Genomic DNA, 91,966 nt, shown 5'->3' with positions numbered 1-91,966 from the left:
TCTTCTAAATACTCTTTTACAATTTTCAATTTAAATTCATCACTATATTTTGCCATACAAAAACACCCCAAAAGTTAGTTTTTTCACTCTAACTTTTGGGGTGTAGCACCAAGCTGTCTCTTTTTTATTAAGCCGTACCAACAATGTTTACGAACTGAGCCAATTAAAAAGAACAATCTCTTTCTAATTGGCTGTTACTATTATCATTAAAGAAGGTGCGAGACTACTGCAGGAGAAGTGGGACTGGTAAGCATCAAGGGATTATGTGCATAGTGCTCAATCGCCTGCCACATGGAAAGCGAACATCTTGGAGAGAGTTAACCTATACTCATACTTGTTCATAGGCAACAAAGTTATAGAAACATCCTTTTCATTACATGATAGAAATCATTATCTTTTTTCGATAGCAATAATGAAAGGAGGTGAGTTTACTTGATTAATGAAGCCATAATGTAAGACATGCGCTTTATCTTGCGGAATGTTCGTAACATATTGCATTAATTGATCTTTCTCGATGGCACCCTCTGGATGGCCATGATAAACAACAAGGATAATGATACCTTCTGTGGCCATTATTTCAAGCAATTGTTCTATGGCTTCAATGGTAGAATCGGCAACTGTACAGATGGATTTATCTCCACCAGGTAAGTAGCCTAAATTAAATATTGCCCCTGTTACTTTACCGTATGCATTCTCTGGTAGCGAATTTTTTATTTCACTATGGCTTTTTAATAGTAAAGTTGCCATGTTTTCACATTGGTTTTCTTTTAATTTTTTAGCTGTCTCAGTCAGTGCTTGCTCTTGAATATCAAATGAGAATACCTGGCCAGTTGCCCCAACAAGTTTTGTTAAGAACAACGTGTCATGACCATTACCTGCTGTGGCATCTACGGCATAATCACCAGGTGAAACAGCTTTTTCTAAAAGGAGACGAGCATAAGGTAAAATACGATCAAGCTTCACTTGTTACCCCTCCAACAGCTTTGTAAAATTTTCCTTGCCAACTATTGCGACGTTTTAGTTCAGCATCAATCGCATTTAATACTTCCCATTTGTTTACGCTCCACATTGGTCCAATCATTAAATCAATCGGCCCGTCACCTGTTATACGGTGAACGATCATTTCAGGAGGAATTATTTCGAGCTGATCAACAACTAAATTAATGTAATCATCAAATGATAAAAATTGAAGCAAGCCTTTTTCATATTGCTTTACCATTGGTGTTCCTTTTAATAGATGGAGCAAATGAATTTTAATTCCTTGTACGTCTAACTTTGCAACTTCTTTAGCTGTTTCAAGCATCATTTCTGGTGTTTCAAGGGGAAGCCCATTAATAATATGTGTGCAAATTCGAATGTTGTGTTTGCGAAGCTTTTCTACCCCTTTGACATACGTTTCGTAATCATGCGCTCGATTAATGATATTAGCCGTTTTTTCATGAACTGTTTGAAGACCGAGTTCAACCCATAGATATGTTCTTTCATTAAGTTCAGCCAAGTATTCTACAACATCATCAGGTAAACAGTCAGGGCGTGTAGCAATTGATAGACCAATGACACCTTCTTGACTTAATGCTGTTTCGAATTTTTCTCTTAATACCTCAACGGGTGCATGTGTATTGGTGAATGCTTGAAAATAAGCCATGTATTTACCGTCAGGCCATTTTAGATGCATTTTTTCTTTTACTTCCTTAAATTGCTTTTCGATGTTATCTGCCCGGTTACCGGCGAAATCTCCTGATCCAGCTGCACTACAAAAGGTACAGCCACCGTGTGCAACTGTGCCATCACGGTTAGGACAGTCAAATCCGCCATCGATGGCTACCTTAAATATTTTACCTCCAAAAGTTTGTCTAAAATGGTAATTCAGTGTGTGATATCGTTTATCATCACTTGCATATGGAAACGGGTTCTTCTGATTCAAATCAGAAACCTCCTTAATTAAAATTGTGCATAAAAAATATTTTACCATGAATGAATGGGGATAATCCATTCTGCTTTATTTTTCAAACGAGCTAATTATTACTAAAATAGAGTACGGATTTATGTTGCATACTAAATATGTAGTTATGACTTGAGGTAGGAGGATTGCATTTATGGCAACTAGAGAATCCATTGACAGCTGTTTGAAAAATTGTAATGAAGTATTACAATTTGCCGAGCAGCAATATTTAGATGCATCTAAGCAGGAGCACTACAATGATGATGAATATATTCAAAGTCAGCAATTGTTACAAATTGCGGCTAATGAATTACAGCAGTTAGCCCATAGTTCGAATGATCAACAACGTGAACAATTGAATCGAATGAAAATGCAAATCGAGCAAAGACAACATGATATGATTACTTTAAGACATTAACTACTTATGAAGAGGGTATCTTCCATTTATTTTTGGGAGATACCCATTTTTTATTTTTAACTGCAACTTTAGGAATGAGGTATTATGACATGACATATAAAAGAAAAGAACGTGACATTTTTTCTAATTTTTCTGTTTTTTAGCTATTTAATTCGAAACTTGTTAGATAATAAATCGTAATAGGGTAATAAGAAGAAAGTAGTAGATTTTAAATCGGGGGTAATTGAAATGAATAATCATGAAATTGATTACAAGTTATATGGAGACGATATGCAGTTTGTTGAAGTGGAACTAGATCCATCTGAAACAGTAATAGCTGAAGCAGGTTCTTTAATGATGATGGAGGATGGCATAGAAATGGAGACCATTTTTGGTGATGGCTCCGGTCAATCTTCAGGTAGTGGCTTAGTAGGAAAATTATTTTCGGCTGGTAAACGAGTTATTACTGGTGAAAGTTTATTCATGACTGCTTTTACGAATACTGGTGTTGGCAAAAAGCATGTATCTTTCGCTTCGCCATATCCAGGAAAGATTATTCCTATGGATTTAAGTGAACATGACGGAAAAATAATTTGTCAGAAAGATGCTTTCTTAGCGGCTGCTAAAGGTGTGAGTGTCGGAATCGAGTTCCAGCGCAAAATGGGTACGGGCTTTTTTGGTGGCGAAGGGTTTATTATGCAAAAGCTTGAGGGTGACGGTTTAACATTTATTCATGCTGGAGGTACAATTGTTCGTAAAGATTTAGCACCTGGTGAGGTTTTAAGAGTAGATACTGGCTGCTTAGTAGCGATGACTGGCAGTGTAGATTATAATATTGAAATGGTTAAAGGCATTAAAACTGCTCTGTTTGGCGGAGAAGGCTTGTTCTTTACAACTCTACGTGGGCCAGGCACTGTTTGGATTCAATCTCTACCATTTAGCCGTTTATCAAGTCGAGTATTTGCTGCTGCTCCTCATAGAGGAGGTTCGAAGGATGAAGGAAGTATAGCTGGTGGATTATTTGATTTGTTAGGTGGAGATCGTTCGTAATAGGTTGAGAATACGAAAAAAGGTGTAGTCGTTATAACGGCTACACCTTTTAAAGTGGCTATTTTGAATAAAGACCGGTGACGGTTTTTAATGTTGTCTAGCTCCAGTGCCATAGCTCCTCGAGGTAATAAGCCAAGCCGGCAAGTAGGTCACAAAGAGCAATTACCTTGCCGGCTTGGCTTATGCTGGTAGGAGGCCTACAGGATAAAGGTCGCATCGGTGTTGCTACAGGGCGTGGAGATTTTAGCCGATGTTCCTTCATTACAAGGCACTTACGCTTTTCTATTCATCTAAATCAACGTTATGATATACGTGTTGAACATCATCTAAATCTTCTAGTGCATCAATTAATTTTTCGAATTGTGCTTGATCCGCTTCAGATAATGTTAGTTCAGTTTGTGGTAGCATTGTTAGTTCTGCAACTGTAAATTCACTAATTCCTGCATTTTTAAGAGCTTCTTGAACAGCATGGAATTGATCTGGTTCAGCATAAATGATGACAGCTTCTTCTTCCTCTATAATATCACGTGCATCTACATCAGCTTCCATAAGAATTTCAAGCACTTCGTCGGCTGTTTTGCCTTCAAGACCGATTACAGCTGTTGCGTCAAACATATAAGAAACAGATCCACTTACACCCATGTTTCCGCCATTTTTACCAAATGCAGCTCGCACATTTGAAGCTGTGCGGTTTACGTTATTTGTTAATGCATCAACAATTAACATAGAACCATTTGGTCCGAAGCCTTCATAACGAAGTTCATCATAATTTTCATCTGATCCACCTTTTGCTTTTTCGATAGCACGATCGATGATGTTTTTAGGTACATTATATGTTTTTGCTCGTTCAAGAACGAACTTTAATGCTTGGTTTGATTCTGGATCTGGTTCTCCTTGTTTAGCTACTACGTAAATTTCAAGTGCAAATTTAGAATATAAACGACTAGTATTAGCATCCTTTGATGCTTTTTTTTCCTTAATATTATTCCACTTACGACCCATCTGTTTCACTCTCTTTCAACTATAAATCTATATAAAATTAGTAAAGATGAAATAAACTATCTATTCAACATGTTCTCCGCATATGGTATCCTACGCTTTACTTTTTTATCTTACGGTCTAATAATAATGATGAACAGATTGCATTCACTAAAATATTATACCTCAATTACATAATGTGTTTCGAGTGTTTTCTATATCAACGGAAAATCACTTATAAGTAATAAAAATGTCAGAAAAAACAATAAAATATTTTTTGATTGCTCTTTCATTGCAAGTTCGGTATATTCCTCTTACAATTATTTTGTAACTCGAAATAAATGATTTGGGGGGAGTCATATTTAAATGCCAAAAAGTTTGTGGTTTATTGTTATTGGAATGGTTATTAATGTAACAGGTTCTTCATTTCTATGGCCTTTAAATACAATATATTTGCATGATCACCTAGGTAAATCATTATCAGTTGCTGGATTAGTTTTGATGGCTAATGCTTTTGCGACAGTAATAGGTAACCTAATGGGTGGTTTTTTATTTGATAAAATTGGTGGTTATCGATCTATATTAGTTGGAACGACTATCACTTTGTTAGCACTTATTGGATTAACAATGAATCATGGTTGGCCATTATACGTGGTTTGGTTAGTACTTGTAGGATTTGGTTCAGGACTTATTTTTCCAGCGATGTATGCAATGGCTGGTACGGTTTGGAAAGAAGGGGGACGAAGAGCCTTTAATGCGGTATATGTTGCTCAAAATTTAGGAGTAGCAGTGGGTTCCGGTCTTGGTGGATTTATTGCTTCATTTTCATTTGATTACATTTTTGCAGCCAACATGTTCATGTATATCATCTTTTTTGTCCTAGTCGTTTTAACGTATAGGAATATCGAGAGTGACCCTGCGGCAAATGTAAATGTGTTAAGTGACCAGAAACCAGTGAAAAACAATCGTAAACTATATGCATTACTCGTTTTATGTATCGGCTACTTATTATGTTGGGTTGGTTATGTACAATGGACAGCGACAATTTCAGCATATACACAGGAAATTGGCGTATCTTTAAGACAATACAGCTTATTATGGACAATTAATGGGGCTTTAATCGTCTTAGGTCAACCATTTGTAAACAAATTGGTCTATGCATTTATGAATAAAGTGAAGGTTCAAATGATTGTAGGTATGGTTATCTTTATGGGATCATTTGCTGTAGCAGCATTTGCAACCGATTTTTCTGGATTTCTTACTGCCATGCTCATTTTGACCGTTGGTGAAATGCTTGTTTGGCCAGCTGTTCCAACAATTGCGAGTGAACTAGCTCCAAAGGGGAGAGAGGGCTTCTATCAAGGAATTGTAAACAGTACAGCCACTGCAGGTAGAATGATTGGACCTTTTTTAGGTGGAATATTAGTAGACTATTATGGAATGCAAATGATGTTTATTGTTCTTATGGTTCTATTTGTCATTGCAATAGGTACTACAGTACTATATGACAAAATATTACTAAGAGGACATTCTTCGAAATATGTAGTAGCAAAAAAATAAGTTTTGAATAAAGTAAGATAAATTGTGAAATACTTAGGCTACTTGCATTTTTCTCTAAAATTTACTAAAATAGCAGTTAGAATTAAATATCAAGGCAATGATGAGGAGTAGTAACATTGTTGTACGTTTAAGAGAGCTGGCGGTTGGTGAAAGTCAGTACGGAAATAATGTGAACTCGCCTTTGAGCTATAAGCATGAATATAGTAGTGCTTATCGTGAGATCACGTTATAGATTTTTGAGCGGAACGTTTCTAAAAAGCGTTAACTAGGGTGGTACCGCGGGAAGATTATATCATTAATAATCCTCTCGTCCCTTTTTAGGGATGAGAGGATTTTTTTATATTATTAAGTAAATTCTGAAATATAGAATAGTGGACTATATGACAAATTCATTAAAGTCTAGCTATAGCGTCTAGTCCTCTAGGTTAATAGCCAATCTGTTTGGAAGGTCAATGTTCTAAATGAATGGTCTATATGATCTAATACTGAACTAGGGCAGGCTAAGGAGCTTACGCTTTTGTACTTTGTTAGTAATGACTGAATGTATTTTATAAAGTGTTTATAGTCTTGCTTCAGTGCTTAAGCTTTTCTAATAGGATCAGTTTTTATACTAGGAGGAAAATTTATGAGCTTTAATCATCAAGAAATTGAAAAAAAGTGGCAGCAATATTGGGATGAGCATAAAACATTTAAAACAAGAGAAGATGAGGGCAAGCGTAAATTTTATGCACTAGATATGTTCCCATATCCATCTGGTGCTGGCTTGCATGTTGGACATCCAGAAGGATATACGGCAACGGATATTTTGTCACGCATGAAACGTATGCAAGGATATAATGTTCTTCATCCAATGGGTTGGGATGCTTTTGGTTTGCCAGCAGAGCAATATGCATTAGATACAGGAAATGACCCTGCTGAATTTACGGAAAAAAATATTAATACTTTCCGTCGACAAATTAAATCATTAGGTTTTTCTTATGATTGGGATCGTGAAATAAATACAACAGATCCTAATTATTATAAATGGACTCAATGGATTTTTACAAAGTTATATGAAAAAGGATTAGCTTATGTAGATGAAGTGGCAGTAAACTGGTGTCCAGCACTTGGAACAGTTTTAGCTAACGAAGAAGTAATTGATGGCGTAAGTGAACGTGGAGGTCACCCTGTTGAACGTCGTCCGATGAGACAATGGGTTTTAAAGATTACGGCTTATGCTGATCGTTTAATTGAAGACTTAGAAGAGCTTGATTGGCCAGAAAGCATCAAAGAAATGCAACGTAATTGGATTGGTCGCTCAGAAGGTGCGGAAGTACGATTTGTAATTGATGGTACAGATGAAACTTTTGAAGTATTTACAACTCGTCCGGATACACTATTTGGTGCAACTTATGCAGTATTAGCACCTGAACATGATTTGGTAGAAAAAATTACAACACCTGAACAAAAAGAAGCGGTTGAAGCGTATATTCAAAAAGTAAAAAGTAAATCTGATTTAGAGCGTACAGATTTAGCAAAAGAAAAAACAGGGGTATTTACTGGAGCTTATGCTGTTAACCCTGTAAGTAATGAAAAAATGCCAATTTGGATTGCGGATTATGTTCTCGTCAGCTACGGTTCTGGTGCAATCATGGCGGTTCCTGCACATGATGAACGTGACTATGAATTTGCGAAAATTTTCGGACTTCCTATTAAAGAAGTGGTTGCTGGTGGAGATGTAGAAAAAGAAGCCTACACTGGTGATGGTGTACATGTAAATTCAGGATTCTTAGATGGTTTAAATAAAGAAGAAGCTATTTCAAAAATGATTGCTTGGTTAGAAGAAAAAGAAATCGGTACGAAAAAAATTACGTATCGTTTACGTGATTGGTTATTCAGCCGTCAACGCTATTGGGGTGAGCCTATTCCGATTATTCATTGGGAAGATGGAACTAGCACAACAGTACCGGTTGAAGAATTACCATTAATGTTACCAAAAACAACAGAAATCAAGCCTTCAGGCACAGGTGAATCACCATTAGCGAACATTGATGAATGGGTTAATGTTGTTGATGAAAATGGGCGTAAAGGTCGTCGTGAAACAAATACAATGCCACAATGGGCAGGTAGCTGCTGGTACTTCTTACGTTATATCGATCCAGATAATACTGAAGCAATAGCTGATCCTAAGAAAATTAGCGAATGGTTACCGGTAGATATGTATATAGGTGGAGCTGAGCATGCTGTTCTACATTTATTATACGCCCGTTTCTGGCACAAATTCTTATATGATATCGGTGTCGTACCAACAAAAGAACCATTCCAAAAATTATTTAACCAAGGGATGATTCTTGGGGAAAATAATGAAAAAATGAGTAAATCTAAAGGGAATGTTGTAAATCCTGATGATATCGTTTCTAGTCATGGTGCTGATACATTACGATTATATGAAATGTTCATGGGACCTCTTGATGCATCAATTGCTTGGTCTACTAATGGTCTTGATGGTTCTCGTCGTTTCTTGGATCGTATTTGGCGTCTATTAGTTGATGAAGAAGGTAATATGACTTCTAAACTAGTTGAAAATGATGATAGCGGAAAGCTTGAAAAAGTGTATCATCAAACAGTGAAGAAAGTAACAGATGATTATGAAGGTCTTCGCTTTAATACTGCTATTTCGCAATTAATGGTTTTCATTAATGATGCATATAAAGTAGACGCTCTACCAAAAGCATACATTGAAGGCTTCGTTAAAATGATTGCTCCAATCGTACCGCATATTGCTGAAGAACTTTGGAGTAAGTTAGGACATGAAGAATCAATTGCTTATGCTGCATGGCCAGCTTATGATGAAGCAAAATTAGTTGATGATGAAGTAGAGATTGTTGTACAAATCAACGGTAAAGTAAAAGCAAAATTAATGGTTCCTGCTGATGCAACTCGTGAAACATTACAAGAAATTGCAATGGGTACGGATTCTATTAAAGAACAAATCGATGGTAAAACTGTACGTAAAGTTATTGCAGTACCAGGTAAGTTAGTTAATATTGTAGCGAACTAATTAGAAAAAAGGGAGAGAGTCTCAGAAAGTATAAAGAATATGCTTTTGAGACTCTCTTTTTTGTTTGTTTCTCATATTTATTGATTGTATCTTTAGGCGCACGACAAGATTTTTCTAGAATGGAATAGTTAATTCTACCTGTTGTAAGTGGGGTTATGTCAAATGAAGCGATATAAATATAAACTTGTAGAACGAAGAGATATTACGTGCAATTTGTAAAGGAAATTACTACAATAATAAGAACCAATTGATGTAAGTATAAGAATTTGATAATGATAGGAGTCAAATAAATGAGTGAAATGAAAGAAATTATGCCAGAACAACTGCAAGCAAAAATAGAAGCGGAAGAAGAGATTTATGTAATTGATGTTAGAGAAGATTATGAAGTGGTTAATGGAATGATTCCGAATGCAATACATATACCAATGAATGAGATACCAAATCATCTAGCGAAATTTGACACAGACAGAGAATATACAATCGTATGTGCAGGTGGAGTACGGAGTGAGCGTGTATGTCACTATTTAATGGAGCATGATATAAAAGTTGTCAATTTAGTAGGTGGAATGAATAGCTGGACTGGTGAAGTGCGATAATTGTTTTACTTTTCTTTCTTTTTGGTGAAACTAGTTGAAAAGAAGACTGGAGAGGTAAAATATGATTAAGGTTAAGATGTTTGATTATGAACATGAGAAAGATTTAGAGAAAGAAATGAATGAGTTTTTGCGTAAAATGTCTGAAGACCAACTTGTAGATATTAAGTATAATGTTGCGGCTATCGGAGAAGATGATAACAATCAGATTTATTGCTTTAGTTCTATGATCATTTATCGCTCCTAAAGAATGATAACGCTAAAAATACAGTACGATTGAAGATATAAGAAGTTTGTTTTCCATACTTTTTACCTATGAATAAGTATGGGATATAAGCCTAGTTAAATACCGTTCTAGGATGCTCGCTTTTTATGTGCTAGAGGGGAAGCCCCTCCTAGCACATTGTACCTTTAGGGTCTCATCCGTCCCGCTGCTCTCGCAGAACTTTATGTTTCAATCGACCGATTTATGCTAATTGGAGAAAGAAGGCATCCATATCAAAGTTTGATTTGGATGCTTTCTTTTTTTGTCTGTTTGGAAAATCAAAACAGGCTGCTAACGTTTTACGTGGTTTGTTTTTCTTGTTTACTATACATAGCGGCATTAACACCAGCTAATCTTCCTGTAACAAGGGCAGAAGTAATATTATACCCACCTGTATAGCCATGTATATCTAATATTTCTCCGCAAAAGAATAAGCCATTCATAAATTTAGAACTCATTTCCTTAGGATGAATTTCCTTGACTGAAATTCCTCCACCTGTGACAAAAGCCTTATCTATGGAAAGTGTTCCGTTGACATGAAATATAAAACTCTTGCATAGCAAGACAAATTGACGAAGTTTATCATGTGATATAGTACCACCTTGTTCATTTTCGTCAATGCCTGCTTTTTTAAATAAGAAAAGCAGATAGCGATCTACAATAAAACCTTTTAATATATTTTTAATGGCTTTTTTGCTATCCTCTTTTGTTTTTTTCACAATAAGCTGAAATAACTCTTCTTGATTGTAATCTGGAAAGATATCAAGCTTCATTGTAACCTCTTCTAAATTCCATTTTTTCATTGCTTTTACGACAAATTGACTACAACGAAGAACAGCAGGACCGCTTATACCAAAGTGTGTAAAGATCATATCCATCTTATGAGTAATAAGTGCTTTTCCTTTTGGATTTAGTACACTTAATTCAACATCTCTCAAAGATAATCCTTGGAGTGTTTTCTCTTTAATAAAAGGCTCATTGGATGTAAGAGGAACCTCTGTCGGGTAAAGCTCGGTAATAGTATGGCCTGCTTTCTCAGCCCAAGCGTATCCATCTCCTGTCGAACCTGTTTTTGGGACGGATTTACCACCTACAGCAACGATAACAGCATGGGCATCATAGCTACGACCATCTTTAAGCAAAATAGAGGCAACATGATCGTCCTTGTAGATAATTTCTTGAACAGTAGTACTTTGTAGTACTTTTACCTGATATTTATTTAATTGCTCAATCATAGCATTCACAACAGTAGATGATTGATTCGATACTGGGAACATCCGTCCGTGATCTTCCTCTTTCAATTGTACACCTAGTTTTTCAAAGAATTGAATAATATCTTGATTATTGAATACAGAAAAAGCGCTATATAAAAAGCGACCATTCCCAGGTATATGCTTAATAATTTCATCTATTGGGAGATTGTTTGTGACGTTACACCGTCCACCACCTGAGATGGCCAGCTTTCTACCAAGCTTGTCTCCTTTTTCAATTAGAAGGACCTTTGCCCTTTGTTCACCAGCAGCAATAGCAGCCATCAATCCCGAAGGTCCACCGCCAATTACAATTACATCAAATTTCATTATTTCACCAACTATTAAATTTTTCTTGTTTTTATTATAAATGAAATTGGAGATTTATAAAAATCCTTGATAGAATAGGTAAGTGAGCCTTTTAATGAAAGGTCATTTTTTGAATGATTATTACAATAAATCTTTTGCTAATTTATGTATAAAGTGTGGTAATATTATTAGCATGCTACATAATGGATCTGAAGTAGGAAGGGATTATATGTCATCAAAATTGTTAAAAGGAACCTTTATCCTTACTTTAGGGATGGTTTTATCTAAGGTTCTTGGATTGTTGTATGTTGTACCATTTACTGCGATTGTTGGAAAGCAAGGTGGACTTGAGTTATATCAATATGCTTATGTCCCTTATACAATTTTTATAAGTATTGCAACTGGTGGAATCCCACTAGCAGTGTCAAAATTCATTGCGAAATACAATGCGATGGGTGAGTATGAATTAGGACAAAAATTGTTTCGATCTAGCCGTAAGTTAATGCTAGCATCTGGATTTCTTGTATTTTTAATCATGTTTGTTACGGCCCCTTGGTTATCCGCAAGTATGATTAATGAAGAATCTACCTTCTCTATTGAGGAAATTACAACAGTAATGAGAGCTGTTAGCTTTGCCTTAATATTAATTCCGTCTATGAGTTTACTCAGAGGTTATTTTCAAGGCAATGAATCAATGGGACCTACGTCAGTTTCCATGGTTGTTGAGCAATTAGTTCGTATACTTGTTTTATTAGGTGGATCGTTTGTTGTTATAGTGATTCTTAAAGGAAGTATTGTAACAGCCATTAGTGTTGCTACATTTGCTGCTACCTTAGGGGCTATAGCTGGTTTTGTCGTTTTAATATGGCATTGGCGAAAAAATAAGTCCAAGTTTGAGCATAGACAACAAAGAAGTAAAGGAATGTTAGATGTTTCTTTAGCGGATATGTATAAAGAAATAATATTATATTCTATTCCATTTGTTTTTGTTGGAATTGCGATGCCGTTATTTCAGTTTATTGATCAGCTTACGTTTAACAGAGCAATGGCTGATATTGGTCTGGCTAAAGAAGCAGGATATGCATTGTCAATATTGAATGTTACGGCTCAAAAACTTGTAATCATTCCTATGACGTTAGCAACTGCCTTTGCTATGGCTATTGTTCCTTCAGTTACAAAAGCTTTTGTTGAAAACAAGCCTAGTTTATATAAAAATCAATTAGACCAAGCTTTTCAAGTTTTACTTTTTCTCACCCTACCTGCTGTAATAGGTATGTCGTTGCTAGCTAAACCAATATATACGGTCTTTTATGGGTTCGATGCACTTGGTGTAGAAGTGCTACAAGTTTATGCTCCAACGGCTATATTGTTTGCCTTTTTTTCTGTAACGGCAGCTGTTTTACAAGGGATAGATCAGCAAAAATATACCGTTCTAAGTTTATTAGTTGGGGTGTTAGTGAAACTTTCTATTAATATTCCATTAATCCATATGTTTGAAACAGCAGGCTCTGTTTATGCCACGACAATTGGATATTTAGCAGCTACTTTAGTGAATTTCTATGTCATCTACTACTTTACAGGTTATAAATATAATCTTGTTATAAAAAGAACATTATTAATGACTATTTTTACTGCTGTTATGGCTGTTATTGTTATTTTAGTCGTATGGGGAATGTCTTCTTTCTTAGATGCTTCGAATCGATTACAAGCAATGCCAATTATTATTGTCGGTGCAGCTGTTGGTGCAATAGTGTATTTTATATTAGCTTTAAAATCAAAATTAGCGAATCGATTATTTGGTGAACGAATTGATAAAATAAAAGGTAAACTTGGTTTATAATAAATTGTGAGTCTTTAATCGGTGATGGCTATCACCGATTATTAAATGTCTAGGGCTTATAATGCGAGATTAACATTAGATAGAATAGTAAACAGTGTTAGAGGGACGATTTTGGTACCCTCTAATTCTTTTATAGACAGTTGTTCCGTATTTGAAATTTCAATAGTAGTAAAGACTATATATTATGAAGGGAGGACATATGATGCGAATCGATAAAATGTTAGCTAACGTTGGCTATGGAACTAGAAAAGAAGTAAAAAAGTTATTAAAGACGGGTGCAGTAAAAGTAGATGGAGCTATCATCAAAGACGCTAAGCAACATGTTGATCCTGAGAAACAAAGCATTACCGTTCTTGGAGTAGAAGTAGAATATAGAGAGTTTATTTATTTAATGATGAATAAACCAGCAGGTATTCTATCTGCAACCGAAGATGATCGCCAAGAAACAGTTGTTGATATATTGGAAGAAGAGGATCAGATATTTCAACCTTTTCCTGTTGGTCGATTAGATAAGGATACGGAGGGATTATTATTATTAACGAATGATGGGCAACTGGCTCATCGCTTGTTATCACCAAAAAAACATGTACCGAAAACATATTTTGCTATTATTGATGGTGAAGTGACGAAGGAAGACCAACAAGCATTCCAAAAAGGAGTCATGTTGGATGATGGATATGTTACGAAGCCAGGTGATCTTGAAATTATTGTTTCAGCACCTATTTCTAAAATTAAGCTTACGATTACAGAAGGAAAATTTCATCAAGTTAAACGGATGTTTGAGGCTGTAGGAAAAAAGGTTACTTACTTAAAGAGATTATCTATGGCGGATCTGATTTTAGATGAAAGCTTAGAGCTTGGTGAATACCGTGAGTTAACGGATGAGGAATTAGAAGGATTAATTCAATATGAAAAGAAAGCCGAACTCGAATGAGTTCGGCTTTAATTATTCGAAGTTTAATTTGCGTTCTTTCATGAGGAAAGTCTAATTTTCTTATTTGTTGCTCGCCAATGACCACGACTAGGACTAACGACTAAATCGTTATAAGCGAGAACGTTTAAATCGCGTTGAATAGTACGAGGAGTGATGCCAAATTCTTCGACAATGTCTTGAGTAGTTACAGTCCCGTTTTGTTTTATAAACATATAAACGGATTTAATACGGGTTAGCATCCTATTCGTTGAAGGTTTCAAAAAACCACTCCTTATGTCTTATTAGTCTACAGGAATGAAGTTTCACTTTAGATCAACAGTAATACTCTGGGTACATTCCCGTGTAGTACGGATTGCAAGTGACAAAACTACAACTACAAACTCTTAAGAATAAAGCTTTGTTTTTTTGAAAGGCATACATCTCCTTTTTCCTATTATGGAATAGAATTAAAGAGATTCATCATAAAGACAAGTTGATGTTTCTCTTATGTACAAATACTATTTTAAAGGTAATTTAATGAAAAATCTATAAAAGAATGAAATCTTTTGAAAAATTAAACCTTTAATATTATATTATGTTTAAATAATTGCAAAGTATACCTTTATTTTCCAATCAAATACTTATATCTATTCAATCTGCTTTTTAATAACTTGGTTTTGTTATTATTTTTCGAGGAGTAAATAAATGGAAAAACCGAAACGGAATTTAGTACATTCTAAAGAAAGGTTGTATTTTGCCATTGCATTAATCTGTAGTACATTTACTTATGCTCTGCTTGCTTTTACAATTGTTGGGCTTGTTATTATAATCGTTATTACCTTAATAGCTAGTTTTTTTCATACGTTAAATATGGCCCATATTCGTAGAAATTCGGTGAGAATTTTCACTCAACAGTTTTCAGAAATATATGAAAAATCAACCTCGCTTGCTAAAGAAATGAAAATGAAAAAAACACCTGGCATATATGTAATGGAAAGTATGGGCATTTTAAATGCTTTTGCTACACGTTTTTTTTGGTAAAAACATGGTTGTAATTTATTCGGAAATTTTCGATATGATTGAAACGGACAGGGAAGAAGAAATGATGTTTGTGTTAGCATATGAATTTGCTCATATTAAGAGAAGACACGTCATGAAACATAAGTTCATTCTTCCGGCAATGTGGATCCCTTTTATAGGGGAAGCTTATTTACGGGCTTGTGAATACACTTGTGATCGCTATGCAACGTATTATTTAAAAATGTTAATGCGGCACAAAATGCCTTAACTACGTTAGCGATTGGAAAGCAGTTGCAATATAGAGTGAATCAAGAAGCATTTATTGCTCAATTAGAAGAAGAACGAGGAGTATTCACTTGGATAAGTGAAAAATTTTCTTCACATCCACATTTACCAAAAAGAATGAATGCAATTGATAACTGGCTAAATCCAGAAGAAAAACGCTATTTAAGGAGAAAAAGATAAATGGAATAATGGGATTTATTGGTAATTTTTCTAATTCCAGGTCTCTTTTTGGGGCATTTTACGCAATGGAAAAAGCAGAGGTTGTTTTGGATTCAATCATAGAAATGGTTCTATTTGATGACCTATCAGAGTTAATACTTGCAGCTAGTGAGAATGAACTTAAAGCTATTGAAACAGCACTTGATAATGGAGCGGAGCTCAATGGTGAAGATTTTATAGGAGCTACAGTCCTTCATTGGGCTATTTGAAATGGTCATCAGGAGGCGGCAGAGCTTTTGTTAAAGAAGGGTAGTGATCCCAATATTTTAGATGATGAAGGTGAGACTCCTTTTATCACAGCTGTCTACATGGAGGAACCTCAAATAGTAAAAATTGCTTTTTGAAAAGGGAGCCGATGCTTCCTTACAAAATCTAGATGGTATGACAGCGTATGATGTTGCCGTAGAAAATGATTATAAAGAAATAATGCAATTGCTATCTCAATAATAGGCTGTTTTCTAATAGATGGTTGTTTTTAAATAAGTTCGGTGTAGAACGAGAATAAAAAGGTTTGGTGTATTAGAGAGTAAGGTATGGGATCCCAGAGGCGCTATATGCCGAGAAGAGACACAGCACTAGTCATGTGAAAGCGAGCATATTTGAAATTCAACTCACTTATACATTGACAATGAAGTTTTCGATAGTATCAACTATAAATGGGAGAAGGCTGTCTGGAAAGTGATTGTACTATGCTTTTGAGACAGCCTTCTCCTTTATTAACGCGATGTGTTTTGGAAACATATAATGAAATGTCTTATTCTTCGAAACATTTATTATAGAAGTTTCGTATTACTTAAAAGGAGGGGATAGGTATGTCATTACTTAATATTCATATTGAACAAGCTGGTTATGAAGCAGAAAAGGCTATGATTCATGATATCGATTTTTCCGTTCGTAGTGGGGAATTAATTGGGGTGATTGGAGCCAATGGTGCTGGAAAAAGTACAACAATGAAAAGTGTATTAGGGTTAATTCCTTTTTTAAAAGGAAAGATTTACAAGGAAAAAGATGTAATTATTTCCTATCTTCCTGAAAGACCTATTTTTTATGATGAGCTAACACTACAAGAACATATAGATTTTATTGCTGCTGTTGAAAATATCTCAGATGATGTACTAGAAAAAAGAGTTCCCCCATTATTGGAACAATTTAATATGTCTAATCACTTACATGAACTTCCAACTACTTATTCAAAAGGAATGCAGCAAAAAGGAATGATCATTTTAGCACTGATGGTCAAACCAGATATTCTTATAATTGATGAGCCTTTTATTGGTCTTGATCCAATTGCAACAAAGCTATTGTTACAATTGATTGACGAGGAAAAACAACGTGGGGTAGGTATTTTAATGAGTACACACGTCTTAGATACAGCGGAGAAGATTTGTGATCGATTTTTATTAATAGATAAGGGGCATTTAGTAGCTACTGGAACACATAAAGATTTTCAGCATGTATGTGGATTAAAAGAAGGTTCTTTGTTCGATTGTTATCATCGAATGACGGCAGGTTCATCGATATGAAGAGCATCACGATCCTTCTTAGTCGTGTAAAAAAAGATGCCTTTTTTCAATTTAATATTTTTAAATCTGTGTTAGATTGGACAGTTTTATTATATATCGTGATACCATTTACCATTATTTCAGCAATCATTTATCGTTCTTGGTGGATAGAGCTTCCTACGTGGAGTGAATATATGAATATGCAAATGATATTATTGCTTGTTTATCTGTTTTGTTGGAACGGCCATTTTCGTTTGTTTGTTAAAGAAGCTGATGGAGTGTTTTTATTTAAGCATAATCATTTGTATATTCAATTAAAAAAATGGGCCTTTTTTTTAGCTTTTGTTAAATTGATTGCAAAGATGACATTGATTACGATTGTATTATGGCCATTTTTACATGTTCAATTTACGTTAGTACATGGTGAAATTGCTTCCTTCTTGTTTTTATATATTGGCTTATCTTTCTTTATAACAACTCTTCGAGAAACATGGCTTTCAAAATTTATCAGTTGGAAGCTCCAATGCCTTACATTTCTTTTATTTCTTGTCTTACTAGTATGTAATCAACTGATTTTTGTACATATTATTGAAAGTGTTTACTATACAGTTTTTATTTCCACACTTATCATTTTTTTATCATTATTACTTTATAAATCAAGAATTTTAACAATTCATCATTTTCAACAAGAAGTATTAAAAGAAAATGAACAAAGATTACGATATATGAATATGATCTTTGCGCTTTCACCTGAAATAGAAAAGCCTAACATCGTTAAACGGAAAAAACCACTTCTCTTTAGATATTCGAAAAGAATATTTTCGAAAAGAAATGCTCAAAATGGTTTTCTAGAACTTTTTTTGAAAATTGTTATCAGAAACTTTTCTTATTTAAGCGGTTATTTTCGCTTAGTTGGAATTACATTGGGGGCTGTAGTGGTTGTTCCTCCATTGCTATTTAAAGGTTTGATTATTGGTGGATTTGTATGGTTTCTTTGGCAGTGGGTTTCAGGACTTTATGATCGAGTGATATTATCGCATCCTCTAGGAAAACAATTTGAGAATCGTTCAAGTTATTATCAATCACGGGTAAAAGCATGTCTTGTCTTATCTATACCTGCTTTTGTTTTGCTGTTTGGAATTTTATTGACGCAAATGTACCTCCTATAAAGCACTTATTATTATGACATGGTAACAGAACAGAAAGGAGAATGTTTATTTTTTTACAGCTACTTATTCGAAAGTTAACTACGGTTAAGAGTTGGTTACTATTTTTAACAAGCGGCATACTTGTGTTAGTAAGCACAACGATTATGAGATGGTTAGAACCAGCTACTTTTCCTACTTTCTTTGATTCTTTCTGGTGGACGATGACTACTGTTACAACTGTAGGTTACGGTGATTATTATCCAGTTACGTTGGCAGGTCGTTTACTCGCTGTATTTTTGTTCTTATTTGGAATCGGACTTATCGGCGTTCTTATCACAAAATTAATTGATAGTTGGGCAGTTTTACGGGGGCTAAGGGAGGAAGGAAAAATGCGTTACCTAGGAAAAAATCATCTGGTACTCTTTGGGTGGTCAAGAAAAGCAAAACATGCGATTGATGAAGTTTTGGAGTATGATAAGAGAAAAGAAATTGTTTTAATTGCAACATTAGAAAAAATACCATATATTCATCAACGAGTACATTATATTCAAGGTGATGCAGTTAATGTAGAAACTCTGGAAAAAGGAAATGTCTCTAAATCAAGTGGTGTTATTATATTTGCAGAAGAAGATATAAAACATCCACATCTAGCTGATGCACGTTCGTTAATGATTGCTACGGCATTGGAAAGGTATACAGGTGATTTACATATAACGGTTGAAGTTCTTGAAGAAAAGCATATTGAATTATTCCGTCATGTTTCTGTAGATGAATTTGTCGTTTCAGATGAAATGATTTCTCAACTTACTGTACACGCTGCTCTATCAGCTGGAACAACTGAATTGTTTAATCAGCTCTTGAGCAAAACCAATGGTGATGATGTGTATAAGATTAAACCTGATTCAAGATGGAATACATATCGTGATGCTTATTTAAGTTTGGCTGAGAAAGGCATCACATTAATAGGAAATCAAGTACTATTAAATATTGCTGGTAAGCTAGATCAACCAATTAATGAGAATGATGTCTTGTTTGTCATCTGTAATAAAGATGCTTACGGGCAATATCAACAAAATATATAAAAGGAGCGAATACAAATGAATTCAATCAATTGGTTAGAGGAAGTTGAAAAAAGAAAAGCTGATTTAATAAAAGACACTCAGAAGTTCCTTCAAATAAAAAGTGTATTAGATGAAGAAAATAGCACACCAGAGGCACCACTAGGAAAAGGTATTCAAGAGGCCTTGCAATTTATGCTAAATAAAGGAAAAGAGGATGGATTTACAACAAAAGATGTTGAACATCTAGCGGGCCATATTGAGATGGGAAGCGGTAATGACATTTTAGGGGTCCTTTGCCATGTCGATGTGGTGCCTGAGGGAGATGGATGGAGCAGCGATCCTTATGGTGCAGAAATTAGAGACGGAAAAATATATGCTCGTGGAGCTTTAGATGATAAAGGTCCAACAATGGGGGCATATTATGCAATGAAAATTGTTCAAGAATTAGGACTTCCTCTTTCTAAAAGAGTTCGAATGATTTTAGGTACGGATGAAGAATCCGATTGGCGTTGTGTAGATACATATTTTAAACATGAAGAAATGCCTCAACTAGGTTTTGCACCAGATGCAGATTTCCCAATTATTTTTGCGGAAAAAGGCATTTGGGATTACTATTTAAAACAATCTGCACCTGATACGAAGCAAATACAGGAGGGAATTGTCGTTAAAGAGTTTTCATCTGGAAGACGATTTAATATGGTTCCTGATGCAGCAACGGCAGTATTATTAGGAGTAGAAAACCTAGAGAAATTAAGTAATGATTTTCAAGCTTTCTTAGAGAAATACGGAGTAGAAGGTAAAGTTAATCAGAACGAAGATAAGGTGATACTAGAGTTAAAAGGTATTTCTGCTCATGGAATGGAACCGAAGAACGGTAAGAATGCAGGCTTATTTTTAGCGCAATTTTTGAACAGTCTACAATTGTCAAAACATGCCAAAAACTATTTTTCTTTTATTCATGACTATTTATGGGAAGACTCTAGAGGTGAACATTTCAATATTTCTTATACAGACCCATCAACTGGTGTAGTGACATTGAATGTTGGTTTATTAAGCTATACTTCTGAAGAAGGCGGAAAGATCGGGATTAATCATCGCTATCCTGTTTCTTATTCTTATGAAGAGGCTAAAAATCAATTGCAAAAAATAATAGAAGAAAATGGTTTTACACTCGAGACATTATCTCATTCAAATCCTCATCATGTGGAAAAAGATAGTTTTCTTGTACAAACACTTTCTGAAATTTATGAAAAGCAAACAGGAGAAAAAGCTGAATTATTGGCAATTGGTGGGGGAACATATGCAAGATCATTAGAGGCTGGAGTAGCATTTGGACCTTTATTTCCTGGAAGAGAAGATATCGCACATCAAAAAGACGAGTATATGTATATCGAAGATTTAGTAAGAGCTACTGCTATGTATGCAGAGGCCATTTACAAGTTAGCGAAATAGGTAAAAAGTTTGAAGCGATAGATAACCTATTAGCCAACATGGAAGTTTAAAAAAGTGGCTTATTCGAATAGAAGAATGAAAAAAAGCAGCCGGATTAGCCATATAAAATAGGCGAATCCGGCTGTTTCATAATAAGAGGTGATAGTATTTTGAAGAAAAAGCCGTTTCACTATTTTATAGCATTATCTTTACCAAATGAAGTAAAGGAATTTTTGTATGAAATAAGCTTGAAACTAAGAATGGACTATTCTTTTCAAAAATGGGTTCATAAAGAAGATTATCATTTAACGTTAGCCTTTTTAGGACCATCTTCACAAGAAAAATATCAGAGTATGATGAATGATTTACGAATTTCCTTACAAAATCAGAGTGGATTTATGTTGGGAATTAACCAAATAGGTATATTTGGATTGGCGGAAAAACCACGAATTTTATGGTGTGCTCCCTACGAATGGGAAAACTTAATTACTCTCCAACAAGTAGTATCGCATTGTTGTCAGGTAAATGGCTATCAATTGGACAAAAAAAAATTCAATCCTCACATTACATTAGCAAGAAAATATGAAGGAAATGCACTTTTCACTAAAAAAGATTTAGATAAATGTGGTAATCTTTTTAAGGAGGATATTATATTTAAGGCAGAAAAGATTACACTTTACGAAACTCATATTGATCAAACTCCAAAATATCAAATTATTGATTCGATTGAACTGACGTAAGGATTGTTCATATCGTTCAAACGGATGCAATTCCCCCACTTTGAAAATAGTTAACAAAAAAATAGAAGTGGAAGATGAGTGCTAGATAATAGAGAGTCTATTTATTTTTCACCCACAGGTTAAAATTTGTTAGTTTTAAATAGGTTCAGCGCTGGTTGAACACGCTTAAAGTGTAAGGCTCATGTGAGAGCGGCGAGATAGGTAAGCCCTATATGAGAGCTATGTGTTGAGTATACTCACATCGTCCGAATTGCGAAAGTGAGCATCTTAAGCAGATTTGAACCTATATTCACTATTTGTACATAGTCTACAAAGTTTACGAAAACGGTCATTTTTACTTACTCCATTTGGTAGAGATAATAGATTCTTTGGAAATAAAAAATGTAAGGTGTATGAATAATTTTTCATATTCTAATGAGGTATTCAACTACTTAAGAACAGGCAGTGATATGATGGGACAGCTTATTAAATTACAAGACTATATATCTAGATATGAGCAAGATGTATACCATTATCCAAATCAATTTGTTCGATTGAAAAAGCAACAATGGAATAAATTGCAGGCGTCATTTCTTTCTGGTGAGATGAGCGAATATTTCACGAAGGAAGATGATCCAGAATGGCCAGAAGTTGAGTCGGGTTTCTTTTATAAAATGAAAAATTTATTAAAAAGAAAACAGAAGCAAGAGGATAATGAAGAAATACACGATCAACCCCAAACTCAACATTTTGACGAAATTCAACTGAAAGTTCCTACTATGCCGCGTAATATTGATGAGTTAAAGCGATCGTTTTTAAATCAGGTTTTCTTATTCCAAATGAAATGGGCTACTTCAACTATTCGTGAAAGATCAATCGTTGATCGAAGTTACTATCTTGATGAGAAGATAAAGTTTTTATTACAACGATTTCCTGACACGTTTCTAGTACTATATCAACCTATATTTAAATTGAAGAACGCTCCTGTAGAGGCAGATATCATTATGATTACGCCAACGGCAACGTGGTGTATTTGTTTTTTAGAGGATGAAGAAAATGCGGTTTATGTTGGCTCCAATGAGAAATTTTGGGTGAAAAAACATTACCAAAAAACAGAGAAAAAAATATTAAATCCTACTATTTCTTTAAATCGAACGGAAATGATTGTTAAAAAGATTTATCAGGCATCTAATGTAGACCATCCTATTAAGAAAGCGATAATATCAAGGGTAGGCTATATTGATTTTCCTACAGCTTCTCATGATTTATATTTACTGGATAAGAGACATTTTCCTGAGTGGTTCCAGTCTATGAGGAAGTTAAGCTCTCCTTTAAAAAGTCAGCAGTTAAAAGGTGCGGATACACTTTTACAGTATTGTCAGACTACATCTACTATGAGACTAGAATGGAATGATTATATTGAGCTCGATGATGATACAAAGCAAGAAAACGAATGATAAGCACTTATATATAATAAAAAATGGAAACCCTAGTAGCAGAAAGAGCAACCATGTTTGGGGGCAAGTAGAACAAGTACTGAAGCTTCACGCTATATCTTATACGTTGTATGAGACAGAGTACCCTGGCCATGCAAAAGAAATTGCCGAGAACGTTCTTAAAAATACTTATACAGATACGATTATTGTGGCATTAGGAGGTGATGGAACACTCCATGAAGTAATAAACGGTGCTGTTTCATTTCCTCATGCTAAGGTAGTTTGCTTTCCTGCGGGATCCGGCAATGATTATGTAAGAGGTATTCAGAAATCCAAAAAAACGGAAGATATTATTTCCTTATTACATTCAGAGCAGAAGGTCTCAGCTATTGATTTAGGGGCTTTTGTTTTTGAAGGGAAGAAAAGACATTTTGTGAATAGCATTGGAGTTGGGTTTGATGCAAGTATATCCAAAGCCGTTAATGAATCAAAATGGAAAAGTAGGTTTCAAGCATTAAAATTAGGTAAATTTATATATTTATATTTTTTTCTGAAAAACTTATTTGCCTTTAACACTTTTTCATTAGAGGTAGAAATAGATGGAGAAAAGAGAAAAATGGATGATGTTTGGTTTCTTGTAGTTTGCAATCAACCCTATTTTGGTGGTGGAATTAAAATTTCCCCAAACGCATCGATAAATGATGGGCAATTACAAGCATTAGTGGTGAGTAAAATATCTTCTTTCATGCTGTTATTATTGTTTTCAACCATTTTATGGGGAGGACATTTGAAGCTGAAATGGGTAGAAGTCTTTAATTGTAAAGAAATATCACTGTCAACAGATGCTCTTGTCCCTATCCAAGCTGATGGTGAGCATATTGGCTTTTCGAATGTATCTGTTAAGGTTGCACCAGATGCTGTAAAAATATTGAGAAATAGATAAAGAATGAATTAGTTAATGTAGAGAGAATATCTCATTATTGTAAAATTGGCTATATGTATGGTATATTAGTTCTTTGTGTGATTCTATATCAGTAATTGGATATTATCTATAATGTACATACTTGACGCAAATGTCTATTTTCACTAAAATTTAGTGAGTAGCTATTGTTAAATGGTTTATAGAATCAATAGCTTTTTTTTATTTTATGAATAGAAACTGTAATCAGTCAGATATGTATACATTTCTGCTGATTGTTAGAAATAATAATATGTTCTTTTTGGAAAGAACACTTACGTTAATTATGTATACAAATCATAAGAAAAATCATCCATGATTTTTTCTCAATGCTATTGAACGAAATTGAAGGTGACCACATTGGATCATATATTGGGTCAAGAATGGGAAATTGTTCCTGCTGGCGGTGCGACTGGAGAAGCCTTCATTGCCATAAAAGAGGAACAAAAGCTTTTCTTAAAAAGAAATTCATCTCCATTTCTAGCGGTATTGTCAGCTGAAGGAATTGTTCCTAAGCTCATTTGGACAAAACGTCTAGAAAGTGGAGATGTAATTACTGCTCAACGCTGGTTAGATGGAAGAGAATTATCACATAAGGATATGAATCAAGAAAAGGTGGCTTTATTATTGAAAAAGATACATCAATCTGCCCCTTTGTTATCCATGCTAACTAGGTTAGGTAAAACTCCATTGAAACCTGAAGAGCTTTTTAAAGATATAAAAGAATCACTTGATGAACAGCTTCTTTCACATGTAGCCATTCAGCAAGCATTACAATTACTACGTAATCGTTTGACTGAAATTGTATGTGAAGAAGCCGTGGTCTGTCATTGTGATATTAATCATAATAATTGGTTATTATCCGACGATAATCAATTATTTCTTATAGATTGGGACGGCGCTATGATAGCCGATCCGGCAATTGATCTAGGTATGCTTCTTTATTCTTATATACCTAAAGAAGAATGGAATACATGGCTTGAACAATATGGATTAGACTTATCCGAATCATTAATTAAAAGAATGAATTGGTATGTGATTGCTCAGACACTCATCTCTATACAGTGGCATAAATCAAAGCAAAGATATGATGAAATGAATAATTGGTTTACTTATTTGGATATGTTATTAAACGATATTCAAGAATACTGATTCATATTTTCTACCCATTGAGATAGCTGATTCTGATATGAATTGATATGTCCATTTAGGTCTGAGCTACTTTGCCCATTTTGGCTATAAGTGTGTATTTCGTTTAGTATTGGAATTAACTGTTCATTTAGTCCTCCATTATTTAATAGAGCGGTTACTAATCGTTCTACCTGGGCACATTCTGAAACAGATCCACAGCAATCACTTTGGTGATTCATTAATATATCTTTTAATACCATAACTTGATGTTGTTGTGAAAGAGGCATATTCTTCTCAACCTTTCTTAAATAAATTGAAGCTTTAATCGATGGGTAATTATTTATCATCGATTGACAAGCTGAATAACATCATTGACCAGATAAATGCTATTGTTTAAAAGAGGAATAATTCAGTACTCATGGAAAAAATGATTTTTCTTGACTACTGTAGTAAGGTACAACATGATGTTTTATAGCTGAATGTTGTTAGGACATTTAGCACCTTCCGAGATAGCTGATACTGCGTCTCACACTAAAAAGCTAAGTGTGCTTAAGGCGTTTTTAGTGGAGTCAACATCAGTTTAAACGAGATTTATTTAAGCTCCTTTATATAGGAGCTTTTCTTTTGTAGGTTGTCTCAAATGAGAAAAATGTATTCAAAAGAATACAAGAAAAGGTAACTTGTGAATGATAAAAACAAATGAATAATTTTCAACGAAAATAAAGTTAGGAGTGTCATAATGCGTCTTAAATTTAAGCCTTGGGCGAAGGAAAAACTACAGGAAAATCCGCAATTTGTTATATATAATCCAGAAGAGAAAAAAGGTAAATGGCATGAAGTGTTTGGAAATGATCGCCCACTTCATATTGAGGTAGGGACTGGAAAAGGTCGTTTCATAACTGAGATGGCAAAAGCGAATCCAGAGATTAATTATATCGGTATCGAGGCATATGAAAGCATCATTGTGGATGCATTAGATAAGGTGATGAATGAAGGATTACCAAATTTAAAGCTATTACCATTTAATGCAGCAGATTTACGAGACTATTTCGACAAAGGAGAAGTAAATCGTGTATATTTAAATTTCTCGGACCCTTGGCCTAAAAAACGCCATGCTAAACGTAGACTAACATATCATACTTTTTTAAAAATATATGAAGACATCTTACCAAACGAAGGAGAAATTCATTTTAAAACCGATAACCGTGGATTATTTGAATACTCTCTTGTAAGTATGTCGCAATATGGAATGACATTAAATTATGTAAATCTTGATCTGCATAATAGTGACGTTGAAGATAATATTATGACAGAGTATGAAGAGAAGTTTTCAAATAAAGGAAGTCTAATTTATAGAGTAGAAGCTCAGTTTCCATCAAAAACTGCTAATCGTTGATTAGCAGTTTTTTTTATACTTTGGAAAGAGGAAAGTGGTTCTTTTCGTAAAACTATAACGATTACACTGTATTCTGACTTGAATTGTAGTTGTAGTGAACGAATGAATAGACAGGAAGAAGACGTTTTGCTTAACCAAGAGGAATATAGATATGATATACTTTCATAATAAAAATGATTTACTAATATTTGGGTGTTATAAAGGTGGTGCAGGAATGTTTGATCAAGAGGTAATATTTAAGGTAGAACGAAAGACAGGTTGGATCATTTTAAATCGTTCAAAGGCGTTGAATGCTCTTTCACTTAATATGGTGAAAAAAATAAGAGAGCAATTACATATATGGGCTAAAGATGAATCGATAGTATTAATTTGTATAAAGAGTAATATTGAAAAGGCATTTTGCTCTGGTGGAGATGTTCGATCTATTCATGATCATAAAAATAATAATTTATTGCCGTTTGCCAAAGACTTTTTTTCAATTGAGTATGATATGGACTTGCTTATTCATGAATACTCAAAACCAATCCTTGCTTATATGAACGGAATTGTTATGGGAGGAGGAGTCGGAATATCTGCTGGCTCCAACTTTAGGATAGTTACGGAAAATACAAAATGGGCTATGCCAGAGATGAATATTGGCTTTTTCCCAGATGTTGGAGCAAGTTATTTTCTTAATCAAATGCCGGGATATATTGGTACATACTTAGCTCTTACAGCAAAAACTATTAAGGCTGACGATTTATTGCATGTAGGAGCAGCTGATTATTATTTGAAAAGTACAAAATGGACTGAATTAGAAGCGTGGATAAATGAGCAAAATTGGGAAAGTAAAACGGTTTTTATCACTCTTCAAGAAAAACTTAAAACGGTGTGTTCTAACCAAGATGTTTTAGAACCGGTATTAAATGAGGGGAAAATTAACAGGCATTTTCAATGGGAGACTTTAGAGGAAATCGTGGATTCATTGCAAGAAAATGAACAACAAGGTGATATTTGGGCGAAAAACATAAAAGAAGAAATGCTTTTAAAATCTCCAACTTCACTAAAAGTAACATTAGAACATTTAAGAAGAACTAAAGGGAAGACGAAGAAAGAATGCTTTCAAATGGATGAAGTTCTTGCTATGAAATTTATGGGAACTTCAGATTTTTTTGAAGGTGTGAGAGCTGTTCTTGTGGATAAGGATCAAAATCCAACATGGAATCCTCCTACCATAGACAAAGTAAGCTCATCTTTCGTTGAACAATTTTTTGTATAGAACGATGACCTTTCATCTTTAATAGTTCTAATGTCTATGTTATTTAAACAAGTCGTCTAGAATCCTTCAAGACGGCTTGTCTGTTATATTAGAAGACAAGATAGATGAATTTGTATTTTTTACAGCATATGTACTTTCGCGTTTTTACTAACGTCCCGTTCTGTTTTGATATATCAAAAGCAAATTTATGAATGGATTTGTAAAGGAGAGTTCTATAAATATGAGATTGGAAAATCATTTGTTATCTATTCTCGAGTCTCTTCATGATGCAGTCATAGTAATTATAAATGATGGCACAATTGTTTATATCAATAAAGCATACTCCTCAAATTTTAATGTGCCAGCAAAAAAAATTATTGGTAGAAAATTATCCGATATCGAAGCGAATTCCAGAATATTGACAGTACTAAAAGATGGTATCCCAAGAATTAATGATTGCAGCTATGTACATTCTCTAAAACAAGATGTTTGTGCAAATATTTCACCATTGATTGAAAATGGTAAGATGATTGGTGTTGTAACCATTATGAAAGACATTTCTGAGGTTACACATTTGCAAGAAGAAATAGCGAAGTATGAGAGGGACTTAAAGGATTTAAAGAAGCAACTAGATAGAAGAAACTTCTTTAAATTAGAAAGCGAATCGATAGAGATGCAAAAAGCTGTTTTATTATCTAAACAAATTGCCAGTACGGATGCTACCATTCTGTTACGCGGAGAGAGTGGGACGGGAAAAGAAGTCTTTGCCAAAGCTATACATGAAGCGAGTAATCGTAATAATTCTCCTTTTATTCCAATTAATATTGCATCTGTTCCAGATTCGCTGTTTGAAAGTGAGATGTTTGGATACGAAGAAGGATCATTTACGGGTTCTAGAAAAGGTGGGAAAAAAGGGCTTTTAGAAATGGCAAATGGTGGAACTTTGTTGCTAGATGAGATTGGTGAAATGTCATTTAGTAATCAATCTAAGCTATTAAGAGTCATTCAAGAAAGGCAATTTCAAAAAATAGGTGGGACAATATTTTACCCTTTAGATGTACGTATTATATGTGCTACGCATCGCAATCTAGAAGAGATGATTCAAAAAGGTGAGTTTCGGGAAGATTTATATTATAGAATAAATGTAGTTCCAATTCATATACCAGCTTTGCGAAATAGAAAAGCAGACCTAGAATATTTAACACAAATAATTCTAGAAGATGTTTGTAATAAATATAATAAGCGAGTCACTATATTAGAAAGTGTTTTTAATAAAATGAGGATGCATGATTGGCCTGGAAATGTAAGAGAATTGGTGAACACGATAGAGAGAATGGTGGCGGTTTGTAACAAAGGGTATATTGAGGTTTCGGATCTCCCAGAAAGATTCTTAGACAATCAAAAATATTTTGAACAGGTGGAACCTATAAATGAATTATATTATCCTTCAATAGATACTTCTAACAACTTAACTGATATACTAGAAGTAATCGAAAAAAATCATATCGAGAAGGTTTTGACAAAATGTAAAACAAAATCTGAAGCGATACAACAGCTTGGTATTAGCAGAAAGTCCTTTTATTCTAAATTAAAAAAATACAATATTCAATAAAAGTAGTGGTTATAAAGTTTTCTAAATATTTAATAAATACTGAAAGTTATTTGGGAAGGTTTACATTATACGGCACGTAACTTGCATTAATATAAATGTAAGTGCGTTTAACAGTCATAAAAAGATCGTAAATTTGAGGAGGCCGACAGATATGCAAGTAAACATAAAAAGAATGGAAAATGAACAAGCCAAAATTGTATTACAAGAAACAGCTGGATTAGCTATTATTACGATTCATCGTCCCCATTTGCGTAATGCCCTAACAGCAAATATGTGGAATCAATTATCAGACATTGCTTTAAAGGTTTTGGATAATCCCAAAAATAAGGTTTTACTTTTAAGGGGAGTAGGAGAACAATTTACTGCAGGATCTGATATTAAGGAATTTCATCAAATGTCGCTTGAAGAGGCAGAAAATGCGTTTGTTCTGATGGAGAAAACAATTTCTACATTTGAACATCTGCCAATTCCTACAATAGGAGTGATTAATGGACCGGCTATGGGTGCAGGACTTGAACTCGCGTTAGCATGTGATATACGAATTGGATCAGAGAAAGCCAAATTAGGTATTCCAGTTGGAAAATTAGGTATTACACTAAATAATAAATTTGCTCAACGACTCGTTAATTTGATTGGTCCAAGCTTAGCGAAAGATTTAGTATATACAGGTAGAGTTCTTAAAGCAGATGAGGCTCACAGAGTAGGTATGCTAAATTATTTAATCAAAGAAAAGGATTTAGATCGATATGCTATCAGAATGGGAAATTTGGTGGCTTCTCAATCACCTGCTTCCCTATTAGCGATTAAACAATCTGTACAACAGTGTCTAGATAGTGTTCCAGATCTTTGGAAAGGATCAACGCCTTTTGTAGATCATAATGATTTTCCAGAAGGTGTAGCTGCGTTTGTTGAAAAACGTCCACCACGATTTATTAGAAGAACGCCTCAAAAGTAATCTAGCTAGTTTATTAGAGGTTGACTGAAAAGTTCAAAAAATTTTGTAATATGAATGAGGCGTCCAAAGTGATAGTAAATCACTTTTGGACGCCTCATTTTGACTTCTTACATTTTTACAGTGGATGTAACACGAATATCAATAGAAATTAAATCAATATTTAAATGTAATAGAAAATTTTGTTGAATTTCATTTTGGAGCTCTTTCATTTTTTCAAATATATTAAATGAAGAAGGAGAGAAAATTTCTACATTAAGGCTTACTTTCGGATAACTATCAATGTGAACCTGAATATTATCACAAGAGTTTACATACTTGTTCTGTATACAAGTAAAATCAATAATATCTTTAAATACTTTTTTATCAATATAAATCGAGTTACGATGAAAGTCTGGATGAACAATCGTTGTCTCACCAATTCTTTCTTTTTTCGAAAAGATTTCCATTCCTTTTTGTATGAGTTTTTTAAAAAAGTTTTGTTCTACTTGTTTATATGGAACGGGAATTATATGCTTGCCTTCTGTTTTTCTAACGTATTGTGCCATTTTTATTTCACTTAATGAGCGAATATCCTCGATATGAAAAAAATAATTAATCGTTCCTAATTGTAGTCGCTCGGCGATTGCTTTAGTCATTTTATCAGATGTACCGATAATGAGTATTTTCGTTGTGAAAAATATTTTTAGTGCATTCATGACTTCCTTAGCATGAGTATCATCAAAAAATATAGCTCTTTTTACTGCTGAAAGTGAGTTTTTTTCATACTTAGCTGATGTACCAGCTATTCTATATCCATTAATAATTAACAACCCGTCATCAATGATGGCAGGTATTTTTTTTTGATGAGCAAATGTGAGTGCACATGTACTTTTTCCAGTTCCACTTGGTCCACTTAAAGAAAAGATCTCCATACGCAAACACCCTATTCTCCCTTTTTGAAAATTATATAATTTCAGAAATAAATTATCAATTAGAAAGTAACTCACAATCCACATGTATTTCCAAAAGAAACAATTGTTTCTTTTTTATACATAATCATTTCTTTTGGAAATACTTTTGACTTATTCATGTATGTAAATCTTACTTAATGTCATGTTAAATTTTGGCACAAAAATTGCAAATTATAAAGTTATCGATAATAGAAAGTGAGATGAGTGTATGTCAAAGGTTGCTTATGAGCAAGTACATAATATTGCGGTAATAACGATTGATTCACCACCTGTTAATGCATTAAATCAAGAAGTATTGAATCAATTACAGCTAATAGTAGAGGAGATTTCGGAAGAGATACATGTGGTCATTATTAAAGGAGCAGGTGTAAAAGCGTTTGTTGCCGGAGCAGATATTAAAGAATTTCCTGGTTTAACTCCTGAAACAGGGGAAGAATTATGCCTTAGAGGACAATCAATCTTTAATGCCATTGAAAACCTTAAACAGCCAGTGATTGCTGCAATCGATGGCTTTACTTTAGGAGGTGGACTAGAGCTAGCGCTTGCATGTGATATTAGAATTGCAACAGCTAAATCTACATTTGGGTTACCTGAGGTGAAGTTAGGCATAATTCCGGGGTATGGTGGTACACAGCGTCTTCCTAGATTAATAGGAACAGGAAAAGCATTGAAGATGATTTTAACTGGAGAAACATTGTCCGCTGAAGAAGCTTATCAAATTGGATTAGTAGAAGAAGTTACAGAAATAGATTCCTATAGCAAAGCATTAGAGTTAGCTAAGATTATTAGTTCAAGGGGCCCAATAGCGATTCAAAAAGCAAAAAAAGCTGTTTATGAAGGAATTGAAGTATCTCTTTCTGATGGGTTAAAGTATGAAGCTCAATGTTTTGGAGATCTTTGTGCAACATTCGATAAGGATGAGGGAGTAAGAGCTTTTTTACAAAAAAGAACACCAGTGTTTAAAGGAAGATAAAGTTTTATGTTAATCGAAAAAAGTCTATGTTTATTGCTAGATTAATAGTCTTTAGCTAAATCGCTCAATCAAGGTCGTCATATACCTTACCTGATAGAAGCCATATATTGGCTGGAGGTATACATTTACAATGACGGTTCAAGTGTGCTTTTTATGTTGGCCCTGCTTGTCAGTTGGTTTAGCACTTTATATCAACGGGAGGAAGAAATTAAATGAAGAAAATCGGTATTATAGGATTTGGAACAATGGGGTCTGGTATTGCACAAGTTTGCTTAGAAGCAGGTTATGAAGTCATTGCAATTGAAAAAGAAGAAACATATTTTACACGTGGTTTAAACCAGATGGATAAAAATTGGGATAAGGCAATAGCAAAAGGAAAGATTACAGAAGCTGAAAAAAATGGCTATCAATCCAGGCTTACTACATCAACACAATGGCAAAGTCTTATAAACGCAGATTGTGTGATTGAAGCTATTATTGAAGATATAGAAAGTAAGAAAGAAGTATTTAGAATTATTGATGAAATTGTTAAAGACCATGCGATTATCGTTAGTAATACGTCTGGTTTAAGTATTACAGAAATAGCAAGTGTCACAACAAAGCCAGAGAGAGTAATGGGGTTTCATTTCTTTAATCCTGTACCTGTAATGAAACTCGTGGAATTGATTCGTGGTTATGATACATCAGAAAAAACGTATCAGCTTTCTAAAGCCTTAGTGGAGTCTTTAGGGAAAACAGCGATTGATGTAAAAGAGTCTCCTTTATTTGCAGTTAATCGTATTTTAGTTCCAATGATTAATGAAGCCATATTTGTTTTACAAGAAGGAGTTGCTAGTGCGGAGGATATCGACCAAGGTATGAGGCTAGGTGCAAACCATCCGATAGGTCCACTTGCATTAGCTGATTTAATTGGATTAGATACACTTTTATTAGTGCAAGATTCACTTTATGAAGATACACAAGATTCGAAATATAGATCAGCTCCTTTATTAAGAAAATTAGTGAGAGCAGGACATTTAGGAAGGAAAACAGGTAAAGGGTTTTATAGCTATTAAGTAAGAAAAATATTTTTTCTGGATTATGAATAGTAAAGGGGCGACATGTTAGTAGTCATAGTCGCCTTTGCATGAGAGATGTTAAAAGGGAGGAAAAAAGATGAGTACTACCATTGGAGAATTATTAGAATGGTCTGCACATAATTATCCAAGCAAAACGGCGTTGATTTATCGAGAAAAAAATCAAAAATATTCATTTGAAGCACTGAATGAGAACGTGAATCGGTTTGCGAATTCCCTCGTTGCATTAGGTGTGAAAAAGGGAGATGTTGTTTCTACATTTCTTTATAATACCAGTGAATTTGTAATAGCATTGTTTGCTTCGGCAAAGATAGGAGCTATTTTCAATCCAATCAACTACCGTCTCACTGCGAGTGAGTTACAATTTATCGTAAATGATGCTAACTCGAAAGTTCTGTTATTTGAAAAAGAGGTAAGATCTATTGTAGATGACGCAAAAGAGCTTGGATTGAATGTTTTAAATTATGTGTACACAGATCCAAATGGTAGCGAACAAGACCTTGATTTTTATCAATTAATGAATGATGGAGATGATGTAAAGCCTGATGTGTCAGTCTCCGAAAATGATCGATATATTATGATGTATACAAGCGGTACAACTGGAAGTCCAAAAGGAGTTCTCCATAAGCATCGAGACATGGTTCATCATAATTTTCTTATGATTGAGTGTATGAAGCTAAGTAAAGATGATATAGGACTTTCCGTGGCACCTTTAAATCATACGGCAGAGCTCCATACTTCCTTTTTACCGAGAGTTATGGTTGGAGCAACCAATATTATCTTACATCATTTTGAGGCTGAACAAGTTATGGAAACAATTGAGGGAGAAAAAGTGACTCATATGTTTGCTGCACCGACAATGGTTAATCTATTATTAAATGTTAAGAATTTTGAATATTACAACATTAATAGTTTGCGGTTACTAGGCTATGGAGGCGCTTCAATGGCTCCAATACTAATCAAGCGTTTTCAAGAAAAGACAAATGCTGATCTTATTCAAATGTTTGGTACAACTGAGATGGGACCTGTAATGAGTGTACTATATGCGGATGAACAATTAGGGAAAGCTGGTTCCGCTGGTAAAACAATTTTAACTCATCAATTAGTTATTGCACGAGTTCCTGAAGAAGGGGTGAGTAATCCTGATAATGAATGCACGGTTGGAGAAACTGGTGAAATTCTAGTGAAAGGACCTTGTATGATGGAATGCTATTATAATCGACCAGAAGCAACAGAAAAAGCAATGGCGTATGGTTGGTATCATACGGGGGATATGGGCTATAAAGATGAAGAAGGTTACGTATGGATTAAAGATCGTATGGATTACATGATTAATTCTGGAGCTGAAAATGTATACCCTCGAGAAGTAGAAGATCGAATACTTGAGCATCCTGATGTATTAGAGGTAGCTGTTATAGGAAAACCAGATATTCAATGGGGACAAAAAGTGGTTGCTTTTATAGTAAATAAAGAGGGAAGTCAACTGACTGAAGAGATAATAGACCAATTTTTATTAGAAGGTAAAGCGTTAGCCAAATATAAACGTCCACGTGAATATTATTTTGTTAATAGTCTTCCGAAAACAACTAGTGGTAAGCTGCAAAAGTTTGTTCTTGTACAACAACTAATCAATATGAGTGAGGAGGGAGCGATATGAGTTTCGAATTGTCTAAGATGCATACTGAAATTAAACAAGAAATTCATCGAATCGCACAACAAAAAATTAAACCAAGAGCGATGGAAATTGATGAAAATGCAGAGTATCCCATGGATGTCTTACATCTTTTAAGTGAATACGGTTATATTGGTGCTAATATGCCTGAAGAATATGGGGGAGCAGGTCTAGATTTATTAAGTTTTTGTTTAATAGTTGAGGAAATTGCAAGAGTCTGTGCCTCATCTTCGCAGGTTGCAGTTGTTCAAGAACTAGGAACTTTACCTATTATGATAGGAGGAGATGAATCACTAAAAAAACGGTATCTACCTCTTCTTGCAACAGGACAAAAAATTGCCGCTTATGCTTTAACTGAACCACAGGCAGGCTCGGATGTAAAAAGCTTAAATACACGAGCAGAGCGTAATGGAAATTCCTATATATTAAATGGTCAAAAGATGTTTATAAGCAATGGTGGAGTAGCGGATGTTTATTCTGTGTTTGCCAAGACAAATCACGGTATTTCAGCATTTGTAGTAGATAAAGATACACCAGGTTTTCAGATTGGAAAGTTAGAGAAAAAGATGGGGATTAAAGGGTCACCCACGGCACAATTATATTTTGAAAACTGCATGATTCCTGTTGAAAATAGAATTGGTGAAGAAGGAGATGGCTGGTTAATAGCCATGAAAACGTTCGATAAATCTCGACCAACCGTAGCTGCTCAAGCCTTGGGGATTGCTCAAGGAGCATTTGATATAGCCTTATCCTATGTTCAAGAAAGAGAGCAGTTTGGAAAGAACATCGCTTCTTTTCAAGGAGTACAATTTATGCTGGCAGATATGGCAACTCAAATTGAGGCGGCAAGAGGTCTTGTTTATAGAGCTGCTTCTAAAGTAAATGAGTTAACTGCTACTGGTAAAAATGCTGAGTTAACCCAAGCATCCTCGATGGCCAAAATGTTTGCTTCAGATGTGGCTATGAAAGTAACGACCGATGCTGTTCAATTGTTAGGTGGGTACGGATTTATTCATGAATACGCAGTTGAGAGAATGATGCGTGATGCAAAAATTACTCAAATTTATGAAGGAACAAATCAAATTCAACGAGTAGTAATTGCTAAAACATTATTAGGGGGACGGTAGAATTGAAATTATTATTTATTCATGGTGCAGGTGGCACAAAAAATAAATGGAGAGCGATTGGTGAGCATTTAAAAGGAGTCTCTTATGATGTCATTGATTTACCAGGTCATGGTGATAACGAGTATAACATTATTACATCCATCCAGGATTATGCAGCATATATTGACCAATCGATAATGGAAGATACAATCGTAATCGGACATTCAATGGGAGGTCTAATTGCTTTAGAATTAGCCAATCGAAATAATCAAATAAAAGGAGTCGTTCTAGCTGCTAGCTTCTATGAACTTCCTGTACATCCAAAATTATTAGAAACTTTAGCAAATGGGGAGTACCCACAATCTTTGTTTCATGCTTCCTATCATCAAGATGCTGGTAAAGAGCTAATAGAAGAGGAGCGGAAAGAGTTAGCATCCGTACCCATAGAGATTGCTTATGCAGATTTTAAAGCATGTCAGGAATATAAAGAAGGTAAAGTATCATTATCAAAGCTTCAAATCCCTATTTGTGCCATTTTGGGTGATAAGGATAAGCTTTTACCTCGTAAATCAGTTGAGATGTTAAAAGAGTTAAAACCTGATATGAAAATAGTAGAAATCAGTGGTTCAGGGCATTATGTTATGTTAGAGAGTCCGGACTCGTTCATTAAGGAATTATTACATTTCATGAAAGATATAAAAGCTCAAACGGTAAAATGATTTTCCAACTAGATTTACTTTATAAAAATAAGGATCCAATCTTTAGGAAATTCAATTGTCGAAGGAGAGATGAGGATGGGAATGTATAAAAAAAGGAAAGATGGTACTGAACAACCATATATGTTAGGTGCGTTAAAGCTCAGATTACCTTTTATTCATTATAAAATGGAATTTCCTGATTGGATTCAGGGAGCTATTCTTTGTGTAGTTCCTATGAGTATTACCGCGATAATGATGGATGTTTTAGGTATTCCTTTTGAATTAGCGATTGCTTTTGTAATAATCAATAATTTTCTTTATTTACTTCATACTCATTTTGGTGATCCTTCTATTGCAGGGTGGATTACTGCAGGTATACCTCTCTATGTTGGATTTTTAACAGGGTTTCCTGAAGGAGAAGAAAGAATTCTTGCGTTAATTGCTTTGCAATTTACTGTGGCCTTGATATTTCTGTTAATGGGAATTTTTAAAGGGGCAGATGTATTAGTGAAAAAATTACCTACATCTCTAAAGGCAGGTATATTATTAGGCGCTGGTTTTGCGGCTGTATTTAAAGAATTTTCGGCAGACGGACGTGTATGGACAATGCCGATTACGATTCTGCTTGGTGCAGCTTTTGGATTCTTTATGATGTTTTCAAATACGGCAGCTCCGCTTAGAGAAAAATATTCTTTTTTTAGATATGTGGCTCAATTTGGAATCGCTATTCCATTTGCGTTGGCTTATATATTTGGGATGATAATTGGAGAAGTTTCTACACCTCAAATAAACTGGGGAATTGTTGCCCTACCTCTTGGAGAAATCTTCACAAATTACAGTGTTTTTAGTATTGGTTTTCCTGATTTTTCATACTTTTTGAAAGCAATTCCTTTAGCTATAGCGGCTTATATTATCGCTTTTGGGGACGTTTTGGTGATAAGCTCTCTTCTGAAAAAAGCAAATGAGGTTCGAGTAGATGAAAAAATAGTGTTTCAAGCTAGTAGAAACAGCATCATAGTGTCTATTCGCAATTTTATTCAAGCATTATTTATGCCTTTTCTCTCTTTATCAGGACCTCAATGGACTGCAGGGCAAGTATTAGTCCTTAACCGTTTTATGAGCAATAATCGATCACAGGTAGAGAGCTATTGGGGAGGAGCAACCGGTATTTTCTGGGGTATGAGCTTTGCTTTATTATTAGGACCAGTCGTCTCTCTTTTTCAACCAGGAATTAATATTGGTATGGCATTAACGATGATGATCCAAGGATATTTATGCGGATATTTAGCAATGGAAATTTTAAATGATAAAGGTAATTTAGAAAAAGGAATTGCTGTTATTATCGGAGCGGTATTAGCGACAAAAGGAGCTGCATGGGGTCTAGGAGTAGGGATTGTATTATGGCTACTTTTAGAAAAAAATTGGGTTAAAAATAATAAAAAATATAGAGAAGAAAAGCAAGTATCGCAATCAAGCTAAATAGATGATGAATTGAAATGTTATTTATAACCAATATAGGTATAATTAGTAAAAGATGATTTGTTGTAGTTTGTAAAGAGAGAATCAGGGGGAGATTGTATTGCTATACATTAATGGTGAATGGAGAAAATCTGTATCAAATCAATTGTTTTCCGTATATAATCCAGCAACTGGTGAAAAAATTGGAGAGGTAGCAGATGGTAATAGGCAAGATGCCGAGGCTGCCATTGTAGCGGCTAAGGAAGCATTTCCAAAATGGGCTGCTCTGTCTGCATACGAAAGATCACAATTTTTATACAAAGCCTACAACATTATGAAGGATCGTAGTGAACAATTAGCTAGGTTAATGACGATTGAGCAAGGAAAACCTTTAAAAGCATCTAGAAATGAAGTCAAATATGGACTTGATTTCCTTCTTTGGTACGCAGAAGAAGCGAAAAGAGTATATGGGCAAACGATTCCAGCTCCGAGATTAGACCAAAGATTTATTGTTCGTCATCAACCTGTTGGTGTGGTAGGGGCAATCACTCCGTGGAACTATCCTATTTCTATGATTACAAGAAAGTTGGCTCCGGCATTAGCTGCTGGATGTTCAATCGTCATAAAATCTGCCGAGCAAACGCCACTATGTGCAATTGAAATAATGAAAATATGTGCCGATGCAGGTATTCCAAAAGGAGTAGTAAATTTATTATCATCTTCTCAGCCAGAAGTGATAGGAGAAGAGTTTTTACAAAATCCTGCGGTGAAAAAAATTACATTTACAGGATCAACAGAAGTCGGCAAAATGATTGCGGGAAAAGCGGCAAGGCAGGTGAAAAGAGTTTCAATGGAGTTGGGTGGGCATGCTCCTTTTATCGTTTTAAAGGACGCAGATCCAATACATGCTGCTAAGGGTGTGTCTCTTGTTAAATTTTTAAATACTGGTCAAGCATGCATTAGTCCTAATCGAATATTTGTACATGAATCCATTGCTGAAAAATTTATTAACACCTTGAAAAAAAGAGTAGAGCAATTAAAAGCGGGAAATGGATTAGAAGAAGGAATTAGCATTGGACCTTTAGTTGATGAGGCAGCAATCGAAAAAATTGATCGACAGGTTTGTGATGCTGTTGAGAAAGGGGCTGCTGTCATTACAGGTGGCCGAAGACTGACAGAAAATGAACTAGATAAAGGAATTTTCTACGCTCCAACTATTTTATCTGGGGTAATCGAGGATATGGAGATATATCGTCAAGAAACGTTTGGACCTGTTGCTCCTATCATTATCTATAAGCATTTTGATGAAGTTATAGAGATGGCAAATGATACGAACTATGGACTTGCTGCATATGTATATACGAATAACCTTACAAAAGCCATGAAAGCTTTTGAACAGTTGAATTTCGGAATAATTGGAATTAATGACATCAACCCTACAGCTGCAGCGGCTCCGTTTGGAGGAATGCAAGAAAGTGGTCTTGGTCGTGAGGGTGGTAAAGAAGGTATAGCCGAATACTTGGAAACGAAATTAGGAGGATTCTCGCTATAACGACAATTCTCAAAAAAAGCTGTGAAAAGAATAGTAAATCTCTTTTCACAGCCTTTTTGAATGGTTGATATATCTTCTAAAAGATACTGAAGAAATATGGGGCTAATCCACAGTTCTTCGATGTATAATTGGAGCTATTGCTCACTTATTTCAATAACGGTCCCAGTTGAAGCGTCTGCTACGAATGATAATTGTTTTTGCTCATCATCAGTGATTTTTGTTAATCCGCCTTTAAATACATCGTATTCTAGCCCGCTTTTTACATATTTTTCAGGCTTCATTAAAATCCAAGAACCGATAATTTTGCCTTCTTGTTTCATTGCATTTTTTACTTTTGATAAAATTTCATCAGGAGATTGCTGCGCGTATTTTTCTACTGTGCATTTTGCTGCGTATCCACATGCAAAACCAATTGCCACTCCAAGAGCTAAATCTTTCCATTTCATTATTCATTTCCTCCCACAATTTTGTAGCAAAACATCTTAATCTACATGTTTTATAAAAGAATATAGAGAGTAACACCATGGATGGTCTTTTTTACTCTGAATTATAAATATATAATTCTAGAGAGTATTATTAGGATTTTTTTAATAGTAATATGACGAAATGTATGTGTTAATCCTGTAGTATTATTTAGCGTGAGTGCCTATTCCATCAATGGCTTATCAAATCGTTCCAAAGGTTAAAAACCAACTTTTGGTTGTTCGTCTTACTTTAGTTGGAGCTGTAGGATATAGGGCATAACTGTTCCTTACTTGTTGGCACTTCATTTTTTTATCTTTTGGTGGTAATTGTAACGATTACATTTTCAGAATAAATTTAAGTTTTAACTTCTTTATATTCTTCTATTAAGTATACAAGAGTATAGTAACAACTTCAATTTAACATTTTTTGATCGAAAACGGATATGAATCTTTTCTTTTTACATATAAAAGGAAATAAGATTTTACAAGATCCTATAGAATTTCCAGGTAATTTGTTGGTGTCAGGGTATATCTTTCGGTAAAATAAAAGAAATAAAGACATTTCAGATAATAAAGGAGTAGAACTATGAACCAAGAATCTTTACATCTATATAAAACATTAACAGAACTTCCAGGAGCTTCTGGTTTTGAGCATGAAGTTCGTAAATTTATGCGTTCAGAGCTTTCAAAATACAGTGATGAAATTGTTCAAGATGGATTAGGAAGTATTTTCGGGGTGAAAGTAGGAGATGGAACAGGACCTACCGTTATGGTCGGTGGCCATATGGATGAAGTAGGATTTATGGTAACTTCCATTACTGACAACGGTCTTATTCGCTTTCAAACGTTAGGAGGTTGGTGGAGCCAGGTTTTACTTGCTCAAAGAGTACAGATTATTACTGATCAGGGTCCAATTATTGGTGTAATAGCATCTATACCACCTCATTTATTAGATGAAACACAACGTTCAAAACCAATGGATGTTAAAAATATGCTTATTGATGTTGGAGCAGATGATGCCGAGGATGCAAAAAGAATTGGAATTAAGCCAGGACAACAAATTGTTCCAATTTGTCCGTTTACACCAATGGCTAATAAGAAAAAAATCTTAGCGAAAGCATGGGATAATCGTATCGGCTGCGGTTTAGCTATAGAGTTGTTAAAAGAAGTTCAAAATGAAAAATTACCGAATATTTTATATTCTGGTGCAACTGTACAAGAAGAAGTTGGATTAAGAGGAGCACAAACTGCTGCTAATCTGATTAAACCAGATATTTTTTATTGTCTCGATGCTAGTCCTGCTAATGACATGTCAGGTGATAAGGATGTTTTTGGTAAGCTTGGAAAAGGTGCTTTACTTAGAATTTTTGATCGTTCAATGGTTACGCATACGGGGATTCGAGAATTTGTTTTAGATACAGCTGAATCCAATAACATTCCATACCAATATTTTGTATCCCAAGGTGGGACAGATGCTGGACGAGTGCATATAAGTAATGATGGTGTGCCAAGTGCTTTCGTAGGGATATGCTCTCGATATGTACATACTCATGCTTCTATCATTTCAGTAGATGATTATGAGGCAGCAAAAGAATTACTGGTTACACTTGTTAGAAAAACAGATCAAGCAACTGTAGATGCTATTAGAGGGATATAAACGATGAAAATTGCGATTGGAAGTAATAATCCAGCTAAAATTGAAGCTGTCCAAAAAACATTTACAGGAAGAAATAATCAGATTATCCCAATGAATGTCTCTTCAGGTGTATCGGAGCAGCCATTTTCTGATGAGGAAACGATTCAAGGAGCTATTAATCGGGCACAAGCATGTTTGAGAGAAACAGAAGCTCAAATAGGTATTGGCTTAGAAGGTGGAGTCGTTCAAACTTCATACGGATTATTTTTATGTAATTGGGGAGCATTAGTAATAGATGGAAAAGAACCTATTATAGCTGGAGGAGCAAGAATTCCATTACCAAAAGAAATTACAGAAAGACTCTTATTAGGGGAAGAACTTGGTCCGATAATGGATGACTTTACAAAACAAAAAAATATACGAAAAAAAGAAGGAGCTATAGGCATTTTTACGAATGAAGCGATAACGAGAAGCCAAATGTTTGAGCATATTATGAAAATGCTTATGGGTCAATATGAATACAAGGGCTATAATAGTATGGATTAGATGAGGTGGAAATATATGAGAGTAAGGAAAAGACTTTCTTTTCTCCTTATTGTGTGCTTGTCATTATTGCTTCTTTCAGCTTGTTCTAAGAATATTGAAGAAGAAAAAGACAAAGCAATGGACGCGGCAGAAAGTACGTTTATGGATGTTCCGAAAAAAACGAATACGAAAAGTGGCGATACGAAGTTTTTCTTACCTTCTGGCTATAAGGTAAAAGAAGAGAAAGAATATAATATTATGTTAGAGAAAAAAGATAATCCAGTACTTATTTTCATTAATCCAAATGAAAAGGAAACTAGTACTGTGATTAAAGAAAGTGTTGAAAAAAATAATGATCAGTATTTAGACTATACGGTCTTTAAACAAGAAGGAAGAATAGGTGTGGTTTCCATTCGAGAAATCTCATCAGATAAATACGAGTTAACGATTGCAGTAGGTGGAGTAAAGGTAACAACTGAAACAACTTCGAAAGATATTACCAAATATGCTGAAGAGATGATGAAAATCGCTTCATCCATTAAACAATAGGGCTGTCTCAAAAGGGTTTAAAATCCCTTTTGAGAAGCCCTACGTTTTTGATTTTAAAAAATGTTATGTTTTTTGTGTGTTTTTACTACTTTCTAAAAAAGCTGATATGCTTAGCTTCTTTTCTCATTTATCTAAGGAATCTTCGTGTGAATGAATATGAAATGAACTAATTGTATTTTGTAAATCATTTGCTATGAAACTAAGTTGTGTGGCTGCTTCACTTACTTGCGATATTGCATGAAGCTGGCTTTCACTTGATGCGCTTACTTCTTCTGATACGGAAGTGGATTGTTCAGAAATAAGATAAATGTCTTTCAGTTTCCCATCAAGGTTACGATTAGATTGATGGATATCATGAATGGAATTTTGAATTTGTTTCATTTTTTCTGTAATTTGCATTATAAAATGAACGATTGTATTAAAAGCTTGCTTAGTAGACATAACTGATTGACTTTGTGTCTCTTTATATTCATTAAACTTTTCAGAATCGGCTAAAAGAATGTTCATTTGATTATTCATCGCATTAATTAATTGTTGAATATGTAAAGCTTCCGTTTTCGTTCTTTCGGATAACTTTCTTACCTCGCTAGCAACGACTGCAAAACTTTTTCCGGCTTCACCAGCTCTCGCTGATTCTATAGCAGCATTTAGAGCAAGTAAATTCGTATTTTCAGCTATTTCTTGTATCGTATAAACAATACTAGAAATATTAGTCGATTTTGCAGCTGCTTGCTGTACTTGTGTAGTTACATGATTTGCCAAATATAAAAACTGTTTAGATATATTTTCAAGTTCGTTAATGATCTCAATCCCAGTCTGCCCTTGTTTTTCTGTCAATGTTGCTGTTTCAAAGATATTTTTACTTAAGGTTTCTGATTCATGAATAGCTAATGATACTTGATTGACAATTTCTGTTCCATCTTCAAGTTTACTAGTTTGTTGAGTGGCTCCAACAGCTACTTGTTTGATAGCAGCATGAACTTCAGTTGATTGAGCTGTTGTCTCCTCAGAAATAGCAGCTAGTTGTTGGGATGCTGAATTTAATTGTTCCGCTGATTGTAAAACATGTCTTACGGTGTTTTCCATTTTACTAGCCATATCATTAAATGTATGAGCGAGTTCTCCAATCTCATCCTTCGTTGATACATCAACCCTATAACTTAGATTGCCAGCACCTATTTTTTCTGCACCCTCTTTTAATTGATGAATAGATTTTTGTATGGAAGTCGTTAAGAGATATCCAATAAGTAAAAGAAGAAATACTATAGCTAAACTTAGTATAAAAAGAAGAGTTGAAAGCTGATTTTTTTTCTTATCTAATGACAGTTGCAGTGACTTTTTTTGAGCAGAAACCTCTTTTTCTAATAAAGAAACTTCGGATTCAATCGTTTTAGTACTATGATCAAATTTATCCATGAATCTATCTGTTTCTTGATATGTTGCGATGGTTATATAAAAATTCCATAAGTACTGATTGAACTGATCTTGAATAGAAGGGATTGATTTTAAATCATTATCCAATTTTTTAGAATTATTAGTAAATTGAATGTATATATCTCCATTTTTTGTTAAGTAATAGAGATTTTCTAGCGTTCTTAATGAATCAAATTGCTTCTCAATAGCTTGCTTTTTTTCTTTTTTAGTAAGAAGAATGAATTGTTTAGCTGCTTGATTTGTTTCTAAACGCTGTCCCTCGTTCGGATTATAACCAATTTCTTTATATTTATCATCTAACGTTTTGAAATTTAATTGGTATTCTAAGATTCCTTGTTCAATAGCATGTATATGTTTTTTTAGGTCTTTATTTTTACTAAATTTTTTATTAAAGTTTTTCGTACTCTTTTCCATTTGTTCAATTTCAGTTATTACTTGTTTCGATATTTTTTCTTGAGGATTTAATATGTATTGTTGCTGATTTCTTAGAAATTGCGTCATTCCAATTTTAATTTCTTTACTAATAATAACAGCTTCAGATAAAGCTTGAATTTCTTTCTCTTTTTGATTTTTTAAGTTGTTTGAAATGGTATGAATAGTAAAAAATAAAATCATTCCAATCGTTGAAAGTAGTAGAATAAAAATAATTTTTGCTCGGATAGATTTCATAATAGTTATATCGTCCCCTTTTCAATATTTAACAATATATGAAATAAATACTATTATAGATTTTTATTTATCATTAGACAATGTATAAAGACATATAATAGTTTTTCTTCTCTCATTAAAAAGAGATTTTAATATAACTAAATAACTATTTTACTTTGAGTTATTTTAGATAATGGTAGTTCATTAGGTTTGGTTTCTGATGAAAAATAGTACTTTATTAGCTAATCAGAGTTGACTAAGACACTTATGCTTTTCTTATATGTTGGAGTTGAAAGAAATCTTTGTTATGATTACTGTATTATAAAGATTATTAAGATTCTGGAGGGTACATTTGATGAAAGTATTAGAAAGTGAAAAGCAGTTTAAAGAGCTAAAAGACAATAGTAAGGTTGTATTTTTATTTTCAGCTGATTGGTGCCCAGATTGCAGATTTATTGAGCCATTTATGCCAGAAATTGAAGCGGAATTTGAAGATTATACTTTTGTTTATGTTGACAGAGATCAATTTATAGATATATGTGCAGAAAATGATGTTTTTGGAATCCCAAGTTTTGTTGTCTATAGCTTTGGATCGGAATTAGGTAGATTTGTTAATAAAGACCGTAAAACAAAAGAAGAAATTCAAAGCTTCTTACAATCGTTATAAATTCTCTTTCAAGGAGAAGAGCCATGAAGATAACTAGTAAAAAAATAAAAAATCTGCTTTGTGAGCAGCTGCAAGATAATAATCGTACATTTTCTTATGATGCTGAGAAAGAAGAATTGAGAATAGAAAATAGTACAACTAAAAAAGGCATTACCATATCTTTACCACCAATCGTTGCTAAAGCTGAGGTTGCTTTGGATGCAACAATTCAAGAAACGGTATATTATGTTACTGAAGCATTGCAAGTGATGGGAAATGTTCAGAGCCTTGAGAATAAAGAAGAACATATTTATCCAGTCATAAGAAGTACATCGTTTCCGATGAAGGATCAAGATGATATTGCATTTGTTACAGATGAGCATACTGCAGAAACAAGAGTGTACTACGCTCTTGATTTAGGTAATACTTATCGATTGATAACAGAGCCTATGCTTGAACAAAATGGCTGGTCAGTTGAGAAACTTAAGTTACGAGCTATGGATAATTTAAATAAGCTATCATTAGTAACGGCACGAGATACTGTTGCTGGTAATATATTTTATTTTGTTAGTTCAAAAGATGGGTATGATGCAAGTAAAATTTTGAATGAAGAATGGTTAAAGTACATGAGAAGTCAAGTAGAAGGCGATATGGCTGTAGCTGTTCCTCATGGAGATGTATGTATTGTTGCTGATATTAGAAACGATACAGGCTATGATGTACTTGCGCAAATGTGTATGAGCTTTTTTGCAAGTGGGCATGTACCAATTACAGCGTTATCATTCCTTTATCATGATGATAGACTTGAACCGATATTTATATTAGGAAAAAACAAGACAAACAAATAAACATAAAGGCTATCCCAAAGTGAATCAATCCAAACTTCACGACTATTTTTATCTGATATCTTGTTGTATTTAAATTAGAGGATAAGAAAATAGTATGAAATTCATGGATTGATTATCTATCCATAAGCGGCGTTTAGGAAAAAAGTGACACTGCTGGAAGGTCCACTAGTTGGGATGCTTTTTTTTTTACTCGAAATTTTCAAAAATACTGCTAAAATAAAGAGATGAATAATAGTTTTTAGAAAGAGTGATTTATTTGAAATGGCTTAAAAAATTGAAAAAGTGGTTTAAAGCCGATGCAGTATACGAAATTGAAGAAATCATTCTTCAAGATGATGAAGAACTTGACTTAAAAGCATTAAAAGATAAAGGTGTAAAAATAACAAATGAACACCAAAGTCAATTCTTTACTCAACCTAAAAAAGCTGCTGCTGTTAAAAAACAAGATGATTTACATGATTTCCAAACGAAATCTAAAGATATAAATGCGAAAATAAATTACCAATATCCAAAGGGAGAATTCCGTTTTCCTTTACCTATTGATCAGTCAAATGAAGGTAGAAAGAAGCCGAAGGTAAACAGGCAAAATGTTAATACTCATCGAGAAAACAATAATGAAAAAAGAACAATAAAAAAAGAGCCTGTACTCTCAGCTCGAAAAGAGGTTATTAAGGAGAAAAAAAGACCTTTTCGCCCAACAGAAACACCTTCACCTGTGTATGGTTTTCAACAAAGGCCTCTTAAGCAAATGGAGGAAGAAAAAGAGCAAAAGATTTCATCTGTTAAGGTGAATGAAGAACGATATTCTCATGCTACTAAAGAGAAGGATCATACCCAAGCCGATTCTAAGCAAATTTATGACAACGTACAAAAAAACGGTGGAGTAGAAGAAAGTAAAGTTGCTCTATCTAATGATCGTTATTTAGAAGTGGAAACTAATAAATCAGTCTCTAATGAAAACATAATTGGAAGAGTAGAAGAGGTAGAGGCAAATGCTCCTATCACTGAAAAACAACTTGATAAACCTGAAATGAAAAAAGAATTCAGTAATCAAGTGCAGGATGAAATGACAATTGAAAGCGATGCAATCTCTCAGATTCAATTGCAAACAGAACAAGCAAAACATTATACTGCAACTGCAATAGAACAGGATACCTTGTTAGAATCCGTAGATGAAGAACTTACTTTATCTTCAGGCCAAGAGGAAGTTTCTCAATTAACTGCAGAGCATACTGAGTCACCAATTGACTTATACGAAGAAGCATATTTAGCTGATAGTTTGGTAGTAGCTCCTCTTATTGAAGAAGCTGATGAAAAGGAACAAAGTGTGGATTCCCAAAATAATAATTTTGTGGAAGATCAAATAGATTCTGAAAAGGACGCTGGAGTAGCAAAAGCTGACGAAGCAAACTATGATGTCTCTGAAAGTGCTTCATTAATAGTTGAAGACTCTATTAATGACCCTATTGAACGTCCGAAAAAGAAACATATCCCTTTTAATGTTGTAATGCTTAGACAAGATAAAGCAAAGTTAAATAAGCAAACAAATTTGTCTGAAAAAAAAACGATTCAATTTGAGGAACCAAAGGTAGAAGCCATTGATAACAAGGTAGAACCAAAGCAAATAGATTCAGATTTACCTTATTATCAGTTTCCATCTTTGCAACTGTTACATCCAGCAATAGAAGGTGAAAATGACGATACTTGGTTAGATCAACAAGGCTTCATGTTAAATGAAACATTACATAACTTTAATGTTCGAGCTAAAGTTGTAAATATTACTCAAGGCCCAGCTGTTACACAGTTTGAAGTCCAACCAGAAGCTGGTGTCAAAGTAAATAAAATAACGAATTTAACAGATGATATAAAGCTTTGCTTAGCTGCTCAAGATATCCGAATGGAAGCACCGATACCGGGTAAGCATACAATTGGTATTGAAATTCCAAATCGTAAGAGCAGACCCGTTTTTTTAAGAGAGATTTTGGACAGTCCAGCTTTTTTAGAAAGTTCATCTCCTCTTACTGTTGCTTTGGGATTAGATATTACAGGATCTCCAGTAGTAACGGACTTGCGTAAGATGCCTCATGGATTGATTGCAGGTGCAACGGGTTCCGGGAAGAGTGTTTGTATTAATACAATGTTAGTGAGTCTCCTGTATAAGGCGACGCCACAAGAGCTTAAAGTATTGTTGATTGATCCTAAAATGGTTGAGTTAGCGCCATATAATGATATTCCACATTTAGTAAGTCCTGTTATTACGGATGTGAAAGCTGCTACTGCGTCTTTAAAATGGGCTGTCGATGAAATGGAAAGTAGATATGAAAAATTTGCTCATGCTGGTGTAAGAGATATTGGACGATTTAATAAAAAAGCCGAGGAAGCAGGACAATTGGCTGATAAGATGCCTTATATTGTTATTGTTATCGATGAATTAGCTGACTTAATGATGATGTCTCCGGCTGAGGTTGAAGAATCAATCTGTCGTATTGCACAAAAGGCGAGAGCATGTGGAATTCATTTAATTGTAGCGACACAAAGGCCTTCCGTTGACGTTATTACTGGTTTAATAAAAGCTAATATTCCAACAAGAATTGCCTTTTCTGTCTCTTCACAAGTAGATTCTAGAACAATTATTGATAGTGTAGGAGCTGAAAAACTACTTGGTCGAGGCGATATGTTGTTTTTGGAAAATGGTTCTTCAAAAACAGTTCGATTGCAAGGAACATTCGTTAGCGATGAAGAAATCGAGGATGTAGTTAATTTTGTTAAAAAAGAACAAGAACCACAATACTTATTCCAACAAGATGACTTATTGGCAAAGGCACAAGTTTCGGATGAAAGAGACGAATTGTTTTTTGATGCATGTGAATTTATTGTCGATCAAAATGCTGCTTCAACATCTAGTCTGCAAAGAAGGTTTCATATTGGATACAATAGAGCTGCAAGATTAATAGACATGATGGAGAGCCATGGTATCGTATCAGAAGCTCGCGGTAGTAAACCACGCGATGTACTCATGACTAAAGCTGACATGGAAGAATGGGTTCAGCTTCAAGAGAAGCAAATGCGATAATAGATTAAAATAGAACGTTTGAGACTTATCCTGATATATAAGTTTTACAATAAAGTGAAGCTTAAAAATCGTTTGTCAAAACATAAAGTGGTATTCTTAATATACGTGTTGATTTGTACGACATACGATGAAAAAAGAGGGATATATTGGTTATGAAGGAAATCGAATTAAAACTTCAAGGGAAGATTAACAGATTGACGAATCGAACGTTTAAATTTGATTCGCGTGTTAAAGATGGTTGGTTTTCTGCTGTATATTTTTTAAAGGCAAAAGAGATTGCAGAAGAATTTTGTCCTGAAAACGAAGTTGTTATGCAATTTTTTCAAAGGAAAAAAGCTGTACTATGTGGGACAGATGAAGTAATTTCATTGATTAAAGAATTTGCTACTAAACCAGAAGAGCTTGAAATATACTCTTTAAGTGATGGTGATATGGTCGAACCCTTTGAATCTGTATTAACAATAAAGGGACAGTATCAAAACTTTGGATTCTTAGAAGGTTTAATTGATGGAATTCTATCTCGTAGAACATCTGTAGCTACGAATGTATATAATGTTGTAAAAGCGGCAAAAAGTTCAGGTGTTCAAAAACCGGTTATCTTTATGGGAGATAGGGATGATCATTATACGCAACAAGCTGGGGACGGATATGCTGCATATATAGGTGGATCAACAGCTCAAGCTACTCATGCAATGAATGAATGGTGGGGTAAACAAGGTATGGGTACGATGCCCCATGCGCTTATTCAACTATTTGATGGTGATATAGTTGCTGCCTGTAAAGCGTATCATAGGAAATTTCCTGAGGATACTCTTACAGCATTAGTTGATTATAATAATGATGTCATAACAGATTCATTAAAAGTAGCAAGAGAATTTGGTGATTTGTTAAAAGCGATTCGTATCGATACATCTAGAACCCTAATTGATAAATATTTTTTGAGAAATCAGCATGTATTAGGTACATTTGACCCAAGAGGGGTAAATGCTGAATTGATTTTTGCACTTCGAAAAGCATTGGATGACGAAGGTTATCATCATGTGAAAATAATGGTTAGTGGTGGATTTACAGTTGAGAGAATTGAAGAGTTTGAGAAGCAAGGCGTTCCTGTAGATATGTATGGAATAGGGAGTAGTTTACTTAAAGTAAATGTAAGTTTTACAGGGGATAATGTTATGCTAAATGGTAAACCTCAAGCTAAAGAAGGGCGGAAATATAGGCCAAATCCGCGCTTGGAAAAAGTGGATTTATTAGATTGATTACTAGTTCGGAATATAACTTTTGAACTAGTAGAAACGAGTCCATGGAGAGTTTGGCATGAAAAACTTATTTGTGCTATAATATTTTTTTAGGAGTATAGAATAAATTACTCTCATTTTTTAGAAATTAAAACTGAGTGTTTGGCTAAAAAATGTATAACGTCATATGCTGTACTGCAGTAAGACGATTGTTGGAGGTTCCCGTATGACTGTTTACCATTTTGTTGGTATTAAAGGATCTGGTATGAGTGCACTTGCACAAATACTTCATGATAAAGGATATAATGTTCAAGGTTCAGATATTGAAAAAGATTTTTTTACTCAAATAGCATTAGAAAATGCTGGCATACCTATTTTACCTTTTGATGCGAATAACATTAAGAGTGATATGACAATTATTGCAGGAAATGCCTTTCCTGATACGCATGAAGAGATTCAGAAAGCGATTGAGCTAGGACTACCTATCATTCGCTATCCAAAATTTTTAGGTGAATTTATTAACAACTATACAAGTGTTGCAATTACTGGTGCTCACGGAAAAACATCAACTACCGGCTTATTAGCGCATGTAATAAGTGGTGCTAAATCTACTTCTTACTTAATTGGAGATGGAACTGGTAAAGGTGAAAAAGATTCGGAGTTCTTCGTTTTTGAAGCATGTGAATACCGTCGTCACTTTTTATCCTATCATCCAGACTATGCTATCATGACAAATATTGATTTTGATCATCCGGATTATTTTGAAAGTCTGGACGATGTTTTCCAAGCATTTCAGGAAATGGCACTTCAAGTTCATAAAGGAATTATCGCTTGTGGTGATGATCGTGAGCTTCAAAAAATTCAAGCGCGAGTTCCGGTTATTTTTTATGGATTTAATGAAGAAAATGATTTCCAAGCGCGTAATATTTCTACATCAAAAGAAGGAACAACTTTTGATGTTTTCGTAAGAAATACTTATTATGAAACATTTACAATTCCTACTTTTGGTAATCATAACGTGTTAAATGCATTAGCTGTTATCACACTATGTAAATACGAAGAAATTGATGCTGAAGTTGTAAAACAACAGTTATTGTCTTTTACTGGTGTAAAAAGAAGATTTTCTGAAAAGGTAATTGGTACACAGATTTTAGTGGACGACTATGCACATCATCCAACTGAAATTAAAGCAACAATTGATGGAGCTAGAAAAAAGTATCCAGATCGAAATATTATTGCAGTATTCCAACCACATACTTTTACAAGAACTCAAAAGTTCCTAGATCAATTTGCCGAAAGTCTTAACTTAGCTGATAAAGTGTTCTTATGTGATATATTTGGATCAGTTAGGGAGCACCAAGGTAAATTGACGATAAATGATCTGCTAGATATTATTCCAAATGGTGAACTACTTTTAGAAGAAGATCCTTCACCGTTAAAAGAGTACAATAATAGTGTGATTTTGTTTATGGGTGCTGGAGATATACAAAAATTCCAAAAATCATATGAAAACTATTTAAATCAATAGAATCTGTACAAATAGTAAAAAGGGGCTGTCTGAAAGGTGATTTTTCATCACTTTTCAGACAGCCCCTATGCTTTATGTTATTTTTGGTTAAGAGAAAAAGTATGAAAGTAACATAAAATGTAAGAGGGTGTCCATCTAACTTTTGGACACCCTCTTTTTATTGACGTTACTTTACGTCACTTACAGAATTTTTATTTTAAGTTTTCAGGGTTTAGACATTCTAACTCAGGAATGACGAAGCGTCCATCTTTACGAATCAATACATCATCAAAATATATTTCTCCTCCGCCGTAATCAGGACGTTGAATATTTACTAAATCCCAATGGATGTTCGATGAATTACCGTTAAATGCTTCATCATAACATTGACCAGGAGTAAAGTGGAAGCTACCATCGATTTTTTCATCAAAAAGGATATCTTGCATTGGATGTAAAATATAAGGATTTACTCCAATTGCAAATTCTCCAACGAAACGAGCACCTTCATCAGTATCAAATACCTTGTTAATTCGTTCTGTATCATTAGCTGTTGCTTCAATGATTTTACCATCTTTAAAAGTTAGTTTTACATTTTCAAAAGTGAAACCTTGATAAGGTGAAGGCGTATTGTATGAGATAACACCGTTAACTGAATTTTTTACTGGTGCAGTGAAAACCTCACCATCTGGAATATTCATTTCTCCGGCACATTTAATAGCAGGTATATCTTTAATGGAGAATGTTAAATCTGTACCAGGTCCAGTTAAGCGAACTTTATCTGTTTTATTCATTAAATCAACCAAGCTATCCATTGCTTGACTCATCTTACTATAGTCTAAGTTGCAAACATTAAAATAAAAATCTTCAAAAGCTTCAGTACTTGTTTTAGCTAGTTGTGCCATAGAATTCGTAGGGTATCTCATAACGACCCATTTTGTTTTAGGAACACGGATTTCACTATGTACTTTTTTCTGAATTGTATCTCCTTGGATTTTCATTTTATCAGCTGGAACATCAGCAAATTCATTGATATTGTCTCCAGCTCGAAGTCCGATATAGGCATCCATTTCTTTCATGACATTCGCTTCAAATGCTGCCATCATTTCATATTGCTCTTTTTGTGCACCTAATAACAGGGAGCGATCAACCTGATGATCTTTTAAAGAGACAAAAGGATATCCACCAGCTGCATAAGCTTCTCTTACTAGAGCTTTAACAAGGTCTTTTTGTAGACCAAAATTTTCGATTAAAACCTTTTCTCCTTTTTGAAGTTTAACCGAATAATTGATTAAATTTTTAGCCAATGTATCAATTCTTGGATCTTTCATTATCTATAACCTCCATTGTATTAAGAACGTATGATATGGTACTTTTGGTATGAAGACTCTTCTTAATAAAGAAATTGATTTGAGCTTTCGACTATCATAGTTCTATTTTATATTGTACCCGAATTTTATTATAATTTTTAGTAATATATCTTTTGCGAATATAATGAAGAAGTAATATTTTTTTCGGTGCTTTCGCTAATGAATAGTTTATAATGTATAAAAAAGGGTACTATTGAATAGTATCTTCCTTGGAGGTGTTAAAATATGGAAATTATTTTGTATCTAAGTGCTGCTTTAGCTGCCATAGCATTTTTTATTTTAGTTATCTATTTAACGAAGACGCTTAAATCATTGCAAGTGACACTTGATAGTGTATCTCATACTTTAACTGGTTTAGAAAAACAGTTGCAAGGATTAACTACGGAGTCTACGTTATTATTGAATAAAACAAATGCTTTGGCTGAGGATTTACAAAAGAAATCCGAAAACTTAAATACAGTTGTTGATGCTGTTAAAGGTATAGGTACATCAATTCAAGATTTTAATACATCTATACAAAAAGTATCAGTGAAAGTAGAACAAGAATTGGAGCAGAATCAAGATAAGATTGCTCAAGTTGTTCAGTGGGGAAATGCCTTTTTTGAATTACGTAATCTATGGCAAAGAAAAAGAGCTGAAAAGAAATCATCTACTACTGTAAATCCTACATACACAATTGAGAAAACTGATCAAGTTGATAAGAAGAGTTTTGTACGCTCACGTAACTAATTCGAAAAATATAAAAAGTGAGGAGATCCATTATGATGACTAATGATAATCAAAAAGACTATTTAAGAGAGAGTTCAAAAACGAATATAGACAATAGTTCAAATAGTTGTAAAGGTTTTATGATTGGTGCTGTAATTGGTGGAATAGTAGGAGCAGCAACAGCTCTTTTCTTAGCTCCGAAATCAGGAAAAGAATTACGCGGTGAACTTAATGAAAAAGCAAAACATTTATCAGAGAAAACAGATCAAATCAAACATACTGCAGTGGAAAAAAAGGATTTAATTAAACATAATGTAGCTGAAAAAACTGAAAAAATTAGAGAAGTAGCTAAAGAAAAAGGAACTGAATTTGCAGAAGCAGCAAAAGCGAAAACAAGTTCATTGACTAATACTGTATCGAAGCAAACATCTACAATCATTGAAAATGTGAAAAATATCAAAAAGAGAGATAATGATGATAACAATGAAGTAGAACCAGCAAATACAGTTGAATCGACTAAAGAGGCTGTTGAAGGTAAAACTAGCTCAGATCAAGCTCAGTCGATACTTGAAGAAACTGAAAAAGCTTTACAAGAAGCTGAAACGAGAATAAAAGAATAGTTGAAGGTACACTATAGTAATAATTGGATTGTTAAATGGGGCTGTTTAAAAAGTGATTTCATCACTTTTTAGACGCCCTTCAGCTTTATATAGCAGGAATTGTTTATAATCGCATAAGGAATTGATTATTTTCTAGATGCTAAGCAAATGGAATATTGCTTTATAAACCAGTTGAGATTTAATGGATCTTTTTAACGCTTTCGAATGTTATTGCTGTTCTTGCATGAATCCCAGGAATTTCCACCGTTTATACAAATGGTATCAAAGAGTGCATTCAAAAAAGAAAGGATGATAAATTTTGGCATTAGAGCATATTTCTACAGAACAACAGTTAGAGGGATATTTGGACAAAGAAAGATTTATGTTATTTAAACATAGCGCTACTTGTCCTATTAGTGCTGAAGCCTTTAAAGAATATCAACATTTTAATGATCAACACCCTGAGGTACCAGCTATTTATTTAATCGTTCAAGAAGATCAAGAGCTTTCGCAATTTGTAGCGGAAAAGTTTCATGTAAAGCATCAATCACCTCAAATGATTATTTTTAAAAATGGAAATGTAGCATGGCATGAATCTCATTGGCGCATAACAGTTGAATCGATATCAAAGGCGTTAGAAGAAGAGCAAGGTTGACAAAAATGAAAGGCTATCTAAAAAGTGTTGGAAAAGACTTTTTAGATAGCCTATTTTGTGTTTGTTCATTAATTCTCTCTGTGGGCTGAAGCGTTCAGATTTGCTTTATTGCTAGTAGTAGGCCACATGATTCTTAAATCATCCCCAGGATTTAGTTCTTCATGGAACCCAACCTCTTTATTATTTTTTATAATGATAAATCTTCCATTAGCAACCTTAGGTAAATCAATATTTACATAGCGAAATAAGTCTTGAAATATAAAGGGTTCTACTTTGTTTTGTACAATTTTTAATTTTTCACCGTATTTTAATGGATCTTTTTCTTGTAATAGTTGCTTATATCGATAAAACTCCGTTACATTCTTAGATAATGTAACAATGTTTCCGTTAAATGATACTGGTATTGAATGATGTAATTTAATGTTAAGGGAATCAGCTACATCACCCAGCGTTGGTGTAGTGGAGGATTCAATCTGAATGATATCCCCATCTTCAAATGAAGAAGAAAGCGCCACATCCAAACCATTTTTCGTTATTCTTCCTGAGTATTTATTAAATGAATAAGCTTTATCATTTAAATAAATCGTAAACGGCTGTAGTTGATTAAGTAATTGATGTAAGTTAAGAGCTTTTATAAGAGATTCAATTGTTTCGGGAAGTTTACAAATAAGTTCATCACGATCATCAACGACTTCTTCACTATTAACAACAACACCATTCTTTTTAATAACTGCTTCAATTACGTATTTGGTTTGATTAATGATAACAGTCTTTCTAGGAATATCATCTAATAAATCCTTTATGAGGACATCCGAGGAGGTGCCGTCATTTCCTTTTTCAACAAATATTTCATCGTTTTCATTAATCGTATCATCGATAGAGGTAGGTTGGTTATTTAATAAAAGAATGGGTGGACGACCATGAATACCAGGAATTGTAATCGTTTGACCATTTACATTGACCATTTTGGCCATTCCCGGTTTTCCATAAAGTTTATTCACCTTAATTCCAGATGCTAATAAACAATCTCCAACAGTTAGTTTTTTCATATTAAACAAACGTACAGGCATTTCATTGACCTTAACTGTAATATAATGTACAGGATTTTTTTGAGCAGCTAGCGCTATTCCAATTGGTGTAACGAGCTCTGGTCCTTGCTGAACATCAGTATCTATCGTTAGGTTTTGGATAGCGTCAATGCCTCTTACAGCAACTCTATTAGAAGTCATTTGTAATTGTTCGGCTATAAGACTAGGAAGTTGTGGAGTAAGACTTCCTCCTCCAACAAGCATAACCGCTTTTGGAGGCTTATTATTATTAAGATTTAGTATTTCTGAACTAATGCTTTCAGCTAATTTAATCAGTGTAGGTTTTATCTTTTCAATGACTTCACTAGAAGGGACATCATCTTCAAAACCTAGTATATCTGTAACTTTTATGCTTTCTTGGTTATTTAACTGTCTTTTTGCTTGTTCTGCTAGAGGAAAGTCAAGTAATAGCTGATCGCTAATCGCTTCCGTTATTTCATCACCCGCTACAGGGACCATTCCATAGGCAATGACAGTACCCGTATCTGTAATAGCTATATCAGATGTACCTGCACCAATATCTATAAGTGCTACGTTTAGACGTCTCATCGATTGAGGGATTAGAACGTTTATGGCAGCAATAGGTTCTAAAGTTAATGCTTGCATTTCTAAGTCTGCCCGTTTTAAAGCGGAAATTAGAGATTCCACCACAACTTTAGGTAAAAAAGTAGCGATTATTTCCACTGAAGCTTCCTCACCATTTTGGTCTATTAAGCTACCAATTTCTGTACCATCTAAACGATAATAGAGTATGGAATAGCCTACACAATAGTAATCAAAGGTTTTGTCAGAAGCGTGTTTTTCAGCAATTTGAATTTGGGCTTGTTGCACCGCACTTAATTCAAGATGAAGAATATCATCTTTGTTGATCATAGGTTTACCTTGAATATTTACAGAAACTAATGCTCTTTCTGTTTTTAATGCTCTACCTGCAGCTGCGACACTAACATTTTTTAATTCACCGTGTCGTTTTTCCATTTCTGTTTTTATTTCTTTAATAACTTTTGAGACAGCTAAAACATCGTGAATTTGTCCATCGAGCATAGCTCTCTCAGTATGCTCTTTTGAGGTTATATCTGTTACACGAAATGAATCTTCATTTTTTTCGATAATAATTCCTACTACAGAGCGTGTACCTATATCTAAAGCAAATAATTTTTCTTGCATTCGACACACCTTCTTTGTCATCTTCTCTATTTATATGTATTGATTAGATATGTGCTATATGTTGATTTTTAACAGAACAATAGAGATATATTTTCAAAACAGAATTTCTAGTATTACTAGCCTTATCATTAAGGGATAATGTTTTATAGAATATAATTAAAAATAACGATCCTTTAGATAACAACCAAAACAAAAATACTTTAGCGCTTAAAAGCGTTTAAGTACTAAAAATATTTTGCGTGACAATTATGTCTATTTACTTTATAATAATCCCTAATTACTTTAAAATGTACCATAAAATATAGTGTCATTAAAGCGGTGGGATAGCTAATTATTCAATTTTCGCATAATTATTCGGGCTTTAATAGCAACTCTTCGAAAGGAATGGGATAAATGACTAATAATGAGTTAATGGAATTACGGGAAAAATTAGATGAGATTAATCTATCTATATTAAAGCTTATTAACGAGAGAGCAGAGGTTGTTCGTGATATTGGACGTGTGAAAGAGAAACAAGGTGTAAATAAATACGATCCTTTACGTGAAAGAGCAATGCTTGATTTAATTGAAGAATATCATAAAGGCCCACTTTCACAAAGTACGGTTAAGCATATTTTTAAGGAAATCTTTAAAATGAGTTTAGACTTACAAAAGGATGAAGAGAAAAAGGCGTTACTCGTTTCAAGAAAGAAAAAACCAGAAGACACTATTATTACAATAAAAGGTCAAAAAGTAGGAAATGGAACTCCTACTATGGTATTCGGTCCATGTGCTGTTGAGTCTTATGAACAAGTCGCAGAAGTGGCAAAAGTGATACAAGGAAAAGGTTTGAAATTTATTAGAGGTGGCGCATATAAGCCAAGAACATCTCCATATGATTTCCAAGGTTTAGGACTAGAAGGGATGAAAATTTTAAAAAGAATTGGTGATGAATACGGACTGGCAGTTATTAGTGAAATTGTAAATCCTGCAGACATTGAAACGGCTATCGATTATATCGATGTCATTCAAATTGGTGCCCGTAACATGCAAAACTTCGAATTATTAAAAGCTGCAGGTGCTGTTGATAAACCAGTATTATTAAAACGTGGATTATCAGCAACAATCGATGAATTTATTCATGCTGCTGAATACATTATGTCACAAGGAAACGGAAATATTATCTTATGTGAAAGAGGAATTCGTACTTATGAAAAGGCGACAAGAAATACATTAGATATTACAGCTGTTCCGATTTTAAAACAAGAAACACATTTACCAGTACTTGTTGACGTGACTCATTCTACTGGACGTAAAGATTTATTACTTCCAGCCGCGAAAGCTGCATTGGCAATTGGAGCTGACGGAGTAATGGCAGAAGTTCATCCAGACCCAAGTGTAGCTCTTTCTGACTCGGCTCAACAAATGGATTTCAAAGAGTTTGATGCTTTCTGGGAAGGAATTCAAAATCAGTTAAAAGTAACAGTACGATAAGGAATGTTAAATAGATAGGCTGTTTTCTAAAAGATGGTTATGTTAAACAAGTTTAGTGAATAAAATGAGCATATAAAGGACGAATATATTCCTAACTTGTTATAGGCAACAAATCGAAAACAGCCAATAGAGAAAAGCTTGAAAAAGGGTATCTAAAACATTGGTTTTGATACCCTCTTTTTATAGGAAGAATGGTCCATGTGAACTTTTCTTACATAAAAACCATGACAATCGCCAAAATATATGTATAATAAATATATTGATAATTTAGTATTTTCAAATATTTTTGAAAAACAATTTTATCAAGTAAAACAAAATGGATTATTAGGTAAAGGGGAAGTCGTTTTGTTTTGGATCAATTTCGAAAGGGAGGGGTGGATTTAGCATAAAGTTATACGCTCATAGCGATATATGAATGATGTATTTCAAAATTATATTAATAGATGGGAGAGATATGATGGAGAATTTTGCAGTACACATGAATGAGATTTTGTGGCACAAATATTTTATTTATACGATATTAGGTGTAGGATTGCTATTTTCGTTATTAACTCGTTTTCTTCAAATAAGGCATATAAAAGAAATGTTTACACTGATGTTTAAAGGGAAGAGCTCAGATGCGGGTGTTTCCTCCTTTCAAGCGTTATCCATTGCATTAGCAGGACGTGTTGGAACAGGGAATATTGCAGGGGTAGCAACAGCTATTGCTTTTGGTGGACCTGGTGCTGTTTTTTGGATGTGGGTTATTGCATTTATTGGCTCGTCTAGTGCATTTATTGAGTCGACGCTTGCTCAAATATACAAGGTAAAACAGGATGGACAATATCGAGGTGGGCCGGCTTATTACATTGAAAAAGGCATCGGAATCAAATGGTTTGCCTATTTATTTGCGATTGCAGCTTTAATTGCCATGGCTATTTTAATGCCAGGTGTTCAATCGAATGCTATAGCTAGCTCGATAGATAATGCATTTGATGTAAATCCTACTATAACAGGGATATTAGTAGCAGCTTTATTAGCATTCATCATCTTTGGAGGGGTAAAAAGGATTGCTCATGTAGCTCAACTAATTGTTCCATTTATGGCATTGGCTTATATTCTATTATCAATCGTTATTATCGTGATGAATATTTCTGAAGTCCCAGCTGTATTTGCTCTGATTTTTAAAAGTGCTTTTGCTTTAGATTCTGCTTTTGGTGGAATTGTAGGGATGGCCATCGCTTGGGGTGTTAAGCGTGGTATTTATTCGAATGAAGCAGGACAAGGAACAGGAGCACATCCAGCAGCTGCTGCTGAGGTTTCTCACCCTGTTAAGCAAGGCCTAGTACAAGCTGCTTCCGTTTATATTGATACATTACTTGTGTGTTCAGCTACGGCATTTATCATATTATTTACAGGTATGTACAATACGCAAGCACCAGATGAAACATACATTGTACAAAACGTAGGGGACGTAGAACCAGGTCCTGCTTACACACAATCTGCGATTGATACAGTTATTCCTGGATACGGTTCAGCCTTCGTTGCGATTGCATTATTCTTCTTCGCGTTTACCACTATTATGGCATACTATTACATTGCTGAGACAAATGTAGCCTATTTAACAAGAGGCAAAAAGAATGGATTAGCTATGCTGGTATTAAAGTTTGTTATTATTGGCGCAACATTCTATGGCTCTGTTAAAACGGCTGAGGCTGCTTGGGCATTAGGAGATACAGGTTTAGGCTTAATGGTATGGCTGAACGTTTTGGCTATCCTTATACTTGTGAAACCAGCATTAATTGCACTAAAAGATTATGAACGTCAAAAAAAGCAGGGACTTGATCCAGTTTTTAACCCAAAAGCATTAGGAATTAAGAATGCAGATTTCTGGGAAAATGAATATCAACATGATCAACCATCCAATGAAAAAAAGAACGATGCTATATAGTCCCATTCCTCTACAAGAATAATTTCCATACAACTTAAATGTGAGGCCGTCTTTTCTATGAAAAAGATGGCCTCAAAAAATCTACATATAAAAATTAATATTTAAAAATATAGAAATTTCTATCGTTAAAACGATGTATAATAGTAATATATAAGCATAGTATTGTTTTTTAAGGAAAAAATTATAAAACAACATTGCAGTAATGTATACTGTGTCGTAATATAAAGTATTAATAGTGTTTTTTTATAATGCTTCCATATACTTTTTTGTGTAATTATGAACAAGAATCTATCTTAAAAACAAAACCTATCATATTGACATATAGTTTTTATAGAGAATAGACCATTACTTAATTAGAAGGAGTGCCAAAATTAAATGAATAATATAACGATTTATGATGTAGCTCGAGAAGCTAATGTATCCATGGCTACAGTTTCGCGAGTGGTTAATGGAAACCCAAATGTGAAACCTGCCACTAGAAAAAAAGTAACAGAAGTGATTGAGCGTCTTGGATATCGCCCTAACGCTGTTGCAAGAGGACTAGCTAGTAAGAAAACAACGACAGTAGGGTTAATCATTCCTGATATTTCTAATATCTTTTATGCAGAGCTTGCTAGAGGAATTGAAGATATTGCGACAATGTATAATTATAATGTCATTCTAAGTAACTCAGATGAAAATAAAGATAAAGAGTTACACTTATTTAATACTATGCTTGGAAAGCAAGTAGATGGGTTAATTTTTATGGGTGCAAACATAACAGAAGAGCATATGGAAGAATTTAAAAAGTCTCCAGTACCTGTTGTTTTAGCAGGCTCATTAGAAGATACTGGTACGATCTCATCAGTTAATATTAATTATGAAGAAGCAGCGTATGATAGTGTATGTAGTTTTATTACAAGAGGGCATAAAAATATTGCGCTTGTAGTAGGAAGTTTTGCTCAGCCAATTGATCAGAAAAAAATTGCAGGATATAAACGAGCACTTGAAGAACATGGAATGGCTTTTAAAGAAGAATATGTTGTTGAAGGTGATTTTTCGTATGATTCTGGAATCGAAGCGATCGAGAAATTGTGTCAGCTTGATACTAAACCAACTGCTGTTTTAGTTGGAGCGGATGAAATGGCAGTTGGAGTTGTTCATGCGGCTCAAGATCAAGGTTATAAAGTACCAGAAGATATTGAAGTTATTAGTTTTGATAATACTAAATTAACCCTGATGGTAAGACCACAAATTACTACAGTCGTTCAACCACTATATGATATAGGAGCGGTTGCGATGAGACTTTTAACGAAATTTATGAATAAAGAAATGGTCGAAAAACAAACAGTTATTTTACCACATCGAATTGAAGAACGTAATTCTACAAAAAACTAAAAGATCATTAGTTTTTTAAATATAATAATTACTGGATTGCTGTAATTTTACTGTCTGAGACAGGTACCAGCTTGTGGAAGTATGGATTGAAGCATTAGCACGGTGAACTTAACACAGCATTTTCCATAAAAAAATACAGAGTGTCTGTTCTACTAATAGTAGAGCATACCTCTGTATTTTTTTATGAGAATGTTAAATGTTTTGCGAAGAAGAAGTGAAGATTGAACAAAAAGCATGGCGACGGCTGAGCATACTTATGATGTAGGGCATTTCCAAAGTGATTATTTATCACTTTGGAGGCTGCTACAGTCCTTATTTGGCTCGATTTGATTGTGTTGTAATTCTTGCACTGATTTTTTGTTTGATCTAATGGGGTATAATAGTTTTTCTACCATTTGTAAGTTTTTCTCGGTGATTTCCTGTTTTCGAGGGATTGGAGTGTACATATTATCGGGGTCTTCCCAGGTTTTGGGTAATGTTACGGGTGATTGCCCCTGCCAAGTCTCTATCCAATCTTTTGGAAGGTTTCCACAAATGTTAGATGAATTCGTCATTTCTAACCATATTCTTGACCATGCGCGTGGGACTACTCTCCAAATATCGTAGCCTCCTCCTCCGACGGCAATCCATTTGCCATCACAATACTGATGTGCAAGGTCATGGGCAAGCTTAGGTATTTTTTCGAAAATTTTCATCGTTGCAGACAAATGAGTAAGTGGATCTAAATAGTGTGCGTCTGCTCCATTTTGAGTTAATATCACATCAGGCTTAAAGTACTCGATAATTTCTCTAAAAGCGGTTTCATAAGCTTCCAACCAAGAATCGTCCTCGGTAAAAGCATCTACTGGAATATTGAAAGAATAACCGTATCCTTTTCCAAGTCCTCTTTCGTTAATGTTTCCTGTTCCAGGAAATAAATAGCGACCTGTCTCATGAATAGAGAATGTACAGACATTTTCATCGTCATAGAACGACCATTGTACCCCATCTCCATGATGCGCATCTGTATCGACATATAGTACTCTAGCATTATATTTTTGTTGGATATACTTAATAGCTACTGAACTATCATTATATATACAAAAACCGGATGCTTTTCCTCTAAATCCATGATGAAGTCCACCACCTAAATTTAAAGCATGCTTTGCTTGACCAGACATCACGTAATCAACAGCTGTTAATGTACCCCCAACGAGTAATGCGCTGGCTTCATGCATTCCAGGAAACATAGGAGTATCTTCTGTTCCTAGACCGAAGCTCTCTGCATAGTCGGATTCTAATAAACCTTGTCCGGCTTTTTTGACGGCTTCAATATATGATGGATCATGTATAAGACATAATTCTTCATCAGTAGCCATTCTCGGTTTAACTATATCAACATCTTGAATAGCATTTAACTTTCGTAAAAGATCCAGAGTGATCCTTAGTCTTAATTGATTAAAAGGATGATCATTACTAAATTTATAGCGCAAAAGCTCTTCTGAATAGACAAAAACGGACTTGTTCATGATGGAAACTCCAGTCCCTTTGGCCATAATACTTCATATCCATGTTTTCTTAATTCAGAAACTACAGCAAGTGGATTCATTGTTTGAATTCGAATGACCAATATTTTTTCTTGCTCATTATTTTTGTTTGGATAAACAAGAATACTATGGACATTCACTCTTTTCTCTTTGAAAATAGTAGAAATTTCATATAGTATTCCTGTCTTATTAGGGACTTTAATTTGAATGTGAGAGCCTGGTTGATTCGCACCTGTAAGTTCTACAAATGTATACAATAAGTCTGTTTCAGTAATAATTCCTTTTAATATTCCATCCTGTAAAATAGGTAAACAATCAATTTTGTTATCATAAAACACAGAAACTAAATCCTCAAAAAAATCTAGGGGATGCCCAGTAAGTACATCCTTCTGCATAATTGTACTAAGCGGTTTTTGAAAAATATCTACTTGGTCATTGCTATGAAAAATGGATGGTGTAGCATCTCGAATATCTTGATTAGATACTAGTCCGATTAAGTGATTTGTGTCATCCACAATGGGTACGTGACGAATTTTGTGCTTTCTCATAATTTCTATAGCAGTCTGTATCGTATCTCTTTCGGTTAGGCTGACAATTTTTCTACACATAATATCTTCTACTAACATTGATACATCCCCTTTTATACAATTGCCTATCAATTGAATTCCAGCTTAAATCATTGCACGTATGAAAAAGAATTGAAATTTAGTACATATAGCGGTTCATAAAACGTAATTGATCAAATTTTTCTATTGAGTCTAGCTCAATTCTATCACCAATTCTTGCCATTAAACAATTAGCAGGATGTGAACATATTTCAGGATCATCAGTTGCGAAGTATTCTAAGCCACCTGCATTCATCATTTTTTCCATGACTTTTCTATATTCCCAAACATTAAGACCGGTTCCCTTTAGGTCCCAATGCCAATAATATTCAGTTGTTATTATAATATAGTCTTCCATTGCGTTATCCATCATCGCAACTTTCAGCATATTCTGCCCTACACCGCAACCTCGGTATTCTGAAATGACTTCGACTGCACCTAATTCAATAAGATCCTCCATGTTACCTTCTGACCATCTTTCTAAAGGATCAGGGTATAAGAACGTAACATAACCAATGATATGACTTTCGTTTCTAGCGATGATGATCCTTCCTTCTGGTAACTTAGAAATATCTAATATTGCTTTCTGTTGCTGTACAGCAGGACGAAAAGCAACGAGACCTTCATGAAAAGGGTATTCTTCCAGAGTTTCTGATAGTATTGGTCCCTCAATGAGAATAGTACCTAGTGGAGTATTTAACTTTTTTGAATGATAAGTTTTCTTATGTTCCATTTTTTCACCACCTCAACATGTACTTCTTCTAAATTAATCATATAAAAATATAAAAAGAAATACTAATTTTGAATTTTTAAAAATTTTATTTTAACATGATGATTATATTATTTGTAATGATTTGAAATACGGTATATTTTTGACAATATAAATAATTTTAAATAATATAGTTAAATATTTTTAAAATTGAGAATATTTTACTTTTGGTATATAATAGTATTTGAAACTTCTAAAAGGGGAGATGGATGAATGAAAGTAGAAGCGCTATCAGTAATTCAAGGGGATTACAATTTAAAAAGCTACGACGATATGCAGAATAATTTTAATTGGGCAGAAGTTGAACAGAACTTTTCTTGGCATGAAACTGGAAAAGTAAATATGGCTTATGAAGCAATTGATCGCCATACTTTAGGAGTTCGAAAAAACAAAGTTGCTCTATACTATCGAAATCCAGATAGAGAAGAGAAGTATACATTTAAAGAAATGAAAGAACTCTCAAATAAAGCAGGTAATGTTTTACAAAAAGTAGCGAATGTTGAGAAGGGCGATCGTGTATTTGTCTTTATGCCACGATCTCCAGAATTATATTTCGCCATATTAGGTGCAATTAAATTAGGTGCAATCGTTGGACCATTATTCGAAGCTTTCATGGAAGGAGCCGTACGGGATCGCCTAGATGATAGTGAAGCCAAAGTTATTATTACAACTCCAGAATTATTACCCCGAATACCAGTTGACGAACTTCCAGCGTTGAAACATGTTTTAGTTGTAGGTGAAGGTGTAACCGAAGAAGGAAAAATACTCGATTACAATAAATATTTTAGTGAAGCAAGCAAGAAGCTAGATATTGTTTGGGTTGATCGTAATGATGGATTATTAATTCATTATACTTCTGGTTCTACAGGCAAACCAAAAGGAGTTTTACATGTACATAATGCAATGATTCAGCATTATCAAACCGCTCAATGGGTACTAGACTTAAAAGAAGATGATGTGTATTGGTGCACAGCGGATCCAGGCTGGGTAACTGGAACGTCATACGGTATTTTTGGTCCTTGGTTAAATGGAGCTTCAAATGTTGTTGTAGGAGGAAGATTTAAGCCTGAAACATGGTACCAAACAATTGAAGATTACGGTGTTAGTGTATGGTATAGTGCGCCTACTTCATTTAGAATGCTAATGGGAGCTGGGGATGAAGTCGTTAAAAGATTTGATTTAAGTAGTCTTCGTCATATTTTGAGCGTAGGTGAACCGTTGAACCCTGAAGTGGTTCGTTGGGGAATGAAGGTGTTTAATTTACGCATTCACGATACATGGTGGATGACGGAAACAGGTGCACAATTAATTTGTAATTATCCTTGCATGGAAATTAAGCCGGGTTCAATGGGAAAACCAATACCAGGTGTACAAGCAGCTATTGTCGATGATCAAGGAAATGTACTACCTCCAAATAGAATGGGAAATTTGGCTATTAAAAAGGGCTGGCCATCTATGATGAATCAAATTTGGAATAATCCACAGAAGTATGAATCCTATTTTATGCCTGGAGATTGGTATGTTTCTGGTGATTCAGCTTATATGGATGAAGACGGTTATTTTTGGTTCCAAGGTAGAATTGATGATGTTATTATGACTGCAGGGGAGCGAGTTGGTCCGTTTGAAGTAGAGAGTAAATTGGTTGAGCATCCAGCTGTGGCTGAAGCTGGGGTTATTGGTAAGCCAGATCCTGTTCGTGGAGAAATTATTAAAGCGTTTATTGCTTTAAGGGATGGCTACGAAGAATCAGAAGAGTTGATTGAAGAAATTCGCCAATTTGTTAGACAAGGCTTAGCTGCTCATTCAGCACCAAGGGAAATAGAGTTTAAAGATAAACTACCAAAAACTCGCAGTGGAAAAATCATGAGAAGGGTATTAAAAGCTTGGGAGCTAGATTTACCTACAGGTGACCTATCAACATTAGAAGATTAATAGAAATAATATTATGAAGCTTGTGCTTTAAAGTAAATATAGAATATGAAAGAGGTGGTCATAATGACCACCTCTTTTAATATGTTAATTCATCTTTCAATTCTAGTATCCGTACCTGGATCTGGGTCTGGTTCGGGATCAGGAGTTGGATTAGGATCTGGTTTTGGATTTGGATCAGGCTTCGGATCAGGCTTAGTAGCAGGTGGTGTTGTTGGTTTATTTGTACTAGGCGGCTTAGGGTCTGTAGTTGGAGTCTCTGGTTCTTTTGCTCCAATCGTTACAACATTGGAAGCCGGAGATTCATTTCCTGCGATATCAACCGCTTTAACAATATAGGATCCATTTCCACCACTAAATGATAAGGATTGTCCAGCTTTAATTGTTGCTACTTTCGCATTATCCTTATAAACTCGATAACCGATTACATCTCCATCAACATGTCTATTCCAAGAAATGGTTGATCCATTGACACTTACTGTAACTGCACCAGGTGCACGACCGTTGTCGTTCATTGTTGCTGCTCCAGACGATAATCCTCCTAGCTCAGAAGATAAATATCCTTTTAATATATATTTACCAGCAATCATATCAAGGAAAGCATCGGACAAAATGGCACCTGTTTCAACGAACTCAGCTGGTGTTGAAGGCAGAGCAAGATATCGTTTGTCACCAATTGTAACGAATCTTCCACTTGAAGTGGCTCCGTCAACTAGCATCATATTGAAATTAGCTGGGTATAAATCTGGTCCGATACCGGCTTTAGCAGCAAGGTCACTTGGTAAATTTAATAGTGATGCATAATTTCGTGTTACAAGACCGCCTGGATTTTGGAATCGTTTTTTAGTACCAATTAAATTTGGATCTACTTTATAAGCGGAATTTAATAGATCTGCCCATAAATAGATATTACGTTGACTATAAGTTAGTCCAGAATTTATTTTTAATGATTTAGGTGTATCATAACCCGTCCAAACACCAAATGTAATATTTGGATTGGAAGCCACGAACCAAGCATCTTTATAGTCTTGTCCAGTTCCGGTTTTACCTGCAAAATCAGAACGGAAGTTCAAACGATTGTTCAAAGAGGCTGCCGTTCCACTTGAAATGACATCTCTCATCATATCTAAAGTTAAGTATGATGTTTGTGGTGAGAAAACTTTAACTGGCGTGCTCTTATGTTGGTAGATGACTTCGCCTTTTTTGGTTTCGATTTTTTCAATCATGTAGGCATCAACGAAGTTACCACCATTAGCAAAAGTTGCATAAGCATTTACGTTTTCCTCAACTGTCACCTCATGTGGTCCCAGTGCCATAGAAGGGATTTGATGATCCTCTTCAGTTAAGTTTTTAATGCCCATCTTTTCGAGATATTTTACAGGGTCTTGGTTAATAATATCCATATAAAATTTAAGTGCAGGTATATTTAGTGATTTTTTCAAAGCGTTACGTGCTGACGTAAGACCACTGTAATTTAAACCATAGTTTTTAGGTTCATAGCTACCAATTCGCATTGGTGCATCAAGTGCCAATGAACCTGGTGCTAATTTTCCTAATTCAATAGCTGGTGCATATACAACTAAAGGTTTCATAGTGGATCCGTTAGGTCTTCTTGAAGAAGTGGCATGGTTCGTTTCGGACTTTTCGAAATTTCTTCCGCCTACGAAGCTAAGAATTTTACCTGTTGAATTCTCAATTAGCATAGCACCCGTTTCTACTTGCTCATATACATATTTTACTTCTTTCGTTTCAGGATCAATTACTTTTTGTTTTTTGTCATAACCAAAATATGGATAGTTTTTCGTTGCTTGTTGCATATTATCATACATCTGTTTATTAATCGTTGTATGAATTTTATATCCGTTTTGTCGAATGGCTTTATCAGCTAAATTTTGATACTGCAATCTTAACTGTTTATCTTTTTCTAAATCTTTTTCAGTATGTCCTTCTTGTTTAGCTAAATAATTGGCAATAATTTCAATGGAACGTTGTTCAACCTCAGTTGTTAACCAAGGATATTTTTCATACGCGCGTGTTTTTGCAGGTGCGAAATGCTTTGTAACATCGTAAGCGAGTGCTTCATTGTATTCTTTCTCAGTAATAAATCCTTCAGCGAACATACGTGATAGAACGACTTTTTGGCGTTTTAATCCAGGTTCAAGATTTTCTTTCACTTCTCCTTTGTTTGTAAAAGGAGTATAACCAAAAGGACTTTGAGGTAAACCAGCTATATAAGCTGATTGTGCAAGATTTAATTTATCGGCATCTACCCCAAAAATACCTTGAGCTGCTGCTTGGACACCGGCTATATTTCTACCCGAGGAATTTCTTCCAAAAGGTGAAATATTTAAATAGGCTTCTAAAATATCATCTTTTTCAAAAAAAGTTTCAATTCGAAGAGCCAATAGTATTTCTTTTGCTTTTCTCTCAAAGGATACCTCATTTGTTAACACTTGCTGTTTGATTAACTGTTGTGTTAATGTACTTCCACCAGATTGAACAGCCGAATTGGTCATTTCTTGAAACAGCGCACGGAAAATCGCTTTTGGCACGACTCCATCGTGTTTATAAAAATATTCATCTTCAGTTGCAACAATGGCATCTTTTAAATATTGAGACATTTTTTCGAGAGGCACTTCTTCTCGTTCTAAATCTGTACGGAGATTACCTAGAAATACATCATTAGCAAAATATATTTGCGAGGTTTCTTCGTAGTTATAAATGTCTTTTGATAGTGCTTCTTTTGAACGGATTGGTTCGTTTTTAACAAGCGATGCAAAATAACCTGCACCTACTCCGCCAGCAAAAGCTGCACCGATAGTACCTACAACAAAAAATAATAGAATTAGATTCCAAATGACTTGATAAGTAATACGAAAATAACGCTTATTTTTTGAGCTTGGTAGTCGTTTGAAAAAATCTATTAAATTATTGGGCCTTTTCTTTTCATTCATTTTTTCAACCCCCTGAAATTCAGAATTTATTATATCATAATCAGGGTGTTAATAAGATTGGCAAAGTGTTTTTTTTCTAAATATTATATGTAATATTTTCCAAAAGGGTATTTAGTCCTACTTGTTTTATTAGCTATTTAAGTAAAAGTTAGCTTGTTTTAGATTGACTTTTTATTTTCACTAGGATAGAATACAGTAAGCTTTATTCTTTAATTTTAATAATGTTGCTATGACGGGTGTCAGTAGTGACTCTATCACTATTTTAGAGAGCTGATGGTTGGTGCAAATCAGTATAAATAGGGTCATGAATTACTACCTTGAGCATTTGTTGGGAACGCTGTATGGACAGTTAGTAGTAACAAACGGTTTTAACCGTTATCTTTGTCGAGCGGAGGATGTGTTGTTTTAAATCCTCAAGTTGGGTGGTACCGCGATTATTTCGCCCCTTCATTCTATGAAGGGGCGTTTTTGTATTTATCGCTATTAAAATGTTCACTTCAATAAGAAACTAAGCAAGTGGGTCATCAAATGACGGACAGAATCCGATTGATTCAACTAACTTTCAGTGAAGAGGAATCATCCACTGAAGGAAGTTTTACTTTATTTTTATAGGAGGTATAAGTGTATGGATTTACTACAAGATTTACAGTGGAGAGGCATTATTTATCAACAAACAGATGAAGAAGGCTTAAAAGATCAGTTGGCGAAGGAGAGCACTGCATTATATTGTGGAGTTGACCCAACAGCTGATAGTATGCATATTGGTCATTTATTACCTTTCTTGACATTACGTCGTTTTCAACAGCATGGACATAAACCGATTATACTTGTTGGTGGAGCAACTGGAATGATTGGAGATCCAAGCGGGAAAAAACAAGAACGCCAATTGCAATCAATTGAAACCATTCAACATAATGTTGAATGTTTAAAGAAACAGATGGAAAGAATTTTTAATTTTGACGGAGACAATGGAGCGATCATGGTGAATAATCATGACTGGATTGCTTCTTTAGATATGATTACATTCTTACGTGATTTTGGTAAACATATTGGTATTAACTATATGTTATCTAAAGACATCGTTTCATCCAGACTTGAAGCAGGAATTTCATTTACTGAATTCACTTATACGATTCTGCAAGCAATTGACTTTAATCACTTATATCAACACCATAATTGTAAAGTGCAAATTGGTGGTAGCGATCAATGGGGAAATATTACAACGGGTCTTGAGATGATTCGTAAAGTTCAAGGTGAAGGATCAAAAGCTTTTGGATTTACAATTCCTCTAGTGACTAAGTCAGATGGAACAAAATTCGGTAAAACGGAAAGTGGTGCAGTTTGGTTAGATGCTGAAAAAACATCTCCTTATGAGTTCTACCAGTTCTGGATTAACACAGCAGACCAAGACGTTGTGAAATACTTAAAAATCTTTACTTTCCTAACAAAAGAAGAAATTGAAGCACTTGAAGAGTCTGTTCAAACAGAACCTCATTTAAGAAAAGCTCAAAAAGCGTTAGCGGAAGAAATGACTCGCTTAGTGCATGGTCAAGCTGCTCTTGATACGGCAATCAATATTACACAGGCTTTATTTAGTGGGGATATTAAAAGTCTAACGGCTTCTGAAATAAAGCAAGGTTTTAAAGATGTACCATCGTTTAAGCAAGAAGAAGATGCCGAAATGGGTCTTGTTGAAGTATTAGTGAATGCTAAAATTTCACCATCTAAGCGTCAAGCAAGAGAAGATATTTCAAATGGTGCAATTAGTATCAACGGGGATAAAGTGACTGATGTACAATATGTACTTTCTGCTGATGATCGAGTAGAAGGTCAATTTACGATTATCCGACGCGGTAAGAAAAAATACACATTAATTCACTATTAATAAGGGTAAAGCTGTTTCGTAAGTTGTGAACTGCACCCCAATTGTTAGACACAACTAACAATTGGAGGTGCAGTTTTTATTATTTAAATAAGTTCGTAGATAAAACTAGTATAATAACGTTAAAGCAGAACACAACTTGATCGATATTTACTACTTGTTTATAGGGGAAAGAAGTTTGTGAAAACAGTTTTAGACAAAATAAAAAAACCATCCGTATATACGGATGGTTTTTTCAAGAGACTAACGAGAGTACCACTCAACGATAAGCGCTTCGTTAATTTCAGCTGGCATTTCAGAACGTTCTGGTAAACGAGTGAAAGTACCTTCTAATTTGTCAGCATCAAAAGTTACGAAATCAGGAGTAAAGTTGTTTACTTCGATTGCTTCTTTGATGATGTCAAGGTTACGTGATTTTTCACGAACTGAGATAGTTTGACCAGGTAATACTTTGTATGAAGGAATATCAACGCGTTTTCCATCAACAAGAATGTGACCGTGGTTAACTAATTGACGAGCTTGACGACGAGTACGTGCCATACCAAGACGGTAAACAAGGTTATCTAGACGAGACTCAAGTAATGCCATGAAGTTTTCACCAAGGATACCATGTTTCATTTTAGCCGCTCTATCAAAAATAGTACGGAATTGACGTTCGTTAACTCCATACATATGACGAAGTTTTTGTTTTTCTTGTAACTGAAGACCATATTCAGTTAATTTTTTGCGTTGGTTTGGACCATGTTGTCCAGGAGCGTAAGGGCGTTTTTCTAACTCCTTACCTGTACCAGATAATGAAATACCAAGACGACGGGATAATTTCCAGCTTGGACCTGTATAACGAGCCATGAATGACTCCTCCTCTTTTGTTTTTATTTTGTAAAATAAAAACGTAGTGAAACGGTGATTATGTTCATTTTATTTTCATGTATCCTCGCCCTAGCAGCCTAAGAGTTACAAGATACACCTCTTTATTGAGGAATAAAATGAGCTCACAATCTGTTTGCACAAGCCACTTATTTTACACAAGTGCCATTATATAATGTTACATAAGATAAGTCAACTTTTTAAATGACAATTGTAGTTTTGTACTTGATTTCATCATGGGTATAACTAACTGATGAAAAATCTCTTTTGTTCAGAGTATTAGGTAAAAATAACCAAATGATACGGAATAGACATAATTATTTTAAGTAATTATGATTAAAAAAAGGTATAATTACAATTACATGACATAATCAAGATTATTTAATGACAAGGTGAGTGTGAAATTGCAACACAAAATAGGGATGATGGAGATGGAATTTCAAAGAACTCAATGGCTAACTGAATTAAAAAGTGCTTTTTTTAAGTGTTTAGAGATAGATGGAGATAAAATCCACTATGATCAAATTATTAAAGAACTTTTAATTCAAGTGAAAGATTTTTTAGGAGCGGAAGAAGTCGCTTTTTATAGACATAATCAATGGAAAAAACAATTATTCTTAGAGGCGACAACAGATAATGGATTTCATAAATATGATGAAGTATTAGGAATTATGCTTAATGAAGTAATGGATCAATTAAAGGAAAAGGACTTTAATTATCAATGTCATCCAATTCAAGGTCTTGAAAGATATCAATTGATTTTACCTCTAACAAAAGATGATAGCTTGATTGGTATCATGGCTGTTAAACAGAAAGAAAATAATGAATCATCACTTCAGGATCCTACATTCCATAAAGCTCTTTCTAAAGAGTGTACAAATATAATTCAAGTAGCCTCTAATATTTTAAAAATCGTAGCAGAAGAAAAACGATATAAACAATTATTTCGGGTAACTGAAAAATTCCATTCATCTATGAATATGGATGATGTTTTAAGAGAAATTATATACACTCTTCAGGAGGTATACCCATTATTTACATACTTCTTATTATTATCTCATGACAATAATCACCATGATGATTTACCAATAAAAGATTTAGAGGATGACAACGATAATATTGTGGCGATGCAAGCTTATGTAACAGGAACTATTCAATTAGAAGATTCCCTTGTTGAGAGGAGTTTTTTGCTATATGCACCTTTGAAGGGTAGACAAGGTGTTTATGGAGTATTGCAAGTTATTTCCCCTAACACACTAGTATTTCCAAGAAGTGAAGTAGAATTCATCACTTTACTGGCTTATACGGCTGGGAGTGCCATCGAAAATGCTCAATTATATCAGCAATCCAAAAGACTAATTGCGGATTTACAACTCATCAATGAGACTTCTCATAACTTGAACTCTAACTTGCGTTTAAGTGAGACGATGGGTTATATGCGTGATCAGATCAGGAAATCGTTTAATGCTGAGGAAATTGGCTTTGTTATGTATACGGCAGATAATGAAGTAAAAGTATTACATGGTAGTTCGTCATTCTTTAATCTTGAGCTATCATCCGTTTATATCCAATTTATTAAAGAAAAAATCGATAAAGAAAAGGAAGCGATTTTTTTAGGGGATTTACAATTAGGTGATCCAGATTGTTTGAAATATCGTTCTGTTATGGCAGTTCCTATGATTCAAAGTGGTGTTATTAAAGGATTTGCTTTAGTTATCCACAGTGAACCGTACCAATTTTCTTTTGAAATGTTTAAACTATTGCAATCGTTGATTCATCATTCAACTTTAGCATTTACAAATTCGATTTTACGAGAAGAATTGGAAAGAATGGTTGTAACGGATCATTTAACGAAGTTGTATTCACGTAATTACTTGGATGAGAAATTAACGGAATCTATGAAGTATAAGGAAAAAGGAACTTTCTTATTGTTAGATATTGATAATTTTAAGTCAATCAATGATACGTACGGTCATCAAGTGGGCGATGAAATCCTTATTCAAGTTTCAAATGCTATTATTCATAACATCCGCTCGACTGATATAGGAGCAAGATGGGGTGGAGAAGAGCTAGCAATTTATTTACCTAATGTGGATCTTGAAATAGGGATGACTATTGCAGAAAGAATTAGAAGAAAAGTTGAAGAAGAAACGAATCCACAAGTAACGGTTTCGTGTGGTATTTCCTATTGGAATACAGAACAGGAAGATCATCCGCAAGCTTTATTTAAACGTGCGGATACAGCTTTATATGAAGCCAAGAATTCAGGCAAAAATAAAATAGTAATAGCTAATCATTTAGAAAAAGGCTGTGACCAGAATGAATGACAATTTCATTGGTCACAGCCTTTTGTCTACATAGTTTTATTTAATAAGAGTGTGCATCGTGTGATAAATGGATTTCTCTTATAGATGTGCTTCTAAAATTTTTATGAATTCTTGTAAATATTGACCTTCTTCTTTTGAAAAACGGTTTAATATGGGGCTATCAATATCTAGAACGCCAAATAATTCTTCGTTTTTAAAAATTGGAATGACAATTTCAGAGCGTGAAGCTGCATCACAAGCAATATGACCAGGAAACTGCTCAACATCGTTTATTATTAATGTTTCTTTATCTTGAGCGGCCGTTCCGCAAACACCTCTTCCTAAAGGAATACGAATGCAAGCAGGTAATCCTTGAAAAGGTCCTAAAACTAATGTTTCTTCCTCATATAAATAAAAACCAACCCAATTCACATTGTCTAAAAATACATTTAAAAGTGCAGAGGCATTACTTAAATTAGCAATGATATTTTTTTCACCTTCTATGAGAGAGAGCAGTTGCTTATGGAGTTGATTATACTTTTCTTCTAATGTTTCAGAATAGTTTTCGACTTTAAACATCATTAACTTCCTTTCTTTTGGTCCGTTCATCATATTTCTATCGTTTTGCAAATAGGAGACTCAATTTGTGTCGAAACTCTTATAAAGGAGAGCTTAGCTATTTGTCGAAACGTTAAAGAGAGTAAAACTATTATAATACGGTAGGTGATTTCGATGGAAAACGAAAATAATAATAAAACGAAGCGTGCTATTTTAGATGCAGCGATTGTTTTGTTCCATTCCAATGGTTTTGACGGAACATCCATCCGTGATATTGCTCATAAAGCAAAAATAAATCCAGCTAATATTGCTTATTATTTTAAAAATAAAAATGGTCTCTTAGAATATTGTTTTGTAAATTATCTTGAGAAATATACAGAAATTATAGAGCATGAAGTAGAACGAATTGACCAAGAGGCTCCAGATAACTGCTTGAAAAACATTGTAGTCAAGCTACTAGAATTTCAAGGTCAACAGTTTAATGCTGCACGTTTTATTACCAGAGAAATGTCATTAGATACAACGCTTAATCGTGAAATTCTCTCTACTTATATGGCAAAGGAAAGATATTATCTTCAATATGTTGTTGAACAAGGTATTCAAAGTCAACTTTTTCGAAAGGTTCATATTCCTTCTTTTATCTTGCAATTAAAAGGATTATTAACGGCGCCTTTATTGCATACGCACTATGCAGTTGAGCTATTACAAATCATTCCTCAAGAATCCTATTATATCGAACAATACAAGCAGCAATGTATTGAATTTATTACACATCACCTACTATATTCTCACTTAGAAGTTACATTATAAAAATAAACTAGAAGGTTTTGACAATATTGCTTGATTATTCAGTTTTTTGAATCCTTGCCCCAAATCTTTTACTTGATGAGCGTCACTCCCATATATGAGCGGTATTCCAAGCTTAATGGCTTTAGCAATCAAATAATCAGGAGGATAAGGTTCTTGACAGTACTTCTTAGCCGTCCCAGCGCCGTTATAATCTAATGAGAGCTTTCTCTCTTGGAGAAGTGGTAAGAGAGCCTCTTCTTCATCTTTGAATGAATGTTCAGGTGGATATTTCAATTGGAATTTATGTGCTAATGTGATATGTCCAATTCTTTTAGGTTTATATTTTCCTAGGTCTGAAGTAATGGATCTTTTTACAGTTTCATAATATTTTTTATAGACAGCTGAAATGGAACCGCAGATGTTTACAATTTCGCCAAAATATTCGTCGCTATAATCAATACAGAAATGGTGTTCAGCGTGTTTAATAAAATGTACAGATAAGATGCTATCGTCAAGTAGCGGGCCAATGTCATTTAAAAGCTTTGTTGTTTCTTGTTCATATCCCTCGATATAGTCTACTTCTAATCCTATATTAATTTTTATTTTATTCTGATATTTATTTTTAATGGTCTGTAGTTGTTCAATATAAATAGGGAGTTGTTCCATCTTCATACTACTGTCCATAGTCGGAGTTGTATCTATAAAACCTTTTGGAAATGGTGCATGTTCTGTAAAGGAAATTTCCTCAACTTTATTCTTTAAAAACCACTCGACGTATTCTTCTATTTTGTCTGAAGTACCGTGAGGACAAAATGGTGTATGAATATGTCCGTCTGCAATCATTTGGATAAATCCCCCTTCATAAAAAGTTTATAAATATAATTTATTAGAAAAATATAAATAACTACTCAAAAAAGTTTGTTTACATGGTATCATAAAAGCTATAAAAAACGAATTTTTTATAGTTTTTTTCGCAAATTAGAGGATTTTATGTATGTTCTTGGCGAAAAATATAAAGAATAATAAATTATTTTACAAGTAACTTCTATTTTAATAATAGATTACTTTCGATATAGGGACATTAGTAATATAATAATTGGTAAAAATCGACAGATTGTTTGAAACTGGGGGCTTTATAATGGAATATATTTTGGGATTAATTGTTTTAGTTCTAGGTTTTTTTATTATAGGTTATTTTTTCAAAAAGAAGCGTTACACAGATATTGATAAATTAGAAGAGTGGAAAATGAACATTATGAACCGCCCTGTTCTCGATGAGCTTTCGAAGGTCAAACAGCTAAACATGACTGGTGAAACAGAAGAAATGTTTGAAAAGTGGCGAAATGAATGGGATGAAATTGTAACTGTTCGTTTGCCAGATGTGGAAGAAATGCTATTTGATGCTGAAGAATTTATTGATAAGTATCGATTTTCTAAATCAAAAGCAATTCAAAGGGATATTTCTGCTTATCTTCGTGAAATTGAAGGGGATATACAATCCATTATCGATGAATTAAACGATCTTGTAGGAAGTGAAGAGAAGAATCGCTTAGAAATCGAAGAGCTGAAAGAAAGCTATCGAACAGCTAAAAAGCAACTTCTTGCTCATAGACATACGTATGGTCGTGCTGCTGATAAGTTAGAATCATGTTTGGATGATATGGTCCCAATATTTTCACAATATGAAGAAGCAACAGCGAACGGTAATTATTTGCATGCTCGAGAACATGTGCTGAAGTTGAAATCTGTTATTAAAGATACGAATGATAAGATGAATAGAATACCTGATTTGCTATTAGAATGTAATGCTACTATACCTAATCAAGTAAAAGAGCTGAAAGACGGATATGAAGAAATGCTTGAAAAAGGCTATATTTTGAGTCATATGGAATTTTCTAAGGAGCTTCAAGAGATAGAAGAGAAAATCGATAACTTTATAGAAGTTCTAGAAAAAGCAGAAATTGAAGATGCTGAAAAAGGTATGGAAGAAGTCAAGGATAGTATTGGTGTACTTTATGAGTTGTTAGAAAAAGAGGTTCTTTCTAGACAGTATGTCCATGAAAATCAAGATATAGTAAAAGACAGAATCAGCAATATGACATATGAAAATGATAAACTAAAAATGGAAATACATAGCATTCAGTCTAGCTATCATATTTCGGAAGAAGATATGAAAGTTCAAAGAAATCTTGATAGACAGATGACTTCTGCTGTTCATCAGCTTGAGAAATTGCAAACAAAAGTAGAACAGAAAGATATACCATATTCAATTTTAGCTGATAGCTTGGCAGAGGTGGAACGTATTTTAGGTTCCTTTACGAAAGAATATGAAACATTATCTAACAAGCTTCGTGATCTCCGAAAAGATGAACTAGAAGCGAGAGAGAAAATTAAAGGATTAACGATACGATTACATAATGGTCAAAAATGGTTAACTCAGTACAATGTTCCTGGTGTACCAGAGGAGTATAAGAAGTATTTAGAAGAAGCGTTGCTAGCGGTTAAAGAAGTGAATGAAAAACTAGAAGAAAAGCCTTTAAACATGGGTTCTGTACAAGTATTCCTTGAAAAGGCAGTGAAATTAGTTGATGAATATACTTCTGAAACAAAAGAATTAGTGGAACAAGTATTGTTAATAGAAAAAGTTATTCAATATTCGAATCGTTATAGAAGTCGCTATCCATCTGTTCAAGCTTCTCTACAAGATGCTGAGAATAAATTTAGAAATTTTGAGTATGAAGCGGCTCTAGAAACTGCTGCTTCTGTATTAGAAGAAATTGATCCAGGGGTCCTGAAAAGTATGAAGGTAGAGCTAGATTATGATGCTCTTAAAAATTAATGAAAATAATGTGTAAAGAAAAGCCATTCAGGGGATTCTAAACATCCTTTGGGTGGCTTTTTTATATTTATTTTTTAAAATTTATATAATAATCAAAGCCTTTTGTTGTAGTAAAGCACTCTAATAGATGAAGGGGGATCACAGATACTAGATAAAAATTTCATAAAAAAAGCAATAGAAGGGGATGAACAGGCATTTGAAATACTAGTAAAAGCAGAAAGTGAAAAATTATATAGAACGGCTTTTTTATATGTTCATAATAAAGAAGATGCATTGGATGTAATCCATTATAAAAGGAAAAGCAACAACGTTGTTTACATATAAAACGGTAAGTCCTACTTGAACAAGACTATTTTCGTTTTAACGTATTAGATAATAAAGGCAATCACTTACAAACGAGTGGAGGGGATTTAGTCTATCGCTCTGTCTTTGCATTAAATAATTCTCAAGATGCAAATTTGAGGAATTATTTATTGAGAGTTCCCTTTGGAATATTAAGTATGAATAAGGAAGCATTAAAAACTAAAGCTGATAAAAGTAGTTGTAAATCAATAAAAAACCACCCCTTTCTAGGAATAGAAGGGGGTGGTTTTAAAGAAATCTTTATAGTTTCATAGGTTCAGATTTGGTTAATCTAGAAGTGTGGTTTCCGTTGGAACATTTGTTTCTTTTAAGAATAAAACACCATATCCATAGCCGATTGATGCACCGATAATAGCTGGGACGAACCAACTGATTCCTTGCTCTGCTAGAGGTAAGGAAGACATAAAAGCAGAAATTACTCCCATTTTTAATCCCGCAGCAGTTAAAGCCTCGTATAAACTCACAATACCTGTGAACAAAATAGAGCCAATATATACCGTAGAATACCCATTAAAGAACTTATGGAAGAACGATAAAACGATTAGCATAATGGCTAAAGGATAAATGAAGCTTAAGACAGGTAAAGAAATAGAAATAAGCTGTGATAATCCTACGTTTGATACAACCATACTAAATCCAGCGATAATAAATACTAAACTTTTGTAAGATAGTGCTGGTACTTGTTTTGAGAAAAAGTGTGAACAAGCAGAAATTAGACCAACTGAAGTTGTTAAGCAAGCCAATAGAATTGTTAGAGCAAGAATGATTGATCCTAGATTCCCGAATAAGGCCTTCGTCGCAGCAGAAATGACTGCTCCACCATTATCTAGCATGCCAATTTTAGTTACACTTGTAGCACCAATATAAGTTAAAGATAGATAAACTATTGCTAAACCAAATGCTGCGATGAATCCTGCCTTTGCCACATTCTTTGTAATAGCCGTCTGGCTAGTTATACCTAGTGTTTTAACTGCAGAAATGATTATAACTCCAAATGCTAATCCTCCAATCGTGTCCATTGTTAGATAGCCTTCAATAAATCCATTGAAGAAAGAATTTGTTTGATAAGCCTCTGTTGGACTAGAGATAGAACCTAGCGGGTTAATAATACTTTTTCCAACTAAAATAGCTAATACAGTTAATAATATAGGAGTAATGATTTGTCCAATTCTACTCACTAATTTCGAAGGGTTTAATGCAAGCCAAGCAGATACAGCAAAAAATACGATAGAAAGTAATAGTAAAGGTAATGATGATTGTGAAAGTCCTTCATTTAAAAATGGTAATACACCAATTTCGTAAGTCACGGTAGCTGTTCTTGGAATCGCGAAAAATGGTCCTATTGCTAAATAGACTACAATTGTAAACACAATTCCGAAAATAGGGTGTGCACGTCCTGCTAAGTTTTGGAGACTCCCTACTCTACCGATTGCGATAACTGCTAATAAAGGTAAACCAACACCTGTTACTAAAAAGCCGAAAACGGCTATCCATATATTTTCTCCGGCTTGTTGTCCTAAAAATGGAGGGAATATTATATTACCGGCTCCTAGGAATAATGCAAATAGCATCAATCCGATGGTTAACGTTTGTTTTGGGGATAAATCTTTGTTCATGTAGTTTCCTCCTGATGAATTTGCGGAATTAATTATTATTTCAATATATAAATAAATTTTGCTGAAATTCGATATAGAAAAGCAAATATTTAAAAAATTTATTATATTAAAACAATTTATCATAATAACGAATAGTATGTTCGTTTTTTCACATACGCAAATTGTACATAAAATAGTTTGATTTTGCAAAAAGAAATTTCACATTTAAAGTTGGTAATTAAAGTATGTTATCTTTTTGTTGAATTTATGTTAAAATTAAGATTTGCATATAGCATTTAATGGACGGTGTAAATCATGATATATTTTGATAATAGTGCTACAACTGTACCGTATAAAGAGGTAATGGATACTTTTTTAACAGTAAGTACAAAGTATTTTGGGAATCCTTCATCTTTACATGGAGTAGGTGCCAAGGCTGAACAATTATTAAGTAAAGCTCGTCAACAAATTGCACAACTACTAGAAATAAAAGAACAGGAAGTGTATTTTACTTCTGGTGGCACAGAAGGAAACAATTTAGCTATCAAAGGTGCAGCTTTAGCTTTTAAGAATAGAGGTAAACATATTATTACTACAGCTATTGAGCATCCATCAGTTAAACTGGCATGTGAACAATTGAAAGATGTAGGATTTGAAATAACAGAAGTACCAGTCGATGTAAATGGTAGAATTCGTGTGGAAGATGTAAAAAAAGCAATAAGAAAAGATACTATATTAGTATCAATTATGCATGTGAATAATGAAATCGGCTCCATTCAACCAATTGAAGAAATAGGGAATTTATTAAGAGATTATCCTAAAATCCTCTTCCATGTTGATTACGTTCAAGGCATTGGAAAAGTGCCGCTTTCTATAAAAAAATCAGGTGTTGATTTGTGTACTCTTTCAGGACATAAGTTCCATGCTTTAAAGGGAACTGGCGTATTATATATTCGTGAAGGTGTAAGAATTTCCGCATTATTTTCTGGAGGTAGTCAAGAAAGAAAGATACGTAGTGGAACAGAAAATGTTGCTGGAGCTGTTGCTCTTGCCAAAGCTTTAAGACTTAGTTTAGATAAAATGAATCGTGAAAATCAACGATTATTTCAAATACATCAATTTCTGAGAAAAGAGCTTGAAAAAATGGATGATTTAGTTATTCATACACCGGAGGATGGGTATGCTCCTCATATCATTAATTTTTCAGTTCCCGGAATCAAATCAGAAGTATTGGTTCATGCATTAGAAGATCAAGGTATTTATGTATCAACAACTAGTGCATGTTCTTCGAAGAAAAAGTCTATAAGTGATGTAATTTTACAGATGACAAACAATGAAGCTTTAGCATCAAGCAGTATTAGGGTGAGTTTGTCTTATGAAAACGAATTAGAAGAAGCGAAACAATTTATAAAGACACTGAAAAACGTACTTAAAAATTTAAAAGAAGTTATGAGGTAATAAATATGATATACGATCAAATTTTGATTCGTTATGGTGAATTATCAACAAAGGGTAAAAATAGAAAAGGATTTATTGCTAAATTAAAAAGAAGTATAAAAAATAACTTAAGGGACTTTAATGGCATTGAAATCTTATCAACGCGAGATCATATGAGATTGATGCTAAATGGAGCAGATTACAAAGCCGTTGAAGAAAAACTTCGTAAGGTTTTCGGTATTCAATCTTTTAGTCCTGTAATGGAAGTGGAAAAAGATATCGATGCAATGAAAGCGGGGGCACTTCAATATATTAAGAACTTAGATCGAAAAATCGAAACGTTTAAGGTGACAACAAAAAGAGCCGATAAATCCTTTCCGCTTGATACAAATGAAGTAAATCATGCGTTAGGTGGTCATGTATTATGGCATAACCAGCATTTAAAAGTAGATGTAAAAAAGCCTGATTTAAATTTAATTGTTGAAATTAGAAAAGAAGGTGTATTTTTTACAGGAGAAGTTATTTTAGGGGCTGGTGGATTACCGCAAAATTCAAGTGGTAAAGCGTTGTTAATGTTATCAGGCGGGATCGATAGTCCGGTTGCTGGATTTTTGACAATGAAAAGAGGGATAGAAGTAGAGTGTATTCATTTCTATAGTCCGCCTTTTACAAGTGAAAGATCCAAGCAAAAAGTTCTTGATTTAGCAGAAGTTCTTGCTGGAACAAGTGGCCATATGGTGGTCCATGTGGTGCCATTTACTGAAATTCAAAAGATCATTCAACAACAAATTCCTGAAAACTATACAATGACTACTACAAGAAGATTAATGTTAAGAATAGCTGATGAAATTGCTAAAAAGCAAGAAGCATTGGCAATTGTGACAGGAGAAAGTCTAGGGCAAGTGGCAAGTCAAACGCTGCATAGTATGTATGCTATTAATGAGGTAACAAATACCCCAATCATACGTCCTTTAATTACAGCTGACAAATTAGAAATTATCAAAATGGCTGAGGAATTAGGGACTCTAGATATTTCAAATAGACCATATGAGGACTGTTGTACAGTCTTCACACCAGTAAATCCTAAAACAATGCCACGTCGTGAGAAGGTAAACCATTACGAAACCTTTGTGGATTTCAGTGACTTGATCAAAGAAGCAGTAGAAAAAACGGAGATTGTTCATTTAAAACCGAAGAGAAATGCTGTGAATAATGTGGAAGAGGATTTATTCTAAAGATTACTGCATTATTTGTGAACAATTACCAAAGTATCAGTGGAATAGCGCCATGTGTTTTGACACATTCTATTATCACAAGGAGGTGAAAAACACATGGCAAACACAAGTTCAAATCAATTAGTAGTACCTGGAGTACAAACTGCTCTTGATTCAATGAAGTATGAAATTGCTTCAGAATTTGGAGTACAACTAGGACCAGATGCAACAGCTCGTGCGAACGGTTCAGTTGGTGGAGAAATTACTAAACGTTTAGTTCAAATGGCTGAACAACAATTAGGCGGATACCAAAAATAATCTAATATCATGGCTACGGGGGATGAACTAATAGGTTCATCCCCTTTTTATATGGAAAAAGATAAAATAGAGTGGGTTATTAATTCAGTCATTTATATGAAAAAATATAACGAATTTTATTGTGATGTGAATGGATTATAAGTTAGGTAAAGAGTATGACAAAACGAAATAGAGGGGATATATTATCGTAGAAAAGTTTTTGAATTTTCTTACAAATATGTATAATATAGAGTAAGTAGTAAGAAAAGGGGGATAAGGGATGAAGAAAGAAGATTTGATAGCTCCATTACAGTACAATTTAACAAGTGAAGTAGAAAAATTTAATAAAAGTAGTGAAAAAGTAGCTTTAAAATGGGAAAACGAACATGGTGATAAAAAGGAAATTACATATCAGAATTTATTAAAAGCGACTAATAAATTTGGAAACGCTTTCTTGGATGCTGGACTGAAAAAAGGAGATACACTTCTTGTCATCGTTCCAAGGCTAATTGAAGCCTATCAAGTATATTTAGCAGCACTAAAAGCAGGAATGGTTGTTATTCCAAGCTCAGAAATGTTGAAAGCGAAGGATTTACAATATCGAATCAATCATGGAAATGTGAAAGGAATTGTTTGCTATGAATCGTTTGTTAATGAATTTGATCATATTGCAGAAGCTGAGCATTTAATAAAGTTTTCAGTTGGACAATCCAAAGATGGGTGGTTATTTTTAGATGAATTGGCTGAAGTGTCTAGCGATGAATTAGAAGCAGCCAATACAACGAGAGATGATATGGCCTTTTTAGCTTACACATCTGGAACAACAGGTAATCCAAAAGGTGTTGTTCATACACATGGCTGGGCCTACGCTCATTTACAAACTGCTGCTTCCAATTGGTTGTGTATTGAGGAAAATGATATTGTATGGGCCACTGCTGCACCAGGATGGCAAAAATGGATTTGGAGTCCTTTTTTATCTGTATTGGGAATGGGTGCAACTGGTTATGTTTACAATGGCAAATTCAATCCAGAAAAATATTTATCTCTCTTAGATGAAAATCAAATTAATGTGTTGTGCTGTACACCTACTGAATATCGTTTAATGGCTAAGGTAGATGATTTGAGTCATTACAAACTCGAACACTTACATAGTGCTGTTTCAGCTGGAGAACCATTAAATGAGGAAGTCATTGATACATTCCGAAAACACTTTAATATTACAGTAAGAGATGGATATGGCCAAACTGAAAATACACTGTTAATAGGTATAACAAAAGGAATGGAAGTAAGAATTGGTTCTATGGGTAAACCAACTCCTGGTAATACAGTTGACATAGTTAATGAAGATGGCGAAGTATGTGATGTTGGAGAAGTAGGTGATATTGCTGTTCATGTAAGTTCTCCTGCTTTATTTAAGGAATATTTAAATGATTCTGAAAGAACAGCGAAACAATTCCGCGGAGAATATTATATTACAGGAGATCAAGCTAAAAAGGATGAAGATGGATATTTTTGGTTTGAAGGACGTAGTGATGATATTATCATCAGTTCAGGATATACAATAGGACCGTTTGAAGTGGAAGATGCACTTGTAAAACATCAAGCGGTAAAAGAATGTGCAGTAGTGGCTTGGCCGGATGAGATTCGCGGAAGTATTGTAAAAGCGTACGTGGTTTTAAGAAATGGATATGATCAAAATAATCATCAATTAATACCGGTACTTCAAGAGCATGTAAAACAACTAACTGCACCTTATAAATATCCTAGAGCAATTGAATTTTTAGATGAATTACCTAAGACGATATCGGGTAAAATCCGTCGAGTTGAATTAAGAAATAAGAAGGAAAGCTCGGCATCTAAATAAGTGTGGTTATGATCGGTGGGGTTATCTACTTCCACCGATTATTTATTGTACTAGAAGAGCTTTAAAAACAATATAAAGAATAGAGACTTATATTTCTTCTAAATCTTATTTTATGTTCCGACTGTATTTTTATGGTATTATATTTGAATATTCTAACTATGTCAGGCGGTAATTACATGAGTTCTAATAAAGAGATGGAAGGTATTATTTATGGTGCGTTATCTTATTTAATGTGGGGAGTTATTCCAATATATTGGAAATTTCTACAACATGTAGATTCTACTGAAATACTTGCCCATCGGGTCTTTTGGTCTTTTGTTTTTATGGTTTTTCTCTTACTTTTTACTAAAAAATGGTCATCATTTATTACTTACATGAAGGAAATTAGTAAGAACAAAAAGAAGCTATGGGCTTTATTTGCTGCATCTCTTTTAGTAAGTGCGAATTGGGGAATCTTTATTTGGGCTGTAAATGCAGGAAGAATTTTGGATACAAGTTTAGGATATTATATAAATCCACTTGTAAGTGTTCTTTTAGGAGTAACTGTATTGAAAGAAAAGTTAAATAAGGTGCAAATTCTTTCGGTTTGTCTAGCTGCAATAGGTGTATCCATTTTAACGGTTTATCTCGGTAGCTTTCCATGGATATCTTTAGCGCTTGCTATTACATTTGGACTATACGGATTGGCAAAAGTGTTAATTGATGCAGATGCGGCAATCGGCTTAACTTTAGAAACGATGATGGTTACACCAATAGCTATTGGCTATTATATCTACATTATATTTCAAACACCTGCTAGCACCTATTCTGTCAATGAACTATTATTCTTAATAGGTGGTGGAGTTGTAACAGCCGTTCCATTACTTCTATTTGCAATGGGAGCAAAAAATATTCCTTTATCAATGCTAGGCTTTCTCCAATACATAGCCCCGACATTGTCATTAATTATCGGTGTTACGATTTATCATGAATCATTTACTAAAGTGCATTTCATCTCGTTTATGTTTATTTGGAGTGCATTACTTCTCTATTCATTATCTCAAATGAAAATTAGAGAACGAATGATGAAAAAAATGAATTCAAGGAAAATAGGTGCTTAACTTCCACTAAAAAACGCAACGAGAACTTTTCGTTGCGTTTTATTTACAAAAATATGATTTATATTTGCTGCTCACTTGTATGATTTTCTCTTTTTCTAAAGTAGAAAATCAGTGCAATTATTGCAAGAATAATAAAGATGTATGGTACCCATCTCATGCCTGTAATTCCAAGTAGGAAGAAGGATATACATGTGATGGCTGCACATATTAAAGCATATGGAAGCTGAGTAACAACATGCTCAATTTGGGAGCATCCAGCAGCAGCTGAAGCAACAGTAGTTGTATCGGAAACAGGCGAACAATGATCACCGAATAATGACCCAGATAATACAGCGCTCATTAAGAAAAACATCATCGTTGAATCACTTGCGATTGCGATTTGAGCAGCTATAGGAAGCATGATAGCAAAAGTTCCCCAAGATGTACCCGTAGCAAAAGCCATAGCACCAGTAAGTATAAATAAAATGAGTGGTAAAAATGAAGGTGGTAAAGTCACTTGATCTATGATGCTTGCTAGATAAGAACCTGTTTCTAGCTCTCCGATAAAGCTAGAAAGCACCCATGCGTATAATAATATCTCCACGGCTGGTAAAGTTGTTTTCAAACCTTGTTTTAGAATAGTGAAGATGTTTTTAATGCTTTGTTTCCCTGTATTTATTTGTCTTATGTATAATAATAAACTAACAAAAGTGGCTAAGCTTGCTCCGATTACGAGGGATAAGCTTACTTCACAGTTTGAAAAGATATTCATAAAAGTCGGTGAATCACTATTTAGGTAACCAGTAATAATCATAGCACCAACTGATCCAATAATTAAAAAACTAATTGGAATAATTAAATCCCAGATAGAGCCTTTATTTGAAGTAGACACTAAAGCTTGTGTTTTCGCTTTAATAGGATTTTTCATTTTACCAATATTGATATCGAATGTGGCAGAAGAAAAAACAAACAATAAAGTCGATATAGCGTAAAAGTTTGTCGTTGCTATAACCATAAATGCGATTAACGGACTATCTGTTAGTTGGTGAACGGCAAATATTCCTGTAAGGATAGCAATGATATTTGCTCCCCAACTTGATAATGGACAAAGTACACAAGTTGGATCGGATGTTGAATGAATCATATAGGCCAGTTTCGTACGAGGGACTTTGGCATGATCTATAATAGGACCAGTAATTTGGCTAGTTGCGAACATGTTAAATACATCGTCAGGGAAAAGAGAAATTCCACATGTTGTAGTCATTAGTTGTGCCCCGCGTTTTGTACGAATTCGACGACCAATCCACTCGCCAAAGGCTTGATTTCCACCTAATGATGATATGAGACTGGTTAAGGCTCCTAATAATAATAAAAACGAAAGTACATAAAGATTTCCTGAGTTCCATGAACCATCACTATAAAATAATTGTAATATAGCTTCTAGCATCTTTTTTAATGCTTGTACAATATGTCCATTTTCCAAAATTAGGGCGCTTAGGATAATACCAACGCCCAATGAGAGAACGATTTTTCTTGTTACAATCACTAATGCTATGATGATGATAGGAGGAACAACACTGAAAAAAGAAAATTCCATTTTATCACCTCGAAATATAGTAAACAAGAAATTATTATATCATTGTCATTATCATGTGAAAAGATGAACAAAAGATATAGATATCTCTTTTTAGTGAATATTCCATATATCAAAAGCCACCTATTAAATAGGTGGCTTTTATGATTTGAGAAATTAGTATTAGTTTTAGGGCTAGCGTTTTTCTAGCATTTACAAAGGTTAAAAGACTATTTGAAACTATTAATCTTATAAAAAAGCTCTTTGTACTTTTTCCCAGAAGGAATTATCTTTTAGTTTTACTGTTTTAATGACACGATCACTGAGCGAGATTTCAATCTTTTTTGTATTTGCGATACTTAATGCTTCATTATCCATACCGATAATTGGAAAGGCGTTATTAATGTCTGTTACGCGTAGAGTCAATTTTCGGTCTCCGCTAAGGATAAATGGTGAACTAAGAGTACGATAAATGTTATTATTTAAAGAAGCTAATTCACTCACTTGGAAACAAGGTAACATAGGATCAACAACTGCACCACTCATAGATTTATTATATGCTGTACTACCAGTTGGTGTGGAAATGACCATTCCATCTCCGCGGAATGTTTCAAAATGTAAATCATCGATATAAACATCCAGCACAAATGTTTTAATAATAGAAGAACGTATACTTAATTCATTTAAGCAATAAAAAACGGGCTGTTCATCTAGTGATACTTCAATAACTGGATATTTACGTACTTCAATAAGTTCGTCTGTGATAGCTTCAATCATTTTATCGCGTTCTTTTATTGAAAAATCACAATACATATTAAGATTACCAGTAGTAGAAATACCTGCATATAAACAGTCATTTCGAAAACCAGTTTTGCGAACAGCTTGTAAAAATGCGCCATCATCACCGATACTGACGATTATGTTTGCTTTTTTTACATCATCAACAATATAAAAGTTATATTCTGATGCTAAATTTTCCGCTGTTTTTAGAATATCTGGAATGTCTTGCGTATTATTATGAAAAAAGAAAACATTTCGTCTGTTTGTCATAGTGACTCTCCCCTTTGGCTTTGTAGCATTTTGATTAGTTTTAGTTTTCTGATTCTATTATTTATTTTACCATTGTAGTGAAGCTTTTTGAAATTTGAAACGTATTAAAAGGAGCAGGTAAAAAGGAGGAATTAAAGAAATGAATGGAAAACGGTGGGCAGCATTAGGAATTGCAGCTGGGTTATTAGTCTTTTCAATAATTTTTAATTTAGCGTCAAATGTATTATTTTCAAGTGACGAAGAAGGAAATGGAATGTTTAATGACTTTCTAAATATGACGGAGGATGTCTACACAGAAGAAGTAATTGAACAAGGAAGTTCTTTAAATAAGATTGCGGTCTTAGATGTTGATGGTGTCATTCAAGATACATCTAGTTCAACAACTATGTTTAGCACGAGTGGTTACAATCATCGATCGTTTCTAGATAAATTAGATATGGCGAAGGATGATTCGTCTATAGCAGGAATTATTATTCGAGTAAACTCACCAGGTGGCGGTGTTGTTGAAAGTGCGGAAATTTATAAAAAGATTCAAGAAGTGAAGAAGGAAACAAGTAAGCCGGTTTACATATCAATGGGAGCGACTGCTGCCTCAGGTGGTTATTATATTTCTGCACCTGCAGATAAAATCTTTGCTAGTCCAGAAACTTTAACAGGTTCATTGGGAGTTATTATGCAAGGTTATAATTATGAAAAACTAGCTGAGAAACTAGGAATTGAAACCGTAACAATAAAAAGCGGACCATATAAAGATATCATGTCTCCAAGTAGAGAAATGACAGCTGAAGAACGAAAAATATTACAAAATATGATTGATAGCTCTTACAACCAATTTGTGAAAATTATTGCTGAAGGTAGAGGGATGACTGAGCAACAAGTTCGTAAAATTGCGGATGGAAGGATTTATGATGGTCGTCAGGCAAAAGAGGTGGGCTTAATCGATGAATTTGGTTATTTAGAGGATGTAACGGAAGCCATGAAAGTGGCCATTAAAGATGAAGATGCATCAGTTGTTCGTTATACTGATTCAGTTGGATTTGGTTCACTATTTTCTTTAACTGCTCAAAAATTATTAGGTGAAAAAACAGATATTTCAAGTGTGTTAACGGCCATTTCTCAACCGAATTCTCCTAGATTAATGTATTTATATGCAGAATAGGAGGGGACAAAATGACTGATTTGAGAGAAGATAGAAATGAAGAAAATAGTGAAAATATACAAAATATCTCTAATGATACAACTGTAGAAATGAATCATAATGAAAAAGAAGAATCTAATTATGTTCAAATGAAACAAAGTGAAGAATCTTTGGTTCCTTTACAGGAGCATGTAATAGAGGAGCCATTAGATAAAGACGTTAATAAAGAAAGGTTTGCAGGTTTTTGGATGCGCTTTTGGGCTTATTTATTAGATTTAATAGTTATCTTTAGTATTAGTGGGATTCTAATAAGTCCGGTATTTAAGGCGTTGGATCTCTTTCAATATTCATTTTGGATTTTTACTCCATATGCTCTAGCTAAAGCGGTTATTTTTTACTTATATTTTGTTTTGATGACCAAATTCTTAGGTCAAACGCTAGGGAAAATGGTATTCGGGCTTAAGGTTATTAGTTTAAAACAAGAGAAGCTAACATGGGGTACGGTTATATTCCGTGAGTTTATTGGACGCTTTATTAGTAAAACGATATGGATTACTTACGCATTAATTGGAATACTTCCCAAAAAACAAGGAATTCATGATCTATTTGCAGATACGAGTGTTGTTCTTAATGAAAAAAGATGAATAACTGAACTAGGAAAAAGAGGC

General features: G+C 34.2%; 78 protein-coding genes, 1 pseudogene and 2 other annotated features. Of the genes and pseudogenes, 58 read left to right on the top strand and 21 right to left on the bottom strand.

The genetic code is table 11. The features are described from left to right. Positions 1 to 390: 390 nt before the first annotated feature. Positions 391 to 963 carry a class I SAM-dependent methyltransferase gene (locus BN349_RS19120; RefSeq protein WP_019243953.1) on the bottom strand — a complete coding sequence of 191 codons (573 nt, stop codon included), beginning with the start codon at positions 961 to 963 and terminating at the stop codon, positions 391 to 393. Next, positions 953 to 1,924 (bottom strand): TIGR01212 family radical SAM protein, encoded by a 972-nt coding sequence (locus tag BN349_RS19115; protein WP_019243952.1) that lies wholly within the window; start codon positions 1,922 to 1,924, stop codon positions 953 to 955. The genes BN349_RS19120 and BN349_RS19115 overlap by 11 nt, the downstream gene beginning before the upstream one ends. Before the next feature lie 172 nt (positions 1,925 to 2,096). Between BN349_RS19115 and BN349_RS19110 the strand changes: the two genes are divergently transcribed. Both BN349_RS19110 and BN349_RS19105 read left to right on the top strand, forming a co-directional pair. Next, entirely contained in the window at positions 2,097 to 2,360 is a 264-nt protein-coding gene (locus tag BN349_RS19110; protein ID WP_019243951.1) for a DUF2524 family protein, read from the top strand. A 228-nt stretch (positions 2,361 to 2,588) separates the two neighbouring features. Next, a complete protein-coding gene (locus BN349_RS19105; protein WP_019243950.1) occupies positions 2,589 to 3,389 on the top strand; it encodes a TIGR00266 family protein in 801 nt (266 codons plus the stop codon). A 282-nt stretch (positions 3,390 to 3,671) separates the two neighbouring features. Here the strand turns inward: BN349_RS19105 and BN349_RS19100 are convergent, their stop codons facing one another. Further along, on the bottom strand, positions 3,672 to 4,391 hold the full coding sequence (locus BN349_RS19100) for a YebC/PmpR family DNA-binding transcriptional regulator (RefSeq protein ID WP_019243949.1): 720 nt from the start codon (positions 4,389 to 4,391) through the stop codon (positions 3,672 to 3,674). Between the two features lie 342 nt (positions 4,392 to 4,733). On the opposite strand from BN349_RS19100, the gene BN349_RS19095 reads away from it, so the two are divergent. The 4 genes from BN349_RS19095 (at position 4,734) to BN349_RS19080 (ending at position 9,807) form a co-directional block, all read left to right on the top strand. After that, complete coding sequence (locus BN349_RS19095; protein WP_019243948.1) at positions 4,734 to 5,927, top strand: MDR family MFS transporter; 1,194 nt, start codon at positions 4,734 to 4,736, stop codon at positions 5,925 to 5,927. A gap of 88 nt (positions 5,928 to 6,015) precedes the next feature. Next, positions 6,016 to 6,245 (top strand) — a binding site (T-box leader). A 307-nt stretch (positions 6,246 to 6,552) separates the two neighbouring features. Beyond that, positions 6,553 to 8,967, top strand: a complete 2,415-nt coding sequence (leuS, locus tag BN349_RS19090) for a leucine--tRNA ligase (protein ID WP_019243947.1) — start codon at positions 6,553 to 6,555, stop codon at positions 8,965 to 8,967. A gap of 290 nt (positions 8,968 to 9,257) precedes the next feature. Further along, positions 9,258 to 9,563 carry a rhodanese-like domain-containing protein gene (locus tag BN349_RS19085; RefSeq protein ID WP_019243946.1) on the top strand — a complete coding sequence of 102 codons (306 nt, stop codon included), beginning with the start codon at positions 9,258 to 9,260 and terminating at the stop codon, positions 9,561 to 9,563. Positions 9,564 to 9,624: 61 nt separating this feature from the next. Beyond that, on the top strand, positions 9,625 to 9,807 hold the full coding sequence (locus BN349_RS19080) for a sporulation protein Cse60 (RefSeq protein WP_019243945.1): 183 nt from the start codon (positions 9,625 to 9,627) through the stop codon (positions 9,805 to 9,807). 317 nt (positions 9,808 to 10,124) lie between these two features. On the opposite strand, the gene BN349_RS19075 is transcribed toward BN349_RS19080, so the two are convergent. Continuing rightward, the gene (locus BN349_RS19075; protein WP_425457676.1) at positions 10,125 to 11,408 is read right to left on the bottom strand and encodes an NAD(P)/FAD-dependent oxidoreductase; all 1,284 of its coding nucleotides are present in this window, start codon (positions 11,406 to 11,408) and stop codon (positions 10,125 to 10,127) included. 205 nt (positions 11,409 to 11,613) lie between these two features. Between BN349_RS19075 and BN349_RS19070 the strand changes: the two genes are divergently transcribed. Further along, positions 11,614 to 13,224 carry a putative polysaccharide biosynthesis protein gene (locus BN349_RS19070; protein ID WP_019243943.1) on the top strand — a complete coding sequence of 537 codons (1,611 nt, stop codon included), beginning with the start codon at positions 11,614 to 11,616 and terminating at the stop codon, positions 13,222 to 13,224. 202 nt (positions 13,225 to 13,426) lie between these two features. Beyond that, the gene (locus BN349_RS19065) at positions 13,427 to 14,158 is read left to right on the top strand and encodes a pseudouridine synthase (protein ID WP_019243942.1); all 732 of its coding nucleotides are present in this window, start codon (positions 13,427 to 13,429) and stop codon (positions 14,156 to 14,158) included. Between the two features lie 38 nt (positions 14,159 to 14,196). On the opposite strand, the gene BN349_RS19060 is transcribed toward BN349_RS19065, so the two are convergent. Continuing rightward, on the bottom strand, positions 14,197 to 14,418 hold the full coding sequence (locus BN349_RS19060; protein WP_019243941.1) for a DeoR family transcriptional regulator: 222 nt from the start codon (positions 14,416 to 14,418) through the stop codon (positions 14,197 to 14,199). Positions 14,419 to 14,842: 424 nt separating this feature from the next. Between BN349_RS19060 and BN349_RS25070 the strand changes: the two genes are divergently transcribed. The 13 genes and pseudogenes from BN349_RS25070 to BN349_RS18990 all read left to right on the top strand — a co-directional run bounded on the left by BN349_RS25070 (position 14,843) and on the right by BN349_RS18990 (position 25,068). Further along, complete coding sequence (locus BN349_RS25070) at positions 14,843 to 15,178, top strand: hypothetical protein (protein WP_026089395.1); 336 nt, start codon at positions 14,843 to 14,845, stop codon at positions 15,176 to 15,178. Then, positions 15,150 to 15,425, top strand: a complete 276-nt coding sequence (locus BN349_RS25065; RefSeq protein WP_026089394.1) for a M48 family metalloprotease — start codon at positions 15,150 to 15,152, stop codon at positions 15,423 to 15,425. The genes BN349_RS25070 and BN349_RS25065 overlap by 29 nt, the downstream gene beginning before the upstream one ends. 23 nt (positions 15,426 to 15,448) lie before the next feature. Further along, positions 15,449 to 15,622 (top strand): hypothetical protein, encoded by a 174-nt coding sequence (locus tag BN349_RS25990; RefSeq protein WP_019243940.1) that lies wholly within the window; start codon positions 15,449 to 15,451, stop codon positions 15,620 to 15,622. 65 nt (positions 15,623 to 15,687) lie between these two features. Then, positions 15,688 to 15,870, top strand: coding sequence for a hypothetical protein (locus BN349_RS19040; protein ID WP_148335106.1), 183 nt, complete (start codon positions 15,688 to 15,690; stop codon positions 15,868 to 15,870). A 6-nt stretch (positions 15,871 to 15,876) separates the two neighbouring features. After that, positions 15,877 to 16,005 (top strand): annotated as a pseudogene (locus tag BN349_RS25520) (ankyrin repeat domain-containing protein); the annotation flags it as partial. A 468-nt stretch (positions 16,006 to 16,473) separates the two neighbouring features. After that, positions 16,474 to 17,184, top strand: coding sequence for an ABC transporter ATP-binding protein (locus BN349_RS19025; RefSeq protein ID WP_019243936.1), 711 nt, complete (start codon positions 16,474 to 16,476; stop codon positions 17,182 to 17,184). Further along, positions 17,181 to 18,332: an ABC transporter permease gene (locus BN349_RS19020; protein ID WP_019243935.1), complete on the top strand. Its 1,152-nt coding sequence runs from the start codon at positions 17,181 to 17,183 to the stop codon at positions 18,330 to 18,332. The genes BN349_RS19025 and BN349_RS19020 overlap by 4 nt, the downstream gene beginning before the upstream one ends. Before the next feature lie 41 nt (positions 18,333 to 18,373). Continuing rightward, positions 18,374 to 19,393, top strand: a complete 1,020-nt coding sequence (locus BN349_RS19015) for a potassium channel protein (protein WP_019243934.1) — start codon at positions 18,374 to 18,376, stop codon at positions 19,391 to 19,393. A 15-nt stretch (positions 19,394 to 19,408) separates the two neighbouring features. Continuing rightward, positions 19,409 to 20,824, top strand: a complete 1,416-nt coding sequence (gene pepV / locus BN349_RS19010; RefSeq protein WP_019243933.1) for a dipeptidase PepV — start codon at positions 19,409 to 19,411, stop codon at positions 20,822 to 20,824. 149 nt (positions 20,825 to 20,973) lie between these two features. Next, the gene (gene thpR, locus BN349_RS19005) at positions 20,974 to 21,543 is read left to right on the top strand and encodes an RNA 2',3'-cyclic phosphodiesterase (protein WP_019243932.1); all 570 of its coding nucleotides are present in this window, start codon (positions 20,974 to 20,976) and stop codon (positions 21,541 to 21,543) included. A gap of 392 nt (positions 21,544 to 21,935) precedes the next feature. After that, entirely contained in the window at positions 21,936 to 22,979 is a 1,044-nt protein-coding gene (locus tag BN349_RS19000) for an NERD domain-containing protein (protein WP_232423579.1), read from the top strand. Continuing rightward, the gene (locus BN349_RS24355) at positions 22,933 to 23,901 is read left to right on the top strand and encodes a diacylglycerol/lipid kinase family protein (protein WP_019243930.1); all 969 of its coding nucleotides are present in this window, start codon (positions 22,933 to 22,935) and stop codon (positions 23,899 to 23,901) included. The genes BN349_RS19000 and BN349_RS24355 overlap by 47 nt, the downstream gene beginning before the upstream one ends. A 375-nt stretch (positions 23,902 to 24,276) precedes the next feature. Then, positions 24,277 to 25,068 (top strand): phosphotransferase family protein, encoded by a 792-nt coding sequence (locus BN349_RS18990; protein WP_019243929.1) that lies wholly within the window; start codon positions 24,277 to 24,279, stop codon positions 25,066 to 25,068. On the opposite strand, the gene BN349_RS18985 is transcribed toward BN349_RS18990, so the two are convergent. Beyond that, the gene (locus BN349_RS18985) at positions 25,056 to 25,334 is read right to left on the bottom strand and encodes a YtzH-like family protein (RefSeq protein WP_019243928.1); all 279 of its coding nucleotides are present in this window, start codon (positions 25,332 to 25,334) and stop codon (positions 25,056 to 25,058) included. The two genes, BN349_RS18990 and BN349_RS18985, sit on opposite strands and share 13 nt — an antisense overlap. 452 nt (positions 25,335 to 25,786) lie before the next feature. Here BN349_RS18985 and trmB point away from each other — a divergent pair, with 452 nt between their 5' ends. The 4 genes from trmB (at position 25,787) to BN349_RS18965 (ending at position 30,247) form a co-directional block, all read left to right on the top strand. Then, positions 25,787 to 26,443, top strand: a complete 657-nt coding sequence (gene trmB / locus BN349_RS18980; RefSeq protein WP_019243927.1) for a tRNA (guanosine(46)-N7)-methyltransferase TrmB — start codon at positions 25,787 to 25,789, stop codon at positions 26,441 to 26,443. A 151-nt stretch (positions 26,444 to 26,594) separates the two neighbouring features. Continuing rightward, the gene (locus BN349_RS18975; RefSeq protein WP_019243926.1) at positions 26,595 to 27,701 is read left to right on the top strand and encodes an enoyl-CoA hydratase/isomerase family protein; all 1,107 of its coding nucleotides are present in this window, start codon (positions 26,595 to 26,597) and stop codon (positions 27,699 to 27,701) included. Positions 27,702 to 27,921: 220 nt separating this feature from the next. Continuing rightward, positions 27,922 to 29,292 carry a sigma-54 interaction domain-containing protein gene (locus BN349_RS18970; protein ID WP_019243925.1) on the top strand — a complete coding sequence of 457 codons (1,371 nt, stop codon included), beginning with the start codon at positions 27,922 to 27,924 and terminating at the stop codon, positions 29,290 to 29,292. A gap of 151 nt (positions 29,293 to 29,443) precedes the next feature. Then, entirely contained in the window at positions 29,444 to 30,247 is an 804-nt protein-coding gene (locus BN349_RS18965) for an enoyl-CoA hydratase/isomerase family protein (RefSeq protein ID WP_019243924.1), read from the top strand. Positions 30,248 to 30,354: 107 nt separating this feature from the next. Here BN349_RS18965 and BN349_RS18960 read toward each other — a convergent pair whose 3' ends face one another. Next, entirely contained in the window at positions 30,355 to 31,158 is an 804-nt protein-coding gene (locus BN349_RS18960) for a hypothetical protein (RefSeq protein ID WP_026089391.1), read from the bottom strand. A gap of 247 nt (positions 31,159 to 31,405) precedes the next feature. On the opposite strand from BN349_RS18960, the gene BN349_RS18955 reads away from it, so the two are divergent. From BN349_RS18955 to BN349_RS18925, 7 genes are all read left to right on the top strand, one after another. Beyond that, the gene (locus BN349_RS18955) at positions 31,406 to 32,170 is read left to right on the top strand and encodes an enoyl-CoA hydratase/isomerase family protein (RefSeq protein WP_019243922.1); all 765 of its coding nucleotides are present in this window, start codon (positions 31,406 to 31,408) and stop codon (positions 32,168 to 32,170) included. 212 nt (positions 32,171 to 32,382) lie between these two features. After that, positions 32,383 to 33,225: a 3-hydroxyacyl-CoA dehydrogenase NAD-binding domain-containing protein gene (locus BN349_RS18950; RefSeq protein WP_019243921.1), complete on the top strand. Its 843-nt coding sequence runs from the start codon at positions 32,383 to 32,385 to the stop codon at positions 33,223 to 33,225. Positions 33,226 to 33,325: 100 nt separating this feature from the next. Beyond that, positions 33,326 to 34,903 carry a long-chain-fatty-acid--CoA ligase gene (locus BN349_RS18945; RefSeq protein WP_019243920.1) on the top strand — a complete coding sequence of 526 codons (1,578 nt, stop codon included), beginning with the start codon at positions 33,326 to 33,328 and terminating at the stop codon, positions 34,901 to 34,903. Next, positions 34,900 to 36,045 carry an acyl-CoA dehydrogenase family protein gene (locus BN349_RS18940; RefSeq protein WP_019243919.1) on the top strand — a complete coding sequence of 382 codons (1,146 nt, stop codon included), beginning with the start codon at positions 34,900 to 34,902 and terminating at the stop codon, positions 36,043 to 36,045. Before BN349_RS18945 ends, BN349_RS18940 begins: the two co-directional genes overlap by 4 nt. Positions 36,046 to 36,047: 2 nt before the next feature. Further along, positions 36,048 to 36,743: an alpha/beta fold hydrolase gene (locus BN349_RS18935; RefSeq protein ID WP_019243918.1), complete on the top strand. Its 696-nt coding sequence runs from the start codon at positions 36,048 to 36,050 to the stop codon at positions 36,741 to 36,743. 75 nt (positions 36,744 to 36,818) lie between these two features. Next, on the top strand, positions 36,819 to 38,201 hold the full coding sequence (locus BN349_RS18930) for a hypothetical protein (RefSeq protein ID WP_019243917.1): 1,383 nt from the start codon (positions 36,819 to 36,821) through the stop codon (positions 38,199 to 38,201). A 100-nt stretch (positions 38,202 to 38,301) separates the two neighbouring features. After that, complete coding sequence (locus BN349_RS18925; RefSeq protein WP_019243916.1) at positions 38,302 to 39,732, top strand: NAD-dependent succinate-semialdehyde dehydrogenase; 1,431 nt, start codon at positions 38,302 to 38,304, stop codon at positions 39,730 to 39,732. Positions 39,733 to 39,866: 134 nt separating this feature from the next. Here BN349_RS18925 and BN349_RS18920 read toward each other — a convergent pair whose 3' ends face one another. Beyond that, positions 39,867 to 40,178, bottom strand: a complete 312-nt coding sequence (locus BN349_RS18920; protein WP_019243915.1) for a PepSY domain-containing protein — start codon at positions 40,176 to 40,178, stop codon at positions 39,867 to 39,869. A gap of 604 nt (positions 40,179 to 40,782) precedes the next feature. Here BN349_RS18920 and BN349_RS18915 point away from each other — a divergent pair. From BN349_RS18915 to BN349_RS18905, 3 genes are read left to right on the top strand one after another with little or no spacing between them, the layout of a single operon-like run. Beyond that, positions 40,783 to 41,853 (top strand): M42 family metallopeptidase, encoded by a 1,071-nt coding sequence (locus BN349_RS18915; RefSeq protein WP_019243914.1) that lies wholly within the window; start codon positions 40,783 to 40,785, stop codon positions 41,851 to 41,853. Between the two features lie 3 nt (positions 41,854 to 41,856). After that, positions 41,857 to 42,378: a DUF84 family protein gene (locus BN349_RS18910; RefSeq protein WP_019243913.1), complete on the top strand. Its 522-nt coding sequence runs from the start codon at positions 41,857 to 41,859 to the stop codon at positions 42,376 to 42,378. Between the two features lie 15 nt (positions 42,379 to 42,393). After that, complete coding sequence (locus BN349_RS18905) at positions 42,394 to 42,906, top strand: hypothetical protein (RefSeq protein WP_019243912.1); 513 nt, start codon at positions 42,394 to 42,396, stop codon at positions 42,904 to 42,906. Between the two features lie 123 nt (positions 42,907 to 43,029). Here BN349_RS18905 and BN349_RS18900 read toward each other — a convergent pair whose 3' ends face one another. Further along, the gene (locus BN349_RS18900; RefSeq protein WP_019243911.1) at positions 43,030 to 45,009 is read right to left on the bottom strand and encodes a methyl-accepting chemotaxis protein; all 1,980 of its coding nucleotides are present in this window, start codon (positions 45,007 to 45,009) and stop codon (positions 43,030 to 43,032) included. A gap of 334 nt (positions 45,010 to 45,343) precedes the next feature. Here BN349_RS18900 and BN349_RS18895 point away from each other — a divergent pair, with 334 nt between their 5' ends. The 5 genes from BN349_RS18895 to murC all read left to right on the top strand — a co-directional run bounded on the left by BN349_RS18895 (position 45,344) and on the right by murC (position 52,321). Next, a complete protein-coding gene (locus tag BN349_RS18895) occupies positions 45,344 to 45,655 on the top strand; it encodes a thioredoxin family protein (RefSeq protein ID WP_019243910.1) in 312 nt (103 codons plus the stop codon). Positions 45,656 to 45,678: 23 nt separating this feature from the next. Further along, positions 45,679 to 46,482, top strand: coding sequence for a DUF1444 domain-containing protein (locus tag BN349_RS18890; protein WP_019243909.1), 804 nt, complete (start codon positions 45,679 to 45,681; stop codon positions 46,480 to 46,482). A 256-nt stretch (positions 46,483 to 46,738) separates the two neighbouring features. Continuing rightward, positions 46,739 to 49,555: a DNA translocase FtsK gene (locus BN349_RS25060; protein WP_019243908.1), complete on the top strand. Its 2,817-nt coding sequence runs from the start codon at positions 46,739 to 46,741 to the stop codon at positions 49,553 to 49,555. Positions 49,556 to 49,707: 152 nt separating this feature from the next. After that, positions 49,708 to 50,814, top strand: a complete 1,107-nt coding sequence (locus tag BN349_RS18880) for a nicotinate phosphoribosyltransferase (RefSeq protein WP_026089390.1) — start codon at positions 49,708 to 49,710, stop codon at positions 50,812 to 50,814. Between the two features lie 205 nt (positions 50,815 to 51,019). Then, the gene (murC, locus tag BN349_RS18875) at positions 51,020 to 52,321 is read left to right on the top strand and encodes a UDP-N-acetylmuramate--L-alanine ligase (protein ID WP_019243906.1); all 1,302 of its coding nucleotides are present in this window, start codon (positions 51,020 to 51,022) and stop codon (positions 52,319 to 52,321) included. 191 nt (positions 52,322 to 52,512) lie between these two features. Here the strand turns inward: murC and BN349_RS18870 are convergent, their stop codons facing one another. Then, complete coding sequence (locus BN349_RS18870; protein ID WP_019243905.1) at positions 52,513 to 53,628, bottom strand: aminopeptidase; 1,116 nt, start codon at positions 53,626 to 53,628, stop codon at positions 52,513 to 52,515. 264 nt (positions 53,629 to 53,892) lie between these two features. Between BN349_RS18870 and BN349_RS18865 the strand changes: the two genes are divergently transcribed. From BN349_RS18865 to ytxJ, 3 genes are all read left to right on the top strand, one after another. Next, positions 53,893 to 54,396: a DUF948 domain-containing protein gene (locus BN349_RS18865; protein ID WP_019243904.1), complete on the top strand. Its 504-nt coding sequence runs from the start codon at positions 53,893 to 53,895 to the stop codon at positions 54,394 to 54,396. Positions 54,397 to 54,428: 32 nt separating this feature from the next. Beyond that, positions 54,429 to 54,995: a YtxH domain-containing protein gene (locus BN349_RS18860; RefSeq protein ID WP_019243903.1), complete on the top strand. Its 567-nt coding sequence runs from the start codon at positions 54,429 to 54,431 to the stop codon at positions 54,993 to 54,995. A 298-nt stretch (positions 54,996 to 55,293) separates the two neighbouring features. Next, complete coding sequence (gene ytxJ, locus BN349_RS18855; protein WP_019243902.1) at positions 55,294 to 55,629, top strand: bacillithiol system redox-active protein YtxJ; 336 nt, start codon at positions 55,294 to 55,296, stop codon at positions 55,627 to 55,629. A 68-nt stretch (positions 55,630 to 55,697) separates the two neighbouring features. Here ytxJ and BN349_RS18850 read toward each other — a convergent pair whose 3' ends face one another. Continuing rightward, on the bottom strand, positions 55,698 to 57,884 hold the full coding sequence (locus BN349_RS18850) for a cell division protein FtsA (RefSeq protein ID WP_019243901.1): 2,187 nt from the start codon (positions 57,882 to 57,884) through the stop codon (positions 55,698 to 55,700). Positions 57,885 to 58,277: 393 nt separating this feature from the next. On the opposite strand from BN349_RS18850, the gene BN349_RS18845 reads away from it, so the two are divergent. The 3 genes from BN349_RS18845 to ccpA all read left to right on the top strand — a co-directional run bounded on the left by BN349_RS18845 (position 58,278) and on the right by ccpA (position 62,664). Then, positions 58,278 to 59,357 (top strand): bifunctional 3-deoxy-7-phosphoheptulonate synthase/chorismate mutase, encoded by a 1,080-nt coding sequence (locus tag BN349_RS18845; RefSeq protein WP_019243900.1) that lies wholly within the window; start codon positions 58,278 to 58,280, stop codon positions 59,355 to 59,357. 457 nt (positions 59,358 to 59,814) lie between these two features. Beyond that, positions 59,815 to 61,287, top strand: coding sequence for an alanine/glycine:cation symporter family protein (locus tag BN349_RS18840; protein ID WP_019243899.1), 1,473 nt, complete (start codon positions 59,815 to 59,817; stop codon positions 61,285 to 61,287). A gap of 375 nt (positions 61,288 to 61,662) precedes the next feature. Continuing rightward, a complete protein-coding gene (gene ccpA / locus BN349_RS18835; RefSeq protein WP_019243898.1) occupies positions 61,663 to 62,664 on the top strand; it encodes a catabolite control protein A in 1,002 nt (333 codons plus the stop codon). A 281-nt stretch (positions 62,665 to 62,945) separates the two neighbouring features. Here ccpA and BN349_RS24345 read toward each other — a convergent pair whose 3' ends face one another. The 3 genes from BN349_RS24345 to BN349_RS18820 form a co-directional block, all read right to left on the bottom strand. After that, a complete protein-coding gene (locus BN349_RS24345) occupies positions 62,946 to 64,172 on the bottom strand; it encodes an acetoin utilization protein AcuC (RefSeq protein WP_019243897.1) in 1,227 nt (408 codons plus the stop codon). Continuing rightward, complete coding sequence (locus BN349_RS18825) at positions 64,169 to 64,816, bottom strand: acetoin utilization AcuB family protein (RefSeq protein ID WP_019243896.1); 648 nt, start codon at positions 64,814 to 64,816, stop codon at positions 64,169 to 64,171. The genes BN349_RS24345 and BN349_RS18825 overlap by 4 nt, the downstream gene beginning before the upstream one ends. Positions 64,817 to 64,895: 79 nt before the next feature. Continuing rightward, positions 64,896 to 65,528: a GNAT family N-acetyltransferase gene (locus tag BN349_RS18820; protein WP_019243895.1), complete on the bottom strand. Its 633-nt coding sequence runs from the start codon at positions 65,526 to 65,528 to the stop codon at positions 64,896 to 64,898. 249 nt (positions 65,529 to 65,777) lie between these two features. Between BN349_RS18820 and acsA the strand changes: the two genes are divergently transcribed. After that, positions 65,778 to 67,496: an acetate--CoA ligase gene (acsA, locus tag BN349_RS18815; protein ID WP_019243894.1), complete on the top strand. Its 1,719-nt coding sequence runs from the start codon at positions 65,778 to 65,780 to the stop codon at positions 67,494 to 67,496. Positions 67,497 to 67,585: 89 nt separating this feature from the next. Here the strand turns inward: acsA and BN349_RS24340 are convergent, their stop codons facing one another. Next, positions 67,586 to 70,447 carry a transglycosylase domain-containing protein gene (locus BN349_RS24340; RefSeq protein WP_019243893.1) on the bottom strand — a complete coding sequence of 954 codons (2,862 nt, stop codon included), beginning with the start codon at positions 70,445 to 70,447 and terminating at the stop codon, positions 67,586 to 67,588. Positions 70,448 to 70,667: 220 nt separating this feature from the next. Continuing rightward, positions 70,668 to 70,897 (top strand) — a binding site (T-box leader). 175 nt (positions 70,898 to 71,072) lie between these two features. Here BN349_RS24340 and tyrS point away from each other — a divergent pair. Next, the gene (tyrS, locus tag BN349_RS18805) at positions 71,073 to 72,332 is read left to right on the top strand and encodes a tyrosine--tRNA ligase (RefSeq protein WP_019243892.1); all 1,260 of its coding nucleotides are present in this window, start codon (positions 71,073 to 71,075) and stop codon (positions 72,330 to 72,332) included. 240 nt (positions 72,333 to 72,572) lie between these two features. Here tyrS and rpsD read toward each other — a convergent pair whose 3' ends face one another. Beyond that, a complete protein-coding gene (rpsD, locus tag BN349_RS18800) occupies positions 72,573 to 73,178 on the bottom strand; it encodes a 30S ribosomal protein S4 (RefSeq protein ID WP_019243891.1) in 606 nt (201 codons plus the stop codon). 449 nt (positions 73,179 to 73,627) lie between these two features. Here rpsD and BN349_RS18795 point away from each other — a divergent pair, with 449 nt between their 5' ends. Then, complete coding sequence (locus tag BN349_RS18795; protein WP_026089388.1) at positions 73,628 to 75,523, top strand: sensor domain-containing diguanylate cyclase; 1,896 nt, start codon at positions 73,628 to 73,630, stop codon at positions 75,521 to 75,523. 78 nt (positions 75,524 to 75,601) lie between these two features. Here BN349_RS18795 and BN349_RS18790 read toward each other — a convergent pair whose 3' ends face one another. Continuing rightward, on the bottom strand, positions 75,602 to 76,081 hold the full coding sequence (locus tag BN349_RS18790) for a GAF domain-containing protein (protein WP_019243889.1): 480 nt from the start codon (positions 76,079 to 76,081) through the stop codon (positions 75,602 to 75,604). Between the two features lie 153 nt (positions 76,082 to 76,234). Between BN349_RS18790 and refZ the strand changes: the two genes are divergently transcribed. Next, complete coding sequence (gene refZ, locus BN349_RS24335) at positions 76,235 to 76,870, top strand: forespore capture DNA-binding protein RefZ (RefSeq protein WP_019243888.1); 636 nt, start codon at positions 76,235 to 76,237, stop codon at positions 76,868 to 76,870. Here the strand turns inward: refZ and hisJ are convergent. Beyond that, positions 76,865 to 77,692: a histidinol-phosphatase HisJ gene (hisJ, locus tag BN349_RS18780; protein WP_019243887.1), complete on the bottom strand. Its 828-nt coding sequence runs from the start codon at positions 77,690 to 77,692 to the stop codon at positions 76,865 to 76,867. The two genes, refZ and hisJ, sit on opposite strands and share 6 nt — an antisense overlap. 295 nt (positions 77,693 to 77,987) lie before the next feature. Here hisJ and ezrA point away from each other — a divergent pair, with 295 nt between their 5' ends. Then, positions 77,988 to 79,688: a septation ring formation regulator EzrA gene (ezrA, locus tag BN349_RS18775; RefSeq protein WP_019243886.1), complete on the top strand. Its 1,701-nt coding sequence runs from the start codon at positions 77,988 to 77,990 to the stop codon at positions 79,686 to 79,688. A gap of 629 nt (positions 79,689 to 80,317) precedes the next feature. Here the strand turns inward: ezrA and brnQ are convergent. Beyond that, entirely contained in the window at positions 80,318 to 81,667 is a 1,350-nt protein-coding gene (brnQ, locus tag BN349_RS18765; protein ID WP_019243884.1) for a branched-chain amino acid transport system II carrier protein, read from the bottom strand. 294 nt (positions 81,668 to 81,961) lie between these two features. Here brnQ and BN349_RS18760 point away from each other — a divergent pair, with 294 nt between their 5' ends. The 5 genes from BN349_RS18760 (at position 81,962) to rarD (ending at position 87,558) form a co-directional block, all read left to right on the top strand. Further along, the gene (locus BN349_RS18760; protein ID WP_019243883.1) at positions 81,962 to 83,104 is read left to right on the top strand and encodes a cysteine desulfurase family protein; all 1,143 of its coding nucleotides are present in this window, start codon (positions 81,962 to 81,964) and stop codon (positions 83,102 to 83,104) included. Between the two features lie 5 nt (positions 83,105 to 83,109). Beyond that, positions 83,110 to 84,318 (top strand): tRNA uracil 4-sulfurtransferase ThiI, encoded by a 1,209-nt coding sequence (gene thiI, locus BN349_RS18755; RefSeq protein ID WP_019243882.1) that lies wholly within the window; start codon positions 83,110 to 83,112, stop codon positions 84,316 to 84,318. A 96-nt stretch (positions 84,319 to 84,414) separates the two neighbouring features. Further along, entirely contained in the window at positions 84,415 to 84,615 is a 201-nt protein-coding gene (locus BN349_RS18750; RefSeq protein WP_019243881.1) for an alpha/beta-type small acid-soluble spore protein, read from the top strand. 259 nt (positions 84,616 to 84,874) lie between these two features. Next, positions 84,875 to 86,458, top strand: a complete 1,584-nt coding sequence (gene mbcS / locus BN349_RS18740; protein WP_019243879.1) for an acyl-CoA synthetase MbcS — start codon at positions 84,875 to 84,877, stop codon at positions 86,456 to 86,458. 176 nt (positions 86,459 to 86,634) lie between these two features. Then, positions 86,635 to 87,558 carry an EamA family transporter RarD gene (rarD, locus tag BN349_RS18735; protein WP_019243878.1) on the top strand — a complete coding sequence of 308 codons (924 nt, stop codon included), beginning with the start codon at positions 86,635 to 86,637 and terminating at the stop codon, positions 87,556 to 87,558. A 58-nt stretch (positions 87,559 to 87,616) separates the two neighbouring features. Here rarD and BN349_RS18730 read toward each other — a convergent pair whose 3' ends face one another. Both BN349_RS18730 and BN349_RS18725 read right to left on the bottom strand, forming a co-directional pair. Continuing rightward, the gene (locus tag BN349_RS18730; protein WP_019243877.1) at positions 87,617 to 89,134 is read right to left on the bottom strand and encodes a Na+/H+ antiporter NhaC family protein; all 1,518 of its coding nucleotides are present in this window, start codon (positions 89,132 to 89,134) and stop codon (positions 87,617 to 87,619) included. A gap of 225 nt (positions 89,135 to 89,359) precedes the next feature. After that, positions 89,360 to 90,160 (bottom strand): NAD kinase, encoded by an 801-nt coding sequence (locus BN349_RS18725; RefSeq protein WP_019243876.1) that lies wholly within the window; start codon positions 90,158 to 90,160, stop codon positions 89,360 to 89,362. Positions 90,161 to 90,299: 139 nt separating this feature from the next. Here BN349_RS18725 and sppA point away from each other — a divergent pair, with 139 nt between their 5' ends. Beyond that, positions 90,300 to 91,319: a signal peptide peptidase SppA gene (sppA, locus tag BN349_RS18720; protein WP_019243875.1), complete on the top strand. Its 1,020-nt coding sequence runs from the start codon at positions 90,300 to 90,302 to the stop codon at positions 91,317 to 91,319. A gap of 11 nt (positions 91,320 to 91,330) precedes the next feature. Then, on the top strand, positions 91,331 to 91,942 hold the full coding sequence (locus tag BN349_RS26785) for an RDD family protein (protein WP_019243874.1): 612 nt from the start codon (positions 91,331 to 91,333) through the stop codon (positions 91,940 to 91,942). Positions 91,943 to 91,966 lie beyond the last annotated feature (24 nt).

The sequence above is a fragment of the Bacillus sp. AP8 genome, assembly GCF_000321185.1.
GTDB classification, from domain to species: Bacteria; Bacillota; Bacilli; order Bacillales; family DSM-1321; genus Bacillus_AD; species Bacillus_AD massilioanorexius.
This window is presented reverse-complemented; position numbering and strand designations above follow the sequence as displayed.

Excerpts from the sequence above, each read along its gene's own strand:
- BN349_RS19110 (WP_019243951.1), top strand. The coding sequence starts at position 2,097 with ATGGCAACTAGAGAATCCATTGACAGCTGTTTGAAAAATTGTAATGAA.
- BN349_RS19105 (WP_019243950.1), top strand. The coding sequence starts at position 2,589 with ATGAATAATCATGAAATTGATTACAAGTTATATGGAGACGATATGCAG.
- BN349_RS19100 (WP_019243949.1), bottom strand. The coding sequence starts at position 4,391 with ATGGGTCGTAAGTGGAATAATATTAAGGAAAAAAAAGCATCAAAGGAT.
- BN349_RS19095 (WP_019243948.1), top strand. The coding sequence starts at position 4,734 with ATGCCAAAAAGTTTGTGGTTTATTGTTATTGGAATGGTTATTAATGTA.
- leuS (WP_019243947.1), top strand. The coding sequence starts at position 6,553 with ATGAGCTTTAATCATCAAGAAATTGAAAAAAAGTGGCAGCAATATTGG.
- BN349_RS19085 (WP_019243946.1), top strand. The coding sequence starts at position 9,258 with ATGAGTGAAATGAAAGAAATTATGCCAGAACAACTGCAAGCAAAAATA.
- BN349_RS19080 (WP_019243945.1), top strand. The coding sequence starts at position 9,625 with ATGATTAAGGTTAAGATGTTTGATTATGAACATGAGAAAGATTTAGAG.
- BN349_RS19070 (WP_019243943.1), top strand. The coding sequence starts at position 11,614 with ATGTCATCAAAATTGTTAAAAGGAACCTTTATCCTTACTTTAGGGATG.
- BN349_RS19065 (WP_019243942.1), top strand. The coding sequence starts at position 13,427 with ATGCGAATCGATAAAATGTTAGCTAACGTTGGCTATGGAACTAGAAAA.
- BN349_RS25070 (WP_026089395.1), top strand. The coding sequence starts at position 14,843 with ATGGAAAAACCGAAACGGAATTTAGTACATTCTAAAGAAAGGTTGTAT.
- BN349_RS25065 (WP_026089394.1), top strand. The coding sequence starts at position 15,150 with ATGCTTTTGCTACACGTTTTTTTTGGTAAAAACATGGTTGTAATTTAT.
- BN349_RS19040 (WP_148335106.1), top strand. The coding sequence starts at position 15,688 with ATGGAAAAAGCAGAGGTTGTTTTGGATTCAATCATAGAAATGGTTCTA.
- BN349_RS19025 (WP_019243936.1), top strand. The coding sequence starts at position 16,474 with ATGTCATTACTTAATATTCATATTGAACAAGCTGGTTATGAAGCAGAA.
- BN349_RS19020 (WP_019243935.1), top strand. The coding sequence starts at position 17,181 with ATGAAGAGCATCACGATCCTTCTTAGTCGTGTAAAAAAAGATGCCTTT.
- BN349_RS19015 (WP_019243934.1), top strand. The coding sequence starts at position 18,374 with ATGTTTATTTTTTTACAGCTACTTATTCGAAAGTTAACTACGGTTAAG.
- pepV (WP_019243933.1), top strand. The coding sequence starts at position 19,409 with ATGAATTCAATCAATTGGTTAGAGGAAGTTGAAAAAAGAAAAGCTGAT.
- BN349_RS19000 (WP_232423579.1), top strand. The coding sequence starts at position 21,936 with ATGAATAATTTTTCATATTCTAATGAGGTATTCAACTACTTAAGAACA.
- BN349_RS24355 (WP_019243930.1), top strand. The coding sequence starts at position 22,933 with ATGATTATATTGAGCTCGATGATGATACAAAGCAAGAAAACGAATGAT.
- BN349_RS18985 (WP_019243928.1), bottom strand. The coding sequence starts at position 25,334 with ATGCCTCTTTCACAACAACATCAAGTTATGGTATTAAAAGATATATTA.
- trmB (WP_019243927.1), top strand. The coding sequence starts at position 25,787 with ATGCGTCTTAAATTTAAGCCTTGGGCGAAGGAAAAACTACAGGAAAAT.
- BN349_RS18975 (WP_019243926.1), top strand. The coding sequence starts at position 26,595 with ATGATATACTTTCATAATAAAAATGATTTACTAATATTTGGGTGTTAT.
- BN349_RS18970 (WP_019243925.1), top strand. The coding sequence starts at position 27,922 with ATGAGATTGGAAAATCATTTGTTATCTATTCTCGAGTCTCTTCATGAT.
- BN349_RS18965 (WP_019243924.1), top strand. The coding sequence starts at position 29,444 with ATGCAAGTAAACATAAAAAGAATGGAAAATGAACAAGCCAAAATTGTA.
- BN349_RS18960 (WP_026089391.1), bottom strand. The coding sequence starts at position 31,158 with ATGGAGATCTTTTCTTTAAGTGGACCAAGTGGAACTGGAAAAAGTACA.
- BN349_RS18955 (WP_019243922.1), top strand. The coding sequence starts at position 31,406 with ATGTCAAAGGTTGCTTATGAGCAAGTACATAATATTGCGGTAATAACG.
- BN349_RS18950 (WP_019243921.1), top strand. The coding sequence starts at position 32,383 with ATGAAGAAAATCGGTATTATAGGATTTGGAACAATGGGGTCTGGTATT.
- BN349_RS18945 (WP_019243920.1), top strand. The coding sequence starts at position 33,326 with ATGAGTACTACCATTGGAGAATTATTAGAATGGTCTGCACATAATTAT.
- BN349_RS18940 (WP_019243919.1), top strand. The coding sequence starts at position 34,900 with ATGAGTTTCGAATTGTCTAAGATGCATACTGAAATTAAACAAGAAATT.
- BN349_RS18930 (WP_019243917.1), top strand. The coding sequence starts at position 36,819 with ATGGGAATGTATAAAAAAAGGAAAGATGGTACTGAACAACCATATATG.
- BN349_RS18920 (WP_019243915.1), bottom strand. The coding sequence starts at position 40,178 with ATGAAATGGAAAGATTTAGCTCTTGGAGTGGCAATTGGTTTTGCATGT.
- BN349_RS18915 (WP_019243914.1), top strand. The coding sequence starts at position 40,783 with ATGAACCAAGAATCTTTACATCTATATAAAACATTAACAGAACTTCCA.
- BN349_RS18910 (WP_019243913.1), top strand. The coding sequence starts at position 41,857 with ATGAAAATTGCGATTGGAAGTAATAATCCAGCTAAAATTGAAGCTGTC.
- BN349_RS18905 (WP_019243912.1), top strand. The coding sequence starts at position 42,394 with ATGAGAGTAAGGAAAAGACTTTCTTTTCTCCTTATTGTGTGCTTGTCA.
- BN349_RS18900 (WP_019243911.1), bottom strand. The coding sequence starts at position 45,009 with ATGAAATCTATCCGAGCAAAAATTATTTTTATTCTACTACTTTCAACG.
- BN349_RS18895 (WP_019243910.1), top strand. The coding sequence starts at position 45,344 with ATGAAAGTATTAGAAAGTGAAAAGCAGTTTAAAGAGCTAAAAGACAAT.
- BN349_RS18890 (WP_019243909.1), top strand. The coding sequence starts at position 45,679 with ATGAAGATAACTAGTAAAAAAATAAAAAATCTGCTTTGTGAGCAGCTG.
- BN349_RS18880 (WP_026089390.1), top strand. The coding sequence starts at position 49,708 with ATGAAGGAAATCGAATTAAAACTTCAAGGGAAGATTAACAGATTGACG.
- murC (WP_019243906.1), top strand. The coding sequence starts at position 51,020 with ATGACTGTTTACCATTTTGTTGGTATTAAAGGATCTGGTATGAGTGCA.
- BN349_RS18870 (WP_019243905.1), bottom strand. The coding sequence starts at position 53,628 with ATGAAAGATCCAAGAATTGATACATTGGCTAAAAATTTAATCAATTAT.
- BN349_RS18865 (WP_019243904.1), top strand. The coding sequence starts at position 53,893 with ATGGAAATTATTTTGTATCTAAGTGCTGCTTTAGCTGCCATAGCATTT.
- BN349_RS18860 (WP_019243903.1), top strand. The coding sequence starts at position 54,429 with ATGATGACTAATGATAATCAAAAAGACTATTTAAGAGAGAGTTCAAAA.
- BN349_RS18850 (WP_019243901.1), bottom strand. The coding sequence starts at position 57,884 with ATGCAAGAAAAATTATTTGCTTTAGATATAGGTACACGCTCTGTAGTA.
- BN349_RS18845 (WP_019243900.1), top strand. The coding sequence starts at position 58,278 with ATGACTAATAATGAGTTAATGGAATTACGGGAAAAATTAGATGAGATT.
- BN349_RS18840 (WP_019243899.1), top strand. The coding sequence starts at position 59,815 with ATGGAGAATTTTGCAGTACACATGAATGAGATTTTGTGGCACAAATAT.
- ccpA (WP_019243898.1), top strand. The coding sequence starts at position 61,663 with ATGAATAATATAACGATTTATGATGTAGCTCGAGAAGCTAATGTATCC.
- BN349_RS24345 (WP_019243897.1), bottom strand. The coding sequence starts at position 64,172 with ATGAACAAGTCCGTTTTTGTCTATTCAGAAGAGCTTTTGCGCTATAAA.
- BN349_RS18825 (WP_019243896.1), bottom strand. The coding sequence starts at position 64,816 with ATGTTAGTAGAAGATATTATGTGTAGAAAAATTGTCAGCCTAACCGAA.
- BN349_RS18820 (WP_019243895.1), bottom strand. The coding sequence starts at position 65,528 with ATGGAACATAAGAAAACTTATCATTCAAAAAAGTTAAATACTCCACTA.
- acsA (WP_019243894.1), top strand. The coding sequence starts at position 65,778 with ATGAAAGTAGAAGCGCTATCAGTAATTCAAGGGGATTACAATTTAAAA.
- BN349_RS24340 (WP_019243893.1), bottom strand. The coding sequence starts at position 70,447 with ATGAATGAAAAGAAAAGGCCCAATAATTTAATAGATTTTTTCAAACGA.
- tyrS (WP_019243892.1), top strand. The coding sequence starts at position 71,073 with ATGGATTTACTACAAGATTTACAGTGGAGAGGCATTATTTATCAACAA.
- rpsD (WP_019243891.1), bottom strand. The coding sequence starts at position 73,178 with ATGGCTCGTTATACAGGTCCAAGCTGGAAATTATCCCGTCGTCTTGGT.
- BN349_RS18795 (WP_026089388.1), top strand. The coding sequence starts at position 73,628 with ATGGAATTTCAAAGAACTCAATGGCTAACTGAATTAAAAAGTGCTTTT.
- BN349_RS18790 (WP_019243889.1), bottom strand. The coding sequence starts at position 76,081 with ATGTTTAAAGTCGAAAACTATTCTGAAACATTAGAAGAAAAGTATAAT.
- refZ (WP_019243888.1), top strand. The coding sequence starts at position 76,235 with ATGGAAAACGAAAATAATAATAAAACGAAGCGTGCTATTTTAGATGCA.
- hisJ (WP_019243887.1), bottom strand. The coding sequence starts at position 77,692 with ATGATTGCAGACGGACATATTCATACACCATTTTGTCCTCACGGTACT.
- ezrA (WP_019243886.1), top strand. The coding sequence starts at position 77,988 with ATGGAATATATTTTGGGATTAATTGTTTTAGTTCTAGGTTTTTTTATT.
- brnQ (WP_019243884.1), bottom strand. The coding sequence starts at position 81,667 with ATGAACAAAGATTTATCCCCAAAACAAACGTTAACCATCGGATTGATG.
- BN349_RS18760 (WP_019243883.1), top strand. The coding sequence starts at position 81,962 with ATGATATATTTTGATAATAGTGCTACAACTGTACCGTATAAAGAGGTA.
- thiI (WP_019243882.1), top strand. The coding sequence starts at position 83,110 with ATGATATACGATCAAATTTTGATTCGTTATGGTGAATTATCAACAAAG.
- BN349_RS18750 (WP_019243881.1), top strand. The coding sequence starts at position 84,415 with ATGGCAAACACAAGTTCAAATCAATTAGTAGTACCTGGAGTACAAACT.
- mbcS (WP_019243879.1), top strand. The coding sequence starts at position 84,875 with ATGAAGAAAGAAGATTTGATAGCTCCATTACAGTACAATTTAACAAGT.
- rarD (WP_019243878.1), top strand. The coding sequence starts at position 86,635 with ATGAGTTCTAATAAAGAGATGGAAGGTATTATTTATGGTGCGTTATCT.
- BN349_RS18730 (WP_019243877.1), bottom strand. The coding sequence starts at position 89,134 with ATGGAATTTTCTTTTTTCAGTGTTGTTCCTCCTATCATCATCATAGCA.
- BN349_RS18725 (WP_019243876.1), bottom strand. The coding sequence starts at position 90,160 with ATGACAAACAGACGAAATGTTTTCTTTTTTCATAATAATACGCAAGAC.
- sppA (WP_019243875.1), top strand. The coding sequence starts at position 90,300 with ATGAATGGAAAACGGTGGGCAGCATTAGGAATTGCAGCTGGGTTATTA.
- BN349_RS26785 (WP_019243874.1), top strand. The coding sequence starts at position 91,331 with ATGACTGATTTGAGAGAAGATAGAAATGAAGAAAATAGTGAAAATATA.